The organism is Desnuesiella massiliensis (assembly GCF_001403615.1).
Taxonomy (GTDB): Bacteria; Bacillota; Clostridia; order Clostridiales; family Clostridiaceae; genus Desnuesiella; species Desnuesiella massiliensis.
Map to the genome: position 1 here is coordinate 399,766 of NZ_LN879457.1, position 115,343 is coordinate 515,108.

Sequence of the window (115,343 nt, forward strand, 5' to 3'; positions counted from 1 at the left end):
GACATATGTCATAAGATGTGGCAGCAAGGATGGGTAGCTGCTAATGATGGCAATGTAACAGTTAAGCTTGATGAAAACACATTTTTAGCTACGCCTACAGGTATAAGTAAGAGTTTTATGACTCCTGATAAAATAGTAAAAATAAATGCTAAAGGTGAGATGATAGAAGAAAACGAAGGCTATAGACCTTCCAGCGAAATAAAAATGCACTTAAAATGCTATGAAGAAAGAGAAGATGTGGGGGCTGTAGTGCATGCTCACCCACCTACTGCTACAGGTTTTGCAGTAGCTCATAAGCACCTGGATGTTTACTCACTTATTGAGTGCGTTATAGCCATAGGTTCAGTGCCTATAGCACCTTATGGAACGCCTTCCACAGACGAAGTTCCTAAATCTATTGAGCCATATTTACAAGAGCACGATGTTATACTTCTAGAAAATCATGGTGCTTTAGCTGTAGGAGCAGATTTAGTAACCGCATACTATAGAATGGAAACCTTAGAGCTTTGGGCGAAGACAAGCTTTGTAGCACAGCTGATAGGTGGAGAAAAGGAAATATCTAGAGAGAATATAGACAGGCTAATAGGTATGAGGAGCTCTTACAAGGTTACGGGAAGACATCCAGGATATAAAAGATATAATAAATAGGTAGAACATCAGGACTTACAGCAAAAAAGCTGTAATGCATTATTGAAGGGAGGGTGTGTATGCTAAAAAAGGTGCTTGCCTTTGATTTAGGAGCTTCCAGCGGCAGAGCTATATTAGGCTTCTTTGATGGAGAGAAAATTAATCTTGAAGAAATACATAGGTTTGAAAATACTCCTACTACAGAAGATAATAGAATGTACTGGAATTTATCAGAGCTATTCAGCGAGATTAAGAAGGCTATGGTAATAGCAGAAAAGAAGGGTGGATATGATAGCATAGGTATTGATACCTGGGGAGTAGATTACGGTATTATAGACAAAAATGGGAAGCTTCTGGACAATCCAATACATTATAGGGATACTAGAACCTCCGGTATCATAGATGAGGTAGGAAAAATCATAACTAAGGACAAGCTGTATACCCTAACAGGTAATCAGCTTATGGAAATAAATACTTTGTTTCAGCTTTTCTCTGAATATTTGGTTAAGGGTAAAGATTTTTATAAAAATAAAACTCTCTTAATGATGCCAGACTTATTTAATTATCTTTTAACAGGAGTAAAAAAAGCTGAAAAGACTATAGCTTCGACCACTCAAATTTTTGATCCTTACAATAAAAGGTGGAACGAATATATAATTAATAAGCTAGGGTTAAATAAAGATTTATTTCCAGATATAATTTCTCCAGGAACAGAGATTGGACTTATTAGGGAAGAGTTAGCAAGAGAATTGGATATTGAAAGAAAGACTGTTATTGCGGTATGTGAGCATGATACTGCTAGTGCTGTAGCAGCAGTACCTTCAAAGGAGGACTTTGTATTTATATCCTGCGGCACTTGGTCACTTGTTGGTACTGAGCTAAAAGAGCCCTTAATAAATGAAAAATCAATGAAATATAATCTTACCAATGAAACAGGGATGAATAATACTACTAGATTTTTGAAAAATATAAAAGGACTTTGGTTGGTTCAAGAAACAAAAAGACAATTTAAAAAAGAAGGAGAAAACTATAGCTATGATGATTTTGAAAGACTTGCAAGAGAAGCAAAAGCTTTTTCTTGTGTTATAGATGTGGATGCTGAAGAATTTGGACATCCAGGAGATATTCCTTCTAGAATTAAAAGCTATGCTGAAAATACTGGACAACAAATTCCAAAAACTCATGGAGAAATAATAAGATGTATTTATGAAAGCTTAGCCTTTAAATATAGGGATACCTTTGAACAGATAAGTGAATGCACGCAAAAGAAATATAATGTACTGCATTTAGTAGGAGGGGGTTCTCAGTCTAAACTGCTTTGTCAAATGACTGCCGATGCTTTAGGCATTGAGGTTATTGCAGGGCCAGTAGAGGCTACAGCTATAGGTAATATAATGGTTCAACTTATAGCACAAGGAGAGATAAAAAGCTTTGAGCAGGGAAGAGCTATAGTAGAAAAGTCCTTTGGTACTAAAAGATATGTTCCAAGTGAAAATATTTTATGGAATAAAAATTATGCTATTTACAGAACAATCGTTGAAGATAAATAAATTGAAAAATAGGAGGGAAAAAAATGAGCTATCCTAAAATTGGAATAAGACCTACCATTGATGGAAGATGGGGGGGCATAAGAGAAGCTTTAGAAGAACAGACCATGAACATGGCTAAGGCGGCAGCAAGATATTTAGAGGAAAACTTGAGATATCCAGATGGTACTAAAGTGCAGTGTATTATTTCTGATACCACTATAGGAGGAGCTTATGAAGCTTCAAAGTGTGCTGAAAAGTTTTCTCAGGAAAATGTATGTGCCACTTTAACTGTAACTCCTTGTTGGTGTTATGGTACTGAAACTATGGATTTAGATCCTCTTACAATTAAGGCTGTATGGGGCTTTAACGGTACTGAAAGACCGGGGGCCGTGTATTTAGCAGCGGTGATGGCAGCTTATGCACAGAAAGGACTTCCCGCTTTCTCTATCTACAGTAAAGATGTTCAGGACATGGATAATAGGGAGCTACCAGAGGATGTTAAGGAAAAGATTTTAAGATTTGGGAAATGTGCTATAGCCATAGGACTTATGAGAAATAAATCCTATGTTAATATGGGATCAGTATCTATGGGAATTATGGGTTCCTTCTGTGATCCAGAGTTTTTTCAAAAATATCTTGGCATAAGAGCAGAATGGGTGGATATGACTGAGATATTAAGAAGAGTGAACAAGGGCATTTATGATGCTGAGGAATATGAAAGAGCACTTAAGTGGACAAAAGAAAATTGCAAAGAAGGCTACGATCTGAATCCTAAGGATAAAAGGGTTTCTCCAGAGCAAAAAGAAGAACAATGGAAGTTTGTAGTTAAGATGACTTTAGCTTGCAGGGATATAATGCTAGGAAATCCAAAGCTCAATGAATTAGGATATCATGAAGAAGCTATGGGAAGAAATGCTATTGCTGGTGGTTTCCAAGGACAAAGAATGTGGACAGACTGGTTGCCTAATGGAGATTTCACTGAAGCTATACTAAATTCATCTTTTTCTTGGGATGGTAAAAAAGAGCCAGTAGTGTTAGCTACAGAAAATGATACTTTAAATGGAGTTGCTATGCTTTTCGGTAAGCTTATAACCGGTACCGCTAGCATTTTTGCCGATGTCAGGACCTATTGGAGTCCAGAGGCGGTTTTAAGAGTAACAGGTAAGAAGCCACAAGGTCTAGCTGAAAACGGTTTTATCCATTTGATTAATTCAGGTTCAGCGGCACTAGATGCTGTAGGACTTTCTAAAGATAACAGCGGCAAAAATTGCATTAAAAGATGGTGGGACATGGAGGATAAGGATATAAAGGCTTGTTTAGAAGCTGTAGATTGGTGCCCTGCTAACCTTGGTTATTTCAGAGGTGGTGGATATTCTTCTCACTTTAGAACACAGAGTGAAATGCCTATTACTTTAATTAGAGTAAACTTGGTTCAAGGTATAGGACCTGTGCTTCAAATTGCAGAAGGTCATACTGTAACACTAGAAGAAGATATGCATAAGATATTAGACGAAAGAACTGACAGAACTTGGCCCACAACTTGGTTCGTACCTAGATTGGGAGTTAAAGGCTTTGAGGACGTATACAGCGTTATGAAGAACTGGGGAGCTAATCATGGAGCCTTTAGCTATGGACATATAGGTAAGGAATTAATAACTCTTGCGAGCATGCTTAGAATACCTGTTTCACTTCATAACATAGAAGATAAGGATATATTCAGACCTCATAGCTTTGCAGCCTTTGGTACTAAGGATTTAGAAGCGGCAGACTATAGAGCTTGTGCGGCTTATGGGCCCTTATATAAATAATATGAAGTGAAGGGTTTTTATTAAAATTAAAAATGATGTGGAGGAATAAAAATGAAAAAAGTATTGGCTTTAGTACTTGCATTGTCAATGACTCTAGGGGTAGCTGGTTGTACAGGAAAAAAAGATTCCAGCGCTGACAAAGGAAACCAGGACAAAGTAAAGATCAGACTTTTAACTAGAATGGCAGGCACATCTAATCAGGTAAAAATATTCAAAGATATTGTAAAGGAGTTTGAAAACAAGCATCCAGATGCTATGGTTGTAGACGAATCTCAAGGTGATGAGTCCTCATTTAATAACAAATTAAAAACGGATTTAGCTTCAGGAACTCTTCCAAATATATTCAGAATTCAAGGGGTTGCTAATTTAGGAGAGTATATTAAAAGTGGATTATTAATGGATATGGATCCAATTTTAAAAGAAGATACTAAGTGGGGCAGCGGCTTTACAGAAGGAGCCTTAAGCTATTACCAAGTGCAAGGAAATAAGGGTACATATGCAATTCCTATGGAGTCTGGATTAATTGGTGTATATTATAATGAAGAAATATTCAAACAAGCAGGTATAGAAAAGTTCCCGGAAACTTGGGGAGAATTTAAAAAAGCTATAGAAAAGCTTAATGCTATAAAAATTAAACCTATTGCTCTTGGAGCCAAAACTACTTATATGGCAGGACATCTTCATGATCAAATCTTCTATAAATGGATGGGAACAGAAGCTGCTAAAAAGTTAGGGTCAAGAGAAATGAAATGGACAGATCCTGAAGTAATTAAAACTCTAGGCTTTGTTAAAGAACTAAATGATATGAATGCTTTTGGTAAAAATGCTGCTGGTATCAGTGATGACATTGTATTGACAGAATTCCTACAAGGAAAAGCGGGTATGATTATTACAGGACCTTGGAATATAGGAAAATTTACTAGTGAAAAGGATACTAAATATACAAAATCTATAAAAGTTGCTAAGTTCCCATATTTCGAAGAAAAACCACAATTTAAGGATAACGATATGCAAATATTAAGTCCATATATGGTTAGCGGAAAGCTTCAAGGCAAAGAGAAAGAATACACTATAGAATTGCTTAAAATGTTAACTTCAGCAGATGCAGCAAAGAGATTTGCTGAAGAGTCTCAATTCTTAATTCCAAGAAAAGATATAAATATAGACAAATCTAAGGTTTCAGAATTATTCTTAAAGAATATAGAATTAGGAGCAACTTCTACAGGAATCGCAGTAGATGTATTTGACTTTGATCCACTTCCATCTATGCAGGATAGAACTAGAAACTCCATAGTAAGTATGTTCGTTGGAAATACACCGGACAAAGCAGCACAGGAAATTCAAACTGAAATAGATAAAGAAAAATAAATTTGTTATAAGTTCCAGAGATTTTGTCTCTGGAACTGCCTTTAAAAAGGAGAGGATAACTTGGTACATTTAAAAACTAAAAAAGATAAATCAAAAATTTTACTTTTTATATTACCAGCTTTAATAATTTATGTAGTATTTCTTATAATTCCACTGTTTGGGGCTATTTATTTTTCAACTGCTGATTGGAATGGAATTATGGGAACCCCAATAAAATTTGTAGGACTTCAAAATTATTTATCTGTTTTTAAAGATCCGGCCTTTATATTATCTTTAAAGAATATGGGAAGAATGGTGTTCTTCAGCGTGATTTTTCACACTCCTATAGCCTTGCTCCTTGCTGTAGCTATAAATACAAAATGTAGAGGCTATAGATTTTTCAAGGTTATGTATTTTATACCTACCATATTCCCTCTTACAGCTATTGGACTTCTATGGTATTTCATTTTTATGCCTAATGGTTCTTTAAACTCTCTATTGGAAGCTGTTGGACTTGCTACTTTAGCAAAGGGATGGCTCATAGATTCTGCTACAGCTATGAACACCATAATATTTGTAAATATATGGGCAGGTATCGGTTATTATATGGTTATATTAATTGCAGGTTTAACCACCATACCAGATGAGATTTATGAAGCCGCTGATATTGACGGGGCTACAGCTACAAAAAAGTTCTTCCATATAACTATTCCTATGCTTAAACCTATCTTAAGCATGTGTATATTAATGGATATCATAGGAACAGTAAAGGTATTTGATCTTATCTTTGTAATGACCGAGGGAGGACCTAATGGACTTACAAACCTTCCTACTACTCTTATGTATTATGAAGCTTTCAGATATGATAATTATGGAAGAGGTAGTGCTATTGGAGTTATAATACTTATAATTGCTTTAGTTCTTACCATAGGCAGCGATTTTATTATGGACAAAAGGAAAGATAGATAGGAGGATGGAGCATGAAAGGGAAAAAGAATAATATTAATAATAGATGGTCAGGAAAAGTTGGATTGTATGTATTTTTAATAGTTATGTCCTTAGCATTTATATGTCCGATGCTATTCACTTTAGTTTCTTCTTTAAAAGAGAATAATGAAATATTTAGCTCTCCCTTTAGCTTGCCAGAGGTTTTTAGATATGAAAACTATATAATAGCTTGGAAAGAAGCTAATATGAGCAAATATTTTTTAAACAGTATCATGATCTCCATGGCTACAGTGATAATCTTAGTTATCGTAGCTTCCATGGCGGCCTACGCATTATCAAGATTTGATTTTAAAATAAATAAGTATCTTTCAATATTCTTTCTTTTAGGTATGATGATACCTATGCATACTATACTTGTACCGGTAGCTTATATAGTTGGTAGATTAGGACTTAAAAACAATTTAGTAGCCTTAGTGCTTATATACGTAGCCTTCTCTCTTTCCTTCAGTATATTTGTACTTACACGTTTTATGAAGGGGATCAATATGTCTCTAGAAGAAGCGGCTATAATAGACGGAGCAGGGTATTTTCAAGTATATACAAGGATAATATTACCTATGTCAGTACCAGCTATTTCTACTGTATCTATATTTAACTTTTTAGGAGCATGGAATAATATTTTATTCCCATTATTATTTATAAATGATGATAGGTTAAAGCCTATATCCCTAGGACTCCTTAATTTTAACGGTGAAAGAGGCTCGGAATATGGCCCTTTAATGGCAGCTATAGTAATTACAGTATTTGTGCCTCTTGTAATATATCTTTTATTCCAAGAAAAGGTTGAAGGCGGCTTAGCTGCAGGTGCAGTAAAGGAATAGTTAGGATAAGTAAAGAATTTATATACAATAGGAAAATTAAATTAATACATTAGTATGGAGGATTTAGCTATGAAGGAATTAAGATACAGACAAGTACATTTAGATTTTCATACCAGTGAATATATTCCTGAGGTGGCTCAGGAATTTGACCCAGATAAATTTGTAAATACTCTTAAAAAAGCAAATATAAACTCTATTACTTGCTTTGCTAGATGCCATCATGGATGGCTGTATTATCCATCAAAAAATGCACCAGAGCTTATACATCCTAATTTGGTAAATAGGAATCTCTTGTTAGAACAAATTGAAGCTTGTCATAAAAACAACATAAAGGTGCCCATATATACTACAGTTCAGTGGGATGGTCATATTGCTAAAACTCACCCACAGTGGTTAGCGGTGGACGAAAAGGGTGAGTTTATTAATAGCCAGAATGTTCCGAAGCCTCATTTCTACTATACTATTTGCTTAAATAGTGGCTATAGAGAGTATTTTAAAGAACACCTTCAGGATATTATTGATACGGTGGGAATAGAAAATATAGATGGCTTTTTCATGGACATTCTGTTTAAAGTAGATTGTAATTGTAAATACTGTGTGGATAAAATGAGTAAGTTAGGCTTTGACCCACAGGTTAAGCATGAAAGAATTGAATACTCCACAGTGATGCTGGATGAATTTAAAAAGGAAATAACACAGTTTATAAAAGATAGGGTACCTAATGCCGGTATTTTTTATAATAGTTCACATATAGGACCTAATAATAAAAAAAGCTTAGAGGATTATACCCATTTAGAGTTAGAGTCTCTTCCTAGTGGTGGATGGGGGTACGATCATTTCCCTGCAACAGTTAGATATGCTAGAAATTTAGGAAAGGATATACTAGGTATGACAGGAAAGTTCCATACCTATTGGGGAGATTTCCATTCTCTTAAAAATAAGGCTGCATTAGAATTTGAGTGCTTTAATATGCTGGCCTTAGGAGCTGGCTGTTCTATAGGAGATCAACTTCACCCTAGTGGAAAACTATCTGAGGCAGCTTATGAATTAATAGGATCTGTTTATGAGAAGGTAAAAGAAAAAGAAGCTTATTGTATAGATGCAAAGCCAATTCCAGAAATTGCGGTATTCACACCAGAAGAATTTTACTCTTTTAGGGATCATGATTTAGGAATACCTCCTGCCTTAATAGGAGCGGTAAGAATGCTTCAAGAGCTATCTTATCAATTTGATGTTATTGATAGCAGCTTTGACTTTAATAAATACAAGCTATTAATATTACCTGATGATATAAACTTTAGCCATGAGTTAGAAAATAAAATCATTAAATATGTAGAAAATGGTGGAAAAGTAATCGGCACTTATAAATCTCTCTTAAATCAAGGAAGTAAAATAAGCAGTTTATATGGTATCTCCTGTGAAAAAGAATCCGATTATTATAGAGATTTTATTTTACCTAATGAGATCATAGGAAAGGATTTATACAAAGAAGAATATGTTATGTACCTTAGAGGAATGGATATAAAAGCTCAAGAAGCTGAAGTTTTAATGCATTCAGTAGAACCTTACTTTAACAGAGAAGGAGAAAAGTTCTGTTCTCATCAACATACTCCTTCCTCAGGAAAGCTAGGATATCCAGCCGTTACTAGAAAAAATAATGTTATATATTTCTCTCATCCTATATTTAGAATCTATCGTAAAAATTCTGCTATATGGTGTAAGTTAATAATGAAGGACGCTATAGAGCTTCTGCTTAAAGATAAACTTATTTCTCATAGTGGTCCATCCACTATTATTACAGCTTTAAATACTCAGGTTAATGAGAATAGGGATATATTACATGTATTGCATTATATAACTGAAAAGCGCTCAGAGGATATTTATATAATAGAGGACTCTATTCCACTTTACGATATAGAGTTTAAGATATATGTAGGTGATAAAAATATTAAGACTGTTAAAAGTGTACCTAGGGGTGAAAGCATAGAGTTTCATAAGGTAGATAAATATGTTGTATTTAATATAAGCAAGATAGAAGGTCATAGTACTATTTCTATAGAATATTAGTATTATCATATAGGAAAATTAACGAGGAGAGATTTTATGATATATGCAGACAATAACCAAAATTGTGATTTTAAAATCCTTTATGTCTATGCAGGAACTAAAGATGAGGAAAACATTCCTAGGAGTATACTAGAGATATTTAATAGAGGTTATAAGACATGCATTCCTTGTATAAAAGAAAATGGAGAGGCTGTACTATATGTAGGGTTAGGAGAGATTTCTAGCTTTAACCTTACAAGAATTAAAGAGGTAGTAGCCTATAGTCTAAAACAGCTTAGAAAATATAATATTAAGAATGTAGCTATGGATATTTCCACATTCTTAAAGGAATATGGAATAGAGAGCATAAGCGAAGTAGTGCTAGGTATAAGATTAGGTTTATATAGCTTTAAAGGATACGGAACATTAAAGAAAGAAGAAAATCATCATATATTTCTTCAAGGCTATCCAAAGGAACAGGAAGATATCGTAAATAAAGAAATAAGCCTCGCTGTTAATGTTGCTGAGGGTGTAATTTTAGCCAGAGATTTAGTTAATACTCCTGCAAATAAACTTACTCCTATAATCATGGCAGATAGTATAAGGAAGCTAGGAGAGAAGGCAGGTTTTGAGGTAGAGATTTTTGATGAAAATTATATAACAGAAAATAAGATGGAAGCCTTTTATACCGTTGGAAAGAGCAGCGGAAATCCTCCTAGACTCATAATAGTCAGGTATTTTGGAGGACATAAAGAAGATGATATTACAGCCTTAGTAGGAAAAGGAGTTACCTGTGATACTGGAGGTTATTGCTTGAAGCCTGCTAATTCCATGGCCGGTATTAAAGGGGACATGGGAGGAGCTGCGGCGGTTATAGGAGCTATCTATTCTTTGGCAAAAAACAAAATAAAGGCAAATGTGGTAGGGATTATACCTGCATGTGAAAATAGAATATCCAGAGAAAGCTTTATTCCTGGAGATGTAATTAATTCTATGTCAGGAAAGACTATTGAAGTTTTAAACACTGATGCTGAAGGAAGATTAATATTAGCTGACGCGGTAACCTATGCCATTCAAAAGGAGAGGGCTAAAAAAATTATAGATATAGCTACCTTAACTGGGGCAGTGGTAAACGCCTTGGGCTTTAGCATTGCAGGAACCTTAACTAATAATAGAGAATTCTACAGTGAATTTACCAAGGGGTATGAGAGAGCTGGAGAACAATATTGGCAGTTTCCAATTTGTGATGAGCATAGGGATATGATAAAAAGTGATATAGCAGATGTAAAGAACATGGGAAAAAACTATTGTGGAACTATAACTGCTGGTTTATTCATAGAAAAATTTGTAGAAGATACTCCTTGGATACATCTAGATATTGCAGGAACTGCCTGGGTAGATACTCCTATCTATGAATATCAAACAACAGGAGCCACAGGCGCTGGGGTTACTTCTATGTATTACTTATTTAAAGAAAGGGAGTAATGTTCTATGGCATATATACTAGAAGCTTGTGTGGACTCTGTAGAGTCGGCTATGGAGGCTATAAAAGGCGGGGCCAATCGTTTGGAGCTTTGTAGTAATCTCATCATTGGAGGTACTACACCTAATATAAATTTATTTAAACTAATAAAAGAAAAAAGTACTATAAAAATAAATGTTTTAATCAGACCTAGATATGGTGACTTTTGTTACACAGAAAATGAGTTCGAAATAATGAAAAAGGACATACAGATGTTCAAGGAAGCAGGAGCTGATGGGGTGGTTATAGGCATCTTAAAACCTGATGGAACCTTGGACTTAGAAAGATTGAAAGTTCTCATAGCTGAGGCCAAAGGCATGCATATAACTCTTCATCGTGCCTTTGATTTGTGTAGTGACCCTTTTGCTGCTTTAGAAGAAGCAAAGTTAATAGGAGTTAATTCTATATTAACCTCGGGTCAGAAAAATAAATGTACTGAAGGAATAGAGCTTTTAAAAGCTTTGGTAGAAAAAGCAGAAGGCAGCATAGAAATTCTCATAGGAAGCGGAATAAATTCAAATAATGTGCAGGAAATAGTAAGCTATACTGGATCTCATGCTGTACATGCCTCTGGTAAAATTGAGGTGGAAAGCCTTATGGAGTATAGAAAGAAAGATATAAGTATGGGTTTTCCTATACTTAGTGAATATGTGATTTTAAGAACTGATAAAGAAGAGATTACAAAGATTAGAACTGTTCTAGAGCAGCTATAAGCTAAGGCCTATACTATTATTAAACTAGAAGGAGATGGAGTATGGTATATACAGGTGAGGTAAAACAATATGCAAATTCCAAATTTATAGAGGTATTAGACTTATTGGGATACAAAAAAGAAGATATAATTTCTAAGCTTTCCTTATGTAAGGAAGAGGAAAAGTTTTTAATGGAATACTTATATTCTGAAATGCCTTTAAGTGATATATCCAACTATGATTTTGAACTTTTTCATAGATATGTTAAGCATGCTATATTTTTAAGGGAAAATACCCCTTGGGGTAGAGAAATTCCTGAGGATATTTTTTTAAACTACGTGCTCCATTATCGTATTAACAATGAAGCTATAGAAGATTGCAGAAAAATATTCTATGATATGATATATCCTAGGTTAGAAGGTAAAAGTATGCATGAAGCTATCTTAGAAGTTAACTATTGGTGTGCTGAACATGCAACCTATAAGTCTACGGATGAGAGGACAGCTTCACCGCTATCAGTACTAAGATGTGCATATGGAAGGTGTGGGGAGGAATCTACCTTTACAGTTACTGCACTTCGTAGTGTGGGAATACCAGCAAGGCAGATATACACACCAAGATGGGCTCATTGTGATGATAATCATGCTTGGGTAGAAGTATGGTGTCAGGGTAAATGGCATTATCTCGGAGCTTGTGAACCAGAGTCAGTGCTAGATAAAGGCTGGTTTACCTCAGCAGCCTCTAGGGCTATGGTGGTTCATAGCAGGGTGTTTTCTAGCTATTTCAAGAATGAAGAGATAATCTCAGGGAATGAGTCAGTAAACACTATTAGTAATATTAATAAATATGCTGATTCAAAAATCTTTTCCGTCAAAGTTATAAATTCGAAAAATCAGCCTGTAGAAGATGTGATGGTGAGATTTGAAATACTTAATTATTCTGAGCTATCACCTGTGGCAATTTTGCATACAGATGAAAAAGGACTAGCCTCCATAAGGCTTGGACTTGGAACCATAGCTGTCCATATTGCAAAGGATAATAGGTTTATATACAAAATAGTAGATACCAAAGTTTCAGAAGAGCTTATATTTAATATAGATGATTCAGCAGATTATGAAGAGGAAATAGAAGCTCAAGCTATAGATATAGTGCCTCCAAATGATAAAAGGATGCCGCCCTACAATATAACTGAAGAAGAAAAAGCTAAACACAAAGAGCGATTTGCAAATTGTAATAAGATCAGAGAAGAAAAAATCAGTAAAATTATTAAGAGCATAGATGAAATTCAGTATTCAGGCAAGTATCATTCTGAAATTAGAGATATACTGCTAAGTGCTATGGGAAACTATCTAGAAATATTAGAATTCTTAAATTCTCATCATAATGAAGAGGACTTAGACAAAAGAGTAAATTTATTAATGTGTTTATCAAAGAAGGATTATATAGACAGCAAATATGAAATATTAAGCTCCCACATTGATAGTACTGTTGATTTTAATAACAATTATCCTAAAGAAATTTATTTTAAGTATGTACTTTGCCCAAGAATATACCTAGAAAAAATAACAGCTTTTAGAAAGCCTATTATTAGCTATTTTTCTGATGATTTAAAGAACAGCTTCAAGAGAAATCCTAGAAAGCTATGGAAGCATATTGAAGAAAATATTATAGAATTTCCAAACCATGAATATGAGGAACTATATACTACTCCAGTTGAAACCCTTAAAATGGCAGCGGGAAGCATTATGTCTAAAAAGATTTTATTTGTTGCTATATGCAGAAGCTTAGGAATACCAGCAAGAATAAACAGCAGTGATTTAGCCATAGAATATTATAGCTGTCTGAATGAATCAGAAGGAAGCTTTGTAAAAATAGGAGATGAGGTCAACGGGAAAGCTTCACAGGTTTTAATTAATAATACCAGTAATGCGGATCTAAAGTATTATCAGAATTGGACTATAGCGTTGCTAGAAAAGGGAGCCTATAGAACTCTAGCTTTAGGTAGAGATATATTCGAGGGAGAGAAAGCTAATATTAATGTTGCTCCTAGCCATTATAGGATTTTAACTTCTAATAGGTTGCCTAATGGAAGTCTATTTGTAAATAAGTATACTTTCGAAGTTAAAGCTGAAGAAGTAAAAACCGTAGATATAACCTTGAGAGAAGCAAAAATTTCCGATATGCTAGAAAATTATGAGCTTCAAGATTTTAATCTTAGAGATGACAATGGAGTTAGGATACAGGCCTCTCAGTTAATGAAAGATGGAAAAAGCATACTTATATGGATAGAAGAAGGTAAAGAGCCTACAGAGCACATATTAAATGAAATCATAGCAATGAAGCAAGATTTCATGAGTATAAAGGATCAAATAATATTTATTTTAAGGGATAGATCCGCTATGGAGAACAAGACTTTACAAAAGGTTTATGAGCTTATACCGGGCATAAAAACTTATTATGACGATTTTTATGAAAATGTAAATACCATTGCAAGAAGGATGTATTTAGATCCAGATAAGCTGCCTCTAGTATTGATTTCTAGTAGATATGATAAAGACTCAAATATTGATGGTAATTCTATAAATGGAATTTATGCTTGCAGCGGTTATAATGTAGGTTTAGGAGAGCTTTTGATTAAAATTACAAGAGAGTAACAAAAAATTAAAGTTGAAATTGCTTATCATATTAGTAGCAATTTCAACTTTTTTAAATACTCAATTTTCCCTAACGTCAGTGAAGAAAAAATTACCGCCATTGTGAATTGTGCACTAAATAAAAGTTGCTTTGCAATTTTTACTTAGTTAGAAACAGATTCTAAATTCTTACCAAATAATTTGTTAAGTCTAAGCATTATAATAAAAATTCCTGTCATTAATATGCCTTTAAATACACTACTCATACTAACACTCCACCAAACACCATTTAATCCTAAAAGATTTTCACTAGAGAGTATGAAGGCGGCAGGTACTCTAAGTCCAGTAAGTACTATGCTTATTATAGAAGGAATAGCAGTTTTACCAAGGCCATTAAAGGCTCCGGTAGTAGTGATTTCTATGCACATAAATAATTGAGAATAAGCCAATATTCTTAAGTAGGTTACTCCATATTCTACAACTTCTTTTTCAGAAATAAATAGAGAAAATATAAATTTACCACCAAAAATTAGTAAGGCTGTGGTGAAAATACCTAAAATTGTAGCTAGTATCATGGTAGCTTTATAGCCCTTAATAACCCTATCATATTTTTTAGCACCATAATTTTGTCCTATAAAGCTGCATAAAGCAGTAGAAAATCCGCCAGCAGTCATCCAGGAGATGGCTTCAATTTGGGAACCTACCTTTTGAACTGCAATAGGTATAGGACCAAATTTTGAAATTATTCTAGCTAGCAATATAGAAAATATTGTAAACAACCCGCTTTGGCTCCCCACAGGAAGGCCTAGCTTAAAGATGGATATAATATTATCTTTATCAGGCTTTGAAAATATGTTAATTTTAAAAAACTCTTCTTTCCTATTTTTTAGAGCTATAATAAAAAATATAGAAACTACTACCTGTGCCATAACTGTTGCTATGGCAGCTCCTAGCACTTCCATCCTAGGGAAGGGGCCAACACCAAATATTAACAAAGGATCAAAGACTATATTAAATATTAAGCCTATAGTATTTATAAGAAAAGGAGTTTTACTATCTCCAGTAGCATTGAAAATAGAAGTGAATACTGGATTTATAAAGTAAAATATCATACCTAGAGCCATTACTACTAAATAGACTTCAGCCATATTAACTATGTTAACATCTCCTAATCTGAAAAAGTCTAATAAAGGCTTTCTAAATATTATCAATAATAATCCATATATAAATGCAAAGAATAAATTTATTTGGATTGCTGTGGTGGCGTAACTTTTTGCAGCTTTATATTTATGTTCGCCAATACTCTGAGCAACCTTTACTTCTGCTCCCACTTTTGAAATCATGATAAAGGCCATGGCTAACCAAGTGAAAAAACCGGCAGTGCCAATGGCGGCTACCGCATTACTACCTATTTTACCTATCCATATCATATCAGTCATATTATAAGCCATTTGAATAAAGGAAGTTCCCATTATGGGAATAGCTAAAGCTACAAGTTTTTTTGTAATACTTCCTTCTGTTAAGATTATTGATTTTTGCATAAGTCCTCCTTTAAGTAAGAAATAAATATAGAGAAACCCTATACCTTACGGTAGTATTTGTAGTATACCATTATTTCTACATCTTTTCCTGTGGTTTCATCTTTGTAATTTAGAATTATTCCATCTAGGCTCATGAGATCAGAGCCGTATACTTCACTTATAGGGCTGCTAAAGATAATTTTATCGTTGCAGATAACTGAAAAGATATCATCTACTATGTTGATAACACCATTTTTGCCGATTACTGTTTCTACATAAGTAATCTCATCCCGCTTTGAGGCATATCTTACTTCTCTGCCTTGTAGTTTTCTTAGCTTTTCTTCATTTTCCTTTTTCTCTTTTTTAAGTTTATATTTTTTACTCCAAAACATTATTTAACAACCTACTTTATTTTAAATTATACATTTTACCTTAGAACTTCATTATATAAGTATATCGGATAATAACGATTTTGAAAATGAAAAATGTTGAAATTCTATTTAAAACATTATATGATTATATAGTAATATAATCATATAATAAATTGTAAGGAGAAAAGATTATGAAACCAAAGGTTGCATTTGTATGTGTTCATAATTCATGTAGATCACAGATGGCTGAAGCTTTGGGCAAATTATTTGGTGAAGAAACATTTGAGTCTTATTCAGCTGGTACAGAAACAAAGCCCAAAATAAATCAAGATGCAGTTAAAATAATAAAGGATTTATATAACATTGATATGAATGAAACGCAATATTCTAAATTACTTAGTGACATACCACAGGTTGATATTGTGGTAAAGATGGGCTGCAATGTTGTTTGTCCGTTTTTGCCATCAACCCATGAAGAGGATTGGGGCTTAGAGGATCCAACAGGTAAAAGTGATGAGGAATTTATAAAAATAGCAAAGCTTATTGAGGAAAAGGTTAAAAATTTAGCAGAAAGAATTAGAAACAAGGAGATTAATCTATAGGAGGATTTACATGGACTTAATTCAAGTATTAAAGGCTTTAGCGGATGAAAATAGAATTAGAATATTAAACATATTAAATATGGGGGAACTTTGCGTTTGCGAAATTGAAAGAATACTAGAGCTTAATCAGTCTAATGTTTCTAGACATTTAAATAAGCTAAGCACATTAAAAATTATAGCTAGCTTTAAAAAAGCTCAATTTGTTTATTATACTCTCAATAAAGATATGCTAGAGCAATATCCTTTCATAAATGACATATTAAATAATGAACTAGTTAAGGTTAAAGAATGCCTTAAGGATATAGAAAAGCTTAAATATTTAAAAGAAAATCATATTTCCTGTGAAGACATAATTAGTGGCAAGGGAAAGCAGTCCTTATTATGATACTGTATAAAGAAGCTGGCCTTTGCTGCCTTAATTATTAAAATATATGAGGAGTGAAAGTTATGAAATTAGAGTTTTTTGAAATGACCATGTGTTGTTCTACTGGAATCTGTGGCCCCAGTGTGGATGAAAGATTAATAAAGCTGCAGGAAAACATTGAATATCTTAAGAAAAACTATGAAGGACTAGAGATCGAAAGATATCAACCTCAAACTCATTCCATGAAGTTTATGACTAACAGAGAAGTTTTTGCTTTAATGAAGGAAAAAAAGAAGGAAGCTCTTCCAATAACTGTGCTAGATAAAAAGTTAATTAAACAAGGCGAATATCCCACTTTAGAAGAGCTAGAAAAAGCTATAAGAGGTGAGTAATTGTGACTAAATTTATATTTTTCTCTGGTAAAGGTGGTGTAGGAAAAACCTCTATGGCATGTACCACAGCAGTATATAATGCAGATAAGGGGGTTAAGACCTTAATTGTTACTACGGATCCAGCAGCAAATTTATCTGATGTTTTTGAACAGGAAATAGGCCATAAAATCACAAAGATAAACAATATAGATAACTTATATGCTATGGAAATTGACCCTGACAAATCTACTGAGGAGTACAAAGAAAGATTGCTGGCTCCAATGAGAGAGCTATTTGATGAAGAAATGGTAAAAATTGCAGATGAGCAATTAAGTGGACCTTGCACTTCAGAGATGGCATCCTTTGATAGGTTTATTGATTTCATGGGAGAAACCGACTACGATATAATAATATTTGATACCGCGCCTACTGGGCATACCATAAGATTGTTGGAGCTTCCTATAGATTGGAGCAAGCATATAGAAGAAAGTGCTAAAGGCACTGGTCAAACTTGTATGGGACCAGTATCTATGATTGAGGATAGCAAAAATAAGTTTGATGAAGCTATTGCAAAGTTAAGAGATAAAAATCAAACGGATTTTATATTTGTAATGCAGCCAGAGCAGACCTCCTTAGATGAAACCATAAGATCCTCTAAAGAGTTAGAAGAACTAGGTATAATCACTACAAGGATTATCATCAATGGATTTATACCACAGGAAGAAGTTTTAAGTCCCTTCTTTAAAGCTAGGTATGATATGCAAATGGGGTATTTGACTAAGGCAAAAGAAGCTTTTGGTGCTATACCCATTGATACCATGGAGTTATTTGATAGTGAACTAAAAGGAATAAATAGGTTTAGGCTTTCTGCAGGCATATTATTTCAGGGAAGAAAAGCAGAAGGTTCTATGAAGTTAAATTATAAAAATATTAAGGATATTAATATTGAAAAAAACTACAATATAAAAGATCTTATCTATCCTAAGAATGAATCTCACAAAAACATTTTTTTCTCTGGAAAAGGTGGGGTTGGAAAGACTGTACTGGCCTGTGTTACTGCGGTGCATACGGCTAACAGAGGATATAAGACCTTGCTGCTAACTACTGATCCAGCTGCTCATATTGGCAAGGTTTTAGATAAACCTATAGGAGATGAACCTACAAAAATTGAAGGTATGGAAAATCTTTTTGCAGCTAAAATAGATCCCAAAGTGGCCTTCGAAGAGTATAAGTCTATGGTGCTGGATGAGGCAAGAAGTAAATTTGATGAGAGCACTATACTTACTATGGAGGAAGAACTCAATTCACCTTGTACTGAGGAGATGGCTGCTTTTCAAAAGTTTATTAGATACGCCAGTGAGGAGGTTTATGATGTCATAGTATTTGATACAGCACCTACAGGCCATACTTTAAGACTTCTAGAGCTCCCTATGGATTGGAGCAAACAGATACAGATGAAGGCAGGGCTTTCTACAGACATAAGTGAAGAAGATAAAAAACAGAAGGAAAAGTTTGATAAGGTTATAGCTGTAATGAAGGATAAGGAAAAAACCACCTTTTCCTTTGTGATGTATCCTGAAAAAACGCCTATAGTTGAAGCTTATAGGGCCTCAGAGGAGCTTAGAACTGTTGGCATTGACACTCAGCTAATAATGGCGAATTTGATTATTCCAGAAGAACAAGCAGTATCAACCTTCTTTAAAAATAGAAGATATATGCAAGAGTATTATATAGAAGAAATAAAAAATACTTTTAAAACCTCTGAAATTGTGAAAATACCCATGTTTGATAGGGAAGTTAAAGGACTTGATATGCTTATGGATATAGGCAATATGATTTTTTAGACTGGGTGTGGCAAGGGGCATATCGCTTGCCACATGATATTATAATTGTGATGAAATTGTGATGAAATATATTAAAATCTTTTGCAGCTTTATCACATTTCTATCAATGTTCCTTCTTAAATATAGTTTATTATAAAGATACAGTAAATTAAATTTATATTTTAGGAGGAATTAAACATGAAAAAAAGAAATATTATAGCTGCTCTGGCACTCACTGTGATTATAGGAGCTGGAGCTACTGCCTATGCTGCCTCTAATGATAATACCTCAAAGACAAATGATTCAACGCAAAGGTTAGGACTTGGGAGAATAACATCTATGAGGGGTTATGATTACATTACTTCAATATTAAAAAATAAGCTAGGTTTAAGCGATGAAGAAATAACAAATGCAAGAAATTCAGGAAAAACTATTTATGACTTAGCTAAAGAAAAAGGTATGAGTGATGAACAATTAAAAGCTTCTTTGTTAGAAGAGAGAACAAAGACTATAGATGAAGCTATAAATAAAGGTGCTTTAAGTAAAGAAGATGGAGAAGCAATAAAAGAAAAATTAAATGCCAATATAGAAAGCTGTACTGGAAATTTTGGCCAAGGTCAATGTTTATCAGGGGCTATGGGTCAAGGTAACGGTCAAGGACAAGGTAAGGGTAGAGGACAAAGCCAAGGTAGAGGTATGATGGGTAGAGGACAAGGAAGATTTAATCAGGTATCACCTAATAATGGAAATGGAAAGTAATAGGTTAATCATAGTATAAGCATAAGGAGAATCTCTTATTAATGAGGTTCTCTTTTTTTATGAAGACACCTCTACTATACACAATTAACAAATTTTGATATAATAATTTGTTAGAAAGCTATTATACTAAAACTTATAGATAAACACTGCTTAATCTTAATTTATATATCTTCCCAAATGTCAATCTTTGCGGAATTATGGGGCATGTACAAATTAATACTTGAAGTTGTTTATCTATATTAGAGGTGAAAAAATGAGAGAGCTTAAAAGCATAGAAGAAAAAATTCTTGATAGAACCTTGTATCTTATAGGAAAAAATGGTTCCTCAAATGTATCTATTAGAGCTATTGCAAAAGAGGCCGGGGTCAATGTAAGTGCAATAAACTATTATTTTAGAACAAAAGAAGAAATGTTAAATCAGGTTAAGGAATTTTACATTAATAATACATTATCAGCCTATGCTGTATTAGATAATGAAGAATATAAAGATGAAGAGAAACTTATTATATTAGCAAATGAAATCATGGAATATGCCATAAGATATCCTGGGGTTATTGTAATTTTAAAGGAAGCTGCAAATGAAAGGCATGATAATGAAGTATCTCAAAAGATAATTGATATAAATCAAACAATGAATGAAAAGATGGACAGTGTTTTAGCTAAAGTTTTTTCAGAAGATAAAGCTTCTTTTGAATTTAATAGGCTTATTTTTCTATCTTCAATTTTGCATCCCATAAATAATATAGGGGTCATGGATTTCGACAAAGCCATAGTAGAGGATAAAGAGTTTAGGCTAAGTTATATATCACATATCATAAAAACCCTAAAGAGGCCATGATTTACAAATCAAAGTAAAAAGTAGTTACGGCTTTTTAGAAGATTCATTAATTTGATAAAGTCTGTTAAAGCATTATGAAAAACCATTGGAGAAATATGGGGTTCATAGTGTTTTTTTATTACAAAGATTTAATTTGCAAGAATTAAAACAAAATGTTTAAAACATATTGATTAAGATTGTTAAATAATCTATAATCTATTTGTAGAGACAAGTAAATTTGAGTTTTAATTTAAAAACTATTTAGGGGGATTTTTTATGGAATTTAACAATCTTTTTAGTCCTATAAAAATCAGAGGAATGGAGCTAAAAAACAGAGTTGAGTTTCCTGCCATGGGAACAAAGATGGCTACAGAAGATAGATTTGTCACACAACAAATTATTGATTATCATGTAGCTAGAGTATTAGGTGGAAATGGTTTGAATTTTACTGAGGTATGTTCTGTTTATGAGAAAGCTGCTCCAAGGAAGTTTCTAGCAATTTGTGATGATAAATATATCTCAGGGTTAAAAAAGCTTGCAGACGCCATCCATGAGGCAGGTGGAAAAGCTGGAGTACAGCTTTGGCTAGGAGGATTAGCTGTAGCCAGCGATCCAGAGGCTATGATAATAATTCCTAGTGATATGCCAGTACAGGGGGCAGATGTTACAATACCTGGAGCAACTGTAGAAATTATAAAGGAAGCCATAAATGCCTTTGGAGAAGCCGCTAGGCGTGCGGTAGAAGCAGGCTATGATTGTATTGAGTTTCATGCAGGACATAATTATGTTCCTCATAGTTTTTTAAGTCCTGCCTTTAATCATAGGACTGATGAGTATGGTGGCTCTTTGGAAAATCGTGCAAGATTTTCTCTTGAGTGTATCAAAGCAATCCGCAGCAATATACCAGAGGATATGCCACTATTTATGCGTATTGATGCTCATGATGACTATTTAGACAACGGACTGACTATTGAAGAGGTTATAGAATTTTGTAAGATGACTAAGGCAGCTGGAGTGGACGTACTGGATGTGTCGAGAGGAAACTTTTCTACAGCTGCAATAAAGTATGAAGTTCCGCCAGTAGACTTACCAAGAGGCTTTAATGTTGAAAATGCCACGAGAATTAAAAGAGAAACTGGAATGACTACAGTAGCAGTAGGAAGAATAAATGATCCTGCTCAAGCGGAAGAAATTATTTCAAGCGGTAAAGCTGATATGGTAGTTATAGGACGTGCACAATTAGCAGATCCGGAATTCTGTAATAAGGCAAAAGCTGGGGACGTTGATAGCATTGTTCGCTGTGTTGGATGTAATCAAGGATGCTATGACGGCTTTGTATCTACTGAGATGCCATTTATAACCTGTATGAGAAATCCTGCTTTAGGAAGAGAAGCTGAATATGCTTTAGTTAAGACTAATAATCCAAAGAAGGTATTAGTAGCAGGTGGGGGTATGGCTGGACTTGAAGCAGCAATTACCTTAAAGCACAGAGGACATAACCCAATAATCTGTGAGTCAGGAGATTCTCTCGGAGGACAATTTGTACTGGCCGGTGCTGCACCAAGAAAGGAAGAAATGATGGAGGCAGCCATTGCCATGGGAGAGCAAGCTAAGAGGGAAGGTGTTGAAATAAGATTATCCACCCCAATTACTACTGAACTGATTGAAGAAGTTAATCCAGAAGAAGTTATAATAGCAATAGGTGCTGAGCCTATGAAGCTAAGAGTTCCAGGAGCAGAGCTACCACAGGTTACAAATTCTCATGATGTACTTGCAGGTAAGGTGTCTGTAAATGGAGATGTAGTAGTAGTTGGAGGAGGACTTGTTGGTTTAGAGGTAGCAGAATACCTTACAGGAAAAGTAGGCAAGATCACAGTGGTAGAAATGCTTGACCAAGTAGCTAAGGATCTTGGAGATTTACGAAAAATCAGCGTTATGGAAAGTATATATCATTCTGGAATAAATACATTGACCAATGCAAAATGCATTGAAATAAAAGAGGATGCTGTAGTTATAGAAAAAGATGGAGAGATACAAGAGATAAAATGCAACTCAGTTGTGGTTGCTATTGGAGCAAGATCTCGCAGCTTTGATCATATAGCAGCTTACTGTGAAGAAAAGAAACTTCCTTATCATGTAATTGGAGATGCAGTACGTGCCCGTAGAGCACTAAATTCTACTGCTGAGGCAGCGGCTTTAGCAAGACAAATCTAAAAGAGAGTGTGGCAAGGGGGCGCTTCCTTTGCCACATTATTTATGTAGCAAGCGAAACGTCCCTTTTCCTTATTCTTTGAAGGTTTCTAAAAAATTCTTAGCGGCAGTGGAGATATATCTATTTTTCATCCATATGGCAGCTATTTGAGTTTTTAATTCTTCTTCATTGATCTGCGAATAAACTAGATTATTGCTTTTCATAAGAGCCACAGCGGTTTTAGGAACAATAGCTACACCTAAACCTGCATCAGCCCAGAGTAATGTAGTTCTAGCATCATCATTTTTACAGCGTATCTTTGGTTCAAAACCTTTACTTTGACAAGCCTCCAATATTATTTTTTCAAATCTGCGGTATATTATCAGGGGTTTATCTATTAATTCCCCTAGACATATATAGGAATCTTTAATTCCCCAATCTGCCTTCTTACTGCTTACGGCCACCATGGGCTCTGGTTCAAGGCAGATACATTCCAAGTTTTCCATATTAAAAGGAGTACGCACAATTCCAATTTCTATTACTCCACTATTTAATATCTCTAATATTTTATAAGTATTACCTTCCCATATCTCAAAATTTATTCCAGGATATCTTTTGTTGAAGTTAACAATTCTTTGAGGAACTAAAGTAGCTCCAGATGAGGATACAGTTCCTATAGATAAAGTACCTTGAAGTCCTTTAGTAAAATCTTTCACCTCTTTAAAGGTGGTTTCCGTTAATTCTATTATTTGTTCAGCACGATTTCTCAGAACCTTCCCAGCATCAGTGAGCTTTATCTTACGACTGCCTCTCTCTACTAACTTGACTCCTAGTTCATCTTCAAGATTTTTTAGCTGTTGGCTAAGTGGAGGCTGGGCCATATTTAGCCTCTTAGAAGCCCCAGTTATCTGCTCTTCTTCTGCAATTGCGAGAAAATATTTCAGTTGCTTTATATCCATATAAATCATACCTACCTTATATTTAATTTTGATCCATATTTTTTTCATATGGATTGTATCTATATTAAATATTTTTAATATAGATTATTATTTGCTATAATAATACAGGATTGATAAACAAATTTAAAGTTATAAATTTAATAATGAAAATAATTATTAAAAGTGTGTGGCAAAGGAAGCGTCCCGCTGCCACGCTGCCACACTGCCACAAAGGAGGTCTTTTTTTGCTTAAATTGATACATTTTTTAAGGGATTATAAGAAAAATGTTTTTCTTGGACAATTTTTTAAGCTGCTAGAAGCCGTTTTCGAGCTTATGATTCCTACGCTTATGGCTCTTGTCATCGATAATGGCGTTAAAAATAGGGATATGAACTATATTTTTAAAATAGGAGCAATTATGCTGTTAATTGCAATTGTAGGAATGGTTTGTGCTTTTACCTGCCAATATTATGCGTCTATAGCCTCTCAAGGCTTTGGAACTATAGTGAGGAATTCTATTTTCGAACACATAGGTACGTTCTCTCATGCTGAAATCGACAATTTTGGAACAGCTTCTCTTATTAATAGGATAACAAATGATGTGAACCAGCTTCAATTTGCTGTGGCTATGTGGATTCGTCTTGTAGTTAGAGCCCCTTTTTTATTTATAGGTGGACTTGTAATGGCCATGATTTTAGATCTTAAGCTCTCTTTAGTTATTTTATTAATACTACCTTTATTTTTAGTTGTACTTACTTTAGTTATGTACAAATCTATACCTCTTTATAAGAGCATACAAAGAAAATTAGACAAACTAGCTGTAATACTTAGAGAGAATCTTTCAGGAGTGCGAGTTATACGAGCTTTTGCTAGAGTAGATTACGAGAAACATAGGTTTAAAAAATCAAATTTAGAGCTATCAGATACAGCCACTAAAGTAGGAGTTATTTCCTCCTTAATGAATCCTGCAACTTCAATTATCATGAATTTTGCCATTATAGCTATTATATGGTTTGGGGGATATAGGGTAAATATAGGTGGCATGACGCAGGGACAGATTATAGCTTATATAAATTATGTAATCCAAATTTTTTCTTCCCTAATTATAGTTGCAAATCTGGTGATTACTTTTACTAAAGCAGCAGCATCAGCAGTGAGAGTCAATGAAATCTTTGATACTAAAGGAACTGTTGAGGATGGCTCTATGGAACAAGCTAACATAATAGATATCATGGAGCAGGCATCATCAATTGAGTTTAAGAATGTTTCCTTTACTTATGATAATTCTAAGGAATATGCATTACACAGTATTTCTTTTAAACTGAGAAAGGGTGAAACCCTTGGAATTATTGGAGGAACTGGAGCGGGTAAAAGTACACTAATAAATTTAATACCTAGGTTCTATGATGCTACCCAGGGAAGCGTGCTAATTAATGGAGTAAGCATTAAAAATTATAGGCAGGAAGAGCTTAGAAAAAATATTGGCGTAGTGCCTCAAAAGGCCGTTCTTTTTTCAGGAACTATTGCTGACAACATACGCTGGGGACTTGAAGAGGCTCCTGAGGAAGAAATAAAAGAAGCCTTAAAAATAGCACAGGCTGAGGATTTTATAAGTAAGCTATCTAAAGGTTATGACACTATGATATCTCAAGGTGGTGTTAACTTGTCAGGTGGACAAAAACAAAGGCTTACTATTGCTCGTGCCTTGGTAAAAAAACCTGAGATACTCATTCTTGATGATAGCTCTAGTGCTCTAGACTATGCCACAGATGCTGCTTTAAGAAAGGCACTTAACCAGAGCACCAAAGATATGTCTGTAATTATAGTTTCTCAAAGGGTTAATGCTGTAAAGGATGCGGATTATATATTGGTGCTGGAGGATGGTGAACAGGTAGGATTTGGTAAGCATGGTGAGCTATTAAACAATTGTGAGGTTTATAGAGAAATCTGCTTGTCTCAGCTTAATAAGGAGGAGGTGCAAGGAAATGAAAAATAAAATATTATGGCGTATTCTTAAATATGTAAAACGCTATAAAGGTTATTTATTTGCTGCAATAATTTTTGCACTTGTTAGTAATGTCTTAGCTATTGTGGCACCTCTTTATACTGGTAGAGCAATTGATCATATCATAGCTAAAGGAAAAGTAGACTTTTCCTCTATATACAAAATCATAATTCTTTTAGCTGTAATATATGGCATTAGTGCTTTGTTTCAATGGCTGTTATCAATTTTTACTAGTATAATTTCCAATGGCACAGTAAGAGACATAAGACAACAGGCTTTTGATAAAATAAATACCCTCCCTTTAAAATACTATGATCAAAAAGCCCATGGAGATATTATAAGCAGATTAACAAATGATATGGATTCTATTTCAGAAGGATTATTGCAGGGAATTACACAACTTTTCTCAGGAGTTGTAACCTTAGTGGGTTCATTAATATTTATGCTTAGTTTAAGTCCTATAATAACTTTGGTAGTGGTACTCATGACGCCCCTTTGTTTTTGGATTTCTTCTTTTATTGCAAGACGATCTAGTAAAATGTTTAGAGAACAATCTAAGACCCTAGGTGAATTGAATGGTTATATTGAAGAGATAATTGGTAATCAAAAGATAGTAAAGGCCTTTAGCTTTGAAAAGCGCTCTCAGGATACTTTTAAGGAGATAAATAGCAGACTTTATGAATGTGGTCGCAAAGCTCAATTCTATTCTTCCCTTACTAATCCAGCTACTAGATTTGTAAATAATATATCCTATATATTATCAGGAATAATTGGAGCGTTGGTTGCCATAGCAGGAGGACTTACTATAGGAAAAATTTCAAGCTTTTTAATTTATTCTACTCAATTTTCTAAGCCTATTAATGATATAACTAGTGTTACCACTCAACTCCAAGCTGCCATAGCTTCAGCAGAGAGAGTATTTGCAATTTTAGATGAATCCTCTGAGAGTATGGAAGGTAATGATAAGCTTGTATTTAATAATGCTAAGGGGAGGGTTAAATTTAATAAAGTAGGTTTTTCGTACAAAAGTGATGTTCCTTTAATACAGAATCTAAACTTAGAAGTAAAGCAAGGGAACACTATAGCTATTGTTGGTCCTACAGGAGCTGGTAAAACTACGTTAGTAAATCTATTGATGAGATTTTATGAGGTAGACGATGGGAAAATATATATAGATGATGTGGATATACAGTCTATGACTCGTGACAGCTTAAGAAAATCTTTTGGAATGGTTCTTCAAGAAAGTTGGCTTTTCTCTGGAACTATTAAGGAGAATATAGCTTATGGAAAACCAGAAGCAACTATGGAAGAAATAGTGAGCGCTTCAAAATCAGCTTATGCCCATAGTTTTATAAAAAGGTTGCCTCAAGGTTATGATACCTTAATAGCAGAGGATGGAGGAAATCTATCTCAAGGACAAAAGCAGCTTCTTACTATCGCTAGGGTAATGCTCATGAATCCTTCTATGCTGATTTTAGATGAGGCCACCAGCAGTATAGACACTTTAACAGAAGCAAGAATACAAAAGGCTTTTAAAAATCTAATGAATGGAAGAACAAGCTTTGTTATAGCACATAGATTATCTACTATTAGAGAAGCTGATCTAATTTTAGTTATGGAAAATGGTAGAATTATAGAAACAGGAAATCACACAGAGCTTATTAATCAGGGCGGGTTTTATGCTAAGCTCTATAATAGCCAGTATGCTCAAGCAAAATAACTTGAGGTATGATGGAAAGCGTAAGAAAGATTTAATCAGGTATCAGCTAATAACTGAAACATAAAATAATGTTTAACGAGAGATACAGTGCATACAAGTTAATGCTTAGGTAGTAGCCTTAGTCATAAAGGATGTTTTTCTTGTCATATTATTCTGACGAAGAGAAACATCCTTTACTATTTCTGTACTCACTAGGACATACGCCTACATATTTTTTAAATAAATTAGAAAATTGGCAGTTATCATAAAACCCACTTTCTATGGCTATAGAGGAAATAGATAGGGTTGTGTTCTGCAGAAGATATTTTGCATGGATAATTCTTTTGCTAATAATATATTTTGAAGGAGATAAACCAAAGTTTTCTTTGAATAGATGTCTAAATCTATGATAGCTATAACCAGATATTTCAGCTAAGGTATTCAGATCTATATCGTGATAAAAGTTTTCATTTATAAAATTTAACACATAGTTTAACCATTCATTACCTACCTCTGATTTTTCATTCAGCCTGGCTAGTTCTATAATTATTTCCTTAAGTAGAGCATTGAGCTTTAATTCATAATAATAATTCTTATTAATTATTTCACTTTTCATTTTATAAAGAATCCCTAGTATATTTTTAGAAGGAGTATCCTTTAGCAGAGCGTTATTCAATTTTATTGTACTATTATCATAAGAAAACCCTATGTATATGACTTCTGTAGCTTCAAAGTGAGTTTCTGAATGAAAAATACCAGGTTTTATTATAGCTATGCTGCCATCAAAATAGTTATGATCAATAGCTCCAATAGTAGATTTCCCCTTTCCCTTTATATAATAAACCAACTCATAGCAATTATGCTTATGAGGATGAGGGGGCTTGCTTAAATCCTCATAAGAGGTATAAAATAGAAACTCTAATTTACCTTCCATAAGATCACCCTTAAAAAATAATTTTAGCCATTTAATACAATATATTAGCCATTTTATTATATCATGAGGATATAAATCCATGTACCATGTAGGTGTATAAAAAATAATTATTTTGAGGTAGGAGGATTTAAAATTGAATTATGACGGTATACCAAATTATCAATTTTTATTAAATCAAATTGTAGAGTATAGCAAATTAAAAATTGAATATGGCAGCCAGGATATTATAGAACAGATGAAGGAATGCTACCAGAATTTAGAATCAAGTCTCAATACTATAAAAAGTCTATCTATAAATAAGGAACTGTATGAAAAAGAACCAGATGATTTAAATAAAATACTTTCTTTAAGACCACAAGGACCAAGGAAGCTTTGGAATAATTTTAGAGAAGAAGAGTATTTAGAGAAAGTAGAAGGAGCATTACTTGCGAGAATGGCAGGGTGTATTCTCGGAGCTAATGTGGAATCTTGGTCTATTGAAGAAATGGAAAGTTGGGCAAAGTATAGCGGCGATGCTTTTCCGCCTATTAATTATTGGTCTAGAACAAGGAATCCTGGAGTTATAAGATATTCAAAATGTGATTATACAGAGTATACCAAGGATAATATTAAATATGTGCCTGTAGATGACGATATAGCCTACACTCTTCTAGGCCTTTTAATAGCTGAAGAGTATGGACTAGACTTTACCACAGAGGATGTAGGAAAGGCGTGGGAAAAATATCTATCTTATGCTTATACAGCTGAGTTAGTGACATTGAATAATTTGAGAAAAGGATTAGAGGCGAATATTGCTGCTACGGTAGATAATCCTTATTGCCAATGGATAGGTGGGGATATTCGTTCGGATCCTTGGGCATATATAGCACCAGGGCTTCCAGAGAAAGCTGCTCAAATGGCTTATAGGGATGCTTATCTTAGCCATAGAAGAAATGGAATTTTTGGAGCAATGTTTTTTAGTGCTGCTCAATCAGCTGCCTTTTCCTTAGAAGAGCCTCTGGAGGCTATTAAAATAGGGCTGACAGAAATACCAGAACAATGCAATTTAGCAAAAGCTATAAGATGGTCCTTAAATGAATGCAAGAATATAAAGAACTATAAGGATGCAAGAGCAGCTGTAGATGATAAATTTAAAGGTATGAGTCCGGTTCACACCATAAACAATGCATGTCTTGTGGTTTTTGGATTAAGCATAGGAGGAACAGATGTTACTAAGGTCCTTTCAGAAACTGTTGCTATGGGTTTAGATAATGATTGCACAGCGGCTACAGCAGGAAGTATAGTAGGTGCCATAGTGGGTAAGAGGGGAGTGCCAAGCTATTGGTACGAGAATTTCAATGGAATTATTAAGTCTTACTTAAATGGAAGTGAGGAATTTAGGATAGAAGATGTGGTAGATAGATTTAAAAGTTTAGCGCAGAAAGCATATAATCTTTAAGAAAAGTTTTTTGTTATTATGATGAAAATATCTTTAAATCTGTGGCAAAGGAAACGTCCCCATGGCATAATTATTTTATGGAGGAGTTGCGTATGTTTACTACAGAAGGGTATAAAGAAATAATACAAGCATCCCACATAAGATGCAGGGAGGAATATGGAGTCCCTATAGATAGGATATTTCCAACTAGAATAATACAAGGAAAAGAGTTTATGGATTTACTTAAAGAAAACTGTGAGCTTATAAAAGTAGCTAAACCTTTTATGAAGATACTCTACGATTTTCTTAAGGGTTCGGGATTTTTTATAGACCTTACCGATAAAGATGGAATTATATTAAGCGTTATAGGAGATAGGGATGTAATAGATATAGCAGAAGCCATGGGCATGATGGAAGGTACAGATATGAGCGAAAAGAGCACTGGTACTAATGCCATAGGCACAGCACTACAGGAAGATTGTCCAATACAAATGGCCGAAAGAGATCATTATATAAAGGCCTATCATATATGGACATGTTCTGCATGCACTATACATAGTGAAGAGGGAAACATAATAGGATGCCTAAATTTAACAGGAAAATATCAGCTTGTTCATCCTCACACCTTAGGATTAGTGGTAGCTGCGGTGAAATCTATAGAAAATCATATTAAGAAGGAAAGATCTCAAAATGAACTTTTTGAAGCCTATCAGTACTTAAACACCATAGTAAATTCTATAGACACAGGGATTTTAACAGTAAATATATATGGTATTATAAAGTCTATAAACAATATAGCTTGTACAATGTTAGAAGTTAATTCTGAAGATATAATAGAAGCAAACATAGTAAATATACTAGAAAACTGGAGTTACATATATGATGAAATTTCTAATGGAAATGAATATGAAAATAAAGAAATAAGTTTTAATATATTGGATAAAAAGAAAAGGGTAAATTTAAATGCCTATGCAATTAGGGATAAACATGGTGTTATTACTGGAATGGCCTTAGTAATTAAAGATATACAGAAGGTTTATGACATGGTAAATAAGTATAGTGGTATGAGAGCAAGATACACTTTTCAGGATATTATAGGTGAAAGTGAGAAGATGGTCAACTTAAGATATTATGCTAAGAGTATTGCCAATAGTCCCTCTACGGTGCTAATTCAAGGGGAAAGTGGTACTGGTAAAGAACTTATTGCTCAGTCCATTCATAATAGCAGTGACAGAAAGGATTATGGATTTGTGGCAATAAACTGTGGAGCTATACCTAAGAATTTAATTGAGAGTGAGCTCTTTGGATATGAAGAAGGGGCCTTTACTGGGGCAAGAAAGGGAGGGCATCCAGGAAAGTTTGAATTAGCTAATAATGGAACCATTTTTTTAGATGAGATTAGTGAAATGCCTTTAGATATGCAAGTAAATCTTCTCAGAGTCCTTCAAGAAGGATATGTAACGAGAATCGGTGGGAGAAAGTATATTCCAGTAGATGTAAGAGTAATCGCCGCCACCAATAAAAACTTAATTGAAGAAATTGAGAAGGGTACTTTCAGAGAGGATTTGTACTATAGACTTAGTGTTATACCTATCTTTGTTCCTCCCCTTAGAGAACGTACTGGTGATGTACCAATACTTTTGGAACACTTTTTAAGGTTAAAATCATTAAAGCTTAAAAAGCCCATATTAAAGCTTAAAGATGAATTATATTATAAGCTTGTAAGCTATGATTGGCCAGGTAATATAAGAGAGTTAGAAAACTGTATAGAGAATATAGTAAATATGGATGGCAATATATCTTTCAGCTTTAACAATAGAGTTATGGAGGTAGTTAAACAGGGAAATGAGAGTACGCTTAAATATAATATGTGCTCTTTAGAAGAATGGGAAAAGATGGCCATATTAAGCTGCATTGAAAATTGCCAAGGCAACTTATCTAAGGCCTCTAAGATATTAGGAATAAATAGAACTACACTTTATAATAAAATAAATAGATATAATATAAAGCTTTAAAATTATAACACATAGTAAATTTGTTAAATATAAGACACATGCACTAAATATAAATATGTTGAAATATTATACAGTGTTGAAAAATACAACGATATCAATATAAAAAATGTTGTATTTTTCAACACTGTTTATTATACTCCTAAAATGAATTCTAGATGATTACTATGCTTTTCAAATATGGCATGGATATTGCTAAAATAAGAATATAAAAGAAAGCATGAAATGATAATTTAATAACAATATGTAAGTGTTTTCTTGATAAATTAAAAATATTTATTATGGGAGGAATATCTATGAAAGGTTTTGCCATGTTAGGTATTAATAAGGTAGACTGGATTGAAAAGGATAAGCCATGTTGTGGAGTTTATGATGCCATAGTACGTCCTTTAGCTATATCTCCGTGTACTTCTGACATACATACAGTATTTGAAGGTGCTATCGGAGATAGACATGATATGATTTTAGGACATGAAGCCGTAGGGGAAGTAGTAGAAGTAGGAAGTGAGGTTAAAGATTTTAAACCAGGAGATAGAGTGGTTGTGCCAGCTATAACTCCTGATTGGAGATCCTTAGAGGTTCAAAGAGGTTTTCACCAGCATTCTAACGGAATGTTAGCTGGGTGGAAGTTTTCTAATTTTAAGGATGGAGTTTTTGCAGAGTTTTTTCATGTAAATGACGCAGATATGAATCTTGCAAAGCTGCCAGAGGGTATGTCCTTGGAAAGTGCTGTAATGTTATGCGATATGATGACCACAGGCTTTCACGGTGCAGAGCTTGCAGAGATAGAGATGGGTTCAAGTACAGTAGTTATCGGAATAGGTGCTGTTGGGTTGATGGCAGTATCTGGAGCAAAGCTGCGTGGAGCAGGGAGGATAATAGCTGTTGGAAGCAGGCCTCTTTGCATTGAAGCGGCTAAATTTTATGGAGCAAATGATATTGTGAACTATAGAAATGGAGATATAGTAGACCAGATAATGAACCTTACTAAAGGGCAGGGGGTAGACCGCGTAATTATGGCTGGTGGAGGAGTAGAGACCTTAGAGCAAGCGATAAAAATGGTTAAGCCCGGTGGAGTGGTATCTAATGTTAACTATCATGGAAGCGGTGAATCTTTGCCTATACCACGTGTAGAATGGGGTTGTGGAATGGCTCACAAAAGCATAAGAGGAGGATTGTGTCCTGGAGGACGTTTAAGAATGGAAATGCTTATAGATCTAGTTAGATATAATCGCGTAGATCCAAGCAAGCTTGTTACCCATGTATTCCATGGTTTTGAGAATGTTGAAAAAGCCTTATTGTTAATGAAGGACAAGCCAAAGGATTTAATAAAACCAGTGGTTATTGTGGAGTAGTAAACATCGTAATAAATCACGGAATCTTGTTAAGGAATTTTTTAAATCCATTAAAGATGAATAATGTATTTTAAAGCTAGGTTGCAAATTTAGAAAATTTTAATTTGCTTCCTGGCTTTTATTTTTTATTATGGAGTAAAAGATTATATAGTAGCAGAGGGTTATATAGAAATTCAACCTTAAAGTAAGTTAAATGTATATTATATACTGCTAAAGTACTATTAAATTCATAAATTCTATTGACAATACAAAAATATATTTTTATTATATATACAAAGGGAGGTATTAGTATGGATAGTAATATATTAAATATTGAACAAGCGGTAGAATTTTTAGGAGTTAGCGAGAAAACTTTAATAAAGCTTTTGAGAGAGGAGCATGTTCCAGCTAGAAAGATAGGAAGAGAATGGAGATTCAGCAAGGAGGCTCTAATAAAATGGTTAGCAACGGGAGATTCTTGTAACTATATCAATAAGAATGAGCTCTATCAAGTTTCTGATGATGCTAAAGGTAAAACAGAAGAGTTATTTAATGAAATTTGTGAAAGAATAACTTCTTTGAAAAAAATGAATAATATAAGACAGTACTTAAAAGTTCATAAGGATATAGCTGTTCCAGAAGACGCAAATCTTAGAATGAGCTATAAACAGCAAAGAGATGTGGAAAAATTAGAATTTAAAATATATTGGCCCTTAAGAGAGGAATATAAAGCTAATACAGAGCAAAATAAAAATTCATTATAGGGGAAATAAAATTTGTACATATTAAATGAGGTGTTATTAAATGAATTATCTATGGTTAATATTCGCACTATTATCAGCTTTTGCTGCAGCACTGGTACCTATATTCGGAAAAGTAGGACTAAAAGCAGTAGATGCAAATACTGCAACCTCTATTAGAGCTATTATTATGGCTATCTTTTTGTTTTTAGTAGTTGTATTTGAAGGGAAATTAAAGTTAATACCTACCATCATTGCTGATAAAAGAACCTTAGGATTTATAGTATTAAGTGGAGTTGCAGGAGCTTGTTCATGGTTATTTTATTTTTTAGCTTTAAAGTATGGTAAGGTTTCTCAAGTTGCACCTATAGATAAGTTCAGTGTGGTTCTATCTACGGTCATTGCTATTATTTTCTTAGGAGAAAAGATAACTAGAACTAATGCAGTAGGAGTAGGTATTATAGCTATAGGAGTAATTGTTGTTGCTTTGAGCTAAGAGGAAATAAATAAAAACTATGAAGCAACTTTTATTTAATGCACAATGCGCAGTGCACAATTCACAGTGAAGGTAATTTTTTCTACGCTGACGCTGCGAAAAAATTGGAAATTTATAAAGCGTGACAATGCTTAGTCACGGTTTTTTTATGATAAAGCAATCAAAATTATAAATTTAGATTTTTCGTAGAGTAAGGTCGAAAAATCCTCCATAATTGTGCATTGTGAACTGTGCATTGATAAAAGCGACTTATGTAGCTTTTATACCATCTCACTCTTTTCTTCTAGTTTAGCGTACATTTTCTCTTGCTGTCTTGTAGTAAACTGAAAATATATTTCTGTATTAGAAACAGCCTTGTGACCAAGCCACCATTGGAGTTCTTTAATATCCATATCAGATTCAGCAAGATGAACAGCAGTAGTATGCTTAATTGCGTGAAAATGATGTTTGCTTGTATCCTCAATACTAGCTTCTTTACAATATTTCTTCATAATATAATCTAAGGTTTGTCTTGAAATAGGTTTGTTTTCTTGACTTTTAAATAATATTTCATAGCTATTTGTTATGTCATAATGCTCAATATAATCATCTATAGCTTGTTTAGTTTTTTCATCTAATCGTATAGTGTTGCTTTTACTGCCTTTTAATCTATTGCAAAACAACTCTCCTTTTTTACTGTTGTAATTCTCTAGTTTTATCATGGAAACTTCCGAAGCTCTTAATCCGCATCTATAGGCCGCTCTGAAAATAGCTAAATCTCTAATAGCATGCTTTCCATCTGAACTAGTTATTGCATCTAAAAGCTTTTTCATTTCGTTTTGGGTAAAATATTTTATTGTAACATCATTATTTCTTACCATAATTAACTCCTTTTCATAAGTTAGACAAAATAAATATTTTGTCTAATCAATTATAGCATAATTTTTCTAATAATCCAATTTTTATAGTTTTAATTTCATTAATTTTACATTAATAAATAAAAATGCGAGGAAAAATAAGTAATAAAATAAAAATTATTAGTAATAATGATATATTGTGTAATATTTTTTTGGTTTAAATATAAAATACCCACTAAATTATAGACAAAATATTTATTTTGTATTAATCATATATAATTATACTATTTATAAGCAGAAATGTAATCATAAGTAATAATTATTTTTTAAATTTTGGAGGAATATATGGAAGAAATGTGTAGAAATGACGAAGGGTGTCTAGAAAAAGTACTTAATATAAATTTTTCCATGAACAAATATAAAGAATTATTAAATAAATACATAATTAAGAAAGAACCATTTGCATTATGCTTAGTAAATATTAGAGGCTTCAAATTATACAATCATGTATTTGGAAGAGAATTAGGAGATTCACTTCTATATAATATATATATGAATTTTAAAAGGTACATGAACAGAAGGGGAGAGGTCTACAGATTTGGCAGTGATATTTTACTTTTTGTATTACCTGATATTCCAAGTAAGTATCATGCTGAATGTATCTTAAAAGATATTTTTAATAGGTCTAACAGACCCTATAATATTATGGAACATAAAATTAAGGTTAAATTTAATATTGGGGCAGCCATATTTCCTGATGACACCAATGATTTAGAGGAACTATTAAATTTTGCTGATGCTGCTTTATATCATAGTAGACAGCATTCTAATAAAGGATATAAATTTTTTGATTATAATTTATACGAAAAGTTTATTCAAAAAGAAAAGACGGAAGTTGAAATATTTAATGCAATTTATAAGAACGAGTTAACGTTATATTATCAACCTCAGGTTAATTTAGAAACAAGAAAAATATTTGGAATGGAAGCTTTAATAAGATGGAAGCATCCTAAGCGTGGAATAGTTAGTCCGGCTGTTTTTATAGATATAATTGAGAATGATAATATTATAATTCAGGTAGGGCAATGGATAATAGAGGAAGCTTGTCTTCAGATAAAAACATGGAATAGGTTGGGTTTTAATGACTTAAGTGTATCTGTTAATATATCGGAAAGACAGCTTGAAGATGAAAATTTCTTTAATTTGCTTCAAGAAATACTAATTGAAACAGGAACAAACCCTAAACAGCTTTGTTTAGAGATAACAGAAAGAACCTTATTAAAATCCAAAGATACAGTAATAAATAACTTAAATCAAATAACTAGTTTAGGTGTAAAAGTATTTTTAGATGATTTTGGTTCAGTGTATTCTTCTTTAAGCTACTTATATAAATTTCCTATTGGCGGCTTAAAGATAGATAAAGCTTTTATTGATAATATCACCGAAAATACTTCAAAGTTTATTATAACTAGAAATATTATAGAGTTAGCAAAGGACTTACATATGGATTTAATTGCTGAAGGAGTGGAAAATATTGAACAACTAAATTGTTTAAAGAAATTGAATTGCCCTAAAATTCAGGGGTATATTTATGGAAAGCCAGAAGATCCTAGTTCAGTAATTAAATTGCTTGAATATTATAACGGATAGCCTATAGAATTAAAAAAGCAGTGATTTCAAAATGAAATCACTGCTAGACGACGTATGGATTATTCTATAAATACAGCCGTTCCTGAAGCTATAACCATTATCATATTACCTTGACCTAAAGTCTCATAATCTATTTTTACACCTACCACGGCATTAGCTCCTAAGTTAGAAGCTTTATTTTTCATTTCTGCTATAGCTTCCTCTCTTGCATTTATAAGTTCATTTTCATAAGAACCAGATCTGCCTCCAAAAAAATTCGAAAGTCCTGCTGCAAAGTCTTTAATAAAATTAATACCGCTAACTACTTCGCCAAAAACTATTCCCTTGTATTCTGTAATTCTCTTTCCTTCAATAGTATTAGTAGTTGTTGCTATCATAATATTTCACCTCTCTTAATAGATAATATATCCTAATAATTTAATTTTAGAATAATATTATAACATATTCAAATTTAATTTTTTAAATACCATCATAAGTTAATTATGATAAAATAAAGCTAAATAAATTAAAATAAGTTCTTTAGAAAAACATTAAGAGCATTATTGAAAATGTTTAATTTAAGGAGGGCCCTGACAGTATGACAGAAAAATTATTTTATAAAGACCCGTACCTATGTGAAGCTGAGGCAAGGGTGGTAGAAGTTTTATATAAAGAAGATAAGGTGGAAGTTATATTGGATAAAACTCCTTTCTATCCAGAGGGGGGCGGACAACCAAATGACCTGGGATTTATCGAAGACATACCCGTTACCTATGTTTATGAGGAAGAGGAAATCATATATCATGTAATGGATAAGGCTCCTAGTAATTCTTTAGTAAAATGTAGGGTGAATTATAGTAGAAGAAGAGATCATATACAGCAGCATTCTGGAGAGCATTTGCTGTCAGCAGCATTCTTTAAGCTCTATAATGCTGCTAATCGAGGGTTTCATCTAGGCGAGGATTATGTCACTATTGATATTGATTTAAAAGAAATAAACGAAGATATGATAAAAGCTGTGGAGAAAAGGGTAAATGAATACATATATACTAATCTTTCTGTAACTACCTTTTTTACCAATAAGGAAGAAGCGAACAAACTTCCTATGAGGAAGGAGGTAAATCTAGAGGGTAACGTAAGAATAGTCAACCTTGGAGACATAGATTATTGTGCTTGCTGCGGAACTCATGTAGTAAGAACAGGCGAGATAGGATTAGTAAAGATTATTAAGACAGAGAAAAATAAAGGCATGACAAGAGTTTATTTTAATTGTGGTGAGAGAGCCATGAAGGATTATATGAAGAAGCAAGATATTTTAAATGAGCTAAGCAAGATGTTATCCATAGGTGAAGAAAGTATAATTAATAAGATAAGTGCTCAGAAAGAAGAGCTAACAGAAATTAAAAAACAGTTACTAGAATACAAAAGAGCAGAGGCTTTTAAAGAAGCAGAGGTGCTAGAAGCTCAAGCAGAAAATAAGATAATATTTAAAATTTTTAAAGAAAGAGAGTTTGAGTTTTTAGAGCAGGTATATGACTCCGTAAAGGAAAAAGAATATATTCTTGTAATTGCTTCAGGAATAGATAATCAATTAATGTTTGCTCATAATGGGTCTTTTCCTTTAGAATGCGGAAAGATATTTAAAGAGAATCTAAAATCTTTCAACGGTAAAGGTGGAGGAAATAGCAAAAGGGCTCAAGCGAGATTTGAACAGCTTGAAGATTTAGAGGGATTTTGCTATAAAATTAGAACCTTAGTAGAAACTTTATAGTATGGAAGCAAATAAATAATTAAATATATAATGATAATAGTTATAGGGAAATACTACAAAAAACCAAATTTATAGGTGTTCTAAAATGGCATTTTTAAGCCACTATGATGCATATATAAGTTGGTAGTTTAAGTTATTTCCCTATATTTTTTTACCTGCATAAAGAAGGAAAAAAATAGTTTCAAAAATAATTATAAAAACACTTGACAAACTCATCCTACAATTGTAGTCTATAAGTGTAGACTACAATTGTAGGAGGGTTAATCATGAAAGAATTACCTAAAATATCTGATGCCGAGTGGCAAGTAATGAAAGTGCTGTGGGATAAGGCGCCATTGACCTCAGCGGAAATAATAGATGACATTAGCGAAAATACGACCTGGAGTCCAAAAACCATTCATACTTTAATAAGTCGTTTGGTAAAGAAAGGAGCCATTGAGGTTAACAAAGAGGGGACCTTTTATAAATATAATCCTCTGGTATCTCAAAAGGAATTAAGAAGAGAAGAAACTAAATCCTTTATTGAAAAGATTTATGATGGATCTTTAAAGCTATTGATATCAAATTTTATTAAAGAAGAAAATTTAACTCAGGAAGAAATAGAGGATCTTAAGCAGATTTTAAATGAAAAAAAGGAGTAAAGGGGTATAGTACATGGAGCTAAATTCAATTTTTAAAACTATACTATTGACATCAGCCATGGGCAGTGTTGTAGCAGTAATAATTATTTTAATAAAGGGTTTATTTAAAGATAGGCTAAGCGCTAACTGGCATTATTATATTTGGTTATTAGTAATGCTTAGACTAGTATTGCCTTACTTTCCTACTAGCTCCTATAGTGTATTTAATGTTTTTAACAAACCTGCGGAACAGATGATAAAAATTGACCAAATATCAATAAAAGAGCAGAGTGATATAAATAAAATAGAGGGAGATCAAGCACAATCCTCAAGCGGCACCACTATGCAAAATATAGATAGTAATAACCAAACCATTAGTGAAGCTAAAACTTCTATAACAAAATCTAATAATAAGCTTAATTCAAGCACATTAAGCTTAATATGGATTATTGGAGCGGTAATTTTGTCAGCTTATATATCACTTTCATATATAAGATTTGCTCTTAAGGCTTCAAAAGAAAATATATGCAGAGAAGAAAAAATCTTAAATATACTTGAACAGTGCAAGAAAAATTTAAGGATTAGAAAAAAATTATCAGTAATATATAGTAAGAACGCTAAAACCCCAACACTCTTTGGAGTTATAAGTCCAAAGCTATTTATTCCAGAAGGACTAGCAAATGACCTATCTGAGGATGAGAAGAAATATGTTTTTCTACACGAATTAGTGCATCTAAAGCGTAGAGATATACTTGTTAACTGGATAATGACAGTCTTGCTTATGATTCATTGGTTTAATCCTATACTATGGTTCTCCTTTATAAAAATGAAAAAGGACTGTGAAATTTCCTGTGATGCAATAACTTTAAGTCATATTAATCCAGAGGAATATAAAAACTACGGAAGAACTCTAATAAAACTTGTGGAGCTATTTTCAAAGGCTCAATGGACTCCTGGAACCACAGCTATAGTAAATAAATCTGAGGTCAGGAGGAGAATAATAATGATTTCAAAATTTAAGAAGAGAACTTTTATTGGAACTTTTTTAGCAATAGTAATAACTTTAACCATAACAATTATGGGACTTACCGATAGTAAAAGTATAAGCAATGCGAAGACATCCAATGGTAGCAATAATAATATAACTGCAAAAGCTCCGGAAATTTCGGATGATAAAATTAGAAAATTATTGTATGATAGCGATATGAGCATTAGAAAGCTTGAAACCTTGTACAAAGACGATTCCTATATAACACTATCAGATAGCAAGGGGAATAATTTCACCTATTCGAAATTAAAAGAAGATGTGAAGACTTTGGAGGATTTAAAGAAATATTTAGATAAGACTATAGGATTAAATATCTATTTTTCAGAGGAGTTCTCTAATAAGCTAATAAATTATATAGCTAAAAAGCATAATGATGAATACTATGTTCTTTTAGGGAACTTTGGATTGAGGTATTTGGTAGAAAAAGTAGAAATAATAAGTAAGAGTTACGAGGGAAATAAAGTTCGTATGTCAGGAAAAATGCCGAATTGGGAAGAGATACCCAGAGAGATGGAATTTACTTTAAGCTACGAGGGAAATAGATGGGTACTTGATAAAGCGAATTTTTGGGGAATAGAAGCTGTAGCTAAATAGAGAATATTTATAGATGGTAGGCCGTCCTTTTAGGGCGGCCTATTTAAATCAGCTTATAGTTTATTTTACAATAAATTATAGAAATAAAATAAAGGCAAGCTTATAATAAAACTAAATAATATGCTTTAGGCATATTTTTAAAGAAGCATGTAAAAATATATCTAACATTAAATTTATTTATCAATGTATATCTAATCCATAGATAAGAAGTGTGGTGAAATGAATGAATGTAGGAGAGTTTGCAAACTGCCTTGAGGAAAAAGGTTTTTTAGTCATTGCTGGAGAGGGTGGCTTAAATCAAGAGATGATAAGCATTAATATGATGGAAAATCCTGATACTCTTAAATGGATAAAAGCTGGAGAGTTTTTACTTACTACGGGATATTTTATGAAGGATGATGAAGAGCTTCAATTAGAATTTATTAATCAGCTTAGTAAAATTAATGCTGCAGGTATAGGCATTAAAAAGAATAGATATATTGGTGAACTATCACCAAGGGTTTTAGCACAAGCAGATAATTTTAGACTGCCCATAATATCCATTCCCTATGAGTATAGTCTGTCAGATGTAAGCAGTATTTTTTATAAGGAGCTTTATGAACGCCAAAGTGAGGTGTTAAGAAAATCTTTAAATATCCATGAGCAGCTTATGAATATAGTGCTTTCAGGGGGAGGCATCGAGGAGTTAAGTAAAGAATTAATAAATCTGATACATAATCCATTATTGATTGCTAATGAATATGGAGAAATAATAGCTAATGAGGGATTGCTTGATGCAAATAAGATGGATGAAGAGCTCTTTATCAAGTATGAACAAGAGACTATGGTAAATATTGATATTTTAAAGAGCTATTATAATAACATAAGTAAGGAAATGCCTAGGGAAGCTATAAAACTTATAACTAAGGCTTTAGGTGAGGAGATAACCTATAGAATAAAACCTATAGTATCTGAAAGAGAGATATATGGTTATATTATTGTTGGAGAGCTTGAGTCCAAGATGGCAGAGTTAGATTATATAGCTGTTGAAAGAGCTTCGGTTATAATACTTCTTGAGAGAATGAAGCAAAGAGCTATTGATGAAACGAAACAGCTTATGAGAAGAGATTTTTTTGATGATCTTTTAGAAGGAAAAATTCACTCTGAAAGCGAACTTGAAAACCTAGCCATGATTTATGGGCTAAAACCTAGACTTAACTATTCCTGCATGGTAGTAGAATTTAAAAATATTAATGATAATGTACTTCAATATTACACTGAGAAAAAATTTGCTAGTCAATTTAGAGAGGATATATTTAAGGTTGTAGAGACTATAGGGCTAAAAGCCCAAGTTAAAACTGTGTCTATTATAAGAGGAGGATATTTAATTATATTTATCCCTTTCAAAAATGAAGAAAATCATAAGGAAAATAGAGATTTCTGCGTGAGTTATGGAAGTATATTAGAGAAAGCTCTTATGGAAAAATATGAGGATTATCAATTAAGCATAGGTATAGGAAAGAGCTATACTATATTGCATCAAGCTAAGAGCTTTAAGGAAGCTATGGAATCAATAAGAATAGCTAACCAATTTGGTAGTGATAAGAATATTGTGCATTTTGATGATTTTATGATATATCATCTTTTAAATTCTTCAGGGAACACAGATATGTTAAAAGACTTCTATAATAATTCCATAAGAACTTTAGCAGAATATGATAGTAGAAATAATACTGATTTAGTAAGTACTTTAGAAGTATATTTCCAGTGTAAGAGCAATATGAGTGAAGCGGCTAAAAATCTATATATTCATAGAAATACTCTATTATATAGACTGGATAAAATAAAGGAAATTTTAAATACAGATCTTGAAAATGGAGAGGAAAATTTAGAATTACAGTTAGGAATACACATAATGAAATTACTAGCATTATACAAATAATAGACCATGATTTTGTTCATGGTCTATTTTTGTGCACTTTGTACAATAGCAAAGCTTTATTTTTTAGCATGTTGTTGATGGATTATTGAAAGCCTTGTCCTATAATAATTCTTGAAGAGGGGGATTAAAATGTTCCATATAAAAGCATTGAGCAAACCTGTATTTCAGGATTTAGAAGGGCTCAAGGGTGCCAAAGTCCACTCAATATTTAAAAGGGTGATAAATTTAGAGCGTCAAGGTAAGCTGATTTCAATTCAAAATCCATCAGTGCCTAAAGGATCTCTATCAATGAATATAAGTGAGGAAGTAGACTTTTCTAGCTATTCAACATGCTTTAGGGGACATTTAGACATTAAAGACAACACTATTTATCTAGGAGCCTTAAATTTCATTCTAGATAAACCAGAGATCTGGGAGCCTCGGCTTAAATATTATCCTGAAATTTATTTTAGAAACAAGCAGAAATTTATAAAAACACTAAAAAGTATAATTATGATTAATGGCAAGGAGGGTGGCATTAAAGAAGACGTATTTAATGTTATGCCTTCTGTTGTGTCTCATAATGCAGATTTAAAATACAGCCATTACAACGAAATCCTAACGAAAGCAGCTAACTATTTAAGTGAAAAGGATTTAGGTGGAGGGGCAAAGGAAATATGTAATCTAATCGGTATGGGTATTGGACTTACCCCTTCCGGAGACGATTTTTTAGTTGGAGTTATCAGTGTATTGCATAGCATAAATTCAACAAAGTCAGAGAAGTCTTATGTTAAAGAGTTTTATGAAAGTTTATGTGCTGAAATCTTATGTAATTTGAGTAAGACTACCATGGTAAGTAGAACCTATCTCCAGGAGGCTGTTTGCGGCAATTTTAGTGAAAGCTTTCACAATATATATAAAGCCCTATCAGAAGAGGATTTAGAAAAATTGTATGAGGCTTCTTTAAATATGATGGCAGTGGGACATTCATCTGGTACGGATGGGTTATGCGGAATACTATGGGGATTCTATCAATTAGATTTTTTATATTAAAAAATGGAGGTAGCTATGATAATAAAAAATATTATTAAAAAGAACACCTATTATGATTCAGTTACGTTAATGATGCTTTCCAGCAAAATTGCTTCTATGGATGGTATTTTGGATGCCACAATAATGATGGCTACAGATTATAACAAAAGATTAATGACCGATTCAGGATTGTTATTGCCTGAGAATGCAGAAATCAGTGCTAATGACTTGGTCATTGCTGTTAAAACAGAAGAGCAATCAAAAATAGAAGAAGTGGTAAAGACTGTAGAAGAAGAGCTTCAAAAGAAAAATGATACAGCTCAAGAAGGGGATCTAAAGGCAAGAACTTTAGAAACTGCTTTAAAAAGATTACCCAATGCTAACTTTACTGTAATATCAGTGCCAGGAAGATATGCTAAAAATGAAGCTATGAAGGCTTTAGAAAATGATCTTCATGTATTGTTATTTAGTGACAACGTATCCATTGAGGATGAGATTGAGCTTAAGGACAAGGCTATAGAAAAGGGACTTTTAATGATGGGACCTGACTGCGGAACTACTATAATAAGTGGTACAGCTTTAGGTTTTGCTAATTTAGTTAATAGAGGAAAGATTGGAATGGTGGCAGCGGCAGGTACAGGATTACAAGAAGTAACCTGTTTAGTAAGCAGATTAGGAGAAGGGGTTTCTCAAGGCTTAGGTACTGGCGGTAGAGATGTAAAGGAAGCCATTGGAGGCAGAATGATGCTAATGGGATTACAGGCTCTAGCTCAAGATGATGAAACTGAAGTAATAATGATTATATCAAAACCACCTCATAAATCTGTTATGGAAAAAATATTTAAATTTGTAGAAGGAATAAACAAGCCCGTAGTTACTTGTTTTATAAGTGGCAGCAAAATAAATATCAAGAATCCTAGGGTTATTCAAACCTTTACCTTAGAAGATGCAGCTTATGCGGCAGTAAGCCTTGCAAAGGGAACTACTGTAGAAGAAGTGATATTTACTGAGGATAAAGAAAGAATTAATAGTATCCTTGCACAAGAGATAAGTAAGCTTAATAAAGAGCAAAAATATATAAGAGGTCTTTATTCTGGCGGAACATTATGTTCAGAGGCAATGGTTCTAATGAAAGACACTATGGGAGATATATATTCTAATACTCCATTGGATGAAAAAGGCTTATTAAACAATATAGAAGTTAGTGAAAAAAATACTGTGCTAGATTTAGGGGACGACTACTTCACTAATGGTAGACCTCATCCAATGATAGATCCAAGAGTAAGGTTAGAGAGAATGAGAAAAGAAGCCTTAGACAAAGAAACAGCAGTAATATTATTAGATGTAGTTTTAGGCTATGGTTCTCATGAAGATATGGCTGGAGAGTTAATATCAGCTATAGGAAAGATAAATAAAGAGCTAGAGACTGAAGGTAGAAAGATAAGCTATATCGCTTCAGTATGTGGTACTGATGAAGATATACAAAATAGAAAAGAGCAAGTAGAAAAGCTTGAGAAAGCAGGAGTTATAGTAATGCCTTCAAATGCACAAGCAGTGAGATTAGCTGTATTAGTCGCTTCAAAAACAAAGGATTGTGGCGAAATAATAGGAGGAAATCACAATGGATAAAATAAGCAATTTATTTAAAACCAAGGTTAAGGTTGTAAATATAGGCCTTGAAACTTTTCATGAAGCTAATAAGCATCAAAATGTAGAGTGCATCCATATCGATTGGAGACCAGCAGCGGGTGGAGACCCTAAATTACTTGCAATACTAGCAAAATTAAATAAGAAATAGGAAGGTGGAGCAAATGAAATTTAATATAAACGAAGCTAATAAGATTGCCTTAGAAAGAATGCAAAAAGCTAATACATTTTTAGTGGATGTAAAATATGCTAAAGAAGTTATTCCAGGCATGGATCCTATGACTATAGGACATGCTGGACCACCAATAAAGTGGGAAGACATGTGTGGACCTATGAAAGGAGCTATAGTTGGAGCTATAATTTACGAAGGTCTAGCGGCTACTTATGAAGAGGCTGAAAGCATGGCAGCCAGTGGTAAGGTTAAGTTTATAAGCAATCACAGTATGGGCTGTGTGGGCCCTATGACCGGTATGATAACTTATTCTATGCCCTTGCTTGTAGTAAAAAATGAAACCTTTGGCAATTATGCCTATAGCACCTTTAATGAAGGCTTAGGAAAGGTTATGCGTTTTGGAGCTAATGATGAAACTGTAATCAGAAGATTAAAGTGGTTAGAACAAGTATTGGCCCCAGCTTTCAAAAAAGCTTTAGCTTTATCAGGTCCAATTAACTTGCAGGTTCTTACAGCTAAGGCTCTATCTATGGGGGATGAGATGCATCAAAGAAATGTAGGAGCTTCTTCTATATTCTTAAGAACTATAATGCCTTATATAGTAAGAGCGGTTGAAGACATTAAACAGTTACAAGAAATCACAGATTTCATAACCGGAAATGAGCAATTCTTCTTAAATATAGCCATGGCAAATGCTAAAGCTACTATGGATCCTGTTAAGAACATAGAGGGTTCCACTATAGTTACAGCTATGAGCAGAAATGGTACAAACTTTGGAATTAAAGTGAGTGGATTAGGAGATCAATGGTTTGAAGCTCCTGTAAATATGCCAAAAGGATTATATTTCCCAGGCTATAGTGAAAAAGATGCAAATCCAGATATGGGGGATAGTGCTATTGTTGAATGTATTGGATTAGGCGGTTTTGCTATGGGAGCTGCTCCAGCAGTAGTTCAATTTGTAGGTGCTACATCAGTACAAGCAGCCATTCAATACACAAAGGATATGGAAGAAATCACTGAAGGAAGCAATCCTTCATATCAAATGGCGAATTTAAATTTCCAAGGAGTACCTACTGGTATTGATATAAGAAAAGTAGTAGAAACTGGGTTGCTTCCAGTTATCAATACAGGAATGGCACATAAAGAACCAGGAGTAGGTCAAATTGGAGCAGGTATAGTAACAGCACCTATGGACTGTTTTGTCAAAGCTCTTATAGCCTTTGGTGAATTGGTTGAGGAGTAAAGTTTATGACGAGCCCTTCTTTATGAAGGGCTTGCTTCAAAGGAAAAGGAAGCATTGGCTATAACTACTTCAGCATAGGATAAATCGAAATATTTACTGTGATGTTTTTATAAAAATATAAAAGAATGGAAGGTTAAATAATATGAAAGAAAAAGTGGTGCTTGCTATTGGAGGAAATGCCATACAAAAGGAAGGGCAAAGAGGAACCATAGAAGAGCAAAAGGAAAATATTTATAATAGCTGCAGTCCAGTTCTAGAGCTAATGGAAAAAGGATATACCGTGGTAATAACTCATGGAAATGGACCGCAAGTAGGAAACACTCTTATAAAGACAGAACTAGCTTCGGAAGTAGTTCCTAAATATCCTCTAGATGTTTGTGATGCTGAGACACAAGGAAATATAGGTTACTTAATTCAGCAAGCCTTTCATAACAAAATGAAGGAAAGAGGAATCGAAAAGTCTGTAGCTACAGTAGTTACCCAGATAGTTGTAGATAAAGAAGACCAAGCTTTTCAAAATCCTACAAAGCCTATAGGACCTTTTTATGAGAAGGAAAAAGCAGAAGAAATCATGAAAGAAAAAGGTATAACCTTTGTAGAAGATAGTGGTAGAGGCTATAGAAGAGTAGTACCTTCACCTATGCCTAAAAAAATAGTAGAAAAAGAAGCTATAGAAGCTTTAATTGATAAAGATATATTAGTTATAACCGCTGGGGGTGGAGGTATCCCTGTAATTGAAGAAGAGGGAATGCTAAAAGGAACAGAGGCAGTTATAGACAAAGATTTTGCTAGTGCTTTATTAGCAGCAGAGATAAAGGCAGATTATTTCTTTATACTGACAGGAGTAGATCAAGTGGCTATTAACTTTGGAAAGCCTAATCAAGAAAACCTTGCTCAGTTATCTGTAGAAGATGCTTTAAGATATATGGAAGAAGGACAATTTCCTAAAGGTAGTATGGGACCAAAGATAAATGCGGCTATATATTTCTTAAAAAAAGGTGGTAAAAATGTAATAATTACCTCTATAGACAAACTTCAAGATGCTTTGGAAGGTAAAACAGGTACTAGATTATTTCTATAAGAACTATAGTAAAAGCTATTGTGCAAATTATACAACCAATGCGTTAAAAGTATAGACTTTTTATACATTGTTACTAGAGCACTTTATTTGTAATATTATTTATGAAAAGAAAAGTTCTAGAACTGATAAATAAGCCCTGTAAACCTATACAAAAAATCTATATACAGGAGGAGCATTATGAATAAAAAAAGATTTTTTTCAATGACTTTATTAGCACTTATGTTTACTTTACTAATGTCTAATATATTAGTATTTGCAGCGGAGGGTGCAGCAGCACCAAAGACACCTCAGGGTGCCTATGCATTATTAACAGTAATTCCTTTAATTGTTATATTGGTATTATTATTTAAAAGAGTGGACATGCTTGTAGCAGGATTTATTGGTGGAGTAATGGCAATGATTATAGGTGGAATTACTCTTGCTCAAGCTAATGACTTCTTATTAAAATCTATACCATCCATGCTTACAATAACCGTGCCAATTATAAACTCAGCTTTAGCTATGGCGGTTTTTAAGTCCGGTGGATATACTTCAGCCCTAACCCTAGTTAGACGTGGTATCAAAGGAAGAGTTGAATTCTTTGCAGCATTTATAGTAATACTACAGGCAGCAGCTACTTATATGTCAGGTATAGGTGGAGGAAGCGCTATGGTTATAGCACCTCTAGCTTTCACAGCAGTTGGAGCTATACCAGAATTAATCGCAGGAATGTCTATAGCCGCTGCAGTATCCTTCACAACTTCACCAGCTTCTCTTGAATCTGGAATAGTTTCAAAGCTTGGTAATATAGCTGTAGGCGATTATGTATCAACTATGAGAATTTATTGGATAGCTTTTGTAGTCATAGCAATAATTATAGGATTCTATGGAGCTAAAAAGAGAAATGCTTTATTCCAAGGGGATGAAAGTGAAGAGTTTAAAGGTATGACTAATGCACAATTATTTAAAAACACTGTGCCAGCCATATTCTTACTATTCTCAGTTATCTTTGGACCTTTTGTAAATAATTTAGTTGGATTCCCATTACTTTCTCCATTAATGTACACAATAGTTACAGTAGCTTTAATATTCCTATGTACAAAGATGAACTTAAATCAATCAGTAAACTCTATGGTAGATGGTTCAAATTATATACTAGTAAGATTGTTCAGTGTAGGTATATTCTTAGCATTCATTAACATTATAGGAGAAACTGGAGCTTTTTCATCCATAGTTAGTGTTGCAAAGCTTGCACCAGCAGCTTTAGTGGTGCCAACAGCGGTATTAGCAGGATTCCTTGTTGGAGTACCAGCAGGGGCCTATGTAGGCTCAGTATTGACTTTAGTATTGCCAGTAGTAGCTTCTCTTGGCTTCTCACCAGTTTCCCTAGGCTTTGTAGCTATGGGGGTAGGACTTGGAAGTCAGATGAGCTTTGTAAATATAACAATGCAGGCACTTTCTTCAGGATTCCAAATCCCAATTATAGATGTGGTTAAAGGTAATGCAAAGTGGGTTGGAGGCTGTGTAGCATTATTGTTAGTAATATCATTTTTAATATAAAATAAATCTTTACAATAAAGGAGGTATATTCCATGGATATAATCTTAAGAAAAGTTAGAATTAAAGATGGAGAAGGCCTAAAGGATGTTGCTATAGAAAAAGGCAAGATAGTGGCAATTGAGGCAGACATTCAAGGAACTGCTGAAAGAGAAATTAACGCAGATGGAAGAGTTCTCATTCCAGGCTTAATAGAGAGTCACATTCATTTAGATAAAGCATTGATTGCAGATAGACTTCCAAATAAATCAGGTACACTTTGGGAAGCTATTGAAGTTACAGGAAAGCTAAAACCAACCTTCACAAGAGAGGACATAGAAGAAAGAGCTAGAAAGACTCTTATGATGTTAGTAAAGAAGGGGACTACTCATATAAGAACCCACTCAGAATTTGATCCAACACAAGGCTTTACTGGCTTTGAAACTGTAATGAAGTTAAAGAATGAGTTTAAGCACTTAATTGACATACAAGTAGTTGCTTTCCCACAAGAAGGAATATTTAAGTGTCCGGGAACAGAAGAAATGATGTATCAAGCTATGGAAATGGGAGCAGATATTGTAGGCGGTATTCCCTATAATGATATGCCAGCAAAAGATCATATTGATTTAGTGTTTGAAATAGCTAAAAAATACAACAGACCTATAGATTTTCATCAAGATTTTAAGGATGATGCTGATGGCATAACTATAGAGTATGTTTGCGAAAAGACCATAAAAGAAGGCTTTGAAGGAAAGGTGTCTGTAGGTCACTTAACAAGCCTAGGGGCGCTGCCAAAGGAAAGATTACAACCAATCATTGAATTAATGAGCAAAGCAGGAGTAAGTGTTATGAGCTTACCAGCTACAGACCTTCACTTGGGTGGAAGAAAGGATGAATATAATGTAAGGCGTGCGGTTACACCAGTGAGAGCTTTACGTGATGGTGGTGTTAATATGTGTTTAGCATCCAATAATATAAGAAATGCCTTCACACCTTATGGAAATGGTGATTTAATGCAAATAGCAATGCTTGCTATACCAGTATCTCACCTTGGTGGAGCAGACGATCTGCCAACAGTGCTGCCTATGATAACTTCAAATCCTGCTAAAGCTTTAGGTTTAAAAGATTATGGTTTAGAAGTAGGAAAAAATGCAGACTTAGTGCTTCTTGACACAAAAGCTGTAAGTGAAGCAATAATAGACATTCCAGACAGATTATTTGTAATTAAAAATGGTAAAATAATCGTAGAAACAGAGAAAAATGTAAAAGTTAATTTTTAATAGTTTCTCATTACTACTATAAATATACAGTCTTAAGGGAGGAATTGGATAATTATAATCTAGTTCCTCCCTTATTCTATCTATATTAAGCTAGTGCAATTATATCCCCAGGTGAAAACAATACTGTGGCTCCAGGCGCAAAAGTGGCATAGGGAGCTGTTAATCTTAAGTTTAGGAAGCCTGATATTGTAGTGCATCCATCAAGAACTTCACCGGTAGCAATTGGAAAAGGAGTACTAGAAAGTATTATTCTAATATTAACCCCTCTAAATCTTTGAACTATTTCATTTAGATTCATCTGTGGACCTCCTTTCTTTAGTATGTATAGGGAAACAAAGGTAAAAGCTTACGACGTTTCCATATAAAGAAAGGTAAAAGGTAAAGGAGAGGAATTTGCATAGTCTAAATCCTCCCCTACTCAATCTATATTAAGCTACCGCAATTATATGTCTTGGTGAAAATAATACTGTGGTTCCAGCAGCAAAGGAATCATAGGCAGCTGTTAATCTTAAATTTAAGAATCCAGGCACTGTAGTGGGTCCATCAAGAACTTCGCCAGTAGCGATTGGAAAAGGAGTACTATCAAGTATTAAGGTAATATTAACTCCTCTAAATCTTTGAATTATTTCATTTAGATTCATCTGTGCGCCTCCTTTCATCTGTATGTATCTATTCTAAGGTGAATAATTAGTAAAAACCTATGATAGAATTTCCATCTATAAATTTAATTATGGCACCAACTTTTATCATTATTACATTACCATAATAGGAGCCTAATACCTGACCAGTGACAGTTTCACCACTTGTTAATAGTAAGGTAGTATTTGTTCCTTGAAACCCGTTTTTTAGAAGATTGAATATATTTTCATCACTACTGTTAATTGTAGTATTGGTATTAATATTAGTTCTTAAATTAATATTAGAGTTATTATTAATATTAGCATTATAAGTATTAGTATTAGCGTTAGTGTTAGTATAAGAATTATTATTAGTATTAGTATTAGGGCTAGTATTGGTATAAGTATTAGTATCAGTATTAGGGCTAGTATTGGTATAAGTATTAGTATCAGTATTAGATATTGATGCATTGGAGTTATAAGAATTAGCAGTATCGGTATCGTTACTAGTGCTTTGTTTATATGCAGAATTTTTACATGCGGAGTCATCTATTGAGCTTTTCTCTGAAGAATTTACTTCAGTATTAGGGGCATCTTTTTTTTGTTCACTTTTTGAGAGCGAAAGGATAAGTGCATATATTAAAAGCTTTAGCTTATGTACCTCATCGAGGGTATACTTAGACATTAAAAGATTTACAATTAAAAGTTCATTAACCATAAAATCTTCCCTTATAAATTACTATACTTATTAAGGCTATTTATAGAAGAATAATATGTTAAATATTTTATCCTAATTATATAGTATGACTTAGGGTGTAAGATGTTACATTTTAATCTCATATAATCAATATTTTAAGAGAGAGCTATGACTCGAAAAATAGCATATAAAACATAAATATTTTTAATAATAATGAAAAATATGGTTTGGTGTAAACAAAATATGAGATCTTTTGTGAGTTGTAAATTAGCACCAATAGATAAAGGAGTTTATTATCAATTGAAAATAATTATAATAGCAGTTAGTCGTTGACAACTGAGGAAATAAGTTATATATTAAACCTTATACTATTATCAATTGATAACATTTTGGTTAATTTTGCATATACTACTAATGTGGATATAAATATATGCAATGTAATGCATATACTCCGCTTAATTTATTAAAGAGAGGTACTAATTATGGAAGGTAGAGAATTTAGAGGTTTATCCTCGGAACAAGCAAAAGAACTTCAAAAAAAATATGGTTTTAATGAATTTGTAAAAAATGAAAAAGCTAACCCTATTAAAAAATTCTTAGGTGTGTTTAAAGAACCTATGTTTTTGCTATTGGTAGGAACTGCATTGCTTTACTTTGTACTAGGGCAAGCAAGGGAAGCCTGTATTATGCTATTTTTTGTTGCATTTGTTGCTTCTATTACTTTTATTCAAGAATGGAAGACTGAAAAAACTATGAATGCATTAAAAGAATTAACCTGTCCTCATATTAAGGTGTGGAGAGATGGAGAAGTGCAGACTATTAAAAGCAGTGATCTTGTACCTGGTGATATAGTTTATATTACTGAAGGTGAAAGAATTCCAGCAGATTGTAAGGTATTAGAGGTTTCAAATTTTTCAGTAGATGAATCTGTTTTAACAGGAGAAGCTGAACCGGTTTTTAAAAGTATGGAAGAAAAGCTTTATGATGATGAAGACAATAGTTCAAAGGACTATTGGAGAAAAGATATTGTTTATGCAGGAACCCTATGTATATTTGGTAAGTGCACTGCAAAAGTACTCTCCATAGGTTTTAGTACTGAATATGGGAAAATCAGCAAAGCAGTTAGTGAAGCAAAGGAAGAATTGACTCCGCTTCAAAGGAAAACTCAAGCTTTAGTTAAAAATTTAGCTATAGCAGGACTATTTCTTTGTTTGATAGTTATTATATTATCTTATACTTATAATCATAACCTGATACAGAGCATTTTATCGGGAATAACCTTAGCCATGGCTATAATTCCAGAGGAATTTCCCGTGGTGCTTACGGTTTTCTTGTCTATGGGTGCCTTTAGACTTGCTAAAAAGAATACTCTAATGAGAAGAGTTTCTGCTGTAGAAACGCTAGGATCAGCTACAATATTGGCAGTAGATAAGACTGGTACTATAACAAAAAATGAAATGGCTGTTAAGACTATTTTCATTGATAATAAATTTTTGACTGTAAAGGAGTTCGTAAATAGTGAATTTAGCAAATTAATGGTTTTGTCCTGTGAAAAAGATCCCTATGATCCTATGGAAAAAGCTATAGTAGGCTGTGCTAAAAATAATTTAAAGAATTTAAGCAGTTTATATCTTATGAATATTAGAGAAAAGATAGCTTTCGACCCTAAAACAAAGAGAATGGCTAATATATATGATTTAAATAATAAGTACTTTGTTACAGCTAAGGGCTCTCCAGAAACTATACTTCCTTTATGTAGTTTAAGCAAAGAGGAAGAGAGGGAAATCAATAGGGCTATTGATGATATGGCGGCTAAAGGTTTAAGAGTTTTAGCCTTTGCTGAAGCAACTACAGATAATATTCAAGGAGATTTAGACGGATATTCATTGAATTTTAAGGGATTGATAGGTTTACAAGATCCTCCAAAGGAAGGGGTAAAGGAAGCTATAGAGCTTTGTAAAAAAGCAGGTATTAGGGTAATTATGATAACAGGGGATTATAGCAAAACCGCTATGGCTATAGGAAATGAAATAGGCTTAAAATTCAAGGACTGTACTATTACAGGTGAAGACATAGATAATATGACAGAAAGTGAATTATGTGAAGCAGTGAAGCATTGTGATATCTTCTCAAGAGTTATACCAGAGCACAAAATGAAAATTGTTAAGGCTTTAAAAGCTAATGGGGAGATAGTAGCTATGACTGGGGATGGTGTTAATGATGCTCCAGCTCTTAAGCATTCTGATATAGGCATTGCTATGGGAAAAAGAGGAACGGAAGTGGCAAAAGAAGCAGCTCATATGATACTAATGGATGACAATTTTACTACTATAGTTAATTCCGTAAAAGATGGAAGAAGAATATTTGATAATATTAGAAAAGCTATGGTTTATATAATGGTAATTCATATACCTATTGTGGCATTAGCATTGTTTTCACCAGTGTTCAATTTGCCACAAATACTGCTTCCAGTTCATATTGTACTTCTTGAACTCATCATAGACCCAACTTGTTCTATTATTTTTGAGGTGGAGGATGCGGAACCTTATATTATGGAACAACCACCAAGATCACCTAAGGAGCCCTTGCTTACAAAAGGACTTACATTAAAAGTAATATTACAAGGTATAACTATGTTTCTAGCAGCCTTTCTTCCATTCCATTACTTGGTGGATTCTGGAGTAGAAGTAGACTTAGCCAGAAGTTTTTCATTAATGTGTCTAGTATCTTCAAATATTATTTTAGTTTTAGTAAACAGGTCAAATATTCAATACCTTATTAATGTATTTAAAGGCGCTAAAAATGGAGTAAGGCTTTTAATCAATAGTATAGCATTACTAATGGTTTTAGCTATAATTTATATTCCTATGCTTAATCCTATTTTTAAAACTAAAGCCCTTGATATAAAAATGTTAGCATATTCAGTGATTATGGGTTTTATTTCTTCTGGTTGGTGGGAAATAGTTAAGTTAGTAAAGAACAGAATAAATGCGAAAAAACATAAATCTACTATAAAAATTTCTAAGGAAATAGAAGCTTAAATAAAGTGCTTTTCAAAACTAAACTGCCTTTATTCAATGGTTAAACTCTATTGAATAAAGGGCAGTTTAAGTTGCTTTTATATTTATTACAGTTATATTTACTTAAGAAAAGATAGAGGGTTTACAGGTTCATCGTTTTGCCTAATTTCAAAATGTAAATGAGGTCCGGTAGAGTTGCCTGTACTTCCTGATAATGAAACAATAGCTCCTTTATCGACAGATTGTCCAACTTTCGCTAAAAGCTTTGAGTTGTGAGCGTAATAGGTTTTATATCCATTACCATGATCTATTATTATTAAGTTACCATAGTTCCCTTTCCAACCACTGAAGATTACTTTTCCGGAAGCAGCAGCTTTAACACTAGTTCCGGTCTCAACAGCAATATCAAGGCCAGTATGCTTAGAACCCCATCTTGAACCAAATTTTGAAGAGATATCTCCACTAGCAGGCCAAATGAAATTACTAGAAGTATTCTGAGTGCTAGTTGTTTTTTTATAAGTTTTATTATTCATATCATCTGAATCAGCTTTTTTTGTTTTTGTTTCATTAGAAGTACTCTTAACATTTATATTATTAGAAGTACTTTTAACGTTTATATCATTAGAGTCATCTTTAACCTTTATTTCAGTAATTCCCTTTAATATTAACTTTTCACCTATAGATAATATAGCAGGATTAGCTTTATCTTCTCTAATTATAGATTCTGGCGAAAGATTATAGTCTTTGGCTATAGACCAAAGATTGTCTTCTTTTTTAGTTTCATAAATAATTCCATCTATAGATGGAAAAAATAATTCTTGTCCAGCTTTTAATTCTGAATGTTCATTTAGTTTATTAGAAACTATAATACTGCTTGGAGAGATTATGAAGTCTTTAGATATACTTTCAATAGTATCTCCTTCACTAACTATGTATCTTATTATGTAAGGTTTATTAAACTCATCAAAAAACTTTGGATTAGTATAATATAAAATTTTTTGATCTAGGTCTGTACCTATTAGCTTAGTTAGAGTGTTTTCATTTAAAGTAGAAGGGTTATAGGTCAACGGAAGCGCTTTAGAGCTTGTACCGTTAACAAGTGGGCTCACCATTATTAGTGATGAAGCAATGAATAGCAATAATTTTTTCTTTATCATTAAAATCCTCCTCTATTTTGCTTACGAAGTTAGTTGACGGGTTAGGCCATAGAGTAGCCTTCACGAGGATTCACCCCAATAATATATCCTCCGCTCCTTAAAAGGATTCAGCAATCATAATGTTTTAGCCAGCTTTAGGAAGTAGCAGATAATTAATCCTTAAAAGCTGAAATAGCATATTTCTTCAATATATATATATAATAAATTAAAAAATAAAAAATTTAAATATGTAATTGATGGTTATGATTCCAGTGGAATCGAGATTTATCTATAAGCATAAAATTTCAAACCATGAATTATTTCCTGCGGTTCATTATTATTTTGTAATAATTAAATAGACTTAGTATTATAGCAAAGCTATTTAGGGGAGATGCCCAAGCAATAACTTTAGGGCATCTTGATGAGAAGAAAACAAATTTCTTCTATAATCATATAATAATAAATATTTATGTAGTTTTTATGTGGCTAAAAAATATTATATATAAATGATGTTGATAAATAATTAACAATAATAATATAATTAAATTAGGTATCGTAAAAAAATAACTAGTCAAAGATGCCTTATATAATAAGTGAAGGATGTGACCAAATGAAATACATGAATTTTTCTAAAGCTAATTGCAAGAATTGTTATAAGTGTCTTAGAGCCTGTCCAGTAAAAGCTATTAAATTTAAGAATGAGCAGGCTGAAATAGAAGAGGATAGATGCATTGCTTGTGGTCATTGTCTTTCTATCTGCCCTCAAAATGCCAGAAATGTACTTAGTGATATAGATAAGGTAAAATATATAGTAAATTCAAGCAGGCCAGTAATAGCAACCCTAGCACCATCCTTTGCTGGATTTTTTGATGTGGAAGAGGGAAAAGTCATCACTGCCTTAAAAAAACTAGGATTTTCCTATGTACATGAGACAGCTTATGGTGCAGAAATAGTAGCTAAGCTATATAATAAATATGTGGAGGAGCACCATCAAGATAATTATATTACTACATCTTGTCCTTCCGCTAACTATTTAGTGGAAAAATATTATCCTGAACTTGTTAAATACATGATTCCCGTGGTTTCACCTATGTTTGCTCATGGGAAAACTTTGAAGAACATTTATGGGAAAGATTCCTTTGTAGTTTTTATGGGGCCCTGTGATGCTAAAAAAGTTGAGGTAGAAGACTATAAAGAAGAAAAAATCATAAATGCAGTTATTACCTTTGAAGAGGTAAAAGCTTGGCTAAAAGAAGAGAATATTAACTTAGAAGATCTTGAAATATCAGAGTTTGAGCATAATGATTTATCTGGGGGAAGAAGCTTTCCTCTAGGTGGAGGAATATTAGAATGTATGGGTGGAAATTTTAAAAATAAGTCTCTAAACACTATTTCTGTAACAGGTACGGAAGATTGTATGGAAATTTTTAAATCCATGCAGCAGGGAAAGATTAAAAATTGCTTTGTAGAAGTAAGTTCTTGTAAAGGAAGCTGTATTGGGGGCCCTAAAATGATAAAAGATGAAGATGGATACTATACAAGGCTTAGCAAGGTGAGGAATTATATAAATAAAAGAGTGAAAAGTACTTCTATAGAAGGTGTGACTATTCCAGAAGAAGTTACTTTTTTTAGAAATTTTAGAGATAAAAAAATTATCAAAGAGAATCCAAGAGAAGAAGAAATAAATAAGATAATGAGGCAGATGGGGAAATTTACAAAAGAAGACGAGTTAAACTGTGGAGTATGCGGTTATAATACCTGTAGAGAAAAGGCTCAGGCTGTTTATGAAGGTATGGCAGAAGTCAGTATGTGTTTACACTTTATGAGAAGTAAGGCAGAGAGTCTATCTAATGTGATAATCGAGAATACACCTAATTGCTTAATTTTATTAGATGGAGATATGAGAATTAAAGAATTAAACCCTGCAGCAGAAAAAACTTTTCTAGTAGACAAAGAGAACATTATTGGAAAGTCCATATCTGTCTTGTTAGAAGATGAAGACTTTAAAGAAGTAAAGGAAACAGGAAAAGATATTATGGGCAAGAAGGTTGTCTATGGTAAGTATAATGCTGTATTTATAGAAAATGCATTATACCTAGAAAAGCAGGATGTGGTTTTAATTTCTTTAATGAATATAATAGATGAGGAGAGAAATAGAGAGGAACTTATTAAAATAAAAAGAAATGCGCTAAATGCTGCGGATGAAATTATTCAAAAACAAATGAGAGTTGCCCAGGAAATAGCTGGAGTCCTTGGAGAGACTACAGCGGAAACAAAATTAATATTGATGGAGCTTAGAAATGTGATAAGTGGAGAATCGGGGGAAGTAAAATGAGATATTTTGTTGATACCTCCTTTGACAGCTTAAAGAAGAAGGGCGAAGAACTCTGTGGAGATATGGTAGAAATCATTAAAATGGAAGATAGTACAGTAATGGTTTTAGCAGATGGGTTAGGAAGTGGTGTTAAGGCTAACATCCTTGCTACATTAACTAGTCGTATAGCAGGAACTATGATAAAGGGTGGAGCAGATATTTATGAAACGGTTCATACAATAATAAATACTCTGCCCATATGTAGCGAAAGGCATATAGCTTATTCTACCTTTACCATTATGAAGATAGATAAAAACGGTAAAACCTATGCTGTGGAATATGAAAATCCTCCATTTTTTTTAATAAGAAAAGGTGAAAGTATTAAAATAGATAAAAAAGAAACCATTATTAATGAACGGAAGGTTTTAGAAAGCAATTTCTGCCTACAAGAAAATGATGTTATAACTATTATAAGCGACGGGGTTTTGCATGCGGGCGAAGGAAATGTATTGAATATGGGATGGCAGTGGAGTGACGTAGAGAACTATCTGCTTAGAAGCAGTGGCAATAAAAAATGTGCAAAGAATATAAGCAGAGATCTTATCGATGCTTGTTGGTATTTATATGGATGCAAGCCAGGAGATGACGCAACCGCCATTGGAATTAAAATAAAAAGCCCTCAGTATGTAGATCTATTTACTGGCCCCCCTGAGGATAAGGCTAAGGATGCTTATGTAATCGATGAACTTATGAGAGGAAAAGGAAAGAAGATAATATGCGGAGGCACTGCCGCAAATATTGCAGAGAGAATACTTAAAAGGGATTTAGTTGTAGACACAAGGCAGATAAACTCCGAAATCCCTCCTATATTTTATATGGAAGGAGTAGACTTAATAACAGAGGGAGTTGTAACTTTAAACAAGTCAGTAGAAATCATAAGAAAATACACCAATTCTTTTCTTGAAGAGGGAAGAGAAAATATCCTTAAGGGTGAGGATGGAGCTATAAAGCTTTCAAGGATGCTCCTAGAGGAATGCACTCATCTTAATATGTGGATAGGAAAGGCTTGGAATAAAGCCTACGATAATGAAGAGTTTTACTTAAGTATAGGTATAAAGATGAGATTAGTTGAGGAGTTATGCGAGCTTATGCAAAGGCTTGGCAGAATAGTTAAGATAAATTATGTATAAAATATATATTAGGCTATGAATTTTATTAGATACATTATATAATAATAATATAAATTTAAGTTAGGAGGTTACTTATAATGATGTGTTGTTGCTGTTGTTATTTAAAATGTTTAATGTGTGCAAAAATAAATAACTACAGTCCTGCAAATTATTATGAGAACCATATTCTACTTTAATTTATAGCCAGTTTTGTAATAGATAAATAATATGCTATTGCTATAAATTTAATACTAAAAGATTAATCTAACTGCAGGTGATTTCCTGTAGTTTTTCTGTTTAAGAGAAACTACGAGAATGCTGCAGTTTTATTTTTTATATTTACTAAAAAAGGAGTAGTGAAAATGAAATTTTTAATTTACAACACATTAACAAGAAAAAAAGAAGAATTAATTACAGTAGAACCAGATAAGGTGAAGTTATATACCTGTGGTCCCACAGTATATAATTTTGCTCATATAGGAAATCTAAGGACTTATATATTTGAAGATCTCCTTAAAAAGTCTCTTAGTTATATAGGCTATGAAGTAAAACACGTTATGAATATTACTGATGTGGGACATTTAGAGTCTGATGGAGATTTAGGAGAAGACAAAATGGCCTTAGGTGCCAGCAGAGAAAAGAAAACAGTGTGGGAAATTGCAAGGTTTTATGAAGAAGCATTTCTTAAGGATTGCCAGCTGCTAAATATCGAAAAACCCTCAGTAATTTGCAGAGCCACAGAACATATTGAGGATATGATTGAATTTATTAAAATACTAGAAGAAAAAGGATTTACCTATATAGCAAATGGCAATGTGTATTTTTCTATTGATAAATATGAAAATTATAATAAACTTGCTAACCTTAGTATGGAAGAGCTTCAATCAGGAAGCAGGGTGGATATAGATCCTTATAAGAAAAATCCATTAGATTTTGTACTATGGTTTACAAATTCTAAGTTTACCAATCAGATAATGCAATGGCAATCGCCTTGGGGTAAGGGGTTTCCAGGTTGGCATATAGAATGTTCGGCTATGTCTATTAAATATTTAGGGGAACAAATAGATATTCATTGTGGAGGAGTAGATCATATACCGGTACATCATTCTAATGAAATAGCTCAATCAGAAAGCGCACTAGGGCATAGGTGGGTTAATTACTGGATGCATGGAGAGTTTTTAGTATTAAATAAGGGTAAGATGTCAAAATCTAGTGGAGACTTTCTCACTATAGACAGATTAAAGGAAGAGGGTTTTAGTCCCTTAGATTATAGATATTTCTGCATGCAATCAAGATATAGAAAGCAACTGGTGTTTAGCTTTGAAAGCCTTAAAGAGGCACAAAATGCTTTAAGTAAATTGAAAAATAGAATTAAAATTATTTCTAAGTATATTGAATCAGATGAAAATATAGATGCAAATAAGACAAATCAGTACAAAAACAAATTTATAGAACAAATAAGCAGTGATTTAAATTTGCCTAATGCATTTACTGTGTTAACTGAAGTAATAAAGAGTGAATTACTAAATAATGCAGAGAAAATATATTTGATAAAAGATTTTGATAATATATTTTCGCTAAATCTTGTTGAAGAAGAGCAGGTAGATGAAAATATTGATATTCATTGGATTGAACAGCTTATAGAGGAAAGAAATAAGGCAAGAATGCAAAAGGACTGGGCTAAGGCTGATGATATTAGAAAGCTTTTATTAAGTCATAGTATAGAATTAGTTGATACTAAAGAAAGGACAGAGTGGAAGTATAAAAAGTAAAGACATAGCAAATATACTATTAGAAAAGTATAACCGAGGGTAAAGTTAAATTATAATAACTTTACCCTCGGTTTTTATTTGTAGATTTATATACCGCAATTAAGAAAATTTAAAAAAGTTCAATAATTTAATTTGACTTTTAAAGTTTATTGTTATATAGTTTAATTGTTAAACAATTAAACTTAAGAGGTGAATTTATGGATTTTAAAACTGTAAAATCAGTTAACCTATCCGATCAGGTCGCGCAAGATATTATTATGATGGTTGAAAAAGGCGAACTTAAGCCTGGGGATAAACTGCCTACTGAAACCGTTTTAGCGGAAAAGTTAGGTATAAGCAGAGGAATATTGAGAGAAGCACTGATGATTCTTCAATACAAAGGATATATAAGCAGGAAGCCTAAGGATGGCACATATATAAGAGAGCTTCCAGAAAGCAACTCTATAAATGATTCTTTAATAAATTCTTTTAAGCAAGCGACCTATAAGGATTTAATAGAGATGAGAGAAGCCTTAGAGCAAAAAATTGTAGAGCTAGCAGTTAAAAATGCTACAGATAGAGATATTGAAGAAGTAGAGGCATTTTTAGAAAGTATTGACTCTAATGGAGAAAAAAATTCTATGTCAGATCATGACTTCCATTTGAGATTAGCTCAGCTTTCAAAAAATATACTTTTAACTAATTTTATTGATATATATTATGATTTGATTTGCGAACTAGGAGAAAGCAGTTTTAAAAATAATGAGAAGAGAAAAGCTGAGGTTTTGGAAGAGCATAAAAAAATAATTTCAGCAATTAAAGCTAGAAATGTAGAAGAAGCAAAAAAAGAAATATTAAGACACTTAAATATGGTAAAAAAATCGTTAGATTCAATTACTATGAATAAAAGCATTGATTTAAAGTAGGAGATGAGCTATTTTGGATAAAACAATTAAGATACTTTCACCTTGTGGAATGCTTGGTTATGGCTTTCCTAAGGAATCTTTTATTAAAGGTATTGAGGAAAAGCCTGATGCTATTGTTGTAGATGCAGGTTCTACAGATGCAGGACCTCATAAGCTTGGAGCAGGTGTAGCTATTGTAAGTAGAAGAGCGGCAAAAAAAGATATAGAACTATTATTAACAAGGGGACTAAGAAATAAAATTCCTGTAATAATAGGCTCTGCTGGCGGTGCTGGGGCAAAGCCACATGTAGAATGGACTCTAGATATTATTGATGAAATATTAAGAGAGAATGATTTAAAGGCAAAAATAGCAGTGATATGGTCAGATTTTTCTAAGGAAGAAATTATAGAAGCAGTAAGAGAAGATAGGATAGTACCTTTAGGAAAAGGGGTTAAGGAGCTTAAGGAAGATATAATTCTTGAAACTAACAGTATTGCAGCTCAAATGGGACATGAACCTATAATAGAAGCTCTTAGTAATGAAAACGATATTATTATATGTGGACGAGCCTATGATCCATCCCCTTTTGCAGCAGTAGGCATATATCATGGTATGGATATAGGGTTATCTTATCATCTAGGAAAAATATTGGAATGCGGAGCTTTATGTGCTGAACCTGGAACCACTAAGGATTGTATCCTTGGAACCTTAACAAAAGATTCTTTTACGGTAAAAGCTCTTAACCCTATAAGAAAATGTAATGAAGTTAGTGTGGCAGCTCATACTTTTTATGAAAAAGATCATCCTTATATTCTACACGGACCAGGATTTATTTTAGATTTAAGTAAATGTGAATTTAAGGAAATAGAGGATGGAGTAGTAGAAGTAAGAAATAGTCAATTTATAAAGAATGAAGATTACTTTATAAAATTGGAGGGTGCTAGAAAGGTAAGTTATAGAACCTTTGTAATAGCAGGTATCAGAGATCCGCTGCTTCTAAGTTCCATTGAGGAAGTAGAAGAGCTTGTACTAAATCAGGTACATCAATACTATAAGGAAATACCAAGAGAACAGTATAACATTAATTTCTATAATTATGGAAAAGATGGAGTAATGGGAAAGAAAGAAAAGGAATCCTTCTCTGGTCACGAAATTGGAGTTATGTTTGAAGTGGTAGCAGAGACTCAAGAGCTGGCTAATAGTATATGTGCTACAGTTAGATCTACCTTTTTACATTATGGATATGATGGAAGAAAATCTACTGCTGGGAATTTAGCCTTTCCTTTTGCACCAAGCGATATAGAATTTGGACCAGTATATGAGTTTTCTATATACCATCTTATGAAGGTAGACAATGGATTAAAACCTTTTAAAATCCAATATTTATGGAGGTAATTATGGCATCATTATTTGAACTAGCTAAAATACTTAGAAGCAAGAATTCAGGACCCTTTGAGCTTACATTAGATGTTCTGTTTGATAATGAAGAAAGTTATTTTAGAGTAAAAGAGTCCGGCAAGATAAACATAGATACAGTTTGTAAATTATATGGTATTACTGAGGATAGAGTCTGTAACATAGTTTTTTTTGATCCAGCTTTGGGCTTTAAAATTACTATTTTAAGAGATGTTTCCTCTGGAACTATTGGTGATAGAGATGTATATGGTGCTCAGCAGCACGCTCCTTTAATGAATTTAGAAGTATAGGGGGAAGTTAAGTGAATAGTATAGCAGTTGTTGGAAGTATAAATATGGACCTAGTAGTAGAAACTGATATTTCACCTAAAATGGGACAAACTATCTTAGGAAATAACTTCTTTATGTCTCCAGGAGGAAAAGGTGCAAACCAAGCGGTAGCAGCAGCTAGACTTGGTGGAAATATATGCATCTTTGGTTCCTTAGGAAGAGATGAAAACGGTATGCAAATGAAGTCTAATCTTCAAAAGGAAGGAATTGAAATTAAGCATATAAATTATGTGGAAAATGTGCCTACAGGGGTTGCAGTAATTGAGCTTTGCAGCAATGATAATAGAATAATAGTTGTACAAGGGGCGAATAATTTCACTAATATTACATATTTAGAAAAAGTAAAGGAAGAGCTTTTAAGCTTCGATGTTATCATAATGCAAATGGAAATACCTATAGAAGCAATAGAGTATATAGTAAGTTTCTTATATGAAAATAAAAAGACTATAGTGTTGAATCCAGCGCCAGCTTTACCCTTAAAGAAGGAACTCATTGAAAAAGTAACCTACATAACACCAAATGAGCATGAGTACAAAATCATTCTAAATACTGAGGAGAATATGGAAGAGGCATTAAGGAGATATCCTAATAAGTTAATTGTAACCCAAGGAAGTCAAGGAGTTAAATATTTTGACGGAGCAAATATCATCACAGTTCCTTGTATAAAAGTAGAGGCAATTGACACTACAGGTGCAGGAGATACTTTTTCTGGTGCCTTTTCAGTAGCTATCTCAGAGGGAAGAAGTTTATTTGAAAGTATTAGCTTTGCTAATATAGCAGCTGGAATATCTGTTACTCAAAAGGGTGCACAGGGAGGCATGCCTAAGAGAGAAGCTGTAGATAGAGTGTTTAATATTACGGAGGAAAAATGATTATGGAGATTAGAAATAATCTTAAGAAAATTAGAAAAGAGTGGATTCTATATGTAATGTTAATTCCTACTTTAGTGTATTTTATAGTATTTCATATTGTGCCTTTATTTGGTATGGTTCTTGCCTTTCAAGACTATAGAATTATAGGTGACAATGTATGGGTAGGGCTTAAGCATTTTAAGGTTTTATTTAGTTCACCAGCTTTCTTTAATGTGCTAAAGAATACTATTATAATCAGCACAATGAAAATAGTAATCTTCTTCCCAATCCCAATTATTTTATCTTTATTGATAAATGAGGTTAGGAGCGTAAGATTTAGAAAGTATGTTCAATCCATAGTATATTTACCTCACTTCTTATCCTGGGTAGTTATTGCAGGGATATGGATAAATTTATTAAACCCCACTGGTGGAGCTATTAATAATATACTAAATATTTTCAATATACCATCTGTGGATTTTATGACTAGCAAGGGACATATAAGATGGGTGCTGGTTTTCTCTGAGATGTGGAGAAGTGCTGGATGGGACTCTATAGTGTATTTAGCAGCCATAATGAAGATAAGTCCTTCCCTTTATGAGGCGGCATATATGGATGGAGCTAACAGACTGCAGCAGATGAAATATATCACCTTTCCAGAACTAAAGACCACCATAGTGACTGTATTTATATTAAATCTGGGCTTCTTTATGAATGCAGGCTTTGACCAAGTTGTAAATTTGATGAATGACTCAGTTATAAGTGTAGTAGACATATTAGATACCTATGTATACAGAATTGGTATATTAAATGGACAATATGCTTATGCCACAGCGGCCAGCTTGTTTAAAGGAGCTATTGGAGTAGTACTAATAATAGGAACTCATTTTTTATCAAAAAAATTAACAGGAAAAGGACTATGGTAGGAGGGAAAAAATGAAAAAACTGAAATGGTCTTCTATAATTATATATTCCACATTGTTCCTTATTACCTTGACAATGTTAATTCCACTTTTAAATATCTTAGCACTGTCGCTTACAGATCCTGCAAACGTACACAAAATGAGTGGATTAGATATTTTGCCTAAAGGATTATCTTTCATTAATTATAAGGTATTATTATCAAATCCCCAGATAGGTAAGAGTATTTTTAATTCTATATTTATTACCATAGTAGGTACCTTTATAAATCTGTTTTTTACAGCTATGGCAGCCTATGCATTAACGAGACCTAAATTTGTTGGGAAAAACATTTTTATGGTATTGCTAATAATAATTATGGTATTTGAACCTGGATTAATACAGGAATATTTAGTAGTAAAAAATTTGAACTTACTAGATACTTATGCTTCAGTAATACTTTATAAAGCTGTAAATGTTTATTATTTGATTATATTAATGAGGTTTTTTGAGGATGTTCCCGAGACTATTTTGGAAGCTGCAAGGGTAGATGGGGCAGGACATTTCACTATATTTACAAAGATAATGCTTCCATTATCTAAACCAGCCTTAGCAACCCTAGGATTGTTTTATGGTGTTTTTCACTGGAACGAATTCTTCAGAGCTTCAATTTACTTGACCAGTCAGAGCAAGTGGCCTTTACAATTGGTGTTAAGACAATTTGTTGTAGTAAAGGATACTGTTTCTATGTTAGGAGTAAATAGTTTATTATCTTATAACCAAGCAGCACAATTAGATTATGGTTCACTTCAAGCAGGTACTATAGTCATAGCTATAATACCAATGCTTGCACTTTATCCGATTATACTTAAATATTATGTAAAGGGTAATTTGGAAGGTGGAGTTAAGGAGTAAATATATTAATAATGTGATTTAATAATATTTAATTTTTAAGGAGGAAAATCATGAAAAAGAGATTACTTGGTATCATAACTGCCGCAGCCATTACATTCAATTTAACTGCTTGCAAGCCAAAGGAGAAGGCAGAGCCTGTCAAATCTGGAGGAACAGTAACTTTGAAATTAGTTATGAAGGATGAAGGACCTTCCAATCCTGTAGCTGTAAATTATTTTAAGGCCCTAGAAAAAGGACTTAAAGAAGATGAAGGACTTGACGTAAAGATCGAATTAGTGGAAATGCCACAAGGAAACTATGCTGAAAAATTAAATTTAATGTTAGTTGGTGGAACTATTCCAGACATAATATACTTCCAAGGTGGAGATCAGCAGATTTCGCAGCAAGGACTACTCGAAGATTTAAATCCCCTTATTAAAAATTCAAAATATATCAAGAATATAATGATGCCTCATAATACAGAAAGAATGAACAATTATCCTTATTTATTATGGGTAAAGCCTCTGTCACAAAAGGCGCCAGTTATTAGAAAGGATTGGTTTGATAAAATGCAAAGCTCTAAAGCTTTAGCAGAAAATCCTACTACTGAAAACTACTATAATTTCTTTAAAGAATTAAAAACCAACCCTCCAGGAGGAAAGGATAAACCTTCCTACGGTGTAACTGTAGCTGGAAGCATTGATGAGCTAGACAATATATTTAATATGGCCTTCGGAGTTACATCAACTTGGATGAAGGATGCAAGTGGTAAGTATGTATATTCAAAAGTTACTGAAAATGAGAAGGAAAAGCTTGCATTCTATAGCAAACTATATAAAGAAGGATTATTAGATCCACAATTTGTTACTAAAAAATGGGATACTAAAGAAAAAGCTTTCTTTGATGGACAAGCAGGAGTTATATCTGGAACAGCAGGAAAAGTTATAGACATATATGAAGGAAAAATGAAAAAAGCTAATAGTGAAAGTCAAGGGATTGTAGTACTTCCACCAGCAAGTGGAAAGAGCCAAGGATTTGGAGCTACAGATGTAACTAAGGAAACAAGAGGAATAGGTATATATTCTAAATCACAAAACAAAGAAGTAGCCTTCAAGGTATTAGATTATCTTGCAAGCCCTAAAGGACAAATGCTAGATAGGCTTGGATTTGAAAATGAACATTATAAGGTAGTAGATGGAAAAATTGAATTAACAGATAAGGCACAAGAATGGTATGCAAGATTTTGGGAACCAAGTGAATTTAAACCTTCAACGCCTTTAAAATCTTCACTTTTAGGAGAACCTGGTCAAAAATCTCTTGATATGACTCAAAAATATTATGCTAAGGATATAAACTTTATAGTACCAGAGGAGTACACTGCGAAATGGGATGCAATGCAGAATTTATACAAAGAGTATTCCACTGATATAATCACAGGTAAGAGACCTGTAAGTGATTTTGATAAATTTATTCAAGATTGGAATAAAGCAGGTGGAGCAGAGATAACCAAATATGCTAATGAAAAAATAAAATAACTCAGGAGGACGAATAATGGTTACTTTTCAAGAACGTGTTAGAGGCGTGATATTAGCTACTGCCTATGGAGACGCTATAGGCGCTCCTATAGAGAAGCTGAGTTACGATGAAATTAAAGCTAAGTACGGAAGAGTTACAAAGCTGGATACAAAATGGTATAAGGCAGATTATGCACCAGAGCAGAGATTGAACCGAATGAGAGGAAGTGGCATAGTTACAGATGATACATTGATGACTTTGGCACTGATGAGAGTATATGGTGCAAAGAGAAGACACCTTGATGCTTATGATATGGGAGAGGAATTTGTCAAAGAGATTGCCTTTAGACCAACCTTCATACCGGAGTTTGGGAAAGAAGCCTTAATAATTGATAGACTTTTTTATCCTGAAAAGTATATATTTATTCGTCACGTACTTTCTAACTGTGATCCAAGAGAAGGTGGAATTGGTAACATGGTAAATTGTGGGGCGGCTATGTATATTGCGCCTATAGGCATTGTAAATGCCTGCAATCCTAAGGCTGCTTACGATGAGGCCATAGCCTTTGCCATGGGACACCAATGTAGTTATGGACTTGAGGCTGCAGGGGTACTTGCAGCCTGCGTTGCAAAAGCCTTTGAACCAGAAGCTTCCATAGAAGATATTATTAAAACAGCCATAGATTTAGCTAAGGATGGAACAAAAAAAGCTATCGAGGAATTAGTAAAAGCAGCAAAGGAATTAAAGCCCTACAGAGAAGATAAAGATAAAATCATAGAATGTTTTCATAATATTATAGCTAAATATTCCCCTATGAAAGATGATATTTCAAGAAGTATAGATAAGGTAGGAGTACCATCAAATCACTATACGCCAAGCAGACTATTCAGCATAGAAGAACTTCCTCTTGCTTTAGCCTTTATAGTATTAAATGAGGGCAGCTTCCATGAAGCTATATTAGATGGAATAAATTCAGGAAGGGATACTGATTCCATAGGTGTTATGATTGGTGTAATTTTAGGAGCTATGTATGGATCAACAGTTATCAGTGATGATGATATAAATATGCTTGAGAAAGCTAATAAAATGAATTTGTTAGAAAGTGCTGATAGATTTTCTAATATTGCTAAAGAGATAATAGATAACGATTTGCATGAATATGAAAAAAGAAGAAGATTACTTGAAAATATTTACTAAGGAGGAGAGTAAAGTGATTCCTAAGGATTATTTAGAGAGAGTATATGCAGGCTTTTTAGGTATGAATGTAGGTATAAGACTAGGAGCACCAGTAGAACCCACCTCTTGGACTTATGAAAGAATAAAGCGTATATATGGAGACATAAAGAATTATGTAAAGGATTATAAAAATTTTGCTGCAGATGATGATGTTAATGGACCAGTTTTTTTTATCAGAGCTCTTTATGATGATGCTGTAAATAGAGAACTTAGAGCAGAGGATGTAGGTAAAGCATGGTTAAACTATACTAGAGAAGGCATAGGAATGTTTTGGTGGGGTGGCGAGGGTGTAAGCACTGAACACACAGCCTTTCTAAATTTAAAAAAGGGCATTGAAGCACCTAGATCTGGTTCAATCGAACAAAACGGCATAGTTTTAGCAGAGCAAATTGGCGGGCAAATTTTTATAGATACTTGGGGATTAATATTTCCTAATAATATAGAAAAAGCAGCAGAGTATTCTGAAAAGGCGGCTAGCGTATCCCATGATAAAAATGGTCTATATGGAGCAAGATTTATGGCCGCTTGTATAGCAAAGGCTTTTTCAGCAAAAGACATAGAGGAAATAATAGAAGCTGGTTTATCTGTGATACCTGAAGAAAGTACCTATGCGGCAGTAGTAAGGGCTGTGCTAGATTTCTATAAAAAAAATCCCAAGGATTTTAGCCTTTGTAGAAAATATTTAGAGGACAATTGGGGATACGATAAATATCCAGGTATATGCCACATAATACCTAATGCAGGAGTATGTGCGCTGTCCCTGGTTTATGGAGAAGGGAACTTTGCAAGAACTGTTGAAATAGCTACTATGTGTGGTTGGGATACAGACTGCAATGCAGGAAATGTAGGGACTATTTTAGGGGTGTTTGCTGGTATAGAAGGAATAGAGGAACATTATAGAAAACCTATGAATGATTTTATAATGACCTCTAGTGTATCGGGATATCTTAACATACTTGATGTTCCAACTTTTGTTAAGGAGTTAGCCTTACTTGGATATAAATTATCTGGAGAGAAAGCTCCAGAGTGCTTAATAGATAGCTATAAAGAAGGAGAACTATATTTTGATTTTGAGCTTCCAGGAGCCACTCACGGCTTTAGGACTTCCAATACCTTTAAAACTAGACTTAGACATAGCGACGAGAAGGGCTATAATAGTAAGGGATCTCTTGAAGTTATGTTTGACAGAATGGTAAACACAGATAAAAGCAAAATCTTTTATAAACCCTTCTATAGAAGAGAGGATTTTGAGGACGAAAGATATAAGCCTAATTGTGCTCCAAAGGTATATAGCGGGCAATGTGTGTCCTTAGATATTTTCTTAGATAAATGGGAAGGTAATAGAGTAATAATCACGCCATATGTTAGGAATAGCTTTACTAAGGACGATATTGTATTGAATAAGCATGAATTAAAAAATCAACAGTGGAATCATATTGAATTCACAGTGCCAGATACTGAAGGAGCTCTTATTGATGAGGTAGGAATAATTATAGAAAGTCCTTCACAATTAACTGAGAGAGCCCTTGGAAGATTATTTATAGATAATTTCCATGTTAAAGGGAGAGCTAAATATACCATAGATTTTTCAAAGCAAGCTTCAGAGTTTTTAAGTATCACACCTTTTGCGCACAATAGAGGAACTTGGAGTATAGAAGACAAACATATGAAATGTGTATCCTCTGATGGTTGCTCATGTTACACAGGGAACTACTATATTAAGGACGTAAATTTAAAAGTAAATATAAATCCCTTAGAAGGATATAATCACTATGTAACTTTTAGAGCAAAAGGTATTTATAGAAACTATATGGCAGGTTTTGATGGAAAGGATAGGGTGTCCTTAATAGTAAATGATTTTGGATATACTACATTAGCTACAGTTCCATATGCCTATGACCTTAACAAGGAATATAGTTTTGAAGTAGAGGTAAAAGGAAATAACATAAAGTTCTCTATTAATGGTGAGGTACTCATAGAAAAGGAGCATAGTAAATTTGAAAATGGTATGTTCGGATTTTCATCCCTTGAAAAGGGAGAGAGTTTACTATCTCAGTGGGTAATAGAGGAGTTATAAAAATAAAGGCAAATTAATCAAAGAATTGTGGTCAACTAAAAGAAGATTTTTATTATCTTTTAGTTGACCCTTTTATTTTTATTACACTTTATAAAAGGCTGCTATAAGAGTTAATTTCGTTAAGAGGATTTTATGTAAACTTATGATTATTAGAAATAATTTTATTTTTAGCTCTTTAACTAGTTGAAGAAGGTTTTTAATAATGTTATCATTAATTAAGGACTAAATACGGACATTTGTCAAAGAGGTGTATAGCATGGCTATTAATATAGCGGTACTAGGTCCTAAGGATCTAGTTTCAAAAACTATTGAAGAGGGAATGAATTTTCAGGATTTAAATTTAAAGGACTATGGATATGGAAATGAATCACAGACTTTAATGCTAGCAGAAAAGGCACAGGAGCATGAAAATATTCTGCTATTTACAGGGCCTATACCCTACTACATGGCTAGGAATAGTGATTTAATAAAGATCCCTATGATTTATGTTTCTTATTCTGGAACAGCCTTTTATAAGGTTCTATTCAGTTATTTAGAACAAATAAAATGGGATAATACTAAAACTATCAGGTTCAGTATAGATACAATACATGAAGCTTTAGTAGAAGAGATGTTAGAGGAATTAGGGATATATGATTATAAAATATACGTAAAAGAATATGAAGACTATATCACCACAGAAGAGATAATTGAATATCATAATAAGCTTTATAATGAAGGCAAAACAGATGTAGCAATTACCTGCTTGACTTCTGCTTATGATAAATTAATTGGAATGAACATACCAACTTATAGAATAACTCCTACAGTAAACTGTATAAGAGAGGCTTTAAGGCTTGCTAAAACAGAAGCTAAAAACGTTAAATCCATGAAAGGACAATTATGCATAGGTATATTAAAAATATCAAATTGGAATGAAATGAATACCTATGTTCCATCAGAGTATACACAACAAAGGCTGAGGTTGAACCTTATGGAAATGTTTATAGATTTTTGCGAAAAAATAAAAGCCTCTATGAAAATAGTAAATGAGGACGAATATATTTTTTATGCAACTAGAGGAGCCATAGAAGATATAACAGAAAATTATAAGTATATGCCTATTATAAAAGAAGTTAATGACTCTTTGCCTTTTAAGATATCTATAGGACTAGGCTTTGGATATACTGCTAATCAAGCAGAGCAGAATAGTCAAGAAGCCATAAAATACTGTGGTACTTTTAATAAAAACTGTTGTTATGTGGTTATGGAAGACGGAATGGTTATGGGGCCTTTAGAAAGAGGAAAGAATATTGAATTTTATTCTAGAAGTGAAGATGAAGCTTTGTTAAAGCTAGCAGAAAAAAGTAAGGTTAGCGTAGGGACCTTAAATAAAATAGTAGGGCTTACTAAAGCTCTAAATAAAGATGTCATTACGGCCAATGATATTGCTGACACTATGAATATAACCTTGAGAAGTGCTAGAAGGATTTTAAGTGCATTGGAAGAGGCTGATATTGCAAAGGTAGTTGGAGAAGAGCAACCAGCAGGCAGAGGGCGGCCAAGACAGATTTTTAAAATTTTAATATAAAGTAAAATTATAGGATTATGGTATAAAAGCTTAGCTTATGTATGCTTGATTCTTCGAAGTATCAGCGAAGAACAGGTGTGCATAAGGTAATTAACTGAATTTTTGTTTCTCAATAGTCTAAGATCTATAAAAATAAATTTAAAAAAATTAAGAAATAAAGAAGGATTTTTTTAATAAGTGTGTAATATAATATATTAAGGACTATAAAAGGACTTTTCCTAAAATAGAGGTGTTATTATGAACTTAGCTGAGTTAATAAAAGAAAAAACAGAAATATATGCTGAAGAGATAATTTCCGTGAGAAGACATATACACAGTGATGCAGAGCTATCATTAAAAGAATATAACACATCAAATTATATAAAAGAAAAGCTTAATTTGATGGGCATTGATATAGTTCCTAATATAAGTGGAACATCCTTAGTTGGATTAATTAAAGGAGGCAAAAAAGGGCCTACCATAGCTTTAAGAGCTGACATGGACGCATTGCCTATAGAAGAAAAAAATTCTATAGAATATAAGTCTAGAAATAAAGGGGTTATGCATGCTTGTGGTCATGATGGACATGTAGCTATGCTGTTAGGTACTGCTATGCTGCTGAATTCTATGAAAGAAGAAATAGCAGGTAATGTGAAGTTTATATTCCAATCAGCAGAGGAGCAATTTGGAGGAGCCAAAACCTTAATAGAAGATGGTTGCATGGATAATCCAAAGGTAGATAGAATATATACCCTTCATCTTTGGCCAGATTTGCCTAAGGGTACCATAGGAGTCAAGGAAGGATGCATTATGGCTTCTAATGATAAGTTTGAGATCTGTATTGAAGGCAAGACAGCACATGGAGCTATGCCTCATCTAGGAAAAGATGCTTTAACTACAGGAATTCAAATAGTTAATTCCCTATACAATATTAACTCAAGAGAAATTAATCCCCTAGAGCCCTTTGTATTAACAGTGGGAAGATTTGAATCTGGTATAGATTATAATATAGTTCCTTCTAGTACAGGGATAAAGGGCACTGTAAGAACAGTAAAGGAATCCACTAGAGATTACGTGGAGAAAAAACTATGTAATACAGTTAAAATGATTGGTAATTTAAATGAGGTAGAAGCTAGGGTTGATTATATAAGACAATATCCACCTACCATAAATAATGAAGAAGCAGTGAAGGAATTATTAAAGGTCATGACCTTAATTAATAAATCTAAGGATATAGTACTTTTAAAAGAACCTTATATGACAGCAGAGGATTTTGCTTATTATTTGAATGAAGCTAAAGGAGCTATGGTTTTCCTTGGAACAAAGGACGAAATATATAATCATCCTCTTCACCATGAGGAATTTAACTTTGATGAGAGTGTGTTGATGGAGGGGGTAGTTTTAATGAGTACTATGGCTTTAAGCTTTCTAAAGGAGGAGGAAGTAAAATGTATGAAGATTTAATAGAGAAGATGAGGCATGGAATATTTCCAGCAGTGCCCATACCTTTTAAAAAAGATGGAACTATAGATGAGAAAGCTCAAAATAGCTACGTAGAGTATATGAAAGCCCAACCCATAGATGGACTTTCTATATGGGTGCATACGGGCAGAGGACTTTTAATAAGTGAAAAGCAAAGAGAAGCAGTGATGAGGCTTTGGAGAGAAGCCTTTAAAGATAAATTAATCATTGCTGGTGTGGGAGCAATTAAGGAAGAGAACAGCTATAAGGAGTATGATGAAAAGAAATATATAGAAAATTCCTTAGCTATGGCTAAAAAGGCAAAGGATTTGGGTGCAGATGCGATTTTAGTTTTCGCTCCTACCATATTCAAAAATTTAGCTAATAGTGAAGAAAAAATTATAAGTTATCATAAGGAAATAGCTAAGGCAGGATTACCTATAATATTGTTTTATCTTTATGAAGAAGCAGGTGGAATTTCTTATTCTAAGAGCGTATTAGAAGAATTATTAGCTATGGAAGAGGTTATTGGAATAAAGATGGCCACCTTAGATTCAGTGATGACTTATCAAGATATATCAGAGTTTTTAAAGAATAACTTTAAAAATAAGCTGCTGATAACAGGGGAAGATAGGATGTTTGGTTACACCATGATGAGAGGAGCACAGGGTGCCTTAATAGGGCTTGGAAGTGCTTGCGGAAAGCTTCAAAAGGAAATGATGGAAGCTTATTATAATGGTAATCATAAAGAATTTTTAGAGCTTTCAGAAAAGGTGGATAAACTAGCAGAGTGCACCTTTGTAAAGCCCATGGAAGGATATATAAAAAGAATGCTCACAGTATTAAATCTTTTAGGAGTAATACCAAAGGAAGCTGCTTATGATCCCTTTGGGCCTATAGAAGAGTTAGAGGAAGAAGAAATAGAAAAGATAAAAAATGTTTTAATAGACATTGGTGAGCTAGAATAGGAGGAGCCATGGAGAATATTTATGTACTTCCTAAAGACATGACTATAGATTCAAATAAACAGGCTATGATAGAAGAAGACTATAAAAGATTTTCTGAGGAAGGCTTATGGAAGGATATAGAGAGTTATATATTAGAAAGATATAGCATTGATATATCAAGCTCTTATGCTGATAGAAAGATTAGAAATCCTTTTGGAATTGCTTCAGGACAGCTTTCCTGTAATATAAATCAAGTGAAGAATTCTATCGATAGCGGCATAGGCTTTATAGTATTAAAAACAGTTATATCAGAAGATCCCTGTGGAAATTCCATGATGGAGCAATGGAAAGTAGAAGCCCCTAAAATGGTAGTAGAAAAGATAAAAAGTGCTAGAGGTGAGGAAGGCTATACTGTTACTTGGAAAGGGAGAGGCTGGACAAAAAGCTTCGAAGAATATTTAGAATTTATGGAAGAAGCCTTAGCATATGGTAAAGAAAAAAACGTAATTGTTATACCTTCCTGTAAATTTAACTTACCAAAGGATTTAGAAGAAGCGTTTAATATAGAAGAATATAAATACACATTAAAAGAGCTGTTAAGTAGCTGGAAAAATGTAATGGGAAAGGAAAAATTAATTTTAGAAAAAGATTTTAGTCCTACCCTAGCAGGCTCTGATATAAGCAAAAGCAAAAACAGCATAATCAGATGGATTAAAGAGGTGCCCTCTATAATAAAAGAAATTGCAGGAGAGGATAATATAGTTTTAGGTTTAAAACTAAACAACACTGTTTTTGAGTATGAATTTCAAATAGAGATGTTAAAAGAAGCCTTTAACAATAAAAAAATAGATTATTTAATATGTTTTAATAGACTCTTTGATAATAAGAAATCCTTCGAGGGTAAGGTTGGAGTAGCCTATGGAGGCTATGATTTAAGTGATAGAAATTTAAAAACCTTAACAGATTTTAGGAGAGAAAATTACATTTTAGATAAAATCATACCTATAAGCGCTACAGGAAATATAGAATCAGGTAAAATGATGATAGAATATGCCTTAAGAGGCTGTGAAAATGGACAAATCCATACCTTCTTTCAGGTTCCGGCAGAAAATTTTGGGCTTAAAAAAGGTCATAGAGTAGAACGTGCGCTTAATGAACTTTTATTTAATCCAGAAAAAGGTCTTATAAAGGCTATGCTTTATCTGGAGAAAAAAGCAATAATCAAAGCTCTAGATGGAGTATTAAGATTTAATAATATAAATATTGCTTATGATGAAATAAGGGACTGGGGGAAGGAAATATGATATTAGAGAATGCAAGAATAGATGATATTGAATTATATGAAGTTAAAATACCTTTAAAAATACCTTTTCAAATTAGTGGAGGTGTTAGTTATTTCAGAAAATCTCTTATCATAGTGTTGCACAGTGGGGAATATGTAGGCTATGGAGAGGCGGCACCCTTTGAAGAACCTTACTATTCCTCAGAGACTATATCTTCTGTAAAGATGCTCTATTTAGAGCTTTTATTTAAAAGGATATTAGGAGAAGAAATAAATAGCATTGAACATATAAATGATATACTAAGCAAAGGGGTAAGAGGAAATAACTTTGCTAAGGCTGGTATGGAAAATGCTTATTGGGATTTACTATGTGATATAAATAAAATATCCTTAAAGGAGTTAATAACTTATAAGTTAAAGCAACTAGAAGTTAATGAAGAGTATATAAATAATGAGGATTATATAGAGTCAGGAGTTTCCGTAGGGATTCCTATAGATAATAGTATTGATACTTTAAAACAGTGGGTAAAAGAGTATATCGAGGAAGGTTATAAGAGAATAAAGATAAAAATAAAGCCAGGTTGGGACATAAATGCATTGAAAGCGGTAAGAGAAGTCATTGGAGATTTTCCTCTTTGGACAGACTCTAATTCCTCCTTTAACTTTGAAAAACATAAGGATATGTTTAAAGCTATGGATGAATACAATTGTTTGTTTCATGAGCAACCTTTAAACCATGACGATATATTAGATCATGCTAAATTAGCTAGATACATTAAAACACCTATATGTTTAGATGAATCTTTGAAATCAAGTATTATAGGAGCGCAAGCTTTGGAGATAGAAGCGTCCCGCATATGGAATGTTAAGATCCAAAGAATAGGTGGATTACTAGAAGGATTAAAAATATACAAACTTGCTACCAATAATAATGTTAAACTTTGGGGAGGTACAATGCCAGAGTCTGGTATTGGAGCTATTCCTATAATGAATCTTTCAAGCTTTAAGGGATTCTGCTATCCGGCGGATGTAGAGGCTAGTGAAAGATGGTATGGAAAAAATCAAGATATTGTAGAGATTAACATGAATAAACAAGGGCAGATTTACTTACCTAAATGCAATGGGATACAGGAAATAATAAATTGGAATAATTTTAAAAACTTTACTACAAGGATCTATTCATCAAAATAGCAAAAAACGTAATATATTAGAGGATTTTTGCAAATGGTGTAGAATAATATATTTAGGACTATTAAAGGACATGACTTAATAATAAGGGGTGATGAAGCTTGGATAAAAAGAAAATTTTTATAGCATTGCCGAATAATAAAGAAAGAGAAACCTTTTTTACAGAAAAAGTCTTAAACTATATTGAAAATATAACTAATGTAGAATTTTTATTTAATCCTACGAAAGACTATATAGATCATGATAAGTATAAGTATTTAGAAAATATGGATGGCTTAATTTTAGGATGGGGATGCGGAAAATATCCTTCTGAAATACTAAATAGGTTTCCTAAATTAAAGATTGTGGGGGTCTTAGGAGGAGCATTAAGTCCATATATAGATCTAGACTTTTTTAGTATGGATAAAATACTGATTAACAGTGCAGATGTAATGGCACAGTCAGTAGCGGAAGCAACTTTAGCCTATATGCTTACAGCTTTAAGAGATATAAGTTATTATGATTATTCTATGAAGCATCTAAAACCTTGGAGAAGCAATGATTTTGAAAATCAAGGGTTGTTTTATAAAACTATAGGGCTTATAGGGTTAGGAGCTGTGGGGAAATATTTATTGGAGATGTTAAAACCATTTAATGTAAAGGTTTTGATTTATGATCCTTACTTAGATTTCTCTACCCTTAATTATAACAATGTAGAAAAGAAGAGTTTAGATGAAGTTCTGATAAATTCCGATATAATATCTATACATGCTGCCTATACTGAGGAGACTCATTATTTAGTAGACTATGAAAAAATTAAACTTATGAAAAAGAATGCTTTATTAGTTAATACAGCAAGAGGTCCTATAATAAATGAAAAGGATTTAATAAAGGCTTTAGAAGAAAAACATATAAAAGCAGCTTTGGATGTATTTGAACAGGAACCCTTAGAGGATACTAGCCCTTTAAGAAAATTAGACAATGTAGTATTAATACCTCATATGGGAGGGCCAACAGTGGATGTAAGACAATATATGACATTGTCTTTGATAGATAATATGATAGATTTTTTTAATAACAAGCAAATAAGCAATATAATCACTGAGAATAGATTCAAAATTACTTCTTTAGCATAAATAGTTAAAGGTATTAAACTGAAAAATTCAGTTTAACATTAAAATAAAAATATAAGATAGGGGGAAAGATTATGAACAAATTTTTAAAACTAGTGAGCACAGCATTAACTACAGTTATGCTAGTAGGAACTCTTGCTGGCTGTGGTGGCAAAAAAAGTGCTGATAAGGAGGGAAAAGAAACAGTTACGGTATGGGTACATCCTTTTATGAAGGATCAAGGTGAAGAACAAAAAATGTGGCAGAGTTTTGTGAAATCCTTTGAAGATAAAAACCAAAATATAAAAGTTGACCTTCAAACAGTACCTTGGGCTAATAGAGACCAAAGATTACTTACAGCTTTTTCAGCAGGCAAAGGACCTGATGTAGTTTATCTTATCACAGATCACTTAGCACAATTTGGAACTATGGGAATAATAGAACCTCTTGATAAATACGTTACAGAGGATATTAAAAAAGACTTTCCAGAAAAGATTTTAAAAGGAGCCACAGTGGATGGTAAATTATATGGAATACCTATGCTGCAAACAGTAATGGCTTATAATTATAATTTAGATTTGCTACAGAAGGCGGGATGGGATACAAAAAAACTGCCTGAAACCTGGGAAGATCTCATGAATATGAGTAAAATGGTAAAAGAGAAAACTGGAGCTTACGGTATGGCTATGACTTTAGGAAATACTCCTAATTCAACTTATTATCCATATTTGTGGCAAGCAGGTGGAAATGTGATAAATGACAAGGGAGAATACACTTTAGATAGTGAAGCTGGAAAGAAATCCTTACAATTCATGAGAGACTTATATGCTAATAAATACGTTCCCGAGGATGCAGCTACAGCTTTAACAGAACATGATGCGTTATTCCAAGAGGGAAAAATAGCTATGATATTAAGTGAAAATTTACCAAGCGTATTTAAGGAGTTACCTTTTAAATATGATGTTGGTCCAGCTCTAAAGAATAAAGAACAAGTATTATTTGGAACATTAGGTTCCTGGGCCTTAGCTCATAACAGCCAAAACAAAGATGCAGCTGCTAAATTTATTCTACATCTAACAAGTGCAGAAAACATGAAAACTTTCTTAACTAATACAAAATATATACCACCAAGAACATCTTTAGGAGATATGTACAAAGATGATCCATATTTAAACAAAGTTACTAAACTAGCTGAGTTTGTTAGACCAGGGGTGGTGCATCCAGCAGGCAGAAGCATATTGTCCTTATTGAATCCAGAGATTCAAGCTGTTGTTTTAGGACAAAAGACTCCTGAAAAAGCAATTTCAGATGCTAAGCCAAAGGTAGAAAAAGCTGTTAAAGACAGTTTGGATCTTAAACCACAATAAAGTTTATATAGCGAGTTTGGGGTTGCCTTAATCCCAAACTTACTTATTAATCTCTGATAGGAGGAAAAAAGGTGGCTAGAGAAATTAAAACTGAAGCATACTCTTTTAATGCGAATAAAAGACCTTTATTTAAAAAAATATTAAGAGAATTAAAATTAAATTTGTTTTCATACCTAATAGTATCTATTGTATTGATACATTTTTTAATTTTTAAAATTATTCCTTTTATAGGTACCTTTGTACTCAGTTTTTTAGACTATAGATTTATAGGTAAATCGAAATTCATAGGTCTGAAAAACTGGTCAGAAATGTTGAGTGATCCTGTATTTTACAAGTCATTATGGAATACATTGCTTTTTACAATATATTATGTATTACCTACTTTAGTTTTAGGCTTAATTTTAGCTCTTCTTATTAATTATAAAAATAAAAATACAACTATATTCAAAATTGTATACTTTTTACCTGTGGTCACTTCTTTCGTAGTTGTAGCAGGAATATGGAAATGGATATTTACCTCTTATGAGAATGGTATCGCAAATTATTTTCTGAAACTATTCAGAGTACCACCACAGAGATTTTTAGCTGATACTAAAGTAGCATTACTAGTTTTAGCAGGACTTAGTATATTTAAAGTAGCTGGCTCTGTAATGATTTATTACTATGGAGGATTAAAGCAAATTCCAGAGTCTTTATATGAAGCAGCAGAAATTGATGGAGCAACGGGTTTGAAAAAGTTTTTTCATATTACTTTACCTTTGCTTAAACCAACTACTTTATATGTAGCTATAATGACTACCATAGGTTCATTCCAAATTTTTGATTCTGCTTATTTATTAACTGGAGGTGGACCCAATTACTCTACTACAACTATAGTTTATTATATATACCAACAAGCCTTTGTTCAGTCAAGGTTAGGTTATGCTAGTGCTCTATCTTTTGTATTGTTTATTATTATTTTAGTAATTTCTATACTTCAGAAGAAGACCATAGGCGGAGATGCTAGTTACTACTAAAACTAAGCTTACCTCAACTTTAAATTTATTGAGGAGGAATAAAGTTGAAATATAATTTAATGTGGAAAAATAAAATTAAAAGTAGCACTATATATCTTATGATGATTATACTTGGGTTATTATTTTTATTCCCTTTTATCATAATGGTGTTGGGAAGCTTACAAAATAAATCTTATTTTAGTGGAAGCCCTTCAAATTGGATGCCAGATAAGATAACCTTAGAAAATTTTAAGGTAATAATGAGAGATGGATATATAGGAAAGTGGTTTTTAAACTCAATGATAATATCTATAATACCTGTACTTACTTCAGTGATATTATGCACACTTTTAGGGTATATCTTTGCCAAAAAAAATTTCTGGGGTAAAAATGTTATATTTTGGATGTTTTTATCTATGATAATGGTACCTAGCCAAATGTTGGTTATGCCCAATTATATATTGTTTGATAAGCTAAATTGGATTAACACTTATAAGGTATTTTTGATACCTAACTTATGGGATATAACTGGTTTTTTCTTGATGAGACAATTTATGCTCTCTGTGCCAGATAGTTTAATAGAGGCAGCTAAGTTAGACGGAGCAAGCGAATTTCAAACCTTTTGGAGAGTGATAGTACCTCTTTCAAAACAGCCTATGGCCACAATTTCTATATTTAGCTTCATAGGTCATTATAATAATTTATTCTATCCGTTGATATTCACCACAGATGCTAAGATGTATCCTATGAGTGTAGGAATAGCTTCCTTGATGACCCAGAATGCCTCTTTTAGCTTGCAGATGGCTGGGGCAGTATTAAATTTCTTACCTACATTAATAATTTTTGTTAGTATGCAAAAATATTTTACTCAAGGTATGGCTACATCGGGTTTGAAAGATTAATCTCATGAAATAAGGAGTGTCTTAAATGAAATTTGGAATTTTAGGTCTTAGCTTATCACATCCATATACTTTTGCAAAGCTTCTGCAAAAGTTAAAGCATGAAGTGGCATTTGTATGGGATTATGATTATGAAAAGGCAAGGAACTTCGGTGAGAGGTTTAATATAAAGGTAATAAAGGAATTTGAGGATACCTACAAAGAGCATATAGACGGAGTATTTATAGAAGTAGAAAGCCATAAGCATGTAGAGGCTTCAATACCCTTTGTTAAAAGAAAAATACCACTATTTATTGACAAGGTTATGGCATTAAATATTGAGGACCTAGAAAGAATTATAGCATTAAGCAAGCAAAATAACTCTATAATCATGACTTCTTCAGCTATTTCTTATAAAAGAGAATATAGGGAAGTTAATGAATTGGTTTCTAAAGGAGAATTTGGGCAGATGATTAATGCCACCTCCTTTGTGTGCCACGATATGAGCAATTATTTAAAAGAGGAAAATTCCTGGCAGGACCAAATTGAAAAAAGTGGAGGAGAACTTTTAAACTTTGGAATTCATGGCATAGAACCAGTTTACAATATTTTAGGACCCGGTATAGAATATGTAGAGGCTAATTCAGAAAAAGTAAAATATGAACAAGCTCTATCAGAGGATAATGGTATTGTAAAGCTAAAGTTTAATAATGGCTCCATAGGAATGATTATATTAACTGCCATAGCTGAGCATTATGGCTTCAACACCATGATAATAGGAACGAAGAAAAAATATTTCCTAGAAGAAAAATATGAAGAGGATCCTTTGGGATATGAGGCAATGATAAGAGCTTTTATTAAAGGCATAGAGAATAATACTTATCCCATACCCCTTAATAAAATAGAAGAATTAATAAAAGCTATGATAGCTATTAGAATGTCCATAAAGGAAAACAGAAGAGTATATCTTTATGAACTATAGAGATTTAAGAGGTGAAGGTTATGATTATAAGAGAATGCAGGGAAGAAGAACGACAAGCAACCATAGCTCTGATTAATAGAGTTTTTAGAGAGTCAGAGAATTTAAAACCTACCATGCAGCTAGAGTTTCCTTTGCTTTTAGGGGCAAATAATGTGGAGCATATGATAATTGCCATAGAAGAGGATGAGGTTATAGGCTGTGTGAATTATTATATAAGCAATATAATTATAGAAGGTACTTCCTTAAAAGTGGCTTCCATTGGTGCTGTTTGTACAGAGGAAAGATTTAGGGGAAAAGCTATAGCCTCTAAGCTTTTAGATTATGTGGAAAATAAAATGATATCAGAAGGAATACTTTTTGAAATAATCTCCGGTAAAAGAGGGCTTTACCTTTCTAGGGGAGCTAGTTCCATAGGAAAAAGCTATGAGTTTGAAATTAATAAGTCCATAAGTTTAAAGGATACTGCCTTTGAGTTTGAAGACTTTAACGAAAAGAACCTTGAGGATATCATAACTTTATATAATGGAGAAATAAATAGATATTATAGAAGCTATGAAGAATTTGTATTATTCAAGCAAGGAGCTACCTATAATTGGGGAAACCTTGAGTTCTATACTCTATGCCTCAAGGAAGAAAATAATATCATAGCCTATGTGGTGGTAATGGTTGATAGGAAAACTAATAAAGCCTTAATCAAAGAGTTTTCAGGTGATAGAAGAGCATTAGCCTGTTCCTTACCGAAGCTATATAATATGCTGAAAGTGGAGGAAGTAAGCTTGTTTTCTACTTGGAAGGATACTATAGTTCCACTACTTAAAAAGCAAGGATCAGTTTGCAGCGAAATCGACCAGTACTGCTCTATAAAGGTTTTAGATTATGAAGCTATGATGGAAAAGTTTATACCTTATTTTTCTCAGTATTTAAACCATGAAGAACTACAAGATTTAGAGTTTAAAAAGATAGATCAAAATTACATCATAAAATTTAAAGAAGAGGTAATAGAATTAAAGTCTATAAAAGAAGTGAATAGACTTATTTTTGGAAGCTTAGATTTTAATCTTATGGATTTATGCAGTAATGATAAAAAGCTTTATGAGGTGTTAAATAAAGTATTTCCTATACCTTTTGTCTGGATGTGTAACATGAATTTTATATAAAAAATAGGAAGGGCTTATTTTACCTTCCTATTTTTTATATAGAGATTATTTTCTCTTCTTATAGTGAGTATGAAGCAATTCATGAGCCTTTTCACCATAAGGCTTTCCTAAAAATTCATCATATAAATTCTTGATATATGGATTTTCATGAGACTTTCTTATGGTCTTATTCTTATCTTCCTTATAGATAGCTTTCATTCTCTTTTGCAGGATTTCTGTATTTCCATGGATATATGGCTGACCACCACCATCGATACATCCTCCTGGACAAGCCATGATTTCAATTAGGTGATAATTTGCTTTACCTTCTCTTATAGCTTGAAGAAGCTTTCTAGCATTACCAAGTCCGTTAGTTATAGCCACCTTAACGTCCAAATCTTTAATTTTTACAGTAGCTTCTTTAATACCTTGAAGCCCTCTTACTGCTTCAAAGTCTAGACTTTCAAGAGGCTCCTTAGTTACCCACTCGTAAGCAGTACGTAAAGCTGCTTCCATAACACCACCGCTAGTACCAAAGATAACCGCAGCACCAGTGGACTCTCCTAAGGGATTTTCAAAAGCTTCATCTTCTAGGGAGACAAAATCTATACCAGCCTCTTTTACCATTTGAGCTAATTCTCTTGTAGAGATAACTATGTCTACATCTGGCACTCCATTTCTAGCCATTTCAGGTCTTGCAGCCTCATACTTCTTAGCAAGGCAAGGCATAACTGAAACCACTATTAAATCCTCAGGCTTAACTCCCATTTTTTCTGCTAAATAGGTTTTTGCTATAGCTCCAAACATTTGTTGAGGAGACTTACAAGAGGATGGAATATCTAGTAAATCGCTAAAGTTTTGTTCTATAAAGTTTATCCAAGCAGGACAGCAGCTAGTAAGCATAGGAAGTCTTCCGCCATGCTCTAATCTGTGAATAAATTCTGTGGCTTCCTCCATTATAGTTAGGTCTGCCGCAAAGTCGGTGTCAAAGACCTTGTCAAATCCTAAGGCGCGAAGGGCAGCTACCATTTTTCCTGTGACTAAAGTTCCGGGCTCCATACCAAACTCTTCACCAAGAGCTGTTCTTACCGCAGGAGCAGTTTGCACTATAACAGTTTTACTTTTATCGTTTAGAGCGTCCCAAACCTTTGAGACATTATTAACCTCAATTAGAGCACCGGTAGGACAGACACTTACGCATTGACCGCAGAAGGTACAGTTAGTTTGAAGCATAGGAAGCTTAAAAGCAGGGGATACCACAGTTTCAAAACCTCTGCCTACAGCAGATAGGGTACCCACAGTTTGTACTTCATTACACATGGTTTCGCAGCGTCTGCATAGAACGCATTTATCCAAATCTCTGATTATGGAGTAGCTAGAATCATCTAAATCATAGGTAGATATATCACCCTTATATTTTATTTCAAAAATTCCAAGCTCTACAGCTAGTTTCTGAAGATCGCAGTTTGTACTCTTTTTACAAAGCAGACAATCTTGAGGATGGTCTGAAAGTAAAAGCTCTACCATATTTCTTCTGGCTTTTACTGCTTTTATGGAATTTGTTTTTACTATCATGCCCATGGACACAGGGGTACAACAGGCTGGAGCAAGATTTCTTCTGCCTTCTACTTCTACCACACAGACTCTGCAAGAGCCAGGATGATTTACAGTTTTGTTATCGTGAAGATTAAGATGGCAGAGGGTAGGTATATTTATATTTAATTTTTTAGCAGCTTCTAAGATGGTAGTACCTTGTTCAACCTCTATGGCTTTTCCGTTTATTATTAAATTAATTAAACTCACAGTGCACACCTCGCTTCTCCTTACTTTTTAATGATTGCGCCTACAGGGCAAGCAGTGAAACAGCTTCCACATTTGATGCATTTAGCAGCATCTATGGTATGCTTTGTTTTAACACTGCCAGTAATACAATTTACTGGACAATTTCTAGCACATTTAGTACATCCAATACATTTATCAGTAATCTCATATTGAACTAAATTCTTACATACACCAGCAGGGCAACGTTTTTCCTTAACATGAGCTTCGTATTCATCCATAAAATATTTCATAGTGCTTAAAACTGGGTTTGGAGCAGTTTGTCCAAGTCCGCATAAAGCAGTGTCCTTTATGGTTTCAGCTAGCTCTTTTAGCTTAATTAGATCCCGTTCAGTACCTTGACCGTTTGTTATCTTTGTTAGTATTTCAAGAAGTCTTTTATTACCAACTCTACAAGGTGTACATTTTCCGCAGGATTCATCTACGGTAAACTCTAGATAGAACTTAGCTATATCCACCATACAGTTGTCTTCATCCATTACTATCATACCGCCAGAGCCCATCATAGAACCAATGGAATTTAAGGATTCATAATCAATAGCTGTATCTAAGTTAGAAGCAGGTATGCATCCGCCAGAAGGACCACCAGTTTGTACAGCTTTAAATTTACGTCCGTTCTTTATGCCGCCGCCTATATCATAGATTATTTCCCTAAGAGTAGTTCCCATAGGTACTTCCACTAGCCCTACATTGTTTATTTTTCCTGCAAGGGCGAATACCTTAGTTCCCTTGGAAGTATTTGTTCCAATAGAGTTATACCATTGAGCTCCATTAAGGATGATAGCAGGTATATTTGCTAAGGTTTCTACGTTATTTACGCAGGTTGGTTTCTCCCATAACCCGCTTTCTGCTGGGAAAGGAGGCTTATTAGTAGGTTCTCCACGGTTACCTTCTATAGAATGAATTAATGCGGTTTCTTCACCACATACAAAGGCTCCAGCGCCATATTTTATCTTTACATCAAAATCAAAGCCAGTACCCATGATGTTTTTGCCAAGTAGCCCGTACTCTTTAGCTTGGTTTATGGCATTTCTAAGTCTGCTTATGGCAAGAGGATATTCCGCTCTTATATAAACGCAGCCTTCAGAAGCGCCTATGGCATAGCCTGCAATAGCCATAGCCTCAATAACACTATGAGGATCTCCTTCTAATATAGAACGATCCATGAAAGCGCCTGGGTCTCCTTCGTCAGCGTTACAAATTATATATTTTTGATCTGCTTCATAGATTTTAGCGAAAGACCACTTTTTACCAGTAGAGAAGCCTCCTCCGCCTCTTCCTCTTAAGCCAGAGTCTATGATTAATTTTATAACCTGATCTTGAGTCATTTCTGTTAAGCATTTTCCAAGAGCCTTGTAACCCTCAGCTGCGATGCACTCTTTTATATCATCAGGATTTATAAGTCCACAGTTTCTAAGAGCTATACGATTTTGCTTCTTATAGAAGGACATTTCATCTTGTCTTTTAACCTTCTCTTTAATGGTAGGTTCCTCGTATAAAAGTCTATCTATAACTTTTCCCTTTAAAAGATGCTCATTAACTATTTCAGGTACATCGGAGGGTTTTACATGGACATAAAAAACATTATCTGGAAGTACTTTTACTATAGGACCTTTTTCGCAGAAACCGAAACAGCCTGTAGGATAAACAAATACTTCTTCAGATAAATTTGCTTCTTTCACCTGGTTAATAAGATTTTCTAAAATAGCATGACTCTCTGCAGACTTACAGCCTGTACCATGGCAGACTAGTACTGTTCTTTCACACTTAGCATTCTCTGCTTTTACTTCTTCCTCATGAGAAATCTGACGAATTTTTAAAGAGTCTTTTAAGTCATCATATAAATTTATAAGTTCATTAAAGGAATTAATTTTACTCAAAGTTTGTCCCTCCTATTCTGAATATTCAGCCAATACTTTTGGCACTTGATCTTTGGTAAAATGTCCATACACTCTATCATTAATGGTTACTACAGGAGCTAGACCACAGGCCCCTACGCATCTCAATACTTCTAAAGTAAATTTGCCATCAGGAGTAGTTTCGCCTACTTTAATGTTTAATCTATTTTGGAATTCTTCAAGCACAGAGGCAGCGCCCCTAACAAAACAAGCAGTACCCATACAAACATTAATTACGTATTCGCCTCTAGGCTCTGTAGCAAAATAGGAGTAAAAAGTAACTACACCATAGACTTTAGAAAGAGGTATGTCCAGTTTTTCAGCAATAAAATTTTGAACTTCATTGGGCAAGTACTTGAAAATTTCTTGAGCTTTATGAAGTACTTCTATTAAAGCTCCCTTTTTATCAGATAAGCTGTCGACATAATCCGATAAAATAGCATATTTTTCGTCATTAATATGGTTTTGGCACAAAGAAAACTACCCCCTTATTTATATAATTAGGAAAATATATTAAAATTAATTAAATTATAATGTAACCCTTTGCAGAAATCAATGATAAAATTTTAACATCGATAAAAAATATTTAATTTTCTAAATATAATGAATATTTTTCGCATTGTTCTAGTTTTATCCACAGAAATTTAGAAAGTTTTCATTATTAAATCTATGCTTTTAATTTTAGAATGAGTACAATATTTTGCTTAAAAAATTTTCTGTACTCCTTTGAGGATTATGAGGGGAGGTTTTATCTGTAAGCATTTTTGTTGAAAAATAGTCAAAGTCTTAATTTGTCGAATATAATAAAATAAATTTTAAAAGATACCCCCCTAAAAATGGAAGTGATTTACGTATATATTTAGTACAAGAATAAAATTTTAAGGAGCGTACTATGCTTAGTAAAGGATATATTCTAGATGATAGATATGAGGTCATAAAAGTTCTAGGAAGTGGAGGCATGGGAAAGGTTTATTTATGCAAGAATATTAGATTAGATAATCTTTGGTCTATAAAGGAAGTTGAGATAGATTCCAATAATAATATGGATGTACTAACAGAGGCTGATATATTAAAGGATTTAGATCATCCTTGTATACCTAAAATTGTGGATAGATTTTATGAAGATAAAAAGGTTTATATGGTTATGGAATATATTGAAGGGATGACTCTTAAAGAATATACTAAGAAAAATAGTGATCTAGACATAGAGAGGTTTTGCCAAATTATTTTAAAAATATGTGATATTATTAGTTATCTGCATGGACTAAATCCTCCAATAATATATATGGATTTAAAGCCCTCAAATATAATAATAACCCCCACTGAAAAAATAGTACTTATTGACTTTGGTATTTCCAGAGTTAACAGAGCCTCAGATACTATACCTATAGTAAAAATAGGATCTAATGGCTTTGCGGCGCCAGAGCAATATGGTTTAGGGAAAACCTCAGAACAAACAGATATCTATGGTATAGGAATGGTGATGTATTTTCTAGTCAGGGGGAAAGCGGCATCTACTCCTTTAGAGCCTCTTATGGATGAAAATTATGATATTAACATGGACAAGGATTTAAAGAGAATAATACAAAAAGCTGTCCAAGTAGAACCTAAGGATCGTTATACTTCTGTGGAAGAGCTAAAAGATGATCTTAGGGGACTTAATAGCAAAAGTGAATACGAAAAAACGAGAGTCTTAGGTAGTATGGATATTGATAGTAATAGTAATAGTAATAGTAATAGTAATAACAATGACCCTAAACCTAAGCAGACGAGCAAAAAACATAAAATGCCATCTAATGTTAGACTAAAGAAAATTTCCTTAGTATTTTCAGCATTGGTGATAGCTTTCTTTTCAATATTATATGTGACAAATGCGTTTAATAATAAAACAGAGGATGAAAAAATTCTATCAGAACCAGAGGTAAAGAGTAAGGTAGAGGAAACTACCCCAGTAGTAATACCCCAGCAGCCTAAAGTAGAGCCTGCAGTGGAACCAGCAAAGGAAGCTATAAAAGAAGATGAAAACAAGGATAAGGATGAAGAAAAAAATACAGAATGGCCCATTAAAGGAAAAGGGAAGTATAAGGAAAAAAAGAAAAAGTGATGGAAATTAAATATATAAATTTTAATCATTTGTTCCTTCCTTATGGGAGGAATTTTTATTTTTAAGCACACTTTTATATAATTATTAATACAATAAATGTTTATATTTGCAAATGATTCATGATAAACTTAAATAGAATTATGGCATATTTGATATGGATATTGTTCTGGTGAATTATCATTCTACACAACTTAAGGCTAAAGAGATCTTTAAGGCCATTAACATAAAAAATAGTGTTTCACAAAACTTTAGTGAAATTAGTATTAAAGATAATAATACAAGATATCCTGATTATTGGCTTACTGATAAAAAGTTGAATGCTAAACGTTTTAAGAATGTTTTTATTATATCTACAAACCAGGATGTATTTATAAAGTTTGCATGTGATATTGAGTATATGATGATAGAAGAAGATGGTGAACAGTATAATTTTGATTTTCATATCCATGAAGATTTAATAGGTACATCAAAAGATAATGGATTTAATTTTTTGTATTATTATCGAAAGGAAAATGAAGAATAAGCAATCTTATTTGAGTAATAGCTTAGGAAAATTTTTAATTATCTATTGAATTATTACCAAAATTTGTGATATACTTATTAAGTGAGCGGATTGCGGGACTGTGCAATTGGCTTATGATGTTATGAATAAATATTCTTTAAAGCAATAGGAAGCTTGGCAGAGCTACTTATTGCTTTCTTTTTTGTCAATATTTAATGTAACTTCAGAGGAGAACTCATCCTTCTTAACAGTTGTCTTTGCTTGGAACAAAGCCTTCATTATATCTTGTCTATAACAGAATCCAAGCAGCATAGCAACAATTCCGAATATCGTTACACATAAAATAGTAATAATAAAATTTAGATTCACAAGACCACACTCCTTTTATAAATATATGGATAGGTGCAATCTGCTCACTTTTTGAATAGAATTTAGAAAATGATATATGTTTGTAGCTTAATTATAGCATATATCCTTTTAAATCATATTGTAGATTACATGAAAACGCTAATTTTTGTAATTAATTTCGGTAAAAATTTAATCCTATTAACTAAATTGTTAATTTTGCAGGAAGGTATTTATGAATTAATATAGAATATTTAATTAAGGACAAATCAATATAAAGGGGCATGATACTATATGTACAATATATTAATTTTAGAAGATGATTGTATTCAGTTGAGAACCCTGTCAGATATTATAAAACAATCAAGCGACATGTATCAAGTATATGAAGCCACTAATACTGCAGAGGCTTTTAAAATAGCTCAGCAGAAGATGATTAATCTTTTCTATATTGATATTAATTTAAAAAATGAATCAGGTCTTAATTTTGCTCTCGAAATAAGAAAAATAAAAAAGTATGGACTAACCTGGATAATATTTGTGACGATTTACAAAGAGTTTATGCTTTCAGCCTTCAAGAAAATTCATTGTTATGATTATATACTAAAGCCTTATAATAAGGAAAACATCCAAAGGATAACAAAGTTTTTGCTGTTAGACAGCTGTGAACAACTTGCTGTCACGGAAACCATGGAGAAATTTATAATCGTTCCAATAAAGAACATCCAGGTAAAGATATTTATTAATGAAATAATTTTCGTGGAAGTTTTTATTAGAACCTCGATAATTCATACCATAAGCGGTTCTTTCACCATAGACTATTTATCACTTAAGAAACTAAATTCAATGATAGAAGATAAGAACATCCTTCAGAGCCATAGATCTTATTTGGTTAATATTAAATATATCAATAAGATTGAAAAAACTAATGATAAAACTTCTTGCAAGATTTATTTTTATAATACTGATGAGACCGCATTATTAGGAAACAATTATAAGAAGTGTATAATGGACCGGTTTAATAATATTGTGGGTGGGGAGATAGATGAGTGATAGTAAGATATTCATCCTAATATTCCTTGAAGTAGGAAGTTATATGCTGCTGTGGAACATGTTTAATAAAAAATATGAAAAGAGATTATGTAAAAGTGCCCTCATTGTATTCTTTACTTCATTAGTAGTTCTAATTACAAATTATATTTATCCGCCTTTACAATTTTTAGTTAATTATCTGTTTTTACTTCTAGCTATTAAGTTTACATTTAAGAAGAATACAAAGTATTTATTGTTAGAGTTCGGTTTGGTTCTGGCCATTTTTGGCATAATGCAGCTTACTTTAATAATTGTACTGAGGTTGTCCATTCCAGCCTTTATGGCCAAGGATGACTTCATATGTTTACTTATTGCCAACCTCATCTGTATGCTTTTAAGTTTTTATATTTATGGATATGTATCTTATGGAAAACTAATGATTTTCTTTAAGCAGGAAAATTGTAAAATATACTTTTTTTCTGTGAATCTTCTTATTTATATAGTCACTGCAAAGTGGGTATGGAATTTTAAAAGGCATGAGTTCTTAGATGAGATTGCACTGTATCTTGTTATTCCTATAGTATTTATTTTAGCAAATTTGTTTTTTCTCGAGTATCAGATGAAAAATAACGAAATAAAGAAGTCACTGGAGGAGTATCAGAAATATTCTCCTGTAATATCTAAGCTATTAGAGGATGCGAGAAGGAGACAGCATGATTTTAAAAATCATTTGAATACTGTTTACAGTCTTGTTATAGTATCTGATGAAAAAAGTTTGAAGGAAACTATAGTACAATATATGGATTCTCTTAGTGCTTCCATGGAAAATATGGAGAAGGTACTTCAAATAGATAATACTGTGGTAACAGCTATTATATACAATAAAATAAATGAGGCTTCAAAGAATAGTATTGATTTTAAGTATACAATTCAAGGGGATTTTAAATTTCTTTTTAAGGATTATGAACTATCAGAGGTTTTAAATAATCTTTTGGATAATGCCTTTGAAGCTGTTTTAAGTTCAAAAGATGATTTGAAAAAAGTATTCTTAAATATAGGCTGCCTTGGAGAGAATTGTATCATAGAGATCGGAAATACAGGGAAAAGAATAGGATTTAATGATATCGGTAAAATTTTTAATGCAGGATATACTACTAAAAAGGGAGAAAATCGTGGATACGGATTATATAATGTGAAAAAAATAGTTGAGTCCTACGGAGGTAGAATCCAACTATCTTTTGAAAACAGCTATACAGTTTTCAGTATTAAATTGCCATAGATTAGGTACTATTCTTCCTTCAAGCATTGTGGAATTTCAGGCTCTCCAAGAAATAGAAAAGAGCCGTACCATGGAAATACAAAGGAAGTTACGGTGAGGCAAAGTGCGCATAATATAGCTTTTCCTCTGAAGATGTTAAGTAATTTTTTCATAATTTTCCTCCTTTCAGCCGGAGGCATAGAGTAGTTAACATTACTCGCCCCAGCTCGCAATCTACTTATTAAATAGGTTATAGCTTCGGCTTTTTAATCAGCACAAGTTGTATATTTTGTATTAATATAGTGCTGAAGCCGCAGTTTATATAGGGAGTGCTTTCTAAAAACAATAAAATAATGGTCCACAAAGCCACAGATAAAGCTGCCATAAACTTGTATTGCAGCTTTTTTTTATTATTTTTTATAGGTCTCCTTACACTGCAGATTGGAGCCCGGATTAAAACTATCAGAAAACTTACTATGCCAATAAGAAGGTAATATGCTACAGGAAGTCTATAAATTAAGGGAGCAAGCACACTAGTAGAGATAAACAGCAGCGCTGTTATAAGCAAACAATTTAAAGCTCCCTTTAAGTGCAATCCACCAGCAAAGACCCTTGTAGATAGCAGTATGAGTAAGGAAAAATAAAAATAGTTTTGCTTATGTATTATATTAAAAAATAGTACTAGAGAAATAATTTTAAATCCTTCGCTTAAAAGTATACTTAAGCCATACTGTATCCTTGCTCTGTCTTTAACATTGTTGTAGGCCTCGGTACAAATTAGAGAGGTAAGTTGTAAAGCCAATTTATCTATCATTTTCAATGCACCACCTAGAAAGTGAAAACACTTTAATTTTAAAATATATTCATTTAAAGAGGTTTATTTATATAATAATATGATTTAAATTATGAGATTAGTACAATATAAGATTAGATTTAATTTAGTATATTAACTTCAAGGGATTTTTCAATTGTAACAGTAGCACCACTATGCATAGCAGTATGGAAGATGAATAAATGATGAAATTTTGCAAACAATTATAGTGTATTTTTTATTCAGATAAACTCTTAAGGTTCAGGCAAGAGTTAAACATATAAACTATATTAATCAAAAGATAATGAGGGGATTTGAATGATATTCATAACTGTAATTATTTTATTTAGCTTTGTTTTATTAATGATGTTTTTATTTATACTCTGCTACTACTTATCGAAAAAGATTACTCGTCCTAACACTCATAAATATGAGGAAACTTATCAGTGGGAAATAGAAAGTGGGAGAATTTCAGAGGAACAACTAAATAGATTAGAAAAAGAAGAAGTTTTTATTGATTCTCCTTACGGCTACAAAATTCATGGTTTATTTTTTCAAAATAGAAATTCAAAAAGGGCCATTATTCTCTGCCATGGCATTACTTGGAGCTTATATGGTTCATTAAAATACGTGGAAATGTTCTTAAATAAAGGGTTTTCAGTATTAGTTTACGATCACAGAAATCATGGTTTAAGTGGCGGTAAGGATACTTCCTTTGGATATTTTGAAAAATTCGACTTAAAGGCGTGTACTGACTGGGTATTTAAGCAGCTTGGCAATGATAGTGTAATTGGGCTTCTAGGAGAATCCATGGGAGCTGGAACAGTTCTGCAAAATATAGCTATAGACTCACGAATTAAATTCTGTATTGCAGATTGCGGATATTCAGATATTATTACCTTATTTAAATATCATTTGGCAAAAGATTATAAGATTAAAAGATTACCTTTAATAGAAATCACTAGTATCATTACAAAGCTAAGAACTGGGTGGAGCTTTAAAGACATATCTCCTATTCAGTGCATCTCAAAAGTTGATACTCCTATATTATTTACCCATGGTGGAGAGGATGATTTTGTACCTACTTGGATGAGTGAAGAGATGCACAAAGCCAAAAGGAACTTTAAGGATTTATACATAGCTCCCAAGGCAGCACATGTGGAAACTTATTGGAGAAATGCGGAGGAATATGAAAAGCGAGTAGATAAATTTCTAATAGAAAATAATATTATAACAAATGATTAATTTTTCTAGAATAAGATATGGCCTCAGAAGTATTATGCTCTGAGGCTATGCTTATTCTAATAATCAAATTTACTTCCTATCTCCTCAAACAGAGAAGCCTTTATATTCTTTACTTCTATAATGTCAACTAGCTTATTAGCATAATAATCTATAATATAGGTACCTACCTTCTTTTTTCTTTGAAAATAGTTTGATTTTATAGACAAGGATTGTATGCTGCTGATTTTTACTGTGCATATTGTTTTGTTAAAGCCACCAGATATAGAGGTTAGTATTTTGTTGTTAAAACCTATGGCTGAGTTCCTATAATTTAAATAGCTGCTTATTATTATCAATGGTAACAATAAGAATAAAATAGCAGCTTTGTTGAATATCAAGGTTATTATAGAAAGCGCTGTTATACTGATAATCAAAGGAACTACGATAAAGCTACTTAAGGTATTTTTAGGAGCTGAACTTACCTCCCATTGTATTTGAAGCTCTGGAAGCAATTCAGAGATTAAAGTATTTAGTAGCTTTTTATTTGCTATGGGATAAAGAATAGCTTCTTCTTTTTCTTCATTTCCATAACCAATGGAGCTAACCTCTACATTATACAAACCAAGCTTTTGCTTAAGAAGATTTTGTTTTAATATCAAGGCATGGACATTGTTAATAGGTAATGAATAGGACTTTGTGCTTATTAAACCATATTCAATTCTTATATGCTCTTTTGCCTTATATACTTTAAAGTCATAAAATTTAATTATAGTACCTATAATAGATAGAACTATACATAACATCCATACTATTAAAAACACTTTTACCATGGATACAATAAGAGAAGGAATTGATTGCTTTATTACCTGTTCAAGTTTTATATAAGAATATAGAGTATCCTTGAATTCTATATTAAATAACTTTAATATGTCGTCTAAAAAGGCAGATAGTGAGAAGAATATACCTATGCCTAAAGCTAAATTATTTTTAGTTATAGCAGTTAAAAATAGTTCTTTAAAGGAGGCTTTGAATACTGTGGCATTAGTCGTATTTAAATTATCCTCTTGAGAAGACTTTAATAAAATATCTTTTGTGTTAATAGCAATAGATTTTTTAAGTACTATATCTATCTCAGACTCTTTAGCCTGAGTACTTCCACTATCAATTTTCAATCTATAAGTATTAAATATTTTTTGTATAAGATTTTGACTAAAATCTATAGTAGCTATCTTATCCATGGATAAGCTTAGTACCTTTTTTTGAAATAGGCCTGTTTCATAAATAAGAGTATCTTCTTTTATATAAAAATAGGTTTTATACCATTTTATAAAGGAAAAAACTATTGTTAAAATGAATAGAACTATCAAAACAAACAAGGTTCCTGGGTTAGGTCTTACAATTATTATTATATATAAAAATATAAACTCTTTAATAGTTTTAAATACATTCATAATTACAGAAGAAATATGGTTTCTAATAGGTTCTCTCATAATATATTTCCTCTTAATCTTCCTTGTTATTTTCTTCAGCTTCTAGGTTTTTACTAACTTTTTGGTGAACTTTATCTTTAAGATATTGAGATAACTCTTCTGCTTTTTCTTTGGTTATGTTAGGAATTTCATGCATACCTCCAGCGGTATGGATTTCTATATTTGAAAGACCAAGCTTTCTATTTATAGGGCCTTGGCTTGTCTTAATATGTTGGATTCTTACAATGGGTATAAGGGTGGTTTTTATAAAGTAAATACCATGAACCAGCTCAATCTTATCTTCGGTAATAGTATATTGCCATTGTTTGTACTCTATAGTGGGATATACAAAGGTATTTAATATCAGCAGCAAAATAATTAAAGCTATAATGATACTAGCAATCCATCCTTTATCACCAAGTTTATTATGGGCAATAACTCTAATAGTGATAGATAAAGCCGAAAATATTATTAGTGCAATGAACCTTGAGATAAACCAAGATTTTTTTGCTTTAACATCTAACTTGCTGTAATCCAATTTAGAAGCACCTCCATTTCTTTTAGACATCCTAAGAAAAATAACAGGTGAAGGATGTCTTAATACATTATACAGTATTTATTAACATTATTAAAATTAACTATAGTTATTTAAGATACATTTAAGATTCAAAGACATTTTAGAGTAAAATATATTTTAAGCTTGAAGTGATGAATATAATAGAAAAGCATAACAAAGGAGCCTCTTTCTTTAATTAGAAAAAGGCTCCTTCGAACTTCTTATCTATTATTATGGATTATTAGAAATCATTCTTACGGAAACAGCAGTGGCTCTAATAGGATAGATCATTGCTACTGGATCATTTGTAAAAATTACTTCAACAGTATCTCCTACTTGGATATCAGAAACACTATAAAGTCTTTTAAGGTTATCCTTTAATATGATAGTGTGGATATTAACGTGTACTGAGGCCTTATCATACAAGGTATCCTTCTCCACATTTCCTTCAACTAATAAGTTGGCACCATCCTTACCTATATTAATATCCTTTACCACACCTCTAATTGCAATTTGTTGTTTTACAGGGCTTGGCTCCACTATAGGAACAGGATTAGGTGTTTCTCCATTTTGAGCATATCCGGGAACAAGAAATAGTGAAAGAAGAACAATAATAGACATTAATTTTTCCATAAACTCATCTCCTCGTTTTAAAAATTTTTCCTACTAATTAGACGAAGAGAAAGAGAAAAAGTTATAGTTTTCCTAAAAACATTTCTTGATAGTGAACATAAAGTCAACTCCTTGTACATTGTTTACTTGATTTTAACATCACGAGAATATAAAATCTAATTATAAATACTTGTTTATATATAATTAGTACTTATGGAGGCAATGTATAAAATGTTAGATATAAGAGTAGAATCTTTTTTATCTGTATGCAAAAATAAGAGCTACACCAAAGCTTCAGAGGAGCTGTGTATAACTCAACCAGCTGTAACTCAACATATTCAATTTTTAGAAAAGCAATACGATTGTAAACTATTTGAATATACCAATAGAGAATTAAGGCTTACTAAAGCAGGAGAGCTTTTCTATAAATACGCTAAAAATACAAAAGCTAATGAAGAGATAATCACCCGTAAATTGCAAGAGATAAAGAAAGAGAATAAGAAGTTAGAGTTTGCAGCTACTTTAACTATAGGTGAATTTACCCTTGCACCGGTTTTAGGAGATTTTATAAAAGCTTTTGAAGAATATGATGTAACCATGTATGTGGATAATACAGAAATGGTACTTCATATGCTGCAGCAAGGTAAAATTAGCTTTGCCTTAGTAGAGGGGCTCTTTAATAAGGCTGATTATGAAGCAAAATTATATAAAAATGCTAGTTTTATTTTAGTAGCTCCTGTGACCCATCCTTTGGCAAGTAAAAAGGTTGTATTATTAGAAGAACTTAAAAACGAAACCCTTATAGTACGTGAAAAAGGTTCTGGTTCTAGGGAGGTCTTAGAAAGAGGACTTTTTGATAAAAATTATACCCTTGATAATTTTAAAAATATTATTGAAATTGGAAATGTTAATGTTATAAAAACCATGATAAAAAGTGGTATAGGTATTAGCTTTATGTATAAAGATGCAGCTCAGGAGGAGATAAGAAAAAAGCAGCTTGCAGAGATTAAAATACTGGATTTCGTTATAGAAAGAGAATTTAATTTCATATATCTAAAGAACCATATAGGAGAAGTTGAGCTTAGTATGTTTTTTTCTTTTTTTAAACATAATATTAAATGATAATCCAAAGCCTACCATAGCGTATAATATAATAAACACTATTAATATTTTCAATATGCTTAGTTAAAGTTATATTATTTTTCAATAGCCAATACATTGTTGAGTACTTTACTATGAATTGCTAGGATGATACAATATTATAATGTTAAAAAACTATTTACATAAAGTTTAATTTTAAGGAGGAGAGAAAATGGCTAATAAAAAAATAATATCTGTAATTACCTCAGCATTGCTTTTTACATCTATATTGTTAACTGCTTGCACAACTAAAGAAGGTCAAAAGACTGTTCAAAAGGATACTTTGGTTGTAGCAAATGCTATGGAAACAAAGTCCTTAGATCCGCAAAATGCTAATGATGGTTCTTCTACTAGAGCAGGTATGGCTATATATGATAGATTGGTTGAAAGAAGCGAGGATATGAAATTAGTACCTGGTCTTGCGGAGAACTGGGAGAATAAAGATGCTAATACTTGGATTTTCAACTTAAGAAAAGGAGTTAAGTTTCATAATGGCGAAGAGCTAAAGGCTAGCGATGTTAAATTTACTTTAGAAAGACAAAAAAAATCTAGTAGAGTAGGATTCTTAGTATCCTCTATAGATACTGTTGAAACAGATGGAGACTATAAGGTGATCATAAAGACAAAAGAACCCTTTGCTCCACTATTATCTAATTTAGCCCATAATGGTAGCGCTATATTAAATGAAAAAGCAGTAAAGGCCGCTGGGGAAGACTATGGTCAAAAACCAGTTGGAACTGGTCCTTTTAAGCTTACTCAATGGGTAGCTGGTGACAAGATGGTGTTAGAAAGATTTGATGAATACTTTGGAGGAAAGGCTGGAGTAAAAAATCTTATCTTCAAGACTGTACCAGAGGCTTCAAGCAGAACCATCGGCTTAGAAACAGGAGAGATAGATATTTCCGTAGATATTGAACCTGTAGATAAGGAGAAGATAAAGAGCAACTCAAAATTAAAAATGGAGCAAACTCCAACTTTAGGATATGCAAATATATGGTTAAATAATGCTAAAAAACCTTTTGATAATAAATTAGTAAGACAGGCAATAAATTATGCAATAAACAAGGATGCCATAATAAATTCAGTATTATATGGCGTAGGCGAAAAAGCAAACACAGTATTAGCACCATTGGTATTTGGATACAATAAAGACATAAAAGGTTATGAATATAACGTGCAAAAAGCAAAAGAATTATTAGCACAAGCTGGTTATACCAACGGATTTGAGTGCAAACTATGGGTTAGTTCATCTACTTCTCAAATAGGAGAGGTTATTCAAGCTCAATTAAAAGAGGTTGGAATAAATGTTAAGATTGAATCCTTAGAAACTTCCGCTGGTTTGGAGAGAACTGGTAAAGGTGAGCATGATATGTATATAGGTGGTTGGACAACTGTTACAGCAGATCCAGATTACGGCCTATATCCAACCTATCATAGTTCACAAAAGGGTCCAGCAGGTAATAGATCTTTCTATGGAAATGCTGAAGTTGATAAATTACTGGACTTAGGAAGAAAGACTATTGATGAACAAGAAAGAATAAAAATTTATAAAGAAGCTCAAAAGCTAATCGTAGAGGATGCTGCAGATGTTCAATTATACTTCCCAGGAAGAATAGTCGGAATGCAAAAGAATATAGAAGGCTTCACAGTGCATCCTGCCAGCTATCACAGATTTAACAAAGTTACTTTTAAATAAAAAATAAATTTTACTATTATACTACGCTGAGTATTGCTTAGCGTAGTTTTACTGTATATAAGTAATTATAATAGAAATTATTATAATAATTTAATAAAAATAAAAGTTAAGGTATAATGTATAAATAGTTAAAGATAACAAAAGGAGATAAACAATGGATAACTACAAATTTATTTTTAAGGATAAAACTTATGAGCTATCTAAAGAAAATTGCCTCTACCTAATGAATGATGAAGAAAATGAAGTTAAGGGTATAGATGCTTCAGAAATTATAGAGCTTATAAGACAGTGGCCAGAAGTTAGCTTTGATCTAGCATATTATGATGAGGCTTGTGAGAAATGTTTAAATGGGAAAAAGGAAAAGCTAAGGGCTTTTAATTTTTTAGAGTATCATTTTTATATTTTTACTAAGGAAAATCAATATGTAATCAGCAACATATCTAAAGAATATGAAAATACCACTTTCACTCAATTACTAAAGTCAGAAAAGATTGATAATAGCTATATTGTGATGATAATGGTATGTGAGCATTGTGGAGCATATGCCGTAGAGATTGAGCAATGTGATATGTAGAGTAGGGTAATAATTAAAATAGAAGTTAAACAATTAAAATAGAATTGTTAACTTCTATTTTTAATATACTGATAATTCAAAAATAATTTAAAAAGCTATTGATAAATTAAAAAGGTTTATATATAATAAATTTAAGGTGTATGATAGCTTATAGGTAATATCATTTAAAAGATTTAGGTGGTTGATTATGACGTTTATAAAAAGAGTTTCCTTACAATCAGAGATAATTGAATTCATGAAAAATTATGTAGAAGAAAAGAATTTGAAAAGTGGAGACAGGTTACCTTCTCAAAACGAACTTATAGAAATGCTAGGAGTGAGTAGGACATCCTTAAGAGAGGCCATAAAAACTTTAGAGGCTAAGGATTTTCTCCAGGTAGTCAATGGAAAGGGGATTTTTTTAAAAAATGCTTCTTCTGATATTCTATACACTCAAATAGAATTTAAAAAAGAAAAGGAAAGTATATTAGAACTATTAGAGGTTAGAAAGATTTTAGAAAGAGAAATAATGAGCCTTGTTATAAAAAATGCCACAGAAGAAGAATTAGATAAAATAGAAAAAATACTAAATATAGTTATGGAAAAGTACAATAAAGGAGAAAAGCAAAATAAAGAGGACAAGGAGTTTCACTTAGCTATATATAAGTTTTGTCACAATAAAATTATGTATCAGCTTATTTTGTCCATAGAAGATATGCTTTCAAAGCTTTGGAATTTCCCATTAGGGTTAGAAGATCCTTTTATAGATACTATACCATTGCACAGAGACTTATTTGATTGCATAAGAAAAAGAGATGTTAAAAAGACTCAAGCTATAAATGATAAAATATTACATATGATGTATGATGAGGTGAAGAATGCAGAGTTAAGCTAGATTAGCTATGTAGTGCACCTAATTTTTTTAAAAGAACCTATATGATAGCTTATAGCATATAGCTTATAGGTTATAACATAGAATATAGTAGTAAATATTTAATTACTAGAATGGAAGTGATGTATGATGCTATTTGAACTTGAAAGAGTAGAAAGAATACTTATGGATATTGAAAAATCTATATATCCTGGGAGTGTTAAAATTAAAGGCTTTAAAGTTAAAGATGGAAAGTTTGATGGTGGACAAGAGCCCGAACTAGATGATTCAAAATGGGAGAATTATAATCTAGGAGATTTTTGGGGAGAAGAAGATAAACATAGGTGGTTTAGAACAGAAGTTGAAATTCCTAAAGAGTTCCATGGCAAGTTTGTTGTTTTCAATATAACTACTGGCCTTGAAGGAGAATGGGATGCTACCAACCCTCAATTCTTAATGTACATAAATGGAGAGTTAGTACAAGGCTTAGATATAAATCATAGAAGAGTGACAATAAGCAAAGAAGCTACTGCAGGTAGAAAATACAAAATAGCACTATTAGCCTATACGGGCTTAATTAAAGAAAAGACTAAACTTATTGGAGAGCTTAAAGTATTAGATAGCAATATTGAAGAGTTTTATTATAATCTTAAGGTTCCTTATTCCGCAGCAAGGATTTTACAAGATGAAGATGATAATAAGATGAATATATTAAAAATTTTGAAACAAGCAATAAATCTATTAGATCTTAGAAAGATATACTCAAAGGAATTTTACGCTTCTATTGATGAAGCTAATAATTGTTTAAAAGAAAATTTTTATAAGGATATAAATTATAAAAGTCCACTGGTAACAGCGGTAGGACACACTCATATAGACGTAGCTTGGTTGTGGACTGTAAGTCAGACTAGGGAAAAGGCTGTGAGAAGTTTTTCAACAGTGTTAAAGCTAATGGAAGAATATCCTGAATATACCTTTATGTCTAGCCAGCCACAGCTATATGAATTTGTAAAAGAGGATGAACCAGAGCTATATGAAAAGATCAAAGAAAAAGTTAAAGAAGGACGCTGGGAAGTAGATGGTGCTATGTGGCTTGAGCCAGATTGTAATATACCTTCTGGAGAATCTTTGGTTAGACAAATGTTATTTGGTATGCGGTTTTTTGAAAAGGAGTTTGGCGTAAAGTGCAAGACTTTGTGGTTACCTGATGTATTCGGTTACAGTGCGGCCTTACCACAGATAATGAAAAAATGTGGAGTAGACTACTTTATGACCACAAAGCTCGGCTGGAATCAATTTAACAGGATGCCTAATGACACCTTTATGTGGGAGGGTATTGATGGAAGTGAGATATTCACTCATTTTGTTACCACCTGCGATTACAGTAAATTTGATGCTGATAAGGCTACCTTTAGCGGAATAAACAGCAAGACTACCTATACGGGAAACATAAACGCAAATCAGACCATGGGCACCTGGAAAAGGTATCAAAATAAAGATTTGAATGAAGAAACACTTATGCTCTATGGTTTTGGCGATGGAGGCGGAGGCCCTACTGAAGAAATGCTAGAAAATGCAAAAAGATTAAAGTACGGTATACCAGGCCTTCCAAGATTAGAGCTAGGAAAAGAAATAGAATTTTTTAATAGAGCCTATTTAAAAATGAAGGATTGCAAAAAACTTCCTAAATGGGTAGGAGAATTATACTTTGAATATCATAGAGGGACCTATACCTCTATGGCAAAGAATAAAAGGTTTAATAGAAAGAGTGAAGTTTTATATGGAGACATAGAAACCTTAGCCTCTTTTAATAGGTTCTTAGGTAAGGAATATCCAACAGAGCAGCTTAATAACGCATGGAAAACTATATTACTAAATCAATTCCACGATATAATTCCTGGAACCTGTATAGAACCGGTTTATGATCAAACGGATAAAGAGTACACAGAAATCCTTGAAAATGGCAATGAACTTTTAAAGGAAAATTTAAAGAATCTTTCTTCTCAAATAGGCTTGGAGAAAAGATCTATAGTGATTTTTAATACACTATCCTTTGATAGATCTGACATTGTAGAGGTGAATATTCCTAAAGGTCTAGAAATTAAGGCTTTAAGGGATATAGAGGGAAATGAAATAAAGGTTCAGTACTCTGAAAATGGAGAGTCTATAATAGCTTTTGTTGAGAAAATTCCATCTAAAGGATATAAGGTTTACGACATAGTTGAAGGAAAATGTTCTGAAGAAAGCATTCTAAATATAGCTAATAAAGCTATAGAAAATCAGTTCTACAATATAAAATTTGATGAGGATTACAACATAGCTTCTATATATGATAAGAAAAATAAGAGAGAAGTATTAAAAGAAAAGGGTAATGTACTACAAGCCTTTGAAGATAGACCTATGAATTGGGAAAACTGGGACATAGATATATATTATAAAGAAAAAATGTATGAGATAAATGACCTACAGAAGGTTGAGGTAATAGAAGAAGGTCCAGTTAGATGTGCTTTAAAACTAACAAGGAACTTCTATGATTCATCCATAGAGCAAATAATTTATGTATATCATCATGTACCAAGAATTGATTTTAAAACAAAATTAAATTGGAAAGAGCACAATATACTTTTAAAGGCTGCTTTCCCTGTAGATATTAATTCTAGTAAAGCAACCTATGAAATTCAATATGGAAATGTGGAAAGAGAAACTCATGATAATACCTCTTGGGATTTAGCCAGATTTGAAGTTTGTGGCCATAAATGGGCTGATTTATCAGAGGCGGGGTATGGTGTTAGCTTATTGAATGATTGTAAGTATGGGTATGACATAAAAAATGGAGTAATGAGATTAACCTTGCTTAAATGTGGTACTTATCCTAACCCTAATGCAGATATAGGAGAGCATGAATTTATCTATTCTCTATATCCTCATGAAAATACTTGGAGAGAAGCTAATACTCAGCAACAAGCTTACAACTTAAATGTACCTATGCACAGCATAATAGAGGAAGCTCATAAGGGCGTTTTACCTAAGAGTTTATCTATGTTCACCTTGGACAAGCATCACTGTATGGTAGAAGTGGTTAAAAAGGAAGAGGATGGAGAAGGAGTTATCTTAAGAATATATGAGTATATGAATAAGAGGTCAAAGGTTAAACTAACAAGCTTTAAAGCTATGGAACAGGTTTTTGAATGTGACCTTTTAGAGAATAAGCTAAATGATATATCAAAGGATTCTTATGAATTCGAATTTGATATAAAGCCTTATGAAATAAAAACTTTTTTACTTAACTTTAAAAACTAATAAAAAATTAATTGGAGGGTGAGGCATGCTATTAAAAGAATTAACTCAGTGCTTTGGTGTAAGCGGTTATGAAGAAAAAATAGGGCAGCTAATAGTTGGCAAGATAAAGGATATGGTTGATGAAATTACCATAGATGCTATGGGTACTATTATTGCATTTAAAAAAGGTAATGGAGAGAACAAAAAGAAAATAATGGTAGCTAGCCATATGGACGAAATAGGATTTTCAGTTTTAAATATCACTGACAAGGGTTATGTAAAGGTAAGAAATGTAGGCGGCATTTCTGCTCATGTGTCTTATATGAATAGAGTAGAATTTAGAAATGGAGTAACTGGAATAATAAGCTCCATAGAAAAAAGCGAGAATATAAAAAATAATGAGATAAATAAACTTTATGTGGATATAGGAGCTAAGTCTAAAGAAGATGCCTTAAAGTATGTGAATATAGGAGAACCAGCTTGTTATGTGGGGGAATACCATGAGCTTAAAAACTCTTGCGTAACAGCAAAAGCTATAGATAACAGAATTGGATGCTATGTGTTAATTGAAGCCTTAAAAAAGCTTAAGGACAGTTATAATGATGTGTATTTTGTATTCACTGTTCAAGAAGAGGTGGGATTAAGAGGGGCTACAGCCTCTGCAAGAAGAATAAAACCAGATATAGGCATTGCAGTAGATATAACAGGTTCCTTTGATGTACCTTTTGAAACTGATGGAAATGCAGTTATAGGTAATGGAGCTGCTATTAAGGTTATGGATACTGCGGTAATCTGTGATGATTACTTAGTTAAGGAAATGATAAAATGTTCAGAAGAAAACCATATAAAATACCAATTAGATGTGCTTTTAGGTGGAGGCACTGATGCAGGGGCTATAAATATTTCAAATTATGGAGTAAAATGCTGCGGTATATCCATACCTACTAGATATGGACATGGGCCTAATGCGGTAATCAGTATGGAAGATACTGAAGCCTGTGTGGAACTTTTAAAAGAATATGTAAACCTTGAATTTAAGTTTTAAATAAATCTAATAACCTACTTATTAAGGAGGATTTTATTATGAATAATAAAAAAATTATAGGAGCATTAATGACCGTCTTTATGATGGTGCCATTATTTGCTGGATGTTCAGGTAAAAATACTACTAGTGTTGGTGCTAGTAAGTCACCACAAGAGATTAATGTAGCCTTTGGTGATGATATGGAGTCAATGGACCAATCAAAAATGGCAGATACTGTTCCAGGAACTATACTTAATCAGGTAAATGAATGCTTAACAAGAATTGAAAACAACAAGTTAGTAGCAGCTGGAGCAGAGAAGTGGGAAACATCAGCGGATGGGCTTAAATGGACATTCCACTTAAGAGATTTTAAGTATAATGATGGTAAAGCAGTAAAGGCACAAGACTATGTGTATGCATTAGAAAGATTATTTGACCCTAAGGTAGCATCACCTAATGCAGCATTATTTTATGTAATAAAAGGCTCAGAAGAGTTTAACTCAGGAAAAGGAAAATTTGAGGATGTAGAAGTAAAAGCTGTAAACGATAAGACTTTAGAAATAACTTTAAAGGAATCTACACCTTACTTCTTACAGTTATTAACTATGAGCTGTATAGGTCCATTAAGAAAAGATGTGGTAGAGGCCCAAGGAGATACTTATGGCACGGATAATAAAAAGCTAGTTTATTCAGGACCTTTTGTGGTAGATGAATGGGCAAAGGGATCAAAAATTATTCTTAAGAAAAACCCAGAATATTGGGGAGCTAAAGATGTTAAACTTGAAAAGGTAAATGTTCATATAGTTCCAGAGATGGCTACTCAAGAGCAGATGTTTGATAGTAAACAATTAGACATTATCGATTCGGTTAAAACAGAATATTCAGATAAGTTAAAGGATAAAGTTTCAAAGGGAGAAGTTATAAAAGCAGATGGTTATGAACCAGGTAATGGTTATGTAGCTTTTAACTCTAAAGATAAAAATAAGATATTTACTAACGCTAAGGTAAGAAAAGCCTTTTCACTAGCCATAGATAGAGAACAATTAATTAACAATGTAACTAAGAGAGGCACACCAGCTTACGGTTTCGTACCTTATGCTATAAATGTGGGAGATATAGAATATAGAAAAGAAGCAAAAGAAACATTAAAAGATGTAAAGGGTGACCCAAAGCAATTATTACAAGAAGGTTTAAAGGAATTAGGATTAAATCCAAATGACCAAATCACAGTAAGTTATTTACAATCAAATACAAAGCAGACAACAAAGTCTACTGCAGAGTTCTTCCAAAATCAATGGGAAAGTAAGCTAGGAGTAAAGGTTAAATTAGATATAGCTGGAGATGGAGCTACCTTTAATAAGATGATAAGAAGCGGAGAATTCCAAATAGTTCAAAGTGGATGGGGCGCTGACTACAATGACCCTATGAACTTTTTAGAATTATTGATGACAGGAAACGGAAATAATATACCTTTATATTCTAATGAAAAATATGATGCACTTGTTAAGTCTTCTCAAAAGACAAATGATATGAAGAAGAGACTTGAAATATTTAAAGAAGCTGAAAATATAATAGTTAATGAAGAAGCATTAGTTGCACCACTTTCCTACGCTATTAAACAAGCCTATGTTCAAAAATATGTTAAGAATATGAGATTAGAAGTATTTAGTACTAAATATGATTTTAGAAGTGCAACAATAGAAAAATAACAAAGCCCAATGTATAAACTGTTATAGCTTTCTATAACAGTTTATACATTAAAATTATAAGGAGTAGGGGGAGGACAAGTGGCAAAATATATTATAAAGAAAATTATGTATTTAATCCTTACTATGTGGATAATAATTACTGCTACCTTTTATTTAATGAATACGTTACCAGGAGATCCCATCCAAACTGGGGCTAAAATATTGCCACCCAAAATAGAAGCTAATTTAAAAGCAAAATGGGGATTAGATAAACCCTTAAACGAGAGATACATAATATATATGAAAAACCTTTTGAAGGGAGATCTAGGAGAATCCATGAAAAATCCTGGTCAAAAAGCCAATGACATAATAAGAGAAAAGTTTCCCGTATCTGCTAGATTGGGTATACAAGCAATGATTTTAGGGTCCTGCATAGGTATTGTTTTAGGAATTATTTCTGCCCTTAAAAAGAATAGTATTACAGATAGGTCTATAGTATTTTTTTCAATATTAGGAGTTTCAATACCAAGCTTTGTATTCGCGGCATTACTACAAAAGTGGATTGGTGGAAATTTATTGCCTATAGTAGGGTGGCCTACAGAAAACATATGGCTTTCAGGCTGGGAGTATACAGTAATACCTACTCTGGCAGCAGCCTTAGGTTCCATAGCTACCTACTCAAGGTTTATGAAAAGTTCAGTATTAGATGTTTTGAGCAATGATTATATATTAACGGCAAAAGCTAAGGGGTTATCAAAGGGACAAATAATAAGAAGGCATGTCTTAAGAAATTCAATGATACCCATAGTAACTATCTTTGCACCACAGTTAGCAGGTGTTGTAACGGGTTCATTTGTAATAGAAAGGATATTTGCTATACCTGGACTAGGAAAATATTATGTTGAGAGTGTAACTGTTAGAGATTTTACAATGATTATGGCTACTACAGTATTCTTTGCATTCTTATTTATAGTATCCATGGTTCTAATGGATATATTATATTGCGTTGTTGATCCAAGAGTAAGAATAGCTTCAAAGGAAAGGTAGTGAGTATAATTGGAGCGTATAGAATTAAAAGAAGAGTTATTTGCATTAGATTATGAAAATCACTCAAATGCAGATGAAATAGTAAGGCCAAGCATGAGTTTTTGGCAGGATGCTTGGAGAAGATTAAAGAAAAATAAAATGGCTATGGTATCACTAGTTATTTTATGCCTTATAATGTTAGCATGTCTTATTATACCCATAGTTACAGGCAATGCCTTCCAAGCTCAAAATACTACTTTAGCACATCAAAAGCCAAATATGCAGAGTTGGTTTGGTCGTGATGAACTGGGCAGAGATAATTTTCTTAGAATATGGGCTGGAGGCAGAGTATCTATTTTAATAGGATTAGTGGGAACTGCTATATCTCTAACCTTTGGAGTATTATATGGAGGTATAAGTGGATATTTTGGTGGAATAGTTGATGATATAATGATGAGAATAGTAGAAATTATAGTTGGAATTCCTTATATGATAGTGGTGATTTTAATGTCTGTAGTATTAGGAAAAGGTTTAGTTCCACTTATGATTGCACTATGCTTAACAAGTTGGACAGGACTTGCCAGATTAGTAAGAGGTCAAATACTTCAGCTAAAAGAATCAGAATATATAATTGCAGCTAAGACCTTAGGCACAAGCCATTGGCGTATAATAACCAAACATCTTATACCAAACACCTTAAGTGTAATAATAGTTAATACAACCTTCCAAATTCCAGGCTTTATATTTGCAGAGGCATTTTTAAGCTTTATTGGATTAGGAATTCAACCGCCGGATACTAGCTGGGGAGCCATGGCAGCTGTAGGACAAGTTAACATGAGCTATTACCCTCATGAGCTTTTATTTCCTGCTTTAGCTATTAGTGTAACTATGCTTGCCTTTAATTTACTTGGTGATGGACTAAGGGATGCCTTTGATCCTAAGCTCCGTCAATAGAGGAGGAAAACTTATGGAAAAGTTACTTGAAGTTAAAAATCTTAATATATCTTTTCACACCTATGCAGGAGAGGTTAAGGCCGTAAGAGGTGTTAGCTTTGAGGTAGGAAAAGGAGAATGCTTGGCTATAGTTGGAGAGTCAGGCTGTGGAAAAACTGTAACCTCAAAAAGCTTACTAGGGCTTATAAGTTCGCCTCCAGGAGAAATAAAAAAAGGTAGCGAAATAAACTTTAATGGTACCAATGTACTAGATTTTTCTGAGAAACAATGGAGAGCATATAGAGGAAGAAAAGTAAGTATGATATTTCAAGATCCCATGACTTCATTGAATCCAACTATGAAAGTTGGAAGGCAAATAGCAGAGAATATAATATTACATAAAAAAATAAGCAAAAAAGAGGCCATGGAGGAAGTTATTAATTTACTTAAATCCGTTAACATACCTAATGCAGATATAAGAGCTAATGAGTATCCTCATCAATTCTCAGGAGGTATGAGGCAGAGAGCTATGATTGCCATGGCATTAGCCTGTAATCCTGAATTGCTCATTGCAGATGAACCTACAACAGCTTTAGATGTTACCATTCAAGCGCAAATATTAGACTTAATGAAGAATATCAAGGGAAAGTTAGGAACCTCTATAGTATTAATAACCCATGATTTAGGTGTAGTAGCCGGCATTGCAGAGAGAATAGCAGTAATGTATGCAGGTAAAATTATAGAAATAGGTATGAGAAATGAAATATTTTACAATCCTAACCATCCATATACTTCATCATTATTAAGATCTGTACCTAGATTGGATTCAACTAAAGATCAAGAGCTTCAATCTATAAAGGGCACTCCTCCTGATTTATTAAATCCGCCTAAAGGCTGCGCCTTTGCAGCAAGATGTAATCATAGGATGAAAATATGTAGCTTAGAAGCACCAGAAACCTACAAATTAAGTGATACACATGAAACCTCCTGTTGGTTATTACATCCTATGTGTAAGAAGAAAAATCTTCAAGAATTAGGAGGTAGATAGCCATGTCAGCAGAAAAATTGATAGAAGTAAAAAATTTGAAAAAATATTTTAAAATTAATAGTAAATCTATTCTAAAGGCTGTAGATGATGTTTCTTTTGATATCTTCAAAGGAGAAACCCTAGGATTAGTTGGAGAATCAGGTTGTGGTAAAACCACTTGTGGAAGAACTATGCTAGGTGTGTATAATAAGACTGGAGGACAAGTATTTTTTCAAGGAAAAGATGTCCATAACCTTAATAAAGGAGAAAAGAAAAACTTTAATAAAAATGCTCAAATAATATTTCAAGATCCCTATGCATCTTTAAATCCAAGATTAACGGTTTTAGATATTATTGCTGAGGGTATTGATGCCCAAAATCTATATAAGGGAAAGGAAAGAGAAGAAAAGGTTTATGAGTTATTAAGACTAGTAGGTTTAAATAAGGAGCATGCGAACAGATTTCCTCATGAATTTTCAGGAGGACAAAGACAGAGAATAGGTATAGCTAGAGCATTAGCTATAGAACCAAAATTTATAATGTGCGATGAACCTATTGCAGCTTTAGATGTATCAATTCAAGCTCAAATTGTAAATCTTTTAATAAAGCTACAAAGAGATTATGATTTAACTTATCTTTTTATAGCCCATGATTTATCAATGGTAAAGCATATCTCAGATAGAATAGGAGTAATGTATTTAGGAACCATGGTGGAGTTAGCTGAAAGTAATGAATTATATAAAAAGCAATATCATCCATATACTCAAGCCTTACTTTCTGCAATACCAATACCAGACCCCAAAATAGAGTTAGCTAGACAAAGGATAACCCTAGAGGGAGATGTTCCAAGCCCTATTAATCCAAAGCCAGGATGTAGGTTTCAAGGAAGATGTAGATATTATAAAAAAGTATGTGGAGAAGAAAATCCAATACTTAAGGAAGTTAGTTCAGGTCACTACGTGGCATGTCACTTATATTAATATGTAGATAAGTGAAATAGGGCGCCTTAAGTAAGGTTTATAATAATATTTTGTCTTAAAAAAATCCTCTAAGGAGTCCAGCCCTAGAGGATTTTTTGCTATAAGCAGGATTTATTAATCCTCTTTATTTTCTAATGATTTGTCGTTTTCTATAATCTCCACATCTTTTGCATCAATTATTATAGCCTTATCTACGTATTTCTTAATATATAAGGAATAAAAAAGCAATTCTATACCGCTGCATAAAAAGTATATTCCCATTAAACTGGTTAAGGATAAGAATTCCTTATAAGGCTTAAATACTATCATCAAAGCAGAAGCTAAAGCTAATAGACATAAAACTGGTGCTGCATACCAGTATTTGGCATTTCTCTCCTTAAAGGAATAAAAAAGAGCTATTAAAGAATTATATGTACACCAAAGACCTAGGATTAAGCCAAAGGACAATAAGGATAAATTTTTATTGAAATAGAATACAGCAGCTACTATTATAAATATAACTCCCTCAAAGATACTTAAATAAAGTAGATAGTTCTTTTCAAAATTATTTTTATTAATGAAAGTTTTAATTAACTTTATTATTCCTAAAGTCAATAATAAGAGCTGAAAGAACAAAGATAAAATTGAAATGGATTCTACAGGGTATACAAGACTGATGATACCAATAAATATAAATAAAACTCCTTGAGCTATTAATGATAGCTTACTCTCCTTCATAAATATTACCTCCCTCATGCTATTAGTATTTATAATTATTATAAGATAAAAACCAATAAAAGAGAAATTTTTCTAGTGGAAAATATATTAAAGTTTTATAAAATAGTATAATTTGTTATAATGGTAAATAATGGTTAGTTTATAATTAACCATATACTGTGTAATATAATTTATAAAATAAATAATTAGGAAGTGTATTTAAAGTGAGCAATATTATTGAAAAGTCTAGTATTATAGTTCTAAGAACTACTGAAGAAAAAGATTTAGAGTTTGTAGTTAATGCTGAAGGAAATCCTATCAATGCTCAGTATGTGACAGTGTGGTCAAGGGAACAACATAAGAATGCCTTGTTGGAAAAGGATATTCTACATTTAATTGTTGAAGACTCAGTTACAAATAAGCCTGTAGGCTATGTGATTATAGCAGGAGTTAAAAATCCTAGTAAAAATATTGAATTTAGAAGGATTGTCATATCAGATAAAGGAAAGGGTCTCGGAAGAGAAACTTTAAGATTAATAAAGAAAATTGCTTTCAATAGGCTAGGAGCACATAGGCTGTGGTTAGATGTTAGATGTAAGAATCTTAAAGCACAAAGTCTCTATAAATCAGAAGGCTTTGTTGAAGAGGGCACTTTAAGGGAGTGTGTCTTTTATAATGGTGAATACGAATCACTTATTATAATGTCTATTTTAAAAGAGGAATATAAGGGATTTACCTGTTAACAAGGTATTAGAACTATTAAAATAAATTTAGATTATAAAAAAATTTTCATCGAGGTGATTTAAAAATGCCAATAATAGATAAACGTAATAAGCTTCAAGAAGAGTTGTTTTCATATAAGGTGTCCAAAGATAAAAGAGTATTTATATTTTGGCATGGGAAACAAGTGATGATACTTAAGGGCACAGAAAGTGAAAAGTTTTTAGCAAAGATTTTAAATGCTACCCCTTTTGAAGCTCAATTGATTATGGCTAAAGTAACAGGGAATTTTAAACATGGAAATGAAAAATAACTATTTTTAAATGCTAAAAATAAGAGCTGTGTCATAAGGGGAAAAATCCATTATGCACAGCCCTTTTGTTTAGAAATATAAATTATTTTGTTTCCATTCTATCGCTCCACTGAAGTGTAAAGTTACCTTCCGCCTTTATAGGCTTTATAATAAGCTTGTACTTATCTATATTGCCCGAGGATTTAAGGACTAGAGGTTTAAAACTAGCAATGTCCTTTACTTCTTCTTTTTTATTGAGAGAATTATTAAGATAATTTGATGGATAAGTTAATTCTCTATAGATTTTTCTATCTTCATTAAAGTCCAGCTAAGCTAATAAAGCCTATTAAGCATAATATTACTGTAATAATAGAAAATATAGCTACAATCTTTACTTCATGCCAGCCGCACAATTCAAAAGAGTGATGTAGGGGGGCCATTTTAAAAACACGTTTTCCAGTGAGTTTAAAAGCTGTTATTTGTATTGCTACGGATAATATTTCAGTAACAAATATTCCCCCCACTATTATGAAGATAAGAGGGAGCTTGAGCATTATGGTTATTGTAGCCATAGTTCCACCAAGAGCAAGAGCTCCTGTATCGCCCATTATTATTTTGGCAGGGTAATGATTAAATTTTAGAAAGCCTAACAAAGCTCCTACCATAACTGAGCAAAATATAGATAAGCTATAATGACCTAAGGAGAAGGCAATAAGAGTGAAAAAAGTCATAACCAATAAAGAAATTGAGCCAACTAGGCCATCAAGCCCATCTGTTAAATTAACAGCATTAGTGGCAGAAACATAGTAAAATACAATAAAAGGTATATATAATAGCTTCATATTCCAAAGGCTTTTCTTAAAAGGAACGATGATTTCTTTGCCTATGTAAGGATTAATATAGCAATAGAGAGCAAAGAAACAGGAAGCTGCAATGAGCAGCAACAGCTTTTGTAGTGAAGTTAAGCCTTCATTGTTTTTATGTAATATTTTTAACCCATCATCTAATAGCCCTATAAACCCGAATACTATTAAAGCATATAGAGATAATTTTACTTCTATATTATATTTTTTAAATATAAAAAGCATAGTAATAATGGTGGTGAATATAAATATAAGCCCTCCAAAGGTTGGGGTGCCAGCTTTTTTCTTATGGCTTTTAGGGCCATCTTCTCTTATATACTGTCCTAATTTATATTTATGCAGTACTGGAATTAAAAGCTTTCCTAATAATAAGGATATAAAAAAACCTATGATACCATAAAAAATT

The 115,343-nt window shown here is 32.8% G+C and carries 99 protein-coding genes and 1 riboswitch (2 of these 100 only partly in view); of the genes, 78 read left to right on the forward strand and 21 right to left on the reverse strand.

All coding sequences use genetic code 11. The annotated features are described in order from the left end of the window. The 10 genes from BN2665_RS19885 to BN2665_RS19930 all read left to right on the forward strand — a co-directional run. Positions 1 to 648 carry the 3' portion of a class II aldolase/adducin family protein gene (locus tag BN2665_RS19885; protein ID WP_055668861.1) on the forward strand. It extends 33 nt beyond the left edge of the window, so the window shows 648 of its 681 coding nt (coding positions 34-681); its start codon lies off the left edge, out of view; it ends in the stop codon at positions 646 to 648. Positions 649 to 707: 59 nt separating this feature from the next. After that, positions 708 to 2,177, forward strand: coding sequence for a rhamnulokinase (locus tag BN2665_RS19890; RefSeq protein WP_055668862.1), 1,470 nt, complete (start codon positions 708 to 710; stop codon positions 2,175 to 2,177). Positions 2,178 to 2,200: 23 nt separating this feature from the next. Continuing rightward, the gene (locus BN2665_RS19895; RefSeq protein WP_055668863.1) at positions 2,201 to 3,964 is read left to right on the forward strand and encodes an L-fucose isomerase; all 1,764 of its coding nucleotides are present in this window, start codon (positions 2,201 to 2,203) and stop codon (positions 3,962 to 3,964) included. Positions 3,965 to 4,015: 51 nt separating this feature from the next. Beyond that, entirely contained in the window at positions 4,016 to 5,332 is a 1,317-nt protein-coding gene (locus BN2665_RS19900; protein ID WP_242865995.1) for an ABC transporter substrate-binding protein, read from the forward strand. 60 nt (positions 5,333 to 5,392) lie between these two features. Continuing rightward, positions 5,393 to 6,280, forward strand: coding sequence for a carbohydrate ABC transporter permease (locus BN2665_RS19905; protein ID WP_055668865.1), 888 nt, complete (start codon positions 5,393 to 5,395; stop codon positions 6,278 to 6,280). A gap of 11 nt (positions 6,281 to 6,291) precedes the next feature. After that, complete coding sequence (locus BN2665_RS19910; protein ID WP_055668866.1) at positions 6,292 to 7,140, forward strand: carbohydrate ABC transporter permease; 849 nt, start codon at positions 6,292 to 6,294, stop codon at positions 7,138 to 7,140. 69 nt (positions 7,141 to 7,209) lie between these two features. Beyond that, positions 7,210 to 9,207, forward strand: a complete 1,998-nt coding sequence (locus BN2665_RS19915) for a beta-galactosidase trimerization domain-containing protein (protein WP_055668867.1) — start codon at positions 7,210 to 7,212, stop codon at positions 9,205 to 9,207. Between the two features lie 36 nt (positions 9,208 to 9,243). Further along, on the forward strand, positions 9,244 to 10,671 hold the full coding sequence (locus BN2665_RS19920) for a leucyl aminopeptidase (protein ID WP_055668868.1): 1,428 nt from the start codon (positions 9,244 to 9,246) through the stop codon (positions 10,669 to 10,671). A 6-nt stretch (positions 10,672 to 10,677) separates the two neighbouring features. After that, positions 10,678 to 11,421, forward strand: coding sequence for a copper homeostasis protein CutC (locus tag BN2665_RS19925; RefSeq protein WP_055668869.1), 744 nt, complete (start codon positions 10,678 to 10,680; stop codon positions 11,419 to 11,421). 41 nt (positions 11,422 to 11,462) lie between these two features. Continuing rightward, on the forward strand, positions 11,463 to 14,054 hold the full coding sequence (locus BN2665_RS19930; RefSeq protein ID WP_055668870.1) for a transglutaminase domain-containing protein: 2,592 nt from the start codon (positions 11,463 to 11,465) through the stop codon (positions 14,052 to 14,054). A gap of 143 nt (positions 14,055 to 14,197) precedes the next feature. Here BN2665_RS19930 and BN2665_RS19935 read toward each other — a convergent pair whose 3' ends face one another. Continuing rightward, positions 14,198 to 15,601: an MATE family efflux transporter gene (locus BN2665_RS19935; protein WP_278335933.1), complete on the reverse strand. Its 1,404-nt coding sequence runs from the start codon at positions 15,599 to 15,601 to the stop codon at positions 14,198 to 14,200. Positions 15,602 to 15,612: 11 nt separating this feature from the next. Continuing rightward, entirely contained in the window at positions 15,613 to 15,945 is a 333-nt protein-coding gene (locus tag BN2665_RS19940) for a hypothetical protein (RefSeq protein ID WP_055668872.1), read from the reverse strand. A gap of 170 nt (positions 15,946 to 16,115) precedes the next feature. Between BN2665_RS19940 and BN2665_RS19945 the strand changes: the two genes are divergently transcribed. The 7 genes from BN2665_RS19945 to baiCD all read left to right on the forward strand — a co-directional run bounded on the left by BN2665_RS19945 (position 16,116) and on the right by baiCD (position 22,874). Then, positions 16,116 to 16,526: an arsenate reductase ArsC gene (locus BN2665_RS19945; RefSeq protein WP_055668873.1), complete on the forward strand. Its 411-nt coding sequence runs from the start codon at positions 16,116 to 16,118 to the stop codon at positions 16,524 to 16,526. Positions 16,527 to 16,536: 10 nt separating this feature from the next. Beyond that, the gene (locus BN2665_RS19950; protein ID WP_055668874.1) at positions 16,537 to 16,911 is read left to right on the forward strand and encodes an ArsR/SmtB family transcription factor; all 375 of its coding nucleotides are present in this window, start codon (positions 16,537 to 16,539) and stop codon (positions 16,909 to 16,911) included. A 62-nt stretch (positions 16,912 to 16,973) separates the two neighbouring features. After that, positions 16,974 to 17,282 carry an arsenite efflux transporter metallochaperone ArsD gene (gene arsD / locus BN2665_RS19955; protein ID WP_055668875.1) on the forward strand — a complete coding sequence of 103 codons (309 nt, stop codon included), beginning with the start codon at positions 16,974 to 16,976 and terminating at the stop codon, positions 17,280 to 17,282. Positions 17,283 to 17,284: 2 nt separating this feature from the next. Next, positions 17,285 to 19,105, forward strand: a complete 1,821-nt coding sequence (locus BN2665_RS27640) for a TRC40/GET3/ArsA family transport-energizing ATPase (protein WP_082435973.1) — start codon at positions 17,285 to 17,287, stop codon at positions 19,103 to 19,105. Between the two features lie 177 nt (positions 19,106 to 19,282). Next, a complete protein-coding gene (locus BN2665_RS19965) occupies positions 19,283 to 19,843 on the forward strand; it encodes a hypothetical protein (protein ID WP_074042371.1) in 561 nt (186 codons plus the stop codon). 253 nt (positions 19,844 to 20,096) lie between these two features. Beyond that, the gene (locus BN2665_RS19970) at positions 20,097 to 20,681 is read left to right on the forward strand and encodes a TetR/AcrR family transcriptional regulator (protein WP_055668877.1); all 585 of its coding nucleotides are present in this window, start codon (positions 20,097 to 20,099) and stop codon (positions 20,679 to 20,681) included. Positions 20,682 to 20,936: 255 nt separating this feature from the next. Beyond that, positions 20,937 to 22,874 carry a bile acid Fe-S flavoenzyme BaiCD gene (gene baiCD / locus BN2665_RS19975; RefSeq protein ID WP_055668878.1) on the forward strand — a complete coding sequence of 646 codons (1,938 nt, stop codon included), beginning with the start codon at positions 20,937 to 20,939 and terminating at the stop codon, positions 22,872 to 22,874. Positions 22,875 to 22,943: 69 nt separating this feature from the next. Here the strand turns inward: baiCD and BN2665_RS19980 are convergent, their stop codons facing one another. Further along, positions 22,944 to 23,810, reverse strand: coding sequence for a LysR family transcriptional regulator (locus BN2665_RS19980; RefSeq protein WP_055670018.1), 867 nt, complete (start codon positions 23,808 to 23,810; stop codon positions 22,944 to 22,946). Between the two features lie 224 nt (positions 23,811 to 24,034). Here BN2665_RS19980 and BN2665_RS19985 point away from each other — a divergent pair, with 224 nt between their 5' ends. Beyond that, a complete protein-coding gene (locus BN2665_RS19985; protein ID WP_055668879.1) occupies positions 24,035 to 25,786 on the forward strand; it encodes an ABC transporter ATP-binding protein in 1,752 nt (583 codons plus the stop codon). Next, on the forward strand, positions 25,776 to 27,515 hold the full coding sequence (locus BN2665_RS19990) for an ABC transporter ATP-binding protein (RefSeq protein ID WP_055668880.1): 1,740 nt from the start codon (positions 25,776 to 25,778) through the stop codon (positions 27,513 to 27,515). The genes BN2665_RS19985 and BN2665_RS19990 overlap by 11 nt, the downstream gene beginning before the upstream one ends. A 148-nt stretch (positions 27,516 to 27,663) precedes the next feature. Here the strand turns inward: BN2665_RS19990 and BN2665_RS19995 are convergent, their stop codons facing one another. Next, positions 27,664 to 28,428 (reverse strand): helix-turn-helix domain-containing protein, encoded by a 765-nt coding sequence (locus BN2665_RS19995; RefSeq protein ID WP_055668881.1) that lies wholly within the window; start codon positions 28,426 to 28,428, stop codon positions 27,664 to 27,666. 133 nt (positions 28,429 to 28,561) lie between these two features. Between BN2665_RS19995 and BN2665_RS20000 the strand changes: the two genes are divergently transcribed. From BN2665_RS20000 to BN2665_RS20020, 5 genes are all read left to right on the forward strand, one after another. Further along, positions 28,562 to 29,866: an ADP-ribosylglycohydrolase family protein gene (locus BN2665_RS20000; protein WP_055668882.1), complete on the forward strand. Its 1,305-nt coding sequence runs from the start codon at positions 28,562 to 28,564 to the stop codon at positions 29,864 to 29,866. A 92-nt stretch (positions 29,867 to 29,958) separates the two neighbouring features. Next, positions 29,959 to 31,860 (forward strand): sigma-54-dependent Fis family transcriptional regulator, encoded by a 1,902-nt coding sequence (locus BN2665_RS20005; protein ID WP_055668883.1) that lies wholly within the window; start codon positions 29,959 to 29,961, stop codon positions 31,858 to 31,860. A gap of 293 nt (positions 31,861 to 32,153) precedes the next feature. After that, entirely contained in the window at positions 32,154 to 33,212 is a 1,059-nt protein-coding gene (locus BN2665_RS20010) for an NAD(P)-dependent alcohol dehydrogenase (protein ID WP_055668884.1), read from the forward strand. Positions 33,213 to 33,502: 290 nt separating this feature from the next. Further along, a complete protein-coding gene (locus BN2665_RS20015; protein ID WP_055668885.1) occupies positions 33,503 to 33,955 on the forward strand; it encodes a helix-turn-helix domain-containing protein in 453 nt (150 codons plus the stop codon). Positions 33,956 to 33,995: 40 nt separating this feature from the next. Next, positions 33,996 to 34,427: an EamA family transporter gene (locus BN2665_RS20020; RefSeq protein ID WP_055668886.1), complete on the forward strand. Its 432-nt coding sequence runs from the start codon at positions 33,996 to 33,998 to the stop codon at positions 34,425 to 34,427. 260 nt (positions 34,428 to 34,687) lie between these two features. Here BN2665_RS20020 and BN2665_RS20025 read toward each other — a convergent pair whose 3' ends face one another. Further along, entirely contained in the window at positions 34,688 to 35,287 is a 600-nt protein-coding gene (locus BN2665_RS20025) for a tyrosine-type recombinase/integrase (protein ID WP_055668887.1), read from the reverse strand. 321 nt (positions 35,288 to 35,608) lie between these two features. On the opposite strand from BN2665_RS20025, the gene BN2665_RS20030 reads away from it, so the two are divergent. Beyond that, positions 35,609 to 36,913: a putative bifunctional diguanylate cyclase/phosphodiesterase gene (locus BN2665_RS20030; RefSeq protein WP_055668888.1), complete on the forward strand. Its 1,305-nt coding sequence runs from the start codon at positions 35,609 to 35,611 to the stop codon at positions 36,911 to 36,913. 59 nt (positions 36,914 to 36,972) lie between these two features. Here the strand turns inward: BN2665_RS20030 and BN2665_RS20035 are convergent, their stop codons facing one another. Beyond that, a complete protein-coding gene (locus BN2665_RS20035; protein ID WP_055668889.1) occupies positions 36,973 to 37,290 on the reverse strand; it encodes a YbjQ family protein in 318 nt (105 codons plus the stop codon). 200 nt (positions 37,291 to 37,490) lie between these two features. Here BN2665_RS20035 and BN2665_RS20040 point away from each other — a divergent pair, with 200 nt between their 5' ends. From BN2665_RS20040 to BN2665_RS20085, 11 genes are all read left to right on the forward strand, one after another. Beyond that, positions 37,491 to 38,663, forward strand: a complete 1,173-nt coding sequence (locus BN2665_RS20040) for an alanyl-tRNA editing protein (protein ID WP_055668890.1) — start codon at positions 37,491 to 37,493, stop codon at positions 38,661 to 38,663. Between the two features lie 266 nt (positions 38,664 to 38,929). Continuing rightward, positions 38,930 to 39,304, forward strand: a complete 375-nt coding sequence (locus BN2665_RS20045; RefSeq protein ID WP_055668891.1) for a BlaI/MecI/CopY family transcriptional regulator — start codon at positions 38,930 to 38,932, stop codon at positions 39,302 to 39,304. A gap of 13 nt (positions 39,305 to 39,317) precedes the next feature. Continuing rightward, complete coding sequence (locus BN2665_RS20050) at positions 39,318 to 40,925, forward strand: M56 family metallopeptidase (protein ID WP_055668892.1); 1,608 nt, start codon at positions 39,318 to 39,320, stop codon at positions 40,923 to 40,925. Positions 40,926 to 41,148: 223 nt separating this feature from the next. After that, positions 41,149 to 42,846 (forward strand): PucR family transcriptional regulator, encoded by a 1,698-nt coding sequence (locus BN2665_RS20055; RefSeq protein ID WP_055668893.1) that lies wholly within the window; start codon positions 41,149 to 41,151, stop codon positions 42,844 to 42,846. A 129-nt stretch (positions 42,847 to 42,975) separates the two neighbouring features. Further along, positions 42,976 to 43,878 carry an oxamate carbamoyltransferase subunit AllH family protein gene (locus BN2665_RS20060; protein WP_055668894.1) on the forward strand — a complete coding sequence of 301 codons (903 nt, stop codon included), beginning with the start codon at positions 42,976 to 42,978 and terminating at the stop codon, positions 43,876 to 43,878. Between the two features lie 15 nt (positions 43,879 to 43,893). Further along, on the forward strand, positions 43,894 to 45,486 hold the full coding sequence (gene fdrA / locus BN2665_RS20065; protein WP_055668895.1) for an acyl-CoA synthetase FdrA: 1,593 nt from the start codon (positions 43,894 to 43,896) through the stop codon (positions 45,484 to 45,486). Then, positions 45,479 to 45,655: a fdrA domain protein gene (locus BN2665_RS26455; protein WP_074042372.1), complete on the forward strand. Its 177-nt coding sequence runs from the start codon at positions 45,479 to 45,481 to the stop codon at positions 45,653 to 45,655. Before fdrA ends, BN2665_RS26455 begins: the two co-directional genes overlap by 8 nt. 13 nt (positions 45,656 to 45,668) lie before the next feature. After that, complete coding sequence (locus BN2665_RS20070; RefSeq protein WP_055668896.1) at positions 45,669 to 46,919, forward strand: YlbE family protein; 1,251 nt, start codon at positions 45,669 to 45,671, stop codon at positions 46,917 to 46,919. A gap of 142 nt (positions 46,920 to 47,061) precedes the next feature. Then, positions 47,062 to 48,000, forward strand: coding sequence for a carbamate kinase (arcC, locus tag BN2665_RS20075; RefSeq protein ID WP_055668897.1), 939 nt, complete (start codon positions 47,062 to 47,064; stop codon positions 47,998 to 48,000). Between the two features lie 177 nt (positions 48,001 to 48,177). Continuing rightward, positions 48,178 to 49,539, forward strand: coding sequence for a hypothetical protein (locus BN2665_RS20080; protein ID WP_055668898.1), 1,362 nt, complete (start codon positions 48,178 to 48,180; stop codon positions 49,537 to 49,539). Between the two features lie 32 nt (positions 49,540 to 49,571). Further along, on the forward strand, positions 49,572 to 50,795 hold the full coding sequence (locus BN2665_RS20085) for an amidohydrolase family protein (RefSeq protein WP_055668899.1): 1,224 nt from the start codon (positions 49,572 to 49,574) through the stop codon (positions 50,793 to 50,795). An 85-nt stretch (positions 50,796 to 50,880) separates the two neighbouring features. Here the strand turns inward: BN2665_RS20085 and BN2665_RS20090 are convergent, their stop codons facing one another. The 3 genes from BN2665_RS20090 to BN2665_RS20100 form a co-directional block, all read right to left on the reverse strand. Continuing rightward, on the reverse strand, positions 50,881 to 51,093 hold the full coding sequence (locus BN2665_RS20090) for a hypothetical protein (protein WP_055668900.1): 213 nt from the start codon (positions 51,091 to 51,093) through the stop codon (positions 50,881 to 50,883). A 130-nt stretch (positions 51,094 to 51,223) separates the two neighbouring features. Continuing rightward, positions 51,224 to 51,436 carry a hypothetical protein gene (locus tag BN2665_RS20095; protein ID WP_055668901.1) on the reverse strand — a complete coding sequence of 71 codons (213 nt, stop codon included), beginning with the start codon at positions 51,434 to 51,436 and terminating at the stop codon, positions 51,224 to 51,226. A gap of 46 nt (positions 51,437 to 51,482) precedes the next feature. Then, a complete protein-coding gene (locus tag BN2665_RS20100) occupies positions 51,483 to 52,130 on the reverse strand; it encodes a hypothetical protein (RefSeq protein WP_055668902.1) in 648 nt (215 codons plus the stop codon). A 461-nt stretch (positions 52,131 to 52,591) separates the two neighbouring features. On the opposite strand from BN2665_RS20100, the gene BN2665_RS20105 reads away from it, so the two are divergent. Continuing rightward, positions 52,592 to 55,150, forward strand: coding sequence for a cation-translocating P-type ATPase (locus BN2665_RS20105; protein WP_055668903.1), 2,559 nt, complete (start codon positions 52,592 to 52,594; stop codon positions 55,148 to 55,150). A gap of 98 nt (positions 55,151 to 55,248) precedes the next feature. On the opposite strand, the gene BN2665_RS20110 is transcribed toward BN2665_RS20105, so the two are convergent. Continuing rightward, positions 55,249 to 56,286 carry a peptidoglycan DD-metalloendopeptidase family protein gene (locus BN2665_RS20110; protein WP_055668904.1) on the reverse strand — a complete coding sequence of 346 codons (1,038 nt, stop codon included), beginning with the start codon at positions 56,284 to 56,286 and terminating at the stop codon, positions 55,249 to 55,251. A 3-nt stretch (positions 56,287 to 56,289) separates the two neighbouring features. After that, positions 56,290 to 56,409: riboswitch (cyclic di-AMP (ydaO/yuaA leader) on the reverse strand. A gap of 466 nt (positions 56,410 to 56,875) precedes the next feature. Here BN2665_RS20110 and BN2665_RS20115 point away from each other — a divergent pair. The 23 genes from BN2665_RS20115 (at position 56,876) to BN2665_RS20225 (ending at position 84,520) form a co-directional block, all read left to right on the forward strand. After that, on the forward strand, positions 56,876 to 58,600 hold the full coding sequence (locus BN2665_RS20115) for a [Fe-Fe] hydrogenase large subunit C-terminal domain-containing protein (RefSeq protein WP_055668905.1): 1,725 nt from the start codon (positions 56,876 to 56,878) through the stop codon (positions 58,598 to 58,600). Continuing rightward, a complete protein-coding gene (locus tag BN2665_RS20120) occupies positions 58,597 to 59,769 on the forward strand; it encodes a SpoIIE family protein phosphatase (protein ID WP_055668906.1) in 1,173 nt (390 codons plus the stop codon). The genes BN2665_RS20115 and BN2665_RS20120 overlap by 4 nt, the downstream gene beginning before the upstream one ends. Before the next feature lie 341 nt (positions 59,770 to 60,110). After that, positions 60,111 to 61,520, forward strand: a complete 1,410-nt coding sequence (gene cysS, locus BN2665_RS20125; RefSeq protein ID WP_055668907.1) for a cysteine--tRNA ligase — start codon at positions 60,111 to 60,113, stop codon at positions 61,518 to 61,520. Positions 61,521 to 61,717: 197 nt separating this feature from the next. After that, on the forward strand, positions 61,718 to 62,425 hold the full coding sequence (locus tag BN2665_RS20130) for a FadR/GntR family transcriptional regulator (protein ID WP_055668908.1): 708 nt from the start codon (positions 61,718 to 61,720) through the stop codon (positions 62,423 to 62,425). A gap of 13 nt (positions 62,426 to 62,438) precedes the next feature. Beyond that, positions 62,439 to 63,800 (forward strand): acyclic terpene utilization AtuA family protein, encoded by a 1,362-nt coding sequence (locus tag BN2665_RS20135; RefSeq protein WP_055668909.1) that lies wholly within the window; start codon positions 62,439 to 62,441, stop codon positions 63,798 to 63,800. A gap of 2 nt (positions 63,801 to 63,802) precedes the next feature. After that, a complete protein-coding gene (locus BN2665_RS20140) occupies positions 63,803 to 64,111 on the forward strand; it encodes a DUF4387 family protein (RefSeq protein WP_055668910.1) in 309 nt (102 codons plus the stop codon). Positions 64,112 to 64,122: 11 nt separating this feature from the next. Next, positions 64,123 to 65,022: a ribokinase gene (gene rbsK / locus BN2665_RS20145; protein WP_074042373.1), complete on the forward strand. Its 900-nt coding sequence runs from the start codon at positions 64,123 to 64,125 to the stop codon at positions 65,020 to 65,022. A gap of 2 nt (positions 65,023 to 65,024) precedes the next feature. Beyond that, positions 65,025 to 65,927 carry an ABC transporter permease gene (locus BN2665_RS20150; RefSeq protein ID WP_154674997.1) on the forward strand — a complete coding sequence of 301 codons (903 nt, stop codon included), beginning with the start codon at positions 65,025 to 65,027 and terminating at the stop codon, positions 65,925 to 65,927. 10 nt (positions 65,928 to 65,937) lie between these two features. After that, complete coding sequence (locus tag BN2665_RS20155) at positions 65,938 to 66,816, forward strand: carbohydrate ABC transporter permease (RefSeq protein WP_055668912.1); 879 nt, start codon at positions 65,938 to 65,940, stop codon at positions 66,814 to 66,816. A 50-nt stretch (positions 66,817 to 66,866) separates the two neighbouring features. Further along, positions 66,867 to 68,330, forward strand: a complete 1,464-nt coding sequence (locus BN2665_RS20160; RefSeq protein ID WP_055668913.1) for an extracellular solute-binding protein — start codon at positions 66,867 to 66,869, stop codon at positions 68,328 to 68,330. A 16-nt stretch (positions 68,331 to 68,346) separates the two neighbouring features. Next, the gene (locus BN2665_RS20165) at positions 68,347 to 69,507 is read left to right on the forward strand and encodes an ADP-ribosylglycohydrolase family protein (RefSeq protein ID WP_055668914.1); all 1,161 of its coding nucleotides are present in this window, start codon (positions 68,347 to 68,349) and stop codon (positions 69,505 to 69,507) included. A 13-nt stretch (positions 69,508 to 69,520) separates the two neighbouring features. Next, the gene (locus BN2665_RS20170) at positions 69,521 to 71,623 is read left to right on the forward strand and encodes an ADP-ribosylglycohydrolase family protein (protein ID WP_082436028.1); all 2,103 of its coding nucleotides are present in this window, start codon (positions 69,521 to 69,523) and stop codon (positions 71,621 to 71,623) included. A 256-nt stretch (positions 71,624 to 71,879) separates the two neighbouring features. Then, positions 71,880 to 73,193, forward strand: coding sequence for a helix-turn-helix domain-containing protein (locus tag BN2665_RS20175; RefSeq protein ID WP_055668915.1), 1,314 nt, complete (start codon positions 71,880 to 71,882; stop codon positions 73,191 to 73,193). A gap of 237 nt (positions 73,194 to 73,430) precedes the next feature. Then, the gene (locus BN2665_RS20180) at positions 73,431 to 74,636 is read left to right on the forward strand and encodes a M20 metallopeptidase family protein (RefSeq protein WP_055668916.1); all 1,206 of its coding nucleotides are present in this window, start codon (positions 73,431 to 73,433) and stop codon (positions 74,634 to 74,636) included. After that, a complete protein-coding gene (locus BN2665_RS20185; RefSeq protein WP_055668917.1) occupies positions 74,621 to 75,601 on the forward strand; it encodes a dihydrodipicolinate synthase family protein in 981 nt (326 codons plus the stop codon). The genes BN2665_RS20180 and BN2665_RS20185 overlap by 16 nt, the downstream gene beginning before the upstream one ends. 8 nt (positions 75,602 to 75,609) lie before the next feature. Next, positions 75,610 to 76,884: a beta/alpha barrel domain-containing protein gene (locus BN2665_RS20190; RefSeq protein WP_055668918.1), complete on the forward strand. Its 1,275-nt coding sequence runs from the start codon at positions 75,610 to 75,612 to the stop codon at positions 76,882 to 76,884. Further along, positions 76,881 to 78,053, forward strand: coding sequence for an o-succinylbenzoate synthase (menC, locus tag BN2665_RS20195; protein ID WP_055668919.1), 1,173 nt, complete (start codon positions 76,881 to 76,883; stop codon positions 78,051 to 78,053). The genes BN2665_RS20190 and menC overlap by 4 nt, the downstream gene beginning before the upstream one ends. 98 nt (positions 78,054 to 78,151) lie before the next feature. After that, positions 78,152 to 79,165: a hydroxyacid dehydrogenase gene (locus BN2665_RS20200; RefSeq protein WP_055668920.1), complete on the forward strand. Its 1,014-nt coding sequence runs from the start codon at positions 78,152 to 78,154 to the stop codon at positions 79,163 to 79,165. Between the two features lie 71 nt (positions 79,166 to 79,236). Next, on the forward strand, positions 79,237 to 80,508 hold the full coding sequence (locus BN2665_RS20205; RefSeq protein WP_055668921.1) for an ABC transporter substrate-binding protein: 1,272 nt from the start codon (positions 79,237 to 79,239) through the stop codon (positions 80,506 to 80,508). Positions 80,509 to 80,579: 71 nt separating this feature from the next. Next, the gene (locus BN2665_RS20210) at positions 80,580 to 81,524 is read left to right on the forward strand and encodes a carbohydrate ABC transporter permease (RefSeq protein WP_207643702.1); all 945 of its coding nucleotides are present in this window, start codon (positions 80,580 to 80,582) and stop codon (positions 81,522 to 81,524) included. Between the two features lie 44 nt (positions 81,525 to 81,568). After that, a complete protein-coding gene (locus tag BN2665_RS20215) occupies positions 81,569 to 82,405 on the forward strand; it encodes a carbohydrate ABC transporter permease (protein ID WP_055668922.1) in 837 nt (278 codons plus the stop codon). Positions 82,406 to 82,430: 25 nt separating this feature from the next. Beyond that, positions 82,431 to 83,363, forward strand: coding sequence for a Gfo/Idh/MocA family protein (locus BN2665_RS20220; RefSeq protein ID WP_055668923.1), 933 nt, complete (start codon positions 82,431 to 82,433; stop codon positions 83,361 to 83,363). 20 nt (positions 83,364 to 83,383) lie between these two features. After that, positions 83,384 to 84,520 carry a GNAT family N-acetyltransferase gene (locus BN2665_RS20225; protein WP_055668924.1) on the forward strand — a complete coding sequence of 379 codons (1,137 nt, stop codon included), beginning with the start codon at positions 83,384 to 83,386 and terminating at the stop codon, positions 84,518 to 84,520. A gap of 45 nt (positions 84,521 to 84,565) precedes the next feature. On the opposite strand, the gene BN2665_RS20230 is transcribed toward BN2665_RS20225, so the two are convergent. From BN2665_RS20230 to BN2665_RS20240, 3 genes are read right to left on the reverse strand one after another with little or no spacing between them, the layout of a single operon-like run. Then, the gene (locus BN2665_RS20230; RefSeq protein ID WP_055670022.1) at positions 84,566 to 86,302 is read right to left on the reverse strand and encodes an NADH-dependent [FeFe] hydrogenase, group A6; all 1,737 of its coding nucleotides are present in this window, start codon (positions 86,300 to 86,302) and stop codon (positions 84,566 to 84,568) included. A 20-nt stretch (positions 86,303 to 86,322) separates the two neighbouring features. Continuing rightward, positions 86,323 to 88,218: an NADH-quinone oxidoreductase subunit NuoF gene (locus BN2665_RS20235; protein ID WP_055668925.1), complete on the reverse strand. Its 1,896-nt coding sequence runs from the start codon at positions 88,216 to 88,218 to the stop codon at positions 86,323 to 86,325. A gap of 12 nt (positions 88,219 to 88,230) precedes the next feature. Continuing rightward, complete coding sequence (locus tag BN2665_RS20240; protein ID WP_423229885.1) at positions 88,231 to 88,695, reverse strand: NADH-quinone oxidoreductase subunit NuoE family protein; 465 nt, start codon at positions 88,693 to 88,695, stop codon at positions 88,231 to 88,233. Positions 88,696 to 89,128: 433 nt separating this feature from the next. Between BN2665_RS20240 and BN2665_RS20245 the strand changes: the two genes are divergently transcribed. Both BN2665_RS20245 and BN2665_RS20250 read left to right on the forward strand, forming a co-directional pair. Continuing rightward, positions 89,129 to 90,340 carry a serine/threonine-protein kinase gene (locus tag BN2665_RS20245; protein ID WP_055668927.1) on the forward strand — a complete coding sequence of 404 codons (1,212 nt, stop codon included), beginning with the start codon at positions 89,129 to 89,131 and terminating at the stop codon, positions 90,338 to 90,340. Positions 90,341 to 90,509: 169 nt separating this feature from the next. Further along, positions 90,510 to 90,863: a hypothetical protein gene (locus BN2665_RS20250; RefSeq protein WP_055668928.1), complete on the forward strand. Its 354-nt coding sequence runs from the start codon at positions 90,510 to 90,512 to the stop codon at positions 90,861 to 90,863. Positions 90,864 to 91,025: 162 nt separating this feature from the next. Here the strand turns inward: BN2665_RS20250 and BN2665_RS20255 are convergent, their stop codons facing one another. Next, entirely contained in the window at positions 91,026 to 91,211 is a 186-nt protein-coding gene (locus BN2665_RS20255) for a hypothetical protein (RefSeq protein ID WP_055668929.1), read from the reverse strand. A 270-nt stretch (positions 91,212 to 91,481) separates the two neighbouring features. On the opposite strand from BN2665_RS20255, the gene BN2665_RS20260 reads away from it, so the two are divergent. Both BN2665_RS20260 and BN2665_RS20265 read left to right on the forward strand, forming a co-directional pair. Continuing rightward, positions 91,482 to 92,240, forward strand: coding sequence for a LytR/AlgR family response regulator transcription factor (locus BN2665_RS20260; RefSeq protein ID WP_055668930.1), 759 nt, complete (start codon positions 91,482 to 91,484; stop codon positions 92,238 to 92,240). Next, positions 92,233 to 93,498, forward strand: a complete 1,266-nt coding sequence (locus BN2665_RS20265; protein ID WP_055668931.1) for a sensor histidine kinase — start codon at positions 92,233 to 92,235, stop codon at positions 93,496 to 93,498. Before BN2665_RS20260 ends, BN2665_RS20265 begins: the two co-directional genes overlap by 8 nt. Before the next feature lie 8 nt (positions 93,499 to 93,506). Here the strand turns inward: BN2665_RS20265 and BN2665_RS27140 are convergent, their stop codons facing one another. Continuing rightward, a complete protein-coding gene (locus tag BN2665_RS27140; RefSeq protein WP_154674998.1) occupies positions 93,507 to 93,650 on the reverse strand; it encodes a cyclic lactone autoinducer peptide in 144 nt (47 codons plus the stop codon). 77 nt (positions 93,651 to 93,727) lie between these two features. After that, entirely contained in the window at positions 93,728 to 94,291 is a 564-nt protein-coding gene (locus BN2665_RS20270) for an accessory gene regulator B family protein (protein WP_055668932.1), read from the reverse strand. A 315-nt stretch (positions 94,292 to 94,606) separates the two neighbouring features. On the opposite strand from BN2665_RS20270, the gene BN2665_RS20275 reads away from it, so the two are divergent. Further along, entirely contained in the window at positions 94,607 to 95,533 is a 927-nt protein-coding gene (locus BN2665_RS20275) for an alpha/beta hydrolase (RefSeq protein WP_055668933.1), read from the forward strand. Between the two features lie 56 nt (positions 95,534 to 95,589). Here the strand turns inward: BN2665_RS20275 and BN2665_RS20280 are convergent, their stop codons facing one another. The 3 genes from BN2665_RS20280 to BN2665_RS20290 form a co-directional block, all read right to left on the reverse strand. Beyond that, a complete protein-coding gene (locus BN2665_RS20280; RefSeq protein WP_055668934.1) occupies positions 95,590 to 97,002 on the reverse strand; it encodes a PH domain-containing protein in 1,413 nt (470 codons plus the stop codon). Between the two features lie 13 nt (positions 97,003 to 97,015). Further along, the gene (locus BN2665_RS20285) at positions 97,016 to 97,519 is read right to left on the reverse strand and encodes a PH domain-containing protein (RefSeq protein ID WP_055668935.1); all 504 of its coding nucleotides are present in this window, start codon (positions 97,517 to 97,519) and stop codon (positions 97,016 to 97,018) included. A gap of 249 nt (positions 97,520 to 97,768) precedes the next feature. After that, complete coding sequence (locus BN2665_RS20290; protein ID WP_055668936.1) at positions 97,769 to 98,170, reverse strand: hypothetical protein; 402 nt, start codon at positions 98,168 to 98,170, stop codon at positions 97,769 to 97,771. Positions 98,171 to 98,380: 210 nt separating this feature from the next. On the opposite strand from BN2665_RS20290, the gene BN2665_RS20295 reads away from it, so the two are divergent. From BN2665_RS20295 to BN2665_RS20345, 11 genes are all read left to right on the forward strand, one after another. Further along, the gene (locus BN2665_RS20295; protein ID WP_055668937.1) at positions 98,381 to 99,271 is read left to right on the forward strand and encodes a LysR family transcriptional regulator; all 891 of its coding nucleotides are present in this window, start codon (positions 98,381 to 98,383) and stop codon (positions 99,269 to 99,271) included. 190 nt (positions 99,272 to 99,461) lie between these two features. Next, positions 99,462 to 100,985 (forward strand): glutathione ABC transporter substrate-binding protein, encoded by a 1,524-nt coding sequence (locus tag BN2665_RS20300; RefSeq protein ID WP_055668938.1) that lies wholly within the window; start codon positions 99,462 to 99,464, stop codon positions 100,983 to 100,985. A 154-nt stretch (positions 100,986 to 101,139) separates the two neighbouring features. Beyond that, positions 101,140 to 101,559: a DUF3785 family protein gene (locus BN2665_RS20305; RefSeq protein ID WP_055668939.1), complete on the forward strand. Its 420-nt coding sequence runs from the start codon at positions 101,140 to 101,142 to the stop codon at positions 101,557 to 101,559. Between the two features lie 187 nt (positions 101,560 to 101,746). Beyond that, positions 101,747 to 102,433, forward strand: a complete 687-nt coding sequence (locus tag BN2665_RS20310) for a FadR/GntR family transcriptional regulator (protein WP_055668940.1) — start codon at positions 101,747 to 101,749, stop codon at positions 102,431 to 102,433. 126 nt (positions 102,434 to 102,559) lie between these two features. Continuing rightward, positions 102,560 to 105,709 carry an alpha-mannosidase gene (locus BN2665_RS20315; protein ID WP_055670023.1) on the forward strand — a complete coding sequence of 1,050 codons (3,150 nt, stop codon included), beginning with the start codon at positions 102,560 to 102,562 and terminating at the stop codon, positions 105,707 to 105,709. A gap of 25 nt (positions 105,710 to 105,734) precedes the next feature. Further along, a complete protein-coding gene (locus BN2665_RS20320) occupies positions 105,735 to 106,733 on the forward strand; it encodes a M42 family metallopeptidase (protein WP_055668941.1) in 999 nt (332 codons plus the stop codon). Positions 106,734 to 106,771: 38 nt separating this feature from the next. Next, positions 106,772 to 108,421, forward strand: coding sequence for a peptide ABC transporter substrate-binding protein (locus BN2665_RS20325; RefSeq protein WP_055668942.1), 1,650 nt, complete (start codon positions 106,772 to 106,774; stop codon positions 108,419 to 108,421). A gap of 78 nt (positions 108,422 to 108,499) precedes the next feature. Beyond that, positions 108,500 to 109,447 (forward strand): ABC transporter permease, encoded by a 948-nt coding sequence (locus BN2665_RS20330; RefSeq protein WP_055668943.1) that lies wholly within the window; start codon positions 108,500 to 108,502, stop codon positions 109,445 to 109,447. Positions 109,448 to 109,465: 18 nt separating this feature from the next. After that, a complete protein-coding gene (locus BN2665_RS20335) occupies positions 109,466 to 110,380 on the forward strand; it encodes an ABC transporter permease (RefSeq protein ID WP_242866021.1) in 915 nt (304 codons plus the stop codon). 13 nt (positions 110,381 to 110,393) lie between these two features. Further along, on the forward strand, positions 110,394 to 111,407 hold the full coding sequence (locus tag BN2665_RS20340; RefSeq protein WP_055668945.1) for an ABC transporter ATP-binding protein: 1,014 nt from the start codon (positions 110,394 to 110,396) through the stop codon (positions 111,405 to 111,407). Positions 111,408 to 111,409: 2 nt separating this feature from the next. Next, positions 111,410 to 112,366: an ABC transporter ATP-binding protein gene (locus BN2665_RS20345; RefSeq protein ID WP_055668946.1), complete on the forward strand. Its 957-nt coding sequence runs from the start codon at positions 111,410 to 111,412 to the stop codon at positions 112,364 to 112,366. Positions 112,367 to 112,480: 114 nt separating this feature from the next. Here BN2665_RS20345 and BN2665_RS20350 read toward each other — a convergent pair whose 3' ends face one another. After that, complete coding sequence (locus BN2665_RS20350; protein ID WP_055668947.1) at positions 112,481 to 113,083, reverse strand: DUF308 domain-containing protein; 603 nt, start codon at positions 113,081 to 113,083, stop codon at positions 112,481 to 112,483. Positions 113,084 to 113,286: 203 nt separating this feature from the next. On the opposite strand from BN2665_RS20350, the gene BN2665_RS20355 reads away from it, so the two are divergent. Together BN2665_RS20355 and BN2665_RS20360 are read left to right on the forward strand one after the other, a co-directional pair. Continuing rightward, positions 113,287 to 113,805, forward strand: a complete 519-nt coding sequence (locus BN2665_RS20355) for a GNAT family N-acetyltransferase (protein WP_074042374.1) — start codon at positions 113,287 to 113,289, stop codon at positions 113,803 to 113,805. Between the two features lie 65 nt (positions 113,806 to 113,870). Continuing rightward, positions 113,871 to 114,095, forward strand: a complete 225-nt coding sequence (locus BN2665_RS20360) for a hypothetical protein (RefSeq protein WP_055668948.1) — start codon at positions 113,871 to 113,873, stop codon at positions 114,093 to 114,095. A gap of 296 nt (positions 114,096 to 114,391) precedes the next feature. Here the strand turns inward: BN2665_RS20360 and mraY are convergent, their stop codons facing one another. After that, positions 114,392 to 115,343: the 3' portion of a phospho-N-acetylmuramoyl-pentapeptide-transferase gene (gene mraY / locus BN2665_RS20365; RefSeq protein WP_055668949.1), read on the reverse strand. 11 nt of this gene lie beyond the right edge of the window; 952 of the gene's 963 nt are visible here — the last part of the coding sequence; its start codon lies off the right edge, out of view; the stop codon is at positions 114,392 to 114,394.

Bases quoted from the DNA above. Each gene is read 5' to 3' on its own strand.
- BN2665_RS20050 (WP_055668892.1), top strand. From the start codon at position 39,318: ATGGAGCTAAATTCAATTTTTAAAACTATACTATTGACATCAGCCATG.
- BN2665_RS20140 (WP_055668910.1), top strand. From the start codon at position 63,803: ATGGCATCATTATTTGAACTAGCTAAAATACTTAGAAGCAAGAATTCA.
- BN2665_RS19970 (WP_055668877.1), top strand. From the start codon at position 20,097: ATGAGAGAGCTTAAAAGCATAGAAGAAAAAATTCTTGATAGAACCTTG.
- arsD (WP_055668875.1), top strand. From the start codon at position 16,974: ATGAAATTAGAGTTTTTTGAAATGACCATGTGTTGTTCTACTGGAATC.
- BN2665_RS20015 (WP_055668885.1), top strand. From the start codon at position 33,503: ATGGATAGTAATATATTAAATATTGAACAAGCGGTAGAATTTTTAGGA.
- BN2665_RS20220 (WP_055668923.1), top strand. From the start codon at position 82,431: ATGAAATTTGGAATTTTAGGTCTTAGCTTATCACATCCATATACTTTT.
- BN2665_RS20020 (WP_055668886.1), top strand. From the start codon at position 33,996: ATGAATTATCTATGGTTAATATTCGCACTATTATCAGCTTTTGCTGCA.
- BN2665_RS20005 (WP_055668883.1), top strand. From the start codon at position 29,959: ATGTTTACTACAGAAGGGTATAAAGAAATAATACAAGCATCCCACATA.
- BN2665_RS20030 (WP_055668888.1), top strand. From the start codon at position 35,609: ATGGAAGAAATGTGTAGAAATGACGAAGGGTGTCTAGAAAAAGTACTT.
- BN2665_RS20270 (WP_055668932.1), bottom strand. From the start codon at position 94,291: ATGATAGATAAATTGGCTTTACAACTTACCTCTCTAATTTGTACCGAG.
- BN2665_RS19965 (WP_074042371.1), top strand. From the start codon at position 19,283: ATGAAAAAAAGAAATATTATAGCTGCTCTGGCACTCACTGTGATTATA.
- BN2665_RS20280 (WP_055668934.1), bottom strand. From the start codon at position 97,002: ATGAGAGAACCTATTAGAAACCATATTTCTTCTGTAATTATGAATGTA.
- BN2665_RS19950 (WP_055668874.1), top strand. From the start codon at position 16,537: ATGGACTTAATTCAAGTATTAAAGGCTTTAGCGGATGAAAATAGAATT.
- fdrA (WP_055668895.1), top strand. From the start codon at position 43,894: ATGATAATAAAAAATATTATTAAAAAGAACACCTATTATGATTCAGTT.
- BN2665_RS19920 (WP_055668868.1), top strand. From the start codon at position 9,244: ATGATATATGCAGACAATAACCAAAATTGTGATTTTAAAATCCTTTAT.
- BN2665_RS20305 (WP_055668939.1), top strand. From the start codon at position 101,140: ATGGATAACTACAAATTTATTTTTAAGGATAAAACTTATGAGCTATCT.
- BN2665_RS20110 (WP_055668904.1), bottom strand. From the start codon at position 56,286: ATGATAAAGAAAAAATTATTGCTATTCATTGCTTCATCACTAATAATG.
- BN2665_RS20055 (WP_055668893.1), top strand. From the start codon at position 41,149: ATGAATGTAGGAGAGTTTGCAAACTGCCTTGAGGAAAAAGGTTTTTTA.
- BN2665_RS20090 (WP_055668900.1), bottom strand. From the start codon at position 51,093: ATGAATCTAAATGAAATAGTTCAAAGATTTAGAGGGGTTAATATTAGA.
- BN2665_RS19900 (WP_242865995.1), top strand. From the start codon at position 4,016: ATGAAAAAAGTATTGGCTTTAGTACTTGCATTGTCAATGACTCTAGGG.
- BN2665_RS20320 (WP_055668941.1), top strand. From the start codon at position 105,735: ATGCTATTAAAAGAATTAACTCAGTGCTTTGGTGTAAGCGGTTATGAA.
- BN2665_RS20085 (WP_055668899.1), top strand. From the start codon at position 49,572: ATGGATATAATCTTAAGAAAAGTTAGAATTAAAGATGGAGAAGGCCTA.
- BN2665_RS19945 (WP_055668873.1), top strand. From the start codon at position 16,116: ATGAAACCAAAGGTTGCATTTGTATGTGTTCATAATTCATGTAGATCA.
- BN2665_RS20070 (WP_055668896.1), top strand. From the start codon at position 45,669: ATGAAATTTAATATAAACGAAGCTAATAAGATTGCCTTAGAAAGAATG.
- BN2665_RS20290 (WP_055668936.1), bottom strand. From the start codon at position 98,170: ATGGAAAAATTAATGTCTATTATTGTTCTTCTTTCACTATTTCTTGTT.
- BN2665_RS20010 (WP_055668884.1), top strand. From the start codon at position 32,154: ATGAAAGGTTTTGCCATGTTAGGTATTAATAAGGTAGACTGGATTGAA.
- BN2665_RS20350 (WP_055668947.1), bottom strand. From the start codon at position 113,083: ATGAAGGAGAGTAAGCTATCATTAATAGCTCAAGGAGTTTTATTTATA.
- BN2665_RS20300 (WP_055668938.1), top strand. From the start codon at position 99,462: ATGGCTAATAAAAAAATAATATCTGTAATTACCTCAGCATTGCTTTTT.
- BN2665_RS20225 (WP_055668924.1), top strand. From the start codon at position 83,384: ATGATTATAAGAGAATGCAGGGAAGAAGAACGACAAGCAACCATAGCT.
- BN2665_RS20180 (WP_055668916.1), top strand. From the start codon at position 73,431: ATGAACTTAGCTGAGTTAATAAAAGAAAAAACAGAAATATATGCTGAA.
- menC (WP_055668919.1), top strand. From the start codon at position 76,881: ATGATATTAGAGAATGCAAGAATAGATGATATTGAATTATATGAAGTT.
- arcC (WP_055668897.1), top strand. From the start codon at position 47,062: ATGAAAGAAAAAGTGGTGCTTGCTATTGGAGGAAATGCCATACAAAAG.
- BN2665_RS19930 (WP_055668870.1), top strand. From the start codon at position 11,463: ATGGTATATACAGGTGAGGTAAAACAATATGCAAATTCCAAATTTATA.
- BN2665_RS19995 (WP_055668881.1), bottom strand. From the start codon at position 28,428: ATGGAAGGTAAATTAGAGTTTCTATTTTATACCTCTTATGAGGATTTA.
- BN2665_RS20060 (WP_055668894.1), top strand. From the start codon at position 42,976: ATGTTCCATATAAAAGCATTGAGCAAACCTGTATTTCAGGATTTAGAA.
- BN2665_RS20100 (WP_055668902.1), bottom strand. From the start codon at position 52,130: ATGGTTAATGAACTTTTAATTGTAAATCTTTTAATGTCTAAGTATACC.
- BN2665_RS20120 (WP_055668906.1), top strand. From the start codon at position 58,597: ATGAGATATTTTGTTGATACCTCCTTTGACAGCTTAAAGAAGAAGGGC.
- BN2665_RS20205 (WP_055668921.1), top strand. From the start codon at position 79,237: ATGAACAAATTTTTAAAACTAGTGAGCACAGCATTAACTACAGTTATG.
- BN2665_RS19910 (WP_055668866.1), top strand. From the start codon at position 6,292: ATGAAAGGGAAAAAGAATAATATTAATAATAGATGGTCAGGAAAAGTT.
- BN2665_RS19990 (WP_055668880.1), top strand. From the start codon at position 25,776: ATGAAAAATAAAATATTATGGCGTATTCTTAAATATGTAAAACGCTAT.
- BN2665_RS20025 (WP_055668887.1), bottom strand. From the start codon at position 35,287: ATGGTAAGAAATAATGATGTTACAATAAAATATTTTACCCAAAACGAA.
- BN2665_RS20105 (WP_055668903.1), top strand. From the start codon at position 52,592: ATGGAAGGTAGAGAATTTAGAGGTTTATCCTCGGAACAAGCAAAAGAA.
- BN2665_RS19895 (WP_055668863.1), top strand. From the start codon at position 2,201: ATGAGCTATCCTAAAATTGGAATAAGACCTACCATTGATGGAAGATGG.
- BN2665_RS20040 (WP_055668890.1), top strand. From the start codon at position 37,491: ATGACAGAAAAATTATTTTATAAAGACCCGTACCTATGTGAAGCTGAG.
- BN2665_RS26455 (WP_074042372.1), top strand. From the start codon at position 45,479: ATGGATAAAATAAGCAATTTATTTAAAACCAAGGTTAAGGTTGTAAAT.
- BN2665_RS20360 (WP_055668948.1), top strand. From the start codon at position 113,871: ATGCCAATAATAGATAAACGTAATAAGCTTCAAGAAGAGTTGTTTTCA.
- cysS (WP_055668907.1), top strand. From the start codon at position 60,111: ATGAAATTTTTAATTTACAACACATTAACAAGAAAAAAAGAAGAATTA.
- BN2665_RS20325 (WP_055668942.1), top strand. From the start codon at position 106,772: ATGAATAATAAAAAAATTATAGGAGCATTAATGACCGTCTTTATGATG.
- BN2665_RS20295 (WP_055668937.1), top strand. From the start codon at position 98,381: ATGTTAGATATAAGAGTAGAATCTTTTTTATCTGTATGCAAAAATAAG.
- BN2665_RS20160 (WP_055668913.1), top strand. From the start codon at position 66,867: ATGAAAAAGAGATTACTTGGTATCATAACTGCCGCAGCCATTACATTC.
- BN2665_RS20115 (WP_055668905.1), top strand. From the start codon at position 56,876: ATGAAATACATGAATTTTTCTAAAGCTAATTGCAAGAATTGTTATAAG.
- BN2665_RS20080 (WP_055668898.1), top strand. From the start codon at position 48,178: ATGAATAAAAAAAGATTTTTTTCAATGACTTTATTAGCACTTATGTTT.
- BN2665_RS20310 (WP_055668940.1), top strand. From the start codon at position 101,747: ATGACGTTTATAAAAAGAGTTTCCTTACAATCAGAGATAATTGAATTC.
- BN2665_RS20190 (WP_055668918.1), top strand. From the start codon at position 75,610: ATGGAGAATATTTATGTACTTCCTAAAGACATGACTATAGATTCAAAT.
- BN2665_RS20245 (WP_055668927.1), top strand. From the start codon at position 89,129: ATGCTTAGTAAAGGATATATTCTAGATGATAGATATGAGGTCATAAAA.
- BN2665_RS20045 (WP_055668891.1), top strand. From the start codon at position 38,930: ATGAAAGAATTACCTAAAATATCTGATGCCGAGTGGCAAGTAATGAAA.
- BN2665_RS20345 (WP_055668946.1), top strand. From the start codon at position 111,410: ATGTCAGCAGAAAAATTGATAGAAGTAAAAAATTTGAAAAAATATTTT.
- baiCD (WP_055668878.1), top strand. From the start codon at position 20,937: ATGGAATTTAACAATCTTTTTAGTCCTATAAAAATCAGAGGAATGGAG.
- BN2665_RS20155 (WP_055668912.1), top strand. From the start codon at position 65,938: ATGAAAAAACTGAAATGGTCTTCTATAATTATATATTCCACATTGTTC.
- BN2665_RS19925 (WP_055668869.1), top strand. From the start codon at position 10,678: ATGGCATATATACTAGAAGCTTGTGTGGACTCTGTAGAGTCGGCTATG.
- BN2665_RS20130 (WP_055668908.1), top strand. From the start codon at position 61,718: ATGGATTTTAAAACTGTAAAATCAGTTAACCTATCCGATCAGGTCGCG.
- BN2665_RS20095 (WP_055668901.1), bottom strand. From the start codon at position 51,436: ATGAATCTAAATGAAATAATTCAAAGATTTAGAGGAGTTAATATTACC.
- BN2665_RS20265 (WP_055668931.1), top strand. From the start codon at position 92,233: ATGAGTGATAGTAAGATATTCATCCTAATATTCCTTGAAGTAGGAAGT.
- BN2665_RS20150 (WP_154674997.1), top strand. From the start codon at position 65,025: ATGGAGATTAGAAATAATCTTAAGAAAATTAGAAAAGAGTGGATTCTA.
- BN2665_RS20185 (WP_055668917.1), top strand. From the start codon at position 74,621: ATGTATGAAGATTTAATAGAGAAGATGAGGCATGGAATATTTCCAGCA.
- BN2665_RS19940 (WP_055668872.1), bottom strand. From the start codon at position 15,945: ATGTTTTGGAGTAAAAAATATAAACTTAAAAAAGAGAAAAAGGAAAAT.
- BN2665_RS20315 (WP_055670023.1), top strand. From the start codon at position 102,560: ATGCTATTTGAACTTGAAAGAGTAGAAAGAATACTTATGGATATTGAA.
- BN2665_RS20035 (WP_055668889.1), bottom strand. From the start codon at position 37,290: ATGATAGCAACAACTACTAATACTATTGAAGGAAAGAGAATTACAGAA.
- BN2665_RS20165 (WP_055668914.1), top strand. From the start codon at position 68,347: ATGGTTACTTTTCAAGAACGTGTTAGAGGCGTGATATTAGCTACTGCC.
- BN2665_RS20175 (WP_055668915.1), top strand. From the start codon at position 71,880: ATGGCTATTAATATAGCGGTACTAGGTCCTAAGGATCTAGTTTCAAAA.
- BN2665_RS27140 (WP_154674998.1), bottom strand. From the start codon at position 93,650: ATGAAAAAATTACTTAACATCTTCAGAGGAAAAGCTATATTATGCGCA.
- BN2665_RS20260 (WP_055668930.1), top strand. From the start codon at position 91,482: ATGTACAATATATTAATTTTAGAAGATGATTGTATTCAGTTGAGAACC.
- BN2665_RS19980 (WP_055670018.1), bottom strand. From the start codon at position 23,810: ATGGATATAAAGCAACTGAAATATTTTCTCGCAATTGCAGAAGAAGAG.
- BN2665_RS19915 (WP_055668867.1), top strand. From the start codon at position 7,210: ATGAAGGAATTAAGATACAGACAAGTACATTTAGATTTTCATACCAGT.
- BN2665_RS20275 (WP_055668933.1), top strand. From the start codon at position 94,607: ATGATATTCATAACTGTAATTATTTTATTTAGCTTTGTTTTATTAATG.
- BN2665_RS20340 (WP_055668945.1), top strand. From the start codon at position 110,394: ATGGAAAAGTTACTTGAAGTTAAAAATCTTAATATATCTTTTCACACC.
- BN2665_RS19890 (WP_055668862.1), top strand. From the start codon at position 708: ATGCTAAAAAAGGTGCTTGCCTTTGATTTAGGAGCTTCCAGCGGCAGA.